The 112,866-nt window shown below is 63.2% G+C and carries 120 protein-coding genes and 2 tRNA genes (2 of these 122 only partly in view); 79 read left to right on the top strand and 43 right to left on the bottom strand.

Going from position 1 to position 112,866, the window contains the following annotated elements; genetic code table 11:
* The 3 genes from KF719_RS00880 to KF719_RS00870 all read left to right on the top strand — a co-directional run.
* Positions 1-248, top strand: the 3' portion of a protein-coding gene (locus KF719_RS00880) for an Mth938-like domain-containing protein (RefSeq protein ID WP_293506299.1). The gene continues 142 nt to the left of window position 1, outside the view; 248 of the gene's 390 nt are visible here — the last part of the coding sequence; the start codon falls outside the window, past its left edge; it ends in the stop codon at positions 246-248.
* A gap of 158 nt (positions 249-406) precedes the next feature.
* The gene (locus KF719_RS00875) at positions 407-1,012 is read left to right on the top strand and encodes a urate hydroxylase PuuD (RefSeq protein WP_293506297.1); all 606 of its coding nucleotides are present in this window, start codon (positions 407-409) and stop codon (positions 1,010-1,012) included.
* A gap of 69 nt (positions 1,013-1,081) precedes the next feature.
* Positions 1,082-1,909, top strand: coding sequence for a phytoene/squalene synthase family protein (locus KF719_RS00870; RefSeq protein WP_293506296.1), 828 nt, complete (start codon positions 1,082-1,084; stop codon positions 1,907-1,909).
* Here KF719_RS00870 and trmFO read toward each other — a convergent pair whose 3' ends face one another.
* The 5 genes from trmFO to KF719_RS00845 form a co-directional block, all read right to left on the bottom strand.
* Entirely contained in the window at positions 1,910-3,319 is a 1,410-nt protein-coding gene (gene trmFO / locus KF719_RS00865) for a methylenetetrahydrofolate--tRNA-(uracil(54)-C(5))-methyltransferase (FADH(2)-oxidizing) TrmFO (RefSeq protein WP_293506294.1), read from the bottom strand. It abuts the gene before it with no gap.
* Between the two features lie 27 nt (positions 3,320-3,346).
* Positions 3,347-4,774, bottom strand: coding sequence for an amidase (locus KF719_RS00860; protein ID WP_293506292.1), 1,428 nt, complete (start codon positions 4,772-4,774; stop codon positions 3,347-3,349).
* A gap of 22 nt (positions 4,775-4,796) precedes the next feature.
* Positions 4,797-6,224, bottom strand: a complete 1,428-nt coding sequence (locus KF719_RS00855; RefSeq protein WP_293506291.1) for an amidase — start codon at positions 6,222-6,224, stop codon at positions 4,797-4,799.
* A gap of 74 nt (positions 6,225-6,298) precedes the next feature.
* Positions 6,299-8,407, bottom strand: a complete 2,109-nt coding sequence (locus KF719_RS00850; protein ID WP_293506290.1) for an alkaline phosphatase D family protein — start codon at positions 8,405-8,407, stop codon at positions 6,299-6,301.
* A 90-nt stretch (positions 8,408-8,497) separates the two neighbouring features.
* Positions 8,498-9,298, bottom strand: coding sequence for a helix-turn-helix transcriptional regulator (locus KF719_RS00845; protein ID WP_293506289.1), 801 nt, complete (start codon positions 9,296-9,298; stop codon positions 8,498-8,500).
* A gap of 84 nt (positions 9,299-9,382) precedes the next feature.
* On the opposite strand from KF719_RS00845, the gene KF719_RS00840 reads away from it, so the two are divergent.
* On the top strand, positions 9,383-10,255 hold the full coding sequence (locus tag KF719_RS00840) for an alpha/beta hydrolase (RefSeq protein ID WP_293506287.1): 873 nt from the start codon (positions 9,383-9,385) through the stop codon (positions 10,253-10,255).
* Here KF719_RS00840 and uvrA read toward each other — a convergent pair.
* The gene (uvrA, locus tag KF719_RS00835; RefSeq protein ID WP_293506285.1) at positions 10,252-13,254 is read right to left on the bottom strand and encodes an excinuclease ABC subunit UvrA; all 3,003 of its coding nucleotides are present in this window, start codon (positions 13,252-13,254) and stop codon (positions 10,252-10,254) included. The two genes, KF719_RS00840 and uvrA, sit on opposite strands and share 4 nt — an antisense overlap.
* Positions 13,255-13,460: 206 nt before the next feature.
* Between uvrA and KF719_RS00830 the strand changes: the two genes are divergently transcribed.
* From KF719_RS00830 to KF719_RS00780, 11 genes are all read left to right on the top strand, one after another.
* Positions 13,461-13,622, top strand: coding sequence for a hypothetical protein (locus tag KF719_RS00830; RefSeq protein ID WP_293506283.1), 162 nt, complete (start codon positions 13,461-13,463; stop codon positions 13,620-13,622).
* A 90-nt stretch (positions 13,623-13,712) separates the two neighbouring features.
* Entirely contained in the window at positions 13,713-14,186 is a 474-nt protein-coding gene (locus tag KF719_RS00825) for a single-stranded DNA-binding protein (RefSeq protein ID WP_293506281.1), read from the top strand.
* A 388-nt stretch (positions 14,187-14,574) separates the two neighbouring features.
* Complete coding sequence (gene gyrA / locus KF719_RS00820) at positions 14,575-17,364, top strand: DNA gyrase subunit A (protein ID WP_293510538.1); 2,790 nt, start codon at positions 14,575-14,577, stop codon at positions 17,362-17,364.
* Positions 17,365-17,370: 6 nt separating this feature from the next.
* A complete protein-coding gene (coaD, locus tag KF719_RS00815; RefSeq protein WP_293506279.1) occupies positions 17,371-17,874 on the top strand; it encodes a pantetheine-phosphate adenylyltransferase in 504 nt (167 codons plus the stop codon).
* 21 nt (positions 17,875-17,895) lie between these two features.
* A complete protein-coding gene (locus KF719_RS00810) occupies positions 17,896-18,438 on the top strand; it encodes a peptidylprolyl isomerase (RefSeq protein WP_293506277.1) in 543 nt (180 codons plus the stop codon).
* Positions 18,439-18,445: 7 nt separating this feature from the next.
* Positions 18,446-18,919 carry a peptidylprolyl isomerase gene (locus KF719_RS00805; RefSeq protein WP_293506275.1) on the top strand — a complete coding sequence of 158 codons (474 nt, stop codon included), beginning with the start codon at positions 18,446-18,448 and terminating at the stop codon, positions 18,917-18,919.
* Between the two features lie 24 nt (positions 18,920-18,943).
* Positions 18,944-19,999 carry a tRNA preQ1(34) S-adenosylmethionine ribosyltransferase-isomerase QueA gene (queA, locus tag KF719_RS00800; RefSeq protein WP_293506274.1) on the top strand — a complete coding sequence of 352 codons (1,056 nt, stop codon included), beginning with the start codon at positions 18,944-18,946 and terminating at the stop codon, positions 19,997-19,999.
* Positions 19,996-21,135 (top strand): tRNA guanosine(34) transglycosylase Tgt, encoded by a 1,140-nt coding sequence (tgt, locus tag KF719_RS00795; RefSeq protein WP_293506272.1) that lies wholly within the window; start codon positions 19,996-19,998, stop codon positions 21,133-21,135. The genes queA and tgt overlap by 4 nt, the downstream gene beginning before the upstream one ends.
* 333 nt (positions 21,136-21,468) lie before the next feature.
* Positions 21,469-21,543, top strand: a tRNA-Lys gene (locus tag KF719_RS00790).
* A 160-nt stretch (positions 21,544-21,703) separates the two neighbouring features.
* Entirely contained in the window at positions 21,704-22,105 is a 402-nt protein-coding gene (locus tag KF719_RS00785; protein WP_293506270.1) for a hypothetical protein, read from the top strand.
* A gap of 30 nt (positions 22,106-22,135) precedes the next feature.
* The gene (locus tag KF719_RS00780) at positions 22,136-22,570 is read left to right on the top strand and encodes a GFA family protein (RefSeq protein WP_293506268.1); all 435 of its coding nucleotides are present in this window, start codon (positions 22,136-22,138) and stop codon (positions 22,568-22,570) included.
* Between the two features lie 66 nt (positions 22,571-22,636).
* Here the strand turns inward: KF719_RS00780 and rnk are convergent, their stop codons facing one another.
* The 3 genes from rnk to KF719_RS00765 form a co-directional block, all read right to left on the bottom strand.
* Entirely contained in the window at positions 22,637-23,050 is a 414-nt protein-coding gene (rnk, locus tag KF719_RS00775) for a nucleoside diphosphate kinase regulator (protein WP_293506266.1), read from the bottom strand.
* A gap of 1 nt (position 23,051) precedes the next feature.
* Positions 23,052-23,570, bottom strand: coding sequence for a GreA/GreB family elongation factor (locus KF719_RS00770; RefSeq protein WP_293506264.1), 519 nt, complete (start codon positions 23,568-23,570; stop codon positions 23,052-23,054).
* A 259-nt stretch (positions 23,571-23,829) separates the two neighbouring features.
* Positions 23,830-24,252, bottom strand: coding sequence for a hypothetical protein (locus KF719_RS00765; RefSeq protein ID WP_293506262.1), 423 nt, complete (start codon positions 24,250-24,252; stop codon positions 23,830-23,832).
* Between the two features lie 178 nt (positions 24,253-24,430).
* On the opposite strand from KF719_RS00765, the gene KF719_RS00760 reads away from it, so the two are divergent.
* Together KF719_RS00760 and KF719_RS00755 are read left to right on the top strand one after the other, a co-directional pair.
* Positions 24,431-24,811 carry a hypothetical protein gene (locus tag KF719_RS00760; RefSeq protein ID WP_293506260.1) on the top strand — a complete coding sequence of 127 codons (381 nt, stop codon included), beginning with the start codon at positions 24,431-24,433 and terminating at the stop codon, positions 24,809-24,811.
* Positions 24,812-24,904: 93 nt separating this feature from the next.
* Positions 24,905-25,711, top strand: a complete 807-nt coding sequence (locus KF719_RS00755) for a helix-turn-helix domain-containing protein (protein WP_293506258.1) — start codon at positions 24,905-24,907, stop codon at positions 25,709-25,711.
* 186 nt (positions 25,712-25,897) lie between these two features.
* Here KF719_RS00755 and KF719_RS00750 read toward each other — a convergent pair whose 3' ends face one another.
* A complete protein-coding gene (locus tag KF719_RS00750; protein ID WP_293506256.1) occupies positions 25,898-26,545 on the bottom strand; it encodes a carbonic anhydrase in 648 nt (215 codons plus the stop codon).
* Positions 26,546-26,804: 259 nt separating this feature from the next.
* Between KF719_RS00750 and KF719_RS00745 the strand changes: the two genes are divergently transcribed.
* The 9 genes from KF719_RS00745 (at position 26,805) to KF719_RS00705 (ending at position 38,655) form a co-directional block, all read left to right on the top strand.
* A complete protein-coding gene (locus KF719_RS00745; RefSeq protein WP_293506255.1) occupies positions 26,805-27,140 on the top strand; it encodes a hypothetical protein in 336 nt (111 codons plus the stop codon).
* Positions 27,141-27,284: 144 nt separating this feature from the next.
* On the top strand, positions 27,285-28,079 hold the full coding sequence (cysD, locus tag KF719_RS00740; RefSeq protein WP_293506254.1) for a sulfate adenylyltransferase subunit CysD: 795 nt from the start codon (positions 27,285-27,287) through the stop codon (positions 28,077-28,079).
* Between the two features lie 12 nt (positions 28,080-28,091).
* Positions 28,092-30,011, top strand: a complete 1,920-nt coding sequence (gene cysC, locus KF719_RS00735) for an adenylyl-sulfate kinase (RefSeq protein WP_293506253.1) — start codon at positions 28,092-28,094, stop codon at positions 30,009-30,011.
* A 37-nt stretch (positions 30,012-30,048) separates the two neighbouring features.
* Entirely contained in the window at positions 30,049-31,038 is a 990-nt protein-coding gene (galE, locus tag KF719_RS00730) for a UDP-glucose 4-epimerase GalE (RefSeq protein WP_293506252.1), read from the top strand.
* Between the two features lie 121 nt (positions 31,039-31,159).
* Complete coding sequence (gene glmU, locus KF719_RS00725) at positions 31,160-32,524, top strand: bifunctional UDP-N-acetylglucosamine diphosphorylase/glucosamine-1-phosphate N-acetyltransferase GlmU (RefSeq protein WP_293506251.1); 1,365 nt, start codon at positions 31,160-31,162, stop codon at positions 32,522-32,524.
* A gap of 2 nt (positions 32,525-32,526) precedes the next feature.
* The gene (glmS, locus tag KF719_RS00720; protein ID WP_293506250.1) at positions 32,527-34,350 is read left to right on the top strand and encodes a glutamine--fructose-6-phosphate transaminase (isomerizing); all 1,824 of its coding nucleotides are present in this window, start codon (positions 32,527-32,529) and stop codon (positions 34,348-34,350) included.
* Positions 34,351-34,519: 169 nt separating this feature from the next.
* Entirely contained in the window at positions 34,520-35,788 is a 1,269-nt protein-coding gene (locus KF719_RS00715) for a tetratricopeptide repeat protein (protein ID WP_293506249.1), read from the top strand.
* 143 nt (positions 35,789-35,931) lie between these two features.
* The gene (locus tag KF719_RS00710) at positions 35,932-37,440 is read left to right on the top strand and encodes a 3-oxoacyl-[acyl-carrier-protein] synthase III C-terminal domain-containing protein (protein ID WP_293506248.1); all 1,509 of its coding nucleotides are present in this window, start codon (positions 35,932-35,934) and stop codon (positions 37,438-37,440) included.
* 12 nt (positions 37,441-37,452) lie between these two features.
* Positions 37,453-38,655 (top strand): acetyl-CoA acetyltransferase, encoded by a 1,203-nt coding sequence (locus KF719_RS00705; protein WP_293506247.1) that lies wholly within the window; start codon positions 37,453-37,455, stop codon positions 38,653-38,655.
* A 75-nt stretch (positions 38,656-38,730) separates the two neighbouring features.
* Here KF719_RS00705 and KF719_RS00700 read toward each other — a convergent pair whose 3' ends face one another.
* The 6 genes from KF719_RS00700 to KF719_RS00675 form a co-directional block, all read right to left on the bottom strand.
* Positions 38,731-39,240, bottom strand: coding sequence for a PAS domain-containing protein (locus KF719_RS00700; protein ID WP_293506246.1), 510 nt, complete (start codon positions 39,238-39,240; stop codon positions 38,731-38,733).
* Between the two features lie 114 nt (positions 39,241-39,354).
* Positions 39,355-40,167: an enoyl-CoA hydratase/isomerase family protein gene (locus KF719_RS00695; RefSeq protein WP_293506245.1), complete on the bottom strand. Its 813-nt coding sequence runs from the start codon at positions 40,165-40,167 to the stop codon at positions 39,355-39,357.
* Positions 40,164-41,294, bottom strand: a complete 1,131-nt coding sequence (locus tag KF719_RS00690) for a DUF3089 domain-containing protein (RefSeq protein WP_293506244.1) — start codon at positions 41,292-41,294, stop codon at positions 40,164-40,166. Before KF719_RS00690 ends, KF719_RS00695 begins: the two co-directional genes overlap by 4 nt.
* A gap of 16 nt (positions 41,295-41,310) precedes the next feature.
* A complete protein-coding gene (locus KF719_RS00685; RefSeq protein WP_293506243.1) occupies positions 41,311-41,688 on the bottom strand; it encodes a DUF6285 domain-containing protein in 378 nt (125 codons plus the stop codon).
* 10 nt (positions 41,689-41,698) lie between these two features.
* Entirely contained in the window at positions 41,699-42,703 is a 1,005-nt protein-coding gene (locus tag KF719_RS00680) for a phosphotransferase family protein (protein WP_293506242.1), read from the bottom strand.
* Position 42,704: 1 nt separating this feature from the next.
* On the bottom strand, positions 42,705-43,739 hold the full coding sequence (locus tag KF719_RS00675) for a hypothetical protein (protein WP_293506241.1): 1,035 nt from the start codon (positions 43,737-43,739) through the stop codon (positions 42,705-42,707).
* Between the two features lie 187 nt (positions 43,740-43,926).
* Here KF719_RS00675 and KF719_RS00670 point away from each other — a divergent pair, with 187 nt between their 5' ends.
* Complete coding sequence (locus tag KF719_RS00670) at positions 43,927-44,670, top strand: DUF502 domain-containing protein (RefSeq protein WP_293506240.1); 744 nt, start codon at positions 43,927-43,929, stop codon at positions 44,668-44,670.
* A gap of 6 nt (positions 44,671-44,676) precedes the next feature.
* Here KF719_RS00670 and recG read toward each other — a convergent pair whose 3' ends face one another.
* Complete coding sequence (gene recG / locus KF719_RS00665) at positions 44,677-46,761, bottom strand: ATP-dependent DNA helicase RecG (RefSeq protein ID WP_293506239.1); 2,085 nt, start codon at positions 46,759-46,761, stop codon at positions 44,677-44,679.
* Positions 46,762-46,857: 96 nt separating this feature from the next.
* On the opposite strand from recG, the gene KF719_RS00660 reads away from it, so the two are divergent.
* Positions 46,858-47,163, top strand: coding sequence for a succinate dehydrogenase assembly factor 2 (locus KF719_RS00660; RefSeq protein WP_293506238.1), 306 nt, complete (start codon positions 46,858-46,860; stop codon positions 47,161-47,163).
* 22 nt (positions 47,164-47,185) lie between these two features.
* On the top strand, positions 47,186-50,671 hold the full coding sequence (gene mfd, locus KF719_RS00655; RefSeq protein WP_293506237.1) for a transcription-repair coupling factor: 3,486 nt from the start codon (positions 47,186-47,188) through the stop codon (positions 50,669-50,671).
* A 4-nt stretch (positions 50,672-50,675) separates the two neighbouring features.
* Here mfd and KF719_RS00650 read toward each other — a convergent pair whose 3' ends face one another.
* Together KF719_RS00650 and KF719_RS00645 are read right to left on the bottom strand one after the other, a co-directional pair.
* Positions 50,676-51,122: a hydrogenase gene (locus KF719_RS00650; RefSeq protein WP_293506236.1), complete on the bottom strand. Its 447-nt coding sequence runs from the start codon at positions 51,120-51,122 to the stop codon at positions 50,676-50,678.
* Positions 51,123-51,139: 17 nt separating this feature from the next.
* Positions 51,140-51,793, bottom strand: a complete 654-nt coding sequence (locus tag KF719_RS00645; RefSeq protein WP_293506235.1) for a DsbA family oxidoreductase — start codon at positions 51,791-51,793, stop codon at positions 51,140-51,142.
* 145 nt (positions 51,794-51,938) lie between these two features.
* Between KF719_RS00645 and KF719_RS00640 the strand changes: the two genes are divergently transcribed.
* The 4 genes from KF719_RS00640 (at position 51,939) to KF719_RS00625 (ending at position 55,004) form a co-directional block, all read left to right on the top strand.
* A complete protein-coding gene (locus tag KF719_RS00640; protein ID WP_293506234.1) occupies positions 51,939-52,718 on the top strand; it encodes a glucose 1-dehydrogenase in 780 nt (259 codons plus the stop codon).
* 96 nt (positions 52,719-52,814) lie between these two features.
* Positions 52,815-53,108, top strand: a complete 294-nt coding sequence (locus tag KF719_RS00635) for a hypothetical protein (protein ID WP_293506233.1) — start codon at positions 52,815-52,817, stop codon at positions 53,106-53,108.
* Between the two features lie 115 nt (positions 53,109-53,223).
* A complete protein-coding gene (gene putP / locus KF719_RS00630; protein ID WP_293506232.1) occupies positions 53,224-54,678 on the top strand; it encodes a sodium/proline symporter PutP in 1,455 nt (484 codons plus the stop codon).
* Positions 54,679-54,788: 110 nt separating this feature from the next.
* Positions 54,789-55,004 carry a hypothetical protein gene (locus tag KF719_RS00625; RefSeq protein WP_293506231.1) on the top strand — a complete coding sequence of 72 codons (216 nt, stop codon included), beginning with the start codon at positions 54,789-54,791 and terminating at the stop codon, positions 55,002-55,004.
* Here KF719_RS00625 and KF719_RS00620 read toward each other — a convergent pair.
* On the bottom strand, positions 55,001-56,557 hold the full coding sequence (locus KF719_RS00620) for an AMP-binding protein (protein WP_293506230.1): 1,557 nt from the start codon (positions 56,555-56,557) through the stop codon (positions 55,001-55,003). The genes KF719_RS00625 and KF719_RS00620 overlap by 4 nt on opposite strands.
* A gap of 151 nt (positions 56,558-56,708) precedes the next feature.
* Between KF719_RS00620 and KF719_RS00615 the strand changes: the two genes are divergently transcribed.
* The 4 genes from KF719_RS00615 (at position 56,709) to KF719_RS00600 (ending at position 60,219) form a co-directional block, all read left to right on the top strand.
* Positions 56,709-57,839, top strand: a complete 1,131-nt coding sequence (locus tag KF719_RS00615; protein WP_293506228.1) for a CaiB/BaiF CoA-transferase family protein — start codon at positions 56,709-56,711, stop codon at positions 57,837-57,839.
* Positions 57,836-58,594 carry a histidine phosphatase family protein gene (locus tag KF719_RS00610; protein WP_293506226.1) on the top strand — a complete coding sequence of 253 codons (759 nt, stop codon included), beginning with the start codon at positions 57,836-57,838 and terminating at the stop codon, positions 58,592-58,594. Before KF719_RS00615 ends, KF719_RS00610 begins: the two co-directional genes overlap by 4 nt.
* A 69-nt stretch (positions 58,595-58,663) precedes the next feature.
* Positions 58,664-59,260: a VOC family protein gene (locus KF719_RS00605; RefSeq protein ID WP_293506224.1), complete on the top strand. Its 597-nt coding sequence runs from the start codon at positions 58,664-58,666 to the stop codon at positions 59,258-59,260.
* 38 nt (positions 59,261-59,298) lie between these two features.
* Positions 59,299-60,219 (top strand): sulfotransferase domain-containing protein, encoded by a 921-nt coding sequence (locus KF719_RS00600; protein WP_293506222.1) that lies wholly within the window; start codon positions 59,299-59,301, stop codon positions 60,217-60,219.
* Here the strand turns inward: KF719_RS00600 and KF719_RS00595 are convergent.
* The 3 genes from KF719_RS00595 to KF719_RS00585 are packed head-to-tail and all read right to left on the bottom strand — an operon-like array spanning position 60,216 to position 64,668.
* Positions 60,216-61,877 (bottom strand): class I adenylate-forming enzyme family protein, encoded by a 1,662-nt coding sequence (locus tag KF719_RS00595; RefSeq protein ID WP_293506220.1) that lies wholly within the window; start codon positions 61,875-61,877, stop codon positions 60,216-60,218. The two genes, KF719_RS00600 and KF719_RS00595, sit on opposite strands and share 4 nt — an antisense overlap.
* A gap of 41 nt (positions 61,878-61,918) precedes the next feature.
* Positions 61,919-62,851 (bottom strand): nitronate monooxygenase, encoded by a 933-nt coding sequence (locus KF719_RS00590; RefSeq protein WP_293506218.1) that lies wholly within the window; start codon positions 62,849-62,851, stop codon positions 61,919-61,921.
* 5 nt (positions 62,852-62,856) lie between these two features.
* Positions 62,857-64,668 carry an extracellular solute-binding protein gene (locus tag KF719_RS00585; protein ID WP_293506216.1) on the bottom strand — a complete coding sequence of 604 codons (1,812 nt, stop codon included), beginning with the start codon at positions 64,666-64,668 and terminating at the stop codon, positions 62,857-62,859.
* Between the two features lie 21 nt (positions 64,669-64,689).
* Here KF719_RS00585 and KF719_RS00580 point away from each other — a divergent pair, with 21 nt between their 5' ends.
* Complete coding sequence (locus tag KF719_RS00580) at positions 64,690-65,427, top strand: invasion associated locus B family protein (RefSeq protein WP_293506214.1); 738 nt, start codon at positions 64,690-64,692, stop codon at positions 65,425-65,427.
* Between the two features lie 2 nt (positions 65,428-65,429).
* Here the strand turns inward: KF719_RS00580 and KF719_RS00575 are convergent, their stop codons facing one another.
* A complete protein-coding gene (locus KF719_RS00575) occupies positions 65,430-66,179 on the bottom strand; it encodes an acyltransferase (protein WP_293506212.1) in 750 nt (249 codons plus the stop codon).
* A 52-nt stretch (positions 66,180-66,231) separates the two neighbouring features.
* Positions 66,232-66,564 (bottom strand): heat shock protein HspQ, encoded by a 333-nt coding sequence (gene hspQ, locus KF719_RS00570; protein WP_293510537.1) that lies wholly within the window; start codon positions 66,562-66,564, stop codon positions 66,232-66,234.
* Positions 66,565-66,726: 162 nt separating this feature from the next.
* On the opposite strand from hspQ, the gene KF719_RS00565 reads away from it, so the two are divergent.
* The gene (locus KF719_RS00565) at positions 66,727-67,830 is read left to right on the top strand and encodes an NADH:flavin oxidoreductase (RefSeq protein WP_293506210.1); all 1,104 of its coding nucleotides are present in this window, start codon (positions 66,727-66,729) and stop codon (positions 67,828-67,830) included.
* A gap of 6 nt (positions 67,831-67,836) precedes the next feature.
* Here KF719_RS00565 and KF719_RS00560 read toward each other — a convergent pair whose 3' ends face one another.
* From KF719_RS00560 to KF719_RS00545, 4 genes are all read right to left on the bottom strand, one after another.
* Positions 67,837-68,880, bottom strand: a complete 1,044-nt coding sequence (locus tag KF719_RS00560; RefSeq protein WP_293506208.1) for a CoA ester lyase — start codon at positions 68,878-68,880, stop codon at positions 67,837-67,839.
* A 70-nt stretch (positions 68,881-68,950) separates the two neighbouring features.
* Positions 68,951-70,243, bottom strand: coding sequence for an MFS transporter (locus KF719_RS00555; protein ID WP_293506206.1), 1,293 nt, complete (start codon positions 70,241-70,243; stop codon positions 68,951-68,953).
* An 84-nt stretch (positions 70,244-70,327) separates the two neighbouring features.
* Entirely contained in the window at positions 70,328-70,897 is a 570-nt protein-coding gene (locus tag KF719_RS00550; RefSeq protein WP_293506204.1) for a gamma carbonic anhydrase family protein, read from the bottom strand.
* A complete protein-coding gene (locus tag KF719_RS00545; protein WP_293506202.1) occupies positions 70,890-72,164 on the bottom strand; it encodes an MFS transporter in 1,275 nt (424 codons plus the stop codon). The genes KF719_RS00550 and KF719_RS00545 overlap by 8 nt, the downstream gene beginning before the upstream one ends.
* A 168-nt stretch (positions 72,165-72,332) precedes the next feature.
* Between KF719_RS00545 and KF719_RS00540 the strand changes: the two genes are divergently transcribed.
* The 5 genes from KF719_RS00540 to KF719_RS00520 all read left to right on the top strand — a co-directional run bounded on the left by KF719_RS00540 (position 72,333) and on the right by KF719_RS00520 (position 76,620).
* Positions 72,333-72,950 (top strand): glutathione S-transferase family protein, encoded by a 618-nt coding sequence (locus KF719_RS00540; RefSeq protein ID WP_293506200.1) that lies wholly within the window; start codon positions 72,333-72,335, stop codon positions 72,948-72,950.
* 139 nt (positions 72,951-73,089) lie between these two features.
* Complete coding sequence (locus KF719_RS00535) at positions 73,090-73,485, top strand: hypothetical protein (RefSeq protein WP_293506199.1); 396 nt, start codon at positions 73,090-73,092, stop codon at positions 73,483-73,485.
* Positions 73,486-73,525: 40 nt separating this feature from the next.
* Positions 73,526-73,945 (top strand): PaaI family thioesterase, encoded by a 420-nt coding sequence (locus tag KF719_RS00530; protein ID WP_293506197.1) that lies wholly within the window; start codon positions 73,526-73,528, stop codon positions 73,943-73,945.
* Positions 73,946-74,145: 200 nt separating this feature from the next.
* A complete protein-coding gene (locus tag KF719_RS00525) occupies positions 74,146-74,946 on the top strand; it encodes an alpha/beta hydrolase (RefSeq protein ID WP_293506195.1) in 801 nt (266 codons plus the stop codon).
* A 120-nt stretch (positions 74,947-75,066) separates the two neighbouring features.
* On the top strand, positions 75,067-76,620 hold the full coding sequence (locus KF719_RS00520) for a wax ester/triacylglycerol synthase family O-acyltransferase (protein ID WP_293506193.1): 1,554 nt from the start codon (positions 75,067-75,069) through the stop codon (positions 76,618-76,620).
* A 13-nt stretch (positions 76,621-76,633) separates the two neighbouring features.
* Here the strand turns inward: KF719_RS00520 and KF719_RS00515 are convergent.
* Together KF719_RS00515 and KF719_RS00510 are read right to left on the bottom strand one after the other, a co-directional pair.
* A tRNA-Ser gene (locus KF719_RS00515) sits at positions 76,634-76,723 on the bottom strand.
* 130 nt (positions 76,724-76,853) lie between these two features.
* Positions 76,854-77,897: an autotransporter outer membrane beta-barrel domain-containing protein gene (locus KF719_RS00510; protein ID WP_293506191.1), complete on the bottom strand. Its 1,044-nt coding sequence runs from the start codon at positions 77,895-77,897 to the stop codon at positions 76,854-76,856.
* A gap of 235 nt (positions 77,898-78,132) precedes the next feature.
* On the opposite strand from KF719_RS00510, the gene KF719_RS00505 reads away from it, so the two are divergent.
* The 3 genes from KF719_RS00505 to KF719_RS00495 all read left to right on the top strand — a co-directional run bounded on the left by KF719_RS00505 (position 78,133) and on the right by KF719_RS00495 (position 81,439).
* Entirely contained in the window at positions 78,133-80,127 is a 1,995-nt protein-coding gene (locus KF719_RS00505) for a hypothetical protein (protein WP_293506189.1), read from the top strand.
* A 32-nt stretch (positions 80,128-80,159) separates the two neighbouring features.
* On the top strand, positions 80,160-80,957 hold the full coding sequence (locus KF719_RS00500; protein ID WP_293506187.1) for a hypothetical protein: 798 nt from the start codon (positions 80,160-80,162) through the stop codon (positions 80,955-80,957).
* Between the two features lie 176 nt (positions 80,958-81,133).
* Positions 81,134-81,439 (top strand): hypothetical protein, encoded by a 306-nt coding sequence (locus KF719_RS00495; protein WP_293506185.1) that lies wholly within the window; start codon positions 81,134-81,136, stop codon positions 81,437-81,439.
* Positions 81,440-81,441: 2 nt separating this feature from the next.
* Here KF719_RS00495 and KF719_RS00490 read toward each other — a convergent pair whose 3' ends face one another.
* Positions 81,442-82,782, bottom strand: a complete 1,341-nt coding sequence (locus tag KF719_RS00490) for an MmgE/PrpD family protein (protein WP_293506183.1) — start codon at positions 82,780-82,782, stop codon at positions 81,442-81,444.
* 190 nt (positions 82,783-82,972) lie between these two features.
* Here KF719_RS00490 and KF719_RS00485 point away from each other — a divergent pair, with 190 nt between their 5' ends.
* From KF719_RS00485 to KF719_RS00450, 8 genes are all read left to right on the top strand, one after another.
* A complete protein-coding gene (locus KF719_RS00485) occupies positions 82,973-83,965 on the top strand; it encodes a septal ring lytic transglycosylase RlpA family protein (RefSeq protein WP_293506181.1) in 993 nt (330 codons plus the stop codon).
* A gap of 56 nt (positions 83,966-84,021) precedes the next feature.
* On the top strand, positions 84,022-85,179 hold the full coding sequence (locus KF719_RS00480) for a D-alanyl-D-alanine carboxypeptidase family protein (protein ID WP_293506179.1): 1,158 nt from the start codon (positions 84,022-84,024) through the stop codon (positions 85,177-85,179).
* A gap of 2 nt (positions 85,180-85,181) precedes the next feature.
* Positions 85,182-85,817 carry a dTMP kinase gene (gene tmk / locus KF719_RS00475; RefSeq protein WP_293506177.1) on the top strand — a complete coding sequence of 212 codons (636 nt, stop codon included), beginning with the start codon at positions 85,182-85,184 and terminating at the stop codon, positions 85,815-85,817.
* 150 nt (positions 85,818-85,967) lie between these two features.
* The gene (locus KF719_RS00470; protein WP_293506175.1) at positions 85,968-86,666 is read left to right on the top strand and encodes a M23 family metallopeptidase; all 699 of its coding nucleotides are present in this window, start codon (positions 85,968-85,970) and stop codon (positions 86,664-86,666) included.
* Positions 86,667-86,712: 46 nt separating this feature from the next.
* Positions 86,713-87,894 carry a DNA polymerase III subunit delta' gene (locus KF719_RS00465; RefSeq protein ID WP_293506173.1) on the top strand — a complete coding sequence of 394 codons (1,182 nt, stop codon included), beginning with the start codon at positions 86,713-86,715 and terminating at the stop codon, positions 87,892-87,894.
* Between the two features lie 117 nt (positions 87,895-88,011).
* Complete coding sequence (gene metG / locus KF719_RS00460; RefSeq protein WP_293510536.1) at positions 88,012-89,592, top strand: methionine--tRNA ligase; 1,581 nt, start codon at positions 88,012-88,014, stop codon at positions 89,590-89,592.
* Positions 89,593-89,600: 8 nt separating this feature from the next.
* The gene (locus KF719_RS00455; RefSeq protein ID WP_293510534.1) at positions 89,601-90,395 is read left to right on the top strand and encodes a TatD family hydrolase; all 795 of its coding nucleotides are present in this window, start codon (positions 89,601-89,603) and stop codon (positions 90,393-90,395) included.
* Positions 90,392-91,210: an MBL fold metallo-hydrolase gene (locus tag KF719_RS00450; RefSeq protein ID WP_293506171.1), complete on the top strand. Its 819-nt coding sequence runs from the start codon at positions 90,392-90,394 to the stop codon at positions 91,208-91,210. Before KF719_RS00455 ends, KF719_RS00450 begins: the two co-directional genes overlap by 4 nt.
* Positions 91,211-91,280: 70 nt before the next feature.
* Here KF719_RS00450 and KF719_RS00445 read toward each other — a convergent pair whose 3' ends face one another.
* Both KF719_RS00445 and KF719_RS00440 read right to left on the bottom strand, forming a co-directional pair.
* Positions 91,281-91,901, bottom strand: a complete 621-nt coding sequence (locus KF719_RS00445) for a hypothetical protein (RefSeq protein WP_293506169.1) — start codon at positions 91,899-91,901, stop codon at positions 91,281-91,283.
* 122 nt (positions 91,902-92,023) lie between these two features.
* Positions 92,024-92,350 carry a PepSY domain-containing protein gene (locus tag KF719_RS00440; protein ID WP_293506167.1) on the bottom strand — a complete coding sequence of 109 codons (327 nt, stop codon included), beginning with the start codon at positions 92,348-92,350 and terminating at the stop codon, positions 92,024-92,026.
* Positions 92,351-93,086: 736 nt separating this feature from the next.
* On the opposite strand from KF719_RS00440, the gene KF719_RS00435 reads away from it, so the two are divergent.
* The 21 genes from KF719_RS00435 to KF719_RS00335 all read left to right on the top strand — a co-directional run bounded on the left by KF719_RS00435 (position 93,087) and on the right by KF719_RS00335 (position 101,568).
* Positions 93,087-93,452 (top strand): hypothetical protein, encoded by a 366-nt coding sequence (locus tag KF719_RS00435; RefSeq protein ID WP_293506165.1) that lies wholly within the window; start codon positions 93,087-93,089, stop codon positions 93,450-93,452.
* Complete coding sequence (locus tag KF719_RS00430) at positions 93,452-93,619, top strand: hypothetical protein (protein WP_293506163.1); 168 nt, start codon at positions 93,452-93,454, stop codon at positions 93,617-93,619. The genes KF719_RS00435 and KF719_RS00430 overlap by 1 nt, the downstream gene beginning before the upstream one ends.
* Positions 93,620-93,624: 5 nt before the next feature.
* Positions 93,625-93,858 (top strand): hypothetical protein, encoded by a 234-nt coding sequence (locus KF719_RS00425; RefSeq protein WP_293506161.1) that lies wholly within the window; start codon positions 93,625-93,627, stop codon positions 93,856-93,858.
* Complete coding sequence (locus KF719_RS00420; protein WP_293506159.1) at positions 93,855-95,108, top strand: protein rep; 1,254 nt, start codon at positions 93,855-93,857, stop codon at positions 95,106-95,108. Before KF719_RS00425 ends, KF719_RS00420 begins: the two co-directional genes overlap by 4 nt.
* Positions 95,105-95,281 carry a hypothetical protein gene (locus KF719_RS00415; protein ID WP_293506157.1) on the top strand — a complete coding sequence of 59 codons (177 nt, stop codon included), beginning with the start codon at positions 95,105-95,107 and terminating at the stop codon, positions 95,279-95,281. Before KF719_RS00420 ends, KF719_RS00415 begins: the two co-directional genes overlap by 4 nt.
* A 2-nt stretch (positions 95,282-95,283) precedes the next feature.
* A complete protein-coding gene (locus KF719_RS00410) occupies positions 95,284-95,592 on the top strand; it encodes a hypothetical protein (RefSeq protein WP_293506155.1) in 309 nt (102 codons plus the stop codon).
* A gap of 25 nt (positions 95,593-95,617) precedes the next feature.
* Positions 95,618-96,082, top strand: coding sequence for a hypothetical protein (locus KF719_RS00405; protein WP_293506153.1), 465 nt, complete (start codon positions 95,618-95,620; stop codon positions 96,080-96,082).
* A 2-nt stretch (positions 96,083-96,084) separates the two neighbouring features.
* On the top strand, positions 96,085-96,756 hold the full coding sequence (locus KF719_RS00400; RefSeq protein ID WP_293506151.1) for a hypothetical protein: 672 nt from the start codon (positions 96,085-96,087) through the stop codon (positions 96,754-96,756).
* Between the two features lie 102 nt (positions 96,757-96,858).
* Positions 96,859-96,984, top strand: coding sequence for a hypothetical protein (locus KF719_RS00395; RefSeq protein WP_293506149.1), 126 nt, complete (start codon positions 96,859-96,861; stop codon positions 96,982-96,984).
* Positions 96,985-97,030: 46 nt separating this feature from the next.
* The gene (locus KF719_RS00390; RefSeq protein ID WP_293506147.1) at positions 97,031-97,891 is read left to right on the top strand and encodes a major capsid protein P2; all 861 of its coding nucleotides are present in this window, start codon (positions 97,031-97,033) and stop codon (positions 97,889-97,891) included.
* A 24-nt stretch (positions 97,892-97,915) separates the two neighbouring features.
* On the top strand, positions 97,916-98,179 hold the full coding sequence (locus KF719_RS00385) for a hypothetical protein (RefSeq protein ID WP_293506145.1): 264 nt from the start codon (positions 97,916-97,918) through the stop codon (positions 98,177-98,179).
* A gap of 9 nt (positions 98,180-98,188) precedes the next feature.
* Positions 98,189-98,428: a hypothetical protein gene (locus KF719_RS00380; RefSeq protein ID WP_293506143.1), complete on the top strand. Its 240-nt coding sequence runs from the start codon at positions 98,189-98,191 to the stop codon at positions 98,426-98,428.
* Complete coding sequence (locus tag KF719_RS00375) at positions 98,428-98,814, top strand: hypothetical protein (protein WP_293506141.1); 387 nt, start codon at positions 98,428-98,430, stop codon at positions 98,812-98,814. Before KF719_RS00380 ends, KF719_RS00375 begins: the two co-directional genes overlap by 1 nt.
* Positions 98,814-99,272, top strand: a complete 459-nt coding sequence (locus KF719_RS00370; protein ID WP_293506139.1) for a hypothetical protein — start codon at positions 98,814-98,816, stop codon at positions 99,270-99,272. Before KF719_RS00375 ends, KF719_RS00370 begins: the two co-directional genes overlap by 1 nt.
* Complete coding sequence (locus KF719_RS00365; RefSeq protein WP_293506137.1) at positions 99,272-99,997, top strand: hypothetical protein; 726 nt, start codon at positions 99,272-99,274, stop codon at positions 99,995-99,997. The genes KF719_RS00370 and KF719_RS00365 overlap by 1 nt, the downstream gene beginning before the upstream one ends.
* Positions 99,998-100,005: 8 nt before the next feature.
* Positions 100,006-100,188 carry a hypothetical protein gene (locus KF719_RS00360; protein WP_293506135.1) on the top strand — a complete coding sequence of 61 codons (183 nt, stop codon included), beginning with the start codon at positions 100,006-100,008 and terminating at the stop codon, positions 100,186-100,188.
* Positions 100,189-100,196: 8 nt separating this feature from the next.
* Complete coding sequence (locus KF719_RS00355; RefSeq protein ID WP_293506133.1) at positions 100,197-100,892, top strand: cell wall hydrolase; 696 nt, start codon at positions 100,197-100,199, stop codon at positions 100,890-100,892.
* Positions 100,892-101,041 (top strand): hypothetical protein, encoded by a 150-nt coding sequence (locus tag KF719_RS00350; protein ID WP_293506132.1) that lies wholly within the window; start codon positions 100,892-100,894, stop codon positions 101,039-101,041. Before KF719_RS00355 ends, KF719_RS00350 begins: the two co-directional genes overlap by 1 nt.
* On the top strand, positions 101,041-101,190 hold the full coding sequence (locus KF719_RS00345; RefSeq protein WP_293506130.1) for a hypothetical protein: 150 nt from the start codon (positions 101,041-101,043) through the stop codon (positions 101,188-101,190). The genes KF719_RS00350 and KF719_RS00345 overlap by 1 nt, the downstream gene beginning before the upstream one ends.
* Positions 101,177-101,401: a hypothetical protein gene (locus tag KF719_RS00340; protein WP_293506129.1), complete on the top strand. Its 225-nt coding sequence runs from the start codon at positions 101,177-101,179 to the stop codon at positions 101,399-101,401. The genes KF719_RS00345 and KF719_RS00340 overlap by 14 nt, the downstream gene beginning before the upstream one ends.
* Positions 101,401-101,568: a hypothetical protein gene (locus tag KF719_RS00335; protein ID WP_293506127.1), complete on the top strand. Its 168-nt coding sequence runs from the start codon at positions 101,401-101,403 to the stop codon at positions 101,566-101,568. Before KF719_RS00340 ends, KF719_RS00335 begins: the two co-directional genes overlap by 1 nt.
* Before the next feature lie 155 nt (positions 101,569-101,723).
* Here KF719_RS00335 and KF719_RS00330 read toward each other — a convergent pair whose 3' ends face one another.
* Positions 101,724-102,209: a hypothetical protein gene (locus KF719_RS00330; RefSeq protein WP_293506125.1), complete on the bottom strand. Its 486-nt coding sequence runs from the start codon at positions 102,207-102,209 to the stop codon at positions 101,724-101,726.
* A gap of 74 nt (positions 102,210-102,283) precedes the next feature.
* Positions 102,284-102,724: a hypothetical protein gene (locus KF719_RS00325; protein WP_293506123.1), complete on the bottom strand. Its 441-nt coding sequence runs from the start codon at positions 102,722-102,724 to the stop codon at positions 102,284-102,286.
* Between the two features lie 203 nt (positions 102,725-102,927).
* Here KF719_RS00325 and KF719_RS00320 point away from each other — a divergent pair, with 203 nt between their 5' ends.
* The 3 genes from KF719_RS00320 (at position 102,928) to mazG (ending at position 105,944) form a co-directional block, all read left to right on the top strand.
* A complete protein-coding gene (locus KF719_RS00320) occupies positions 102,928-103,578 on the top strand; it encodes an MBL fold metallo-hydrolase (protein ID WP_293506121.1) in 651 nt (216 codons plus the stop codon).
* 136 nt (positions 103,579-103,714) lie between these two features.
* Positions 103,715-105,136, top strand: coding sequence for an MFS transporter (locus tag KF719_RS00315; protein WP_293506119.1), 1,422 nt, complete (start codon positions 103,715-103,717; stop codon positions 105,134-105,136).
* A 10-nt stretch (positions 105,137-105,146) separates the two neighbouring features.
* Positions 105,147-105,944 (top strand): nucleoside triphosphate pyrophosphohydrolase, encoded by a 798-nt coding sequence (gene mazG, locus KF719_RS00310; protein WP_293506118.1) that lies wholly within the window; start codon positions 105,147-105,149, stop codon positions 105,942-105,944.
* 78 nt (positions 105,945-106,022) lie between these two features.
* Here the strand turns inward: mazG and KF719_RS00305 are convergent, their stop codons facing one another.
* The 7 genes from KF719_RS00305 to KF719_RS00275 all read right to left on the bottom strand — a co-directional run.
* Positions 106,023-106,853, bottom strand: coding sequence for an inositol monophosphatase family protein (locus KF719_RS00305; protein ID WP_293506116.1), 831 nt, complete (start codon positions 106,851-106,853; stop codon positions 106,023-106,025).
* A gap of 10 nt (positions 106,854-106,863) precedes the next feature.
* On the bottom strand, positions 106,864-108,192 hold the full coding sequence (gene hflX / locus KF719_RS00300; protein ID WP_293510533.1) for a GTPase HflX: 1,329 nt from the start codon (positions 108,190-108,192) through the stop codon (positions 106,864-106,866).
* A gap of 101 nt (positions 108,193-108,293) precedes the next feature.
* Entirely contained in the window at positions 108,294-108,542 is a 249-nt protein-coding gene (hfq, locus tag KF719_RS00295; RefSeq protein ID WP_293510532.1) for an RNA chaperone Hfq, read from the bottom strand.
* A 212-nt stretch (positions 108,543-108,754) separates the two neighbouring features.
* The gene (locus tag KF719_RS00290) at positions 108,755-109,612 is read right to left on the bottom strand and encodes a D-amino-acid transaminase (protein ID WP_293506114.1); all 858 of its coding nucleotides are present in this window, start codon (positions 109,610-109,612) and stop codon (positions 108,755-108,757) included.
* An 11-nt stretch (positions 109,613-109,623) separates the two neighbouring features.
* Entirely contained in the window at positions 109,624-111,000 is a 1,377-nt protein-coding gene (gene trkA, locus KF719_RS00285) for a Trk system potassium transporter TrkA (protein ID WP_293506112.1), read from the bottom strand.
* Positions 111,001-111,025: 25 nt separating this feature from the next.
* Positions 111,026-112,420 carry a sigma-54 dependent transcriptional regulator gene (locus KF719_RS00280; RefSeq protein ID WP_293506110.1) on the bottom strand — a complete coding sequence of 465 codons (1,395 nt, stop codon included), beginning with the start codon at positions 112,418-112,420 and terminating at the stop codon, positions 111,026-111,028.
* A protein-coding gene (locus KF719_RS00275) for a PAS domain-containing sensor histidine kinase (RefSeq protein ID WP_293506108.1) crosses the window boundary here: on the bottom strand, positions 112,410-112,866 show its 3' end. Its footprint extends 1,820 nt past the window's final position; 457 of the gene's 2,277 nt are visible here — the last part of the coding sequence; its start codon lies beyond the right edge, outside the window; its stop codon occupies positions 112,410-112,412. Before KF719_RS00275 ends, KF719_RS00280 begins: the two co-directional genes overlap by 11 nt.

Here is a 112,866-nt window from a genome sequence, read left to right as displayed (position 1 = left end):
CCGTTGCCGCGATCGGCGATGTCACGGTGGCATCTCTTGCCGTTCTGACAGATGCCGCCGGCACATTCGACTTTCTGCTTGTCGGTTCCGGCGAAGCCTTTGCGCGATTGCCGGCTCAGGTGCAAAAGCATCTCGAATCGCAGGGGCTTTTCCCGGATCTGATGGCGACCGCGGCGGCCTGCCGGACCTACAACATGATGCTTGCCGAAAATCGCCGCGTTGCCGCTGCGCTGATCGCCGTAGCCTGATTGTGGTTTCTCGCGGGCTTGGCTTTTGACACGGAAACTCCTAGTTTTCATGCCAGTATCGCGACATTGAGTCGAGCCGGTTTCGGCATCCGATCCGGACGCCTTCCACGAGGCAGAGGCCGGAGGCGGCGCCGGGCAATCAGACGGGGAGGACCATCATGGCTGCCATTCTCACATCGCTCCGCAACACGGTGATCGCCGGCTTCGTGCTGGCGGCGATCCTGGTGCTGCTCTATCTCAACGGTGGCGGGTCGCTCGGCGATTACGCCTTCTGGGCGTTTTTCTTCCGCTGGCTGCATGTGATCAGCGGCGTGATGTGGATCGGCCTGCTCTGGTATTTCAATTTCGTGCAAATCCCGTCCATGCCGAAGATCCCCGACGATCAGAAGCCGGCCGTCAGCAAAGTGATCGCGCCAGAAGCGCTGTTCTGGTTCCGCTGGGGCGCGATGGCGACCATCGTCACCGGCATCATCGTCGCCCATATGAACGGCTATCTGCTCGACGCCTACACGCTTGGCGCGATGTCCGGGTTCATGGTGCCGAAGAATATTGCCATCGGCATCGGCATGTGGCTCGGCACGATCATGTGGTTCAACGTCTGGTTCGTGATCTGGCCGAACCAGAAGATCGCGCTCGGGATCGTCGACGGTCCGGCCGAGGCGAAGCCGGCGGCGGCGCGCACCGCGATGCTCTTCTCGCGCACCAATACGGTGCTCTCGATCCCGATGCTTTTCGCGATGGTTTCGGCGCAGAACATATACTGATCGGGCAGGTACAGACGAACAAGGACGGGGCTGCCACAATGGCGGCCCCGTTTTCTTTGAGGATGAGGCATGACGCAGACGGAAACGGCATTCGCAGCCTGTTTCGAAGACGTCCGGCGGCACGACCATGACCGTTTTCTGACGGTGTTGCTGGCGCCTGCGCCGGCGCGCGACGCGCTGCTCGCGCTTTATGCGTTCAACATCGAGATCGCGCGCATTCCCGAAGCGGTCAGCGAACCGATGATGGGGCAGATTAGGCTGCAATGGTGGCGCGAAACCGTCGAGGGCCTCGACCGGGGCGAGACGCGCGGTCATGCGGTTGCCGAAGCGCTGGCTGCGACGGATATTTCACGTGATGGACTTCTGGCGTTGATCGACGCGCGGGAGCGCGATCTGTCGGAAGAACCCTTTGCCGATCTTCCGGCGCTCGAATCCTATGCCGACGCAACTTCGGCGGCGATCATGCGTCTGGCCGCCGGGGCGCTCGGCGTGTCAGTGCCCGAAAGCGCCGTTCGCAACGCCGGCATCGCCTATGCGCTCACCGGGCTGCTCCGTGCCTTGCCGCTTCACGCCTCGCAAGGACGGCTCTTCATGCCGGCCAACCTGTTGCGTTTTCACGACGTCGATCCGCATACGGTTCTGACGGGGCGGATGACGGAGGGCCTGCGCGGCGTCATGTGCGATGTCGCGGACCGGGCGCGGACATTGCTCGCCAATGCCCGGCGCGAGCCGCTGCCGCGCGCCGCATTGCCGGCGCTTCTGTCTGTGGTTCTGTGCGAGCGTTATCTCGATTTGATGACGGCGCCGGGCTTCGATCCGTTTCATCGGTCGAGTGACGTACCCGCGTTCCGGCGTCAGTTGCGGCTGCTGCGCGCGAAAATTACCGGACGCGTCTGACTATTCGGCCGCTTGTGCCTTCGGTTTGAGCCAGCCCTCAAGATCGTGCAGCGCACGCGAGGTATAGGCGCGTTTGCGCGCCGGCGCCTTGGCCTTGCCGCGCGGGCGCTTGCCGTTTTCGTCGAGCGGCACTTCAGGCGGCGGAAAGAGACCGAAATTGATGTTCATCGGCTGGAAGGTCGCCGCATCGGCATCACCGGTGATATGCGCCAGCAAGGCGCCCAGCGCCGTCGTGCGCGGCGGCGGGCTGACCATGCCGCCGAGACGTTCGGTGGCGGCGAAACGGCCGGCGAGAATGCCCATCGCGCCGCTTTCGACATAACCTTCGACGCCGGTGATCTGTCCGGCAAAACGCAGACGCGGCTCCTTCGCCAGCCGCATCGTGGCGTCGAGCAGCTTCGGGCTGTTGAGGAATGTGTTGCGGTGCAGGCCGCCCAGCCGGGCGAATTCGGCGCCTTCAAGTCCGGGTATCGTGCGGAAGATGCGTGTCTGCTCGCCATGCTTCAGCTTGGTCTGGAAGCCGACCATGTTGTAGAGCGTGCCGAGCTTGTTGTCCTGGCGGAGCTGGATGACGGCGTAGGGCTTTTCGTCCGGCTTGTGCGGATTGGTCAGCCCGACCGGTTTCATCGGTCCGAAGCGCAACGTTTCGGGCCCGCGCTCCGCCATCACCTCGATCGGCAGGCACCCATCGAAATAGGGCGTCGTCTTTTCCCATTCCTTGAATTCGGTTTTGCCGCCCGTCAGCAGCGCATCGACGAAAGCGGTGTATTGTTCGCGCGTCAGCGGGCAGTTGATGTAGTCCTTGCCCGCGCCGCCTTCGCCGGTCACGCCGGCGCTTTCCTTGTCGTAGCGCGACTGGTACCAGCAAACCGACATGTCGATCGAGTCGCGGTGGACGATCGGTGCGATGGCGTCGAAGAAGGCAAGCTCGTCCGCGCCGGTCAGTTCGGCGATGGCCTTGCCGAGCGCGTCCGAAGTCAGCGGCCCCGTGGCGACGATCACGCTGTCCCAATCGACTGGCGGCAACCCGTCGATCTCGCCGCGCTCGACGGTCACCAGCGGATGCGCCGTCAGCTTGTCCGTCACATAGTCCGAGAATATGTCGCGATCGACGGCGAGCGCGCCGCCCGCAGGCACGCGCGCCACGATGGCGGCTTCCATCAGCAGCGATCCAGCGCGCCGCATCTCCTCATGCAGCAATCCGACGGCGTTCAATTCGTGGTCGTCGGAGCGGAAGGAGTTGGAGCAGACAAGCTCGGCGAAGCCGTCCGTGTGGTGGGCATCTGTCTTCACGTGGGGCCGCATCTCGTGCAGCACCACGGGAACGCCCGCCGAGACGAGCTGCCATGCGGCCTCGGAACCGGCCATGCCGGCGCCGATCACGTGGACGGGTTTGACGCTATCGCTCATGGGGCAGGAGATAGCACCCCGGCCGCGTCAGTTCCATACCTTCGGTTTGCGGTTCGTCCAAGGGAGTTCTTTCTCCAGTTGCGCGGCGAGGCGGAAGAGGGTCGCCTCGTCGGCGTAGCGGCCGGTGAACATCATGCCGATGGGCAGGCCGTTTTCGGATTCCCAGAGCGGCAGCGACAGCGAAGGCTGGCCGGTGAAGTTGAAAGGCGGGGTGAAGGGGAAAACCTGGCCCTGCCGCTTGTTGAGTTCGCGTGCCTCCTGATCGGGTCCGAGATGGCCGATCTCGGGCTGCAACTGGCCAAGCACCGGACAGAGATAAACGTCGACTTCCTCGAAGACGCCGAGGATCTGCCGGTTCATCAGCCGAAGCTGCTGCCAGCCCCACATGGCCTGCGCACCTGAGAGTTTCTGCCCGTTGCGGAAGCCGGCCCAGGTCAGCGGTTCGAGCTCATGCTCTTCCGGTTCACGGCCCATTTTTTCGATCCGTCGCATCATGCCGGCGGCGAAGTTCGATCCGGATACGGCGCCTTGCGCGCGGTAAAGCTGGCGGTAGTCGATGCCCAGCCCGCGCGGGCGGACGTCATGGCCGAGCTTCGCCAGCGCGTCGGCCGTGCGCTCCAGCGCCGCCTGAATTTCCGGGTGGATCGGCTTGCCGTTCGGCGTCTCGCCCGACCAGGCGATTTTCAGCTTGCCGGGGCTTTTGGTGATCTCCTCCATATAGGGGCGCGCCTTCGGCGGCGGCGCGTAGGGCGAGGCGGGCTCGGGATAGCCCGTCGCGTCGAGCATCGCGGCGCTGTCGCGCACGGTCCGGCTCACCACATGATCGACGCTGAAGCCGATGGCGCGGTCATAGTCTTCCGGGCCTTGCGGGTTGCGGTCGCGCGTGATCTTCATCCCGACAAGGCCGCAACAGGCGGCCGGAATGCGGATCGAGCCGAGCCCGTCCGAGGCATGTGCAAGCGGAAGGATGCCGGCGCCGACGGCCGACGCCGCGCCGCCCGATGAGCCGCCCGAAATGCGGTTCGGGTCCCAGGGGTTGCGGCAGGGCCCGAGCAGGCGCGATTCCGTGGTGCCGGTGATGCCGTATTCGGGGGTGTTGGTCTTGCCGAACAGCACGGTGCCGGCGGCGCGGAAACGCGTCACCAGCGTGCTGTCATGGTCATCGACGACATTGGCGACGAAGCGGCTGCCGCTCGAACGCCGCCAGCCTTTCACCGGCGATCCGAGATCCTTGATCAGGAAGGGCACGCCCTTGAACGGTCCGTCGGGCAGTTTTCCCTTTGCGACATCGCGGGCCTCGTCATAGGCCTCGAACACGATGGCGTTGAGTGTCGGGTTGTGGCGCTCGGCACGCTCGATGGCGGCATCGATCAATTCGAGTGGCGTCACCTTGCCCTTGGTCACAAGCTCCGCAAGGCCCAGCCCGTCATAATCCGCATATTCGGCAAATCCCATTGTCTCTCTCCCTTGCCGCAAATCAGTTCCAGATTTTCGGATGCTTGTCCTTCCAGGGTCGTGCTTCTTCCAGTTGCGCGGCGAGACGGATCAGGCCGGCCTCGTCGCCGAAGCGTCCGGCGAACATGATGCCGACCGGCAGACCGTCCGCTGTCCAGTGCAGCGGCAGCGAGATCGCCGGCTGGCCTGTCGCATTTTCGATGGCGGTAAAGGGCACATAGTCGATGATCGGCGCGAAAGCCTTCACCGGGTCGCGTTCGTGAATGTCGATGGTGCCGATCTTCAGCGGCGGCGCACCGAGCGTCGGCGTCATCCACGCATCGTAGCGTTCCATGAAATGCGCGATGGCGCGCGACATGCCCTGCAACTGCGCAATCGCCATCTGATACTGGACGGCCGTTACCTGCTTGCCGGCCTGATAGAGCCCCCAGGTCAATCCCTCGATCTCGTTGTCGTTGGGCTGCTTGCCGATCAACATCGAAAAGCCGTCGATCTGCAGCGCAAGTCCCGCGGCCCACAGCGCCATGAAGGATTGCGAGAGAAGTTCATTGGTCAGCGGCGGCGCCGCTTCCTCGACCTCATGGCCGAGATCGCGCAGCAGCTTTGCCGTTTCCTCAATGCCCTTGACGCATTCGGGATGCACTTTCTTTCCGGCCGTATCGGTCACCGAATAGGCGATGCGCAGCTTGCCCGTCTTGCGGCCGACTTCCTCGGCGAAGGGGCGTTCGTTGGGCGGTGCGAAATAAGGATCGCCGAGTTCGGGGCCTGAGGTGCAGTCGAGCATCGTCGCGGTGTCGCGCACACTGCGCGATACGATGTGCTCGTGGATCAGCCCGCCCATGATGTCGCCCATGTCGGGACCGAGCGGATTGCGCGCCCGCGTCGGTTTCAGCCCGACAAGGCCGCAACAGGCCGCCGGAATGCGGATCGAGCCGCCGCCGTCATTGGCATGGGCAATCGGCACGATGCCGGCCGCGACCGATGCGGCCGAGCCGCCGGAAGAGCCGCCCGTAGAATAGTCGGTGTTCCAGGGATTGCGCGCCGGGCCGTAAAGCGCCGATTCCGTCGTCGGCAACAGTCCGCATTCGGGCACATTGGTCTTGCCGAGGATGACGACGCCGGATTGTTTGAAACGCGCGGTCAGTGTCCCGTCATGCGGCGCCGGAATGCCGCTCAGGAAACGCGAGCCGTTTTGCGTCGGCACGCCTTCGAGGTCGCCCAGAATATCCTTCAGCAGGAAGGGTACGCCCTCGAAAGGACCGCTGGCCGGCTTCTTGGCCGCTTCGCGTCCGCGGTCGTAGATTTTAGTGACGACCGCATTCAGCGCCGGATTGTGCTTTTCGATGCGGGAGATGGCCTCCTCGGCCAGATCGGTCGCACTGACCTCTTTCCGGCGCACCAGATCGGCGAGCCCCAAACCGTCATAAGACGCATACTCGGAAAAACCCATGCCCTGTCCCTCCCGGTCTTTTCTTGGGACGGAAGCTTAGCGGTTGGGGCCCTCGCGTCAAACCGGTGGGGCCGTCAGGCGAGGGTCCAGGGAAAGGGCGGCGGCCCGTCGAATTCCGGCCCTTCCAGGACCGGTTCCTCGCCCGGCCCCCACGACTTCACGGCGAAGCGCGCGCGCCGAAGCACGTCCGCACCTTCGGGGCCCGCGTCGCGCGACACCTCGCCGACATTGACCTGTTCTACCTTCACCGCCGCGTCGGTCACGGTCACGAGCGAATAGCCGTGCCCGTCCGAGTCCATGTAGTCGAGGCCGGGGCTGGCGCGTTCGTTGGCAACCATGTCGCGCAGATAGGCCGAGTCCGAATAATTGACGAGGATGCCCGCCCGCAGCCCGTTGACCAGCGTGTTGTTCCAGTTCGCGAACTTCTCGCCGTCGCGGTCGAGAACGACCGCCCGGTGAAAAAATCCGCTATTGCGCGTTCCGCGTTCGGCCATCGTGAACATCGCGTTCGAGCTGACGGCAGTGGTCAGGAACTCGACGGCGGCAAACCTCATATCATCCGCATCGGGATCGACGGGAAGGCGTCCTGCGGCGAAGGCGTGATAATCGCCGGCGACCGAAACGAGATTTCCGATGCCCTCGTCGCGCACGAAACCCATCAATTCCTTTAGCTCGCCGGGAAATCCGTTCCAGGCATCGGTGCCGACATAGCCGTCCTGCAGCCCGGCGAACGGAATGCGCGAGAAGTCGAGGCGCATTTGCAGGGCCGGTCCGCCATTGGCCCAGACGCGCCACTGCGCTTTCGAGGCCGACAAGGTTGCCTTGAACCACTCCCGTTGTTCGGCGCCCATATGTGTGCCGGGCGGTGCGTCGCGACGCGGATTGGGCAACGCCTTGTCGCCATAGCGAATGGTTTCGGGCGGCGCACCGTCGTTGGCGGTCCTGCCGGCGTCGAGCGTCTTGACAAGGTTGACCGGCGGCACCGGCGCGCCCTCGGTCAGCTTCTTGATTTCGGCCGTCATCACCGGCGGGCTGCGATAGCTGCGCAGGTCGGTCACAACGAGGTCCAGCATCGCACCCCATTTCAGCGTGCGATAGATCGTCAGGCTCGACAAAGCCTTCAGATTGTCGTCGCCCTGAAAGAGAAAATTTTCGTCGGGCGCGCCCATTGGCGCATCCTCCACGCGCACCGGCCGGAAATCATGCGCCCGGTTGGTGACGCCATTGGGCGATGCGCTGCGCGTCAGCACGGCGGGAATGAACTCGAACCATGCCCGGTTGGCGGCGAGCTTGCGCCGCTGCGCGGGTTCGCCGTCGCCGAAATAGGTGTCGTGACTTTGCCAACCGTCATTGGTGAATTCGTGATCGTCCCATGTCTGTATGAACGGAAACCGCGCCCGCGCCGCTTGCAGGTCGGGGTCGGTCAGGTAGGCCTTGTAGAGATGACGGTAGTCGGCGAGCGTCACGGCGGCTTGGCCGCCTTTGCGCCACCACGGTCTTGTGCCGTCCGGTTCCCACGGTTCCGACCCATCCGGCAGCGCGCCGATCAGCCGCGCCGGTGTCATGTCTTCGGGAACGTCGCCTGTGCGTTCGTAGATGAAGTCGCCGAGATGCAGCACGAAGTCGATCTGTTCGCCGGGTGCGGCGGTGATGTCGTCGTTGACCAGACGGCGCAATGCGCCGAAATAGCCTTGCTCGTAGCTCTGGCACGAAATCGCCGCGAAACGCACATCGCGCTTCGTGCCGGGCCTTGGCGCCGTCCGGGTACGTCCCGGTTCGGACGAACGATCGCTGCCGGCGAAGAAGCGGTAGTAGTAGATGCTGTCGGGCTTCAATCCATGAAGAAACAGGCGCACCGTATGGTCGGCGGCCGGCTCGGCGCGCACCGCACGTTCGGCGACCAGCCGTTCGAAGTTCTCATCTTCCGCAACCTGTACGAAGAGATCGATCCAGCTCCGCATTTCGGCGGCTGCCGGGTCGACGGTCTCGACCCGCGTCCACAACATCACGGCGTCGGGCTGCGGGTCGCCGGACGCGAGCCCTTGCGGGAAATGATAATGACCCGCGCCCGATTGGGCCCAGGCGCGCCGCGACGCAAAGGGCAGGGTGCTGGCGGCAAACGCAAAACACCCGGCTCCCGCCGTGAACAGCTTGAGAAACTCGCGGCGATCTAACTGAGACATGATCCCCCGGTGCCCGACTTACAGCCCTTAATATACAGATTGATGCGCGCAGGGAACGGCCGATCCGGCACCCAACGACAAAAATCCAGACTACGGACGTCCGGCCGTTAACGTTTCGAGGAAGGCCTGCGTTTCCCGGTCGGCCGGGAAGAAGCATTCGATGCGGATCGACTGCATCGTCGCATCGTAGGGCACGCCGAACGTGCTGTAGTTGGACACAAAAGTTAGCAAGTTTTCGCCGTTCCGGAATTCGAACCGGAAGATCGGCAGTTCGGCGCCGGTGGGCACGACTTCGGGTCCGGCCAGACGCCTGATGCGCGCAACGAGGCGGCCGGCCTCGGCGCGATCCGGAGCGATCAGGGCTTCCTGTTCCAGATGGTGAAGCAACGCCGGCGCCACCTCGCGCCAATTGACGATCGACGCGCGCGCGGTCGCATCCGAAAAGAAAAGCTCGAACAGGTTGTCGCCGGCCGCAATCGGCCGGTCGCGCGAGATGCTGAAGAACCGCGAGGCGGCATCGTTCAGTTCGAGAATGTTGCCGAGCGAGTCAGATGCGACGGCCGGTATGGCGCCTTGCGCGTCGAGCAGTTTCGACACGGCATCGCGCGCCAGCGTTCGTTCGGGCTGCGCGAGGTCGGCCGGGGCGAAGGCGGGGGCAAAGCCTGCAAGCCGCAACATCGCATTGCGCTCGTTCGCCGACAGTTCCAGCGCATCGCCAAGACGCAACACGACATCGCGGCTCGGGCGCGACCGGCCCGTTTCGATGAAACTCATGTGACGCGGCGAGATGCCCGCGACTTCAGCGAGACCTTCCTGACTCAGCTTTTGCGCGAGCCGAGCGCGGCGCAGATGAACGCCGAATATGCCTTCGTCCTGCATGACGGTGTTCATGGCGATTTTCTTACCTTCCGGGTAGTGGCGCGTCTGCGTCGCTCAGCCGACCTTGCGGATTGGCACAAACGGAAAGAATGCGAAATGACGAAAACCCTGACCTTCCCTTACGAAGACATCGAACTCGCCTACACCGTTTCCGGAAGCGGCCCGGCGCTCATTTTGCTGCATGGCTGGCCCTTTCACAAGGCGAGCTTCCGCAAGCTGCTGCCGCTGCTCGAACCGCACTACACCTGCTATGCGCTCGACGCCGCGGGCATGGGAGAAAGTGGCTGGAGCCGCCATACCAACTTCACCTTTCACGGCCATGTCGAGCGTGTGCGGGCATTCGCGGACAGGATGAAGCTGTCGGACTACTCGGTCGTCGGTCACGACACGGGCGGCACTTTCGCGCGGATGCTTGCAGTGTCGGATGCGGCGCGCGTCGACAAGATTGTCGCCATCGACACCGAGGTGCCTGGACACCTGCCCGGTGTCGTGCCGAAACTGCAATGGATGTTCAAGCGGCGCTTTGGACGCGCGCTCTTCAAGGCAGCGCTCGGTTCGAAACCGCTGATGCGGCGCTGGCTCGGAAGGGTCGGTTTCTTCGTCGACAATCGACTGATCGACGATGAATACATGAAGCTGTTCGTGACGAGCTGGCTGCGTTCGGACCACGCCTTTCGGGGGTTGCTCGAATATCTTCTCGGCGTCGATCACAGTCTCGTTGCGCGTCTCGATGAACTGCATGCGAAAATCGACGTGCCGATGCTCTTCATCTGGGGCGAGAAGGACGGCGTGTTTCCGGTGCGGCGCGCCCGGGAAATGGTGGCGCGGATGCCGGACAAGGCGAGCCTTGCGGTGATCGGCGGCGCGGCCTTCTTGCCGCATGAAGAGCGGCCGGAGGAAGTCGCGAAACACATTCTGGCATTCCTCGATACGAGCGTTCCGGTTCGGCTCGCAAGCGACAAGCGCTAGCGCCGTTTTCCTTTCGCGGCGGTGGGCTTTGCTTTCGGGGCGGCCTTACGGGCGCTTGTCTTGCTCTTTGCGGCGGCACTGGCCTTGCGGGGCTTTGCCGCCGCGGCCCCTTTGCCCGGCCGGCGTTTGAAGAGTTCCTTCAGGTACTGTCCGGTGTAGGAGCGCGGTTCGGCTGCGACGTCTTCCGGCGTACCCGCCGCCACGATCTCGCCGCCGCCGTCGCCGCCCTCGGGCCCAAGGTCGAGCAGCCAGTCGGCGGTCTTGATGACTTCGAGATTGTGCTCGATCACCACCACCGTGTTGCCGCTGTCGACCAGTTCGTGCAGCACTTCGAGCAGCTTGGCGACGTCGTGGAAATGCAGGCCCGTCGTCGGCTCATCGAGAATGTAGATCGTGCGGCCGGTGGCGCGTTTCGACAGTTCCTTGGCGAGCTTGACGCGCTGCGCCTCGCCGCCCGACAGCGTCGTCGCCTGCTGTCCGACCTTGATGTAGCCGAGGCCGACGCGCTGCAACACTTCCATCTTGTCGCGCACCGCCGGCACCGCCTTGAAGAAGGTCGCGGCCTCGTCGACGGTCATTTCCAGCACGTCGGCGATCGACTTGTCCTTGAACTTCACTTCCAGCGTTTCGCGGTTGTAGCGATGGCCGTGGCAATTGTCGCATTCGACATAGACGTCGGGCAGGAAGTGCATCTCGATCTTGATGACGCCGTCGCCCTGACAGACCTCGCAGCGCCCGCCCTTGACGTTGAACGAAAAGCGGCCAGGCTTGTAGCCGCGGGCGCGGCTCTCGGGCAGCTCGGCAAACCAGTCGCGGATGAAGGTGAAGGCGCCGGTATAGGTCGCCGGATTGGAGCGCGGCGTGCGGCCGATCGGCGACTGGTCGATGTCGATGATCTTGTCAAGATGATCGAGGCCGAAAATCTCGTCGAAGGCGCCGGGATGCTCGCGCGTGTTGTTGAGGCGACGCGCGACGGCCTTGTAGATCGTCTCGATCAGCAAGGTGGATTTGCCGCCGCCCGAGACGCCGGTGACGCAGGTGAAGACGCCGAGTGGAATTTCGGCGGTGACGTTCTTGAGGTTGTTTTCCTTCGCGCCCGTCACCTTCAACCATTTGCCATTGCCCGGCCGGCGCATGGCCGGCACCTCGATCTGGCGGAAGCCGGTGAGGTATTGCCCGGTCAGGCTTTCGGGTGTGGCCATGATGTCGTCGACCGTGCCTTCGGCCACCACCTCGCCGCCGTGAATGCCGGCGCCCGGTCCCATGTCGACCACATGATCGGCGGTGCGGATCGCGTCCTCGTCGTGTTCGACCACGATCACGGTGTTGCCGAGGTCGCGCAGCCGCTTCAGCGTTTCGAGCAGGCGGTCATTGTCGCGCTGGTGCAGGCCGATGGACGGTTCGTCCAGCACATAGAGAACGCCCGTCAGGCCCGAGCCGATCTGCGAGGCAAGCCGAATGCGCTGGCTCTCGCCGCCCGAGAGCGTGCCGGAATTGCGTGACAGCGTCAGATATTCAAGCCCGACATTGTTGAGGAAGTGCAGGCGCTCGCGGATTTCCTTCAGCACGCGGCCGGCAATTTCATTTTGTTTTGCGCTCAGATGCTTGTCGAGATCGGCGAACCAGCGGTCGGCCTCGCGGATCGACATTCGCGACACTTCGCCGACATGCAGCTTTGCGATCTTGACCGACAGTGCCTCCGGCTTCAGGCGGAAGCCGCCGCAGGCGTCGCAATCGGTGATGCCCTGGAAGCGTTCGATTTCCTCGCGTGCCCAGGCGCTGTCCGTTTCGCGCCAGCGACGTTCGAGATTGGGGATCACGCCCTCGAAAGGCTTCTTCGTCTTGTAGGAGCGCATGCCGTCGTCATAGGCAAACGTCACCACCTCGTCGCCCGAGCCGTAAAGGATCACGTTCTGCGCTTCTTCCGGCAGTTGCGACCAGGGCGCCGTCATCGAGAACTTGTATTGCTTCGCCAGCGCCATCAGCGTTTGCGTGTAGTAGGGCGAGGTCGAACGCGACCACGGCGCAATCGCGCCTTTCTTCAGCGAAAGCCCGTGGTCCGGCACTACAAGGTCCGGGTCCATGTAGAATTGCGTGCCGAGCCCGTCGCAAGCCGGGCAGGCGCCGAACGGGTTGTTGAACGAAAAGAGACGCGGCTCGATCTCGTCGATGGTGAAGCCCGACACGGGGCAGGCGAAGCGCGACGAGAAAATGATGCGCTCGGCCGCCTCGCCCTTTTTCGCATCGGCCATCTCGATGACCGCGATGCCGTCGGCGAGTCCCAGCGCGATTTCGAAACTGTCGGCGAGCCGGTTGCCGAGGTCGGGGCGCACGACGATGCGGTCCACGACCACGTCGATGTCGTGCTTGATCTTCTTGTTGAGCTCCGGCACGTCGGCGATCTCGTGGAAGGCCCCGTCGAGCTTGACGCGCTGAAAGCCCTTCTTCTGCAATTCGACGAATTCCTTGCGGTACTCGCCCTTGCGCCCGCGCACGATCGGCGCCAGCAGGAAAAGCCGCGTGCCTTCCGGCAGCGCCGTCACGCGGTCGACCATCTGGCTCACGGTCTGGCTTTCAATAGGCAACCCGGTTGCGGGCGAATAGGGCACGCCGATGCGTGCCCACAGGAGGCGCATATAGTCGTAGATCTCGGTCACGGTGCCGACCGTCGAGCGCGGATTGCGCGAGGTCGTCTTCTGCTCGATCGAAATGGCGGGCGAGAGGCCGTCGATCTGGTCGACATCCGGCTTCTGCATCATTTCCAGGAACTGCCGCGCATAGGCCGACAGGCTCTCGACATAGCGGCGCTGGCCTTCCGCATAGATCGTGTCGAAGGCGAGCGACGACTTGCCGGAGCCCGAAAGGCCGGTAATCACGATCAGCTGGTCGCGCGGCAGCTCGACGCTGACATTGCGCAGATTGTGTTCGCGCGCCCCGATCACGCGGATCAGGCGGTGTTGCGTGTCGGGCGCGGCGGCGGATCGGGAGGCACGGGTCATGCGGAGGAACTCTGGGGAGGCGTCATCCGGCGGGCCGGCCTGACGGGTACGGTGTCGGGATCATCTATGTAGGGCGGCCGCCGCCGCTTCAAGGGCCATGTTGGAGTGTTAGAAAAGAATCACGACGGGCCGGATTTCAGCTTGCCACGAATGCGGGCTCATGAGAACATAATAAGAACAACGAGCCGGTCAGGGCGGGAGGCGACATGATTATTACCGATCTGGTGACGAAGGAAGATTTGCGAGTGACCCGGGACGATTTGCGTGCCGCACTGGATTTGGCAATCACGCGTCAGACGATTGTGTTTGGCGGTATGCTTGCCATTACGGCGGGTCTGCTCTTCGCCGCCATTTCTTTCATCGTTTGATCCACAGGTTTTTTATCGGGTGCGCTGGTTTGCAACCGCCGTCGCGGTTAGGTTCCGGCGCAAGGGCAGTTTCAGCGCGAGGACGGGAAAATGGCAGGCAGCGTCAACAAGGTGATCCTGGTCGGCAATCTGGGAGCGGACCCTGAAATCCGCCGCACACAGGACGGCCGTCCGATCGCCAATCTCAGGCTCGCGACCTCCGAAAGCTGGCGCGACAAGAACACCGGCGAACGCCGCGAAAAGACCGAGTGGCACCGCATCGTCGTGTTTAACGAGGGGCTCTGCAAGGTCATCGAGCAATATGTCAAAAAGGGCGCCAAGCTCTACATCGAAGGTGCGCTGCAGACGCGCAAATGGACCGACCAGTCGGGCGTCGAGAAATATTCGACGGAAGTGGTGTTGCAGGGCTTCAACTCTGTCCTGACCATGCTCGACGGCAAGGGCGGCGGCTCGTCCTCCGGCGGCGATTACGGCGGCGGTAGCAGCTCCGACGATTTCGGCGGCGGCTCGGGCGGTGGACGCGGCAACTTCACCCAGGACCTCGACGACGAAATTCCGTTCTGACGCGCCGGCTGCTGTGTCGGACGTCTCGATTTCCGGCTTGAACGGCGCGGATTTTTCGATGGCTGCGGAACGTTCCTGAACACGACCCGAGGGTAGATTGAGGCACCGCTTGCCGGGCGCTTTTTTCCTTTCTAAAACAATAGCTTACAGCCCCCTCCTGACCGTCTTTGAAGTTGCCGTGACAGGGCGAAACTGATAGTCTCTGCGGCAGTCAGTCAGAGGGATTCGGCGCATGTCGCCGGCCCTCGTTTTTGTTCCTTTCGAGCGCTCCCGCGACGCGCGTTTTCGGCCCGCGCGGCGGCACTCTGCAACGTCAGAAAAACACTTGTCCGATACCCAAGACAGCGACATTCCGGGTAACGAACCGGCCCCGGGCGGCGATACCGATATGGAAAACGGCCTGAACGGCGGCGGCGCATCGCAGCCCCCGACGGGCGGCGCAGGCGACGGTCCGCCGCCCGAGCGCGACGTTTCCCCGATCTCCATCGAAGAAGAAATGCGCTCGTCCTATCTCGATTACGCGATGAGCGTGATCGTCAGCCGCGCGTTGCCCGATGCGCGGGACGGCCTCAAGCCCGTTCACCGCCGCATCCTCTTTTCGATGAACGAAAACGGCTACGACTGGAACAAGCCCTATCGCAAGTCGGCCCGCGTCGTCGGCGACGTCATCGGCAAATATCACCCGCATGGCGACCAGTCGATCTACGACGCGCTGGTGCGCATGGCGCAGGATTTCTCGATGCGCCTGCCGTTGCTCGACGGGCAGGGCAATTTCGGTTCGGTCGACGGCGATCCGCCGGCCGCCATGCGTTACACCGAAGTGCGCATGGCGAAGTCCGCCCATGCGCTGATGCGCGACATCGACAAGGACACGATCGACTTCAAGGACAATTACGACGGCTCGGAGAGGGAGCCTGTCGTCTTGCCGTCCGAAGTGCCGAACCTTCTGGTCAACGGCGCGGGCGGCATTGCCGTCGGCATGGCGACCAACATTCCGCCGCACAATCTCGGCGAGGTGATCGACGCCTGCATCGCGCAGATCGACAATCCCGAAATCACCATCGACGAGCTGATCGAACATATCCCCGCGCCAGATTTCCCGACCGGCGGCATCATGCTCGGCCGCCAGGGTGCGCGCTCGGCCTATCATCTGGGTCGCGGGTCGGTCGTCGTGCGCGGCCGCACCGAGATCGAGGAGGTCCGCAAGGACCGCCATGCCATCGTCATCACCGAGATCCCTTATCAGGTCAACAAGGCCTCGATGGTCGAGAAGATCGCCGAGCTTGTGCGCGAAAAGCGCATCGAGGGCATTTCGGACCTGCGCGACGAATCCGACCGCAACGGCATGCGCGTGGTGGTCGAGCTCAGGCGCGACGCCATGCCCGATGTCGTGCTGAACCAGCTTTACCGTTTCTCGCCGCTGCAATCGAGCTTCGGCTGCAACATGCTGGCGCTCGATCACGGCCGCCCGGAGCTGATGAACCTCAAGCAGTTCCTCGGCATCTTCATCGCCTTCCGCGAGGAAGTGATTTCGCGGCGCACCAAGTTCGAGCTCAACAAGGCGCGCGACCGCGCCCATGTGCTGGTCGGCCTCGCCATCGCGGTCGCCAATATCGACGAAGTGATCCAGTTGATCCGCACCGCGCCCGATCCGGCAACCGCGCGCGAACGCCTGATGGCGCGCGACTGGCCGGCCGCCGACATCGCGCCGCTGATCGCGCTGATCGACGATCCGCGTCACCGGCTGACGGAAGAAGGCACCACGCGCATGTCGGAGGAACAGGCGAAAGCCATTCTCGACCTGCGCCTGCAACGCCTGACCGCGCTCGGCCGCGACGAAATCGGCGACGAGCTCAAGGGTCTCGGCGAAAAGATTTCGGACTATCTCGACATCCTGCGTTCGCGCGAGCGCGTGCTCGGCATCATGCGCGAGGAGCTGCTGGCGGTGAAATCGGAGTTCGCGACGCCGCGCCGCACCGAGATCGTCGAATCCGAGTCCGATTTCGAGGACGAAGACCTGATCCAGCGCGAGGACATGGTCATCACGGTCAGCCATCACGGCTACATCAAGCGTGTGCCGCTCTCGACCTATCGCGCGCAGCGCCGCGGCGGCAAGGGCCGCTCCGGTATGTCGACGCGCGACGAGGATTTCGTCACCCGCCTCTTCGTCGCCAACACGCATACGCCGGTGCTCTTCTTCTCCTCAACCGGCATGGTCTACAAGCTCAAGGTCTGGCGTCTGCCGCAATCGACGCCGCAGGCGCGCGGCAAGGCGATGATCAACATTCTGCCGCTGGAGCAGGGCGAAACCATCACCACCATCATGCCGCTGCCCGAAGATGAGGGTAAGTGGGACGAGCTGTTCGTGATGTTCGCCACCAAGAGCGGCGGCATCCGGCGCAACAAGCTGTCCGACTTCATCCAGATCAATCGTAGCGGCAAGATCGCGATGAAACTGGATGATGAAGGCGACAGCATTGTCGGCGTGCAGAGCTGCACCGAGAATGACGACGTGCTGCTGACGGCGGCGGGCGGACGCTCGGCGCGCTTTGCGGTGCCGGATGTGCGCGTCTTCGCCGGCCGCACCTCCACAGGCGTGCGCGGCATCAAGCTCGACAAGGACGATGAAGTGATCGGCATGACGATCCTGCGTCATGTCGACGTCACTTCGGCCGAACGTGAGGCCTATCTGAAACAGGCCGCCGCCATGCGCCGCGCTACGCTCGGGGAAGCGGAGGCCGAGGAAGGCCCGTCGAAAACCGACGACGAGGATGCCGACGATGCGCCGGCCGAGGAAATGACGCTGACGCCGGAACGCTATGCCGAGCTCGGCGCCAAGGAGCAGTTCGTGATCGCCGTCACCGAAAAAGGTTTCGGCCGCCGGTCGTCCTCCTATCGCTATCCGGCCAAGGGCCGCGGCGGCAAGGGCGTCATTGCCATGGATATCGGCCCGCGCAACGGCCGTCTGGTCGCCTCGTTCCCGGTCGAGGACGACGATCAGATCATGCTGGTCACCGACGCCGGCCAGCTGATCCGCTGCCCGGTCCACGACATCTCCATCCAGGCGCGCGGCACGCAGGGCGTGACCGTTTTCCGTACCGCGCCCGACGAGCGCGTGGTGTCGGTCGAGCGGGTCGAGGAGAGCGCCGAAAACGGTTCCGGCGACGAGCAGGAGTAGGACCACATGGCGCGCATCGGGCTTTACCCCGGCACATTCGATCCGATGACCAACGGGCATCTCGACGTGATCCGCCGGGCGCTGACGCTGGTCGATCATCTGGTGGTTGCGATCGGCGTCAACGCCACCAAGACGCCGCTGCTGACACTGGAAGAGCGTTTTGCGCTGATCGAGGCCGAAGCCGCGCCGCTGGCCAAAGCCGCGGGCGCCAAGGTCAGCACAACCTCGTTTTCAGGCCTTGTCGTCAACGCCGCAGACGATGCAGGCGCCAATGTCATCATTCGCGGATTGCGCGGCGCCGTCGATTTCGAGTACGAGACGCAGATGGTCGGAATGAACCGCGTGATGAACCCCAAGGTCGAGACGGTCTTTCTCGCCGCCTCGCCGGAGACGCAGTTCATCTCCTCGACGCTGGTGCGCCAGATCGCCTCGATGGGCGGCGACATTCTGCCCTTCGTACCGAAAAGCGTTGCCGGCAAGGTTCTCGCCCGCATCGCCGAAAAGAAGTGACCGCAAAAACGGAGTTCCGACATGCGTAAGCTGACGACCGCGCTGATCGCGCTTTTCGCCCTTGCCGGGCTTTCGGGAAAGGCCCTCGCGCTCGACCCGGAAAACACGATCTACCTCGATCTCAAAGATGGCCGCGTCGTCATCGAGCTTCTGCCGGAGATCGCGCCGCGCCATGCCGAGCGCATCAAGACTCTGGCGCGCGAGGGCTTTTACGACGGCATCGTCTTCCACCGCGTCATCGAAGGCTTCATGGCCCAGACCGGCGATCCGACCGGCACCGGCATGGGCGGCTCCTTTCTCGACGATCTCAGGGCCGAATTCACGCGCAACGAAAGCTTCACGCGCGGCGCGCTCGGCATGGCGCGCTCGCAGAGCCCCAACAGCGCCAACAGCCAGTTCTTCATCTGCTTCGACGACGCCTCCTTTCTCGACGGGCAGTACACGCTGTTCGGCCGTGTCGTCGAGGGCATGGAATTTGTCGACAACATCAAGCGCGGCGAGCCGCCTTCCGATCCCGACACGATCGTGAAGATGCAGGTCGCCGCCGACGTTCAGGAAAATTGAGGCCATAATGACCGATATCAAAGACCCCGAAAACACGCTGATCATGGAAATCCCGCACGGGAAGGTCGTGATCGAATTGCGTCCCGACCTTGCGCCGAAGCATGTGGCGCGCATCAAGGAACTGGCGCGCGAGAATTTCTACGACGGCGTCGCCTTTCACCGCGTCATCGACGGTTTCATGGCGCAGGGCGGCGACCCGACCGGCACCGGCTCGGGCGGCTCGGGCAAGAAAATCCCGGCCGAGTTTTCGAAGGAGCCGCATGTGCGCGGCACCTGTTCGATGGCCCGCACGCAGGACCCCAACAGCGCCGATTGCCAGTTCTTCATCTGCTTCGGCGACACCGCATTCCTCGATGGGCAATACACCGTCTGGGGCCAGGTCGTGTCCGGCATGGACGCCGTCGACAAGATCAAGCGCGGCGAGCCGGTCCGCGATCCCGACCGCATCGTCTCGATGCGCGTCGCGGCGGATGCGGCGTAGGAGCGCGCGCTCCCGCCACCTCCCATGCGCGTTGCCGATTTCGATTTCGAGCTGCCGGAGGCGCTGATCGCGCTCCGGCCGGCCCGTCCGCGCGACGCGGCGCGGATGCTGGTGATCGGGCCTGAGGCCAACGCGCTTGCCGATGAGACCGTGCGCGCCCTGCCGGCGCATCTGGGCGAAGGCGACATCCTCGTCTTCAACGACACGAAGGTCATCCCGGCCCGCCTCTTCGGCACACGGGCGCGCGGGCCGGCGGAAGCCCGCATCGAGGTCATGCTGCACCGGCGCGTCGGCGCCTCGACATGGCGCGCCTTTCTGCGCCCCGCCAAGAAGCTCGCCGTCGGCGAGACGATCGCATTCGCGGGCGGGCTTTCCGCCACGGTCGAGGACAAGGGCGAGGGCGGCGAGGCGGGGTTGCGCTTTTCGGCCTCCGGCCCGGCGCTCGATGCGGCGATTGCCATTGCCGGCGAAATGCCGCTGCCGCCCTACATCGCCCGCAAGCGCAAGCCCGACGAAGCCGACCTCGCCGACTATCAGACGCTCCATGCCGCCGAGCCCGGCGCCGTCGCCGCGCCGACGGCCGGCCTGCATTTCACGCCCGCATTGATGGCCGCGCTCAATGCGCGCGGCGTCCGCACCGTTCGCCTGACGCTGCATGTCGGCGCCGGCACGTTCCTGCCCGTCACGGCGGAAGACACCGCGTCCCACAAGATGCACGCCGAATGGGGCGAGATCGCGCCCGAAGAGGCGGACGCCATCAATGCCGCCCGCGCGGCGGGCCGCCGCATCGTCGCCGTCGGCACGACCTCGCTGCGCCTCCTCGAAAGCGCGGCGGACGAAACAGGCCGCATCCATCCCTTTCGCGGCGAGACCGACATCTTTATAACGCCGGGCTACCGCTTCCGCGCCGTGGACCTGCTGATGACCAATTTCCATTTGCCCAAATCGACGCTTTTCATGCTGGTCTCGGCGCTGCGCTCGACGGATGAGATGAAGCGCGCCTATGCGCATGCGGTCGCCGCGAAGTATCGCTTCTATTCCTATGGCGATGCCTGCTTGATCCACAAGGCAGCGCCATGAGCGCCTTCCGCTTCAATCTCGCCGCCACCGACGGCCTCGCCCGCACCGGCATCATCAACACGCCGCGCGGGGACATCCGCACCCCGGCCTTCATGCCGGTCGGCACGGCGGCGACCGTGAAAGCGATGTATCCCGAACAGGTGCGCGGCACCGGCGCCGACATCGTGCTCGGCAACACCTATCACCTGATGCTGCGCCCCGGCGCCGAGGAAGTGGCGGCGCTGGGCGGCCTGCATAAATTCATGAACTGGCCGCATCCGATCCTGACGGACTCGGGCGGCTTCCAGGTGATGTCGCTGTCGAAGCTCCGCAAGATGTCGGAAGAGGGCGTCGCCTTCCAGTCGCATCTCGACGGTTCGCGCCACATGCTCTCGCCCGAGCGCAGCATCGAAATCCAGTGCCTGCTCGGTTCCGACATCCAGATGCAGCTCGACGAATGCACGCCCTTTCCGGCGACGGAGACGGAAGCCGAAAAATCGATGGAACTTTCTCTGCGCTGGGCCGCGCGCTCGAAAGCCGCTTTCGATGCTCAGCCGCATCGCACGCCCGGCATGGCCCTCTTCGGCATCGTGCAGGGCAGCATCTATGAGCCCCTGCGCATGCGCTCGGCCGCGGGGCTTCGCGCGATCGGCTTCGACGGCTATGCGGTCGGCGGCCTCGCGGTCGGCGAGGGCCAGGCCGAAATGCTGCGCGTGCTGGATTTCACCGCGCCCGCGCTCCCCGCGGACAAGCCGCGTTACCTGATGGGCGTCGGCACGCCGGATGACCTCGTGGAAGCGGTCGCCCGCGGCATCGACATGTTCGACTGCGTGATGCCGACCCGCAACGGCCGCCACGGGCTTGCCTTCACGGCCCGCGGCAAGGTCAACCTCAAGAATGCCCGCCACGCGGCCGACCCGCGCCCGCTCGACGCCGATAGCCCGTGTCCCGCCGCGCGCGACTACAGCCGCGCCTATCTCCACCACCTGGTCAAATCCGGCGAGATGCTCGGCTCCATGCTGGTGAGCTGGATCAACCTTCACTACTACCAGAGCCTGATGGCCGGCATGCGCGCCGCCATCGCCGAAGCGCGCTTCGAGGCGTTCGTGAAGGACTTCAAGGCCGCGCAGGCGGCGGGGGATATCGAGCCGGTGTGAGGGGGTTGCCCCAAGCGTCTCCACAAACACAAGTGTCACCCCGGCGAAAGCCGGGGCCCACTCGCAGTGCTTCTTGCTACAGCTTTGGATATCGGGTGTTGGCGCTGACGCCATGCGCAATCGCCCTTGCTGAGGGAACCAATGGGCCCCGGCTTTCGCCGGGGTGACACTGAAATTGGAACATCCGCACTGAAACTCGTGCCCTTTCAATCCCCCAAAACCCCAATCCTCGAAATGCCTTACCCGCAATCCATCCCCACGGTTGACCCCGCCCGGCGCGCCCCTTAAGTTCCGCCCACCTTTGAGAGGCGGCGCGAGATTCCGCCCTCCGGCGGGCCCTTAGCTCAGCGGTAGAGCGGCTGACTTTTAATCAGTAGGTCGATGGTTCGATCCCATCAGGGCTCACCACTTTTTTTGTTTTCGGTTCTCCCGGCCCGAACGGACGATCCCCAAGCAAACAAAAAACAAAGCTGTCACCCCGGCGAAAGCCGGGGTCCATGGACGGTCGTGTCTATTGCGGCATACAATTTTTCACGAGCGAGTTTAGAATTTTTAGACGGGAGGTTTCATGCGTCTGTTTTCAATAGTCGCTATATGCGCTCTTCTTCCCGTTGTAGCGAATGCTTCGGATTGTTGGGTGGCAGGCGAATTTGAAGGTCGCAGCACGATGTCAACCGGCGGCTATAACTTCATCGAAGATAGTTTCGCGGACGGTATGCTGATCTGTTTTTCCGGCGACGTAGGTCGCGTCACCGGAAACGATTTGCCGCTTACTCAATTTGGTGCATCCACGCTCATCGGTTGGTCAGAAAACGGTCAAGGCTTGGAGACGGTGAATACCTGCCAACTCGACCGCGAGCGAGGACGATTGCTGATTACGCAAAGTCGAATTGGCACCGCAACAGAAGTTCCAATTCTTCCTGACTACGCGGCTGTTTATGTGGGGCGTACTGTTCCTGCATCGCAGTAAGACAGCATCCTCGATATATAGGGTCATCCCATGCCCCCGCACCCCTCCAACCTCCCGCCACCTTACGAAGGCGGCTGCGCTTGCGGCGCGGTGCGCTTCCGCGTCGAGGCCGCGCCGCTCGGCGTTCGCGTCTGTCATTGCCGCATCTGCCAGCAGGCGATGGGGGCGCCGTTCCTTGCCGTCGCCTCCTTTCCGAAAGCCGCCGTCACGGTCACGGGCGAGACGGCGCGCTGGCGTTCGTCGGAAAGGCTCTGGCGTCATTTCTGTCCGCAATGCGGCTCGCGCCTGACACTCGAACCGCTCGATGGCGACCGTCTCGGATTTCCTCTGGCGGCACTCGACAATCCGGCCGCCCTCCATCCGGAAATGCACATCTGGATTTCGTCGCGGGTGCCGTGGCTCGCGCTCGCCGACGACCTTCCGCAACACGCCGAAGCTTCGCCCGAGCCTTACCGCAGCGGGTGAGAGGCGAGGGCGTAGCATGGTGATTTCCCACCCTCCCACAGAGGGGAGGGTGGATTGCTTCCTCAATCACCCGCGCTCGACCACCTTCACCACCTTGAGCCAGCGCAGATCGCCGTAGCGCGTGCTCCAGGAAATGGTCTGGCCCTCGCGCATCCCTAGCAGCGCCACGCCGACGGGCGAGGCGATCGAGACCACGCCGTCGTCGGACGAGCGCGCCGTCGGATAGACGAGCTTCAGCCGTTCGATGCGGCCTTTCATGCCGAAGATGAAGTCGACCGTCGAATTGACGGTGACGACATCGTCCGGCAATTGCGCCAGCGGCATCACCTCGGCGCGCGCCAGTTCCTGATCGAGGAAATGCGCGACCTCCGGCAACACCTCTTCAAGCCCGCCGGCCACGGCCGACAGACGGTCATATTGCTCCGCCGCCACGACGATCGGCGGCAGCGACGTGTTGATGGCATCTGCATGCAGCGTCATGTCAGGCGGCCTCCGGTCCGTTGTTGTCCGGCCCATCACTGTCCCGCACTGTGCGCGCCATGCGGCGGCGTATATCGGCTTCCGGCTGGAAGTCGATGGCGATGAGTTCGAGCGTCAGCCGCGCGCCGTCGAAGAGCACGGCCTCGACAATGTCGCCGGCGGACTGGCCGAGCAACGCCAGGCCGATAGGCGTCAGCACGCTCAGATACTGGCCGTTCGGCGCGGGGCCGCGCTGCAATTGCAGCATCCGCCGTTCGGGCATCCGGCCTTCGATGCGATAGCGGATAATGCTCCCGAACGTCGCCACGGTTTCGGCGACGGCCGCGCCCGGCATCACCTTTGCCTCCACGAGTTTCGCGCGGACGCGGGTTCGCATCGGGCTTGTGAGATCGAGGTCCTCGAACGTCGCGGCTTCGAGCCGCGCATAGTCCGATGAGGTGAGCACGGGCCGCGATGCCGTTTGCGGGTTCGGAACGATATTCAATTGCGCGCGGCTGCCGCCGCCATTGACGATGGACATGACAAAACCTCATCGCACGACCGGGCTCATGGCCCGTCATGCCGATTGAATGGAAAGCTGGTGATGAAGTCGGTCCCCGGGTCTGGCCTTGCGCGAAGGCGCGAAGGCGCCGGCCCGGGGCTAATGTCCCGCGAGCAGCGTACCCGGTGTCAGAAACAGAGGTGCGTCGGCTTTGCGCATAATGATCTCAAGCTAGCCATTACGCCGGAAATGTCAAAGCCGCGCGGGGTGGCCGAACGCCGCAGCGCAGATCTCGTCTCTATCGCGACGGTACGCAGTCGCTTGTTTCGAACTCGCAATCGCAGGCCAGGCCGGCGCCCGTGTCGAAAGGTTCACCCGAACAGGTGACCGGACAATCCTGCATTACGCCATCGAGCCTGACTCGTTCCATCGAACGTATTGGGCAATCTGCCTCTGGCGTGCAGACCAACACACGCGCATCGGCGACTCGACGGCAATCTTGTGTCAAGCGGGCAGCACCATATGTGCTCACCTTGACCTTCTGCTGGTCGCCTGCCGAAGCACCCGGAATGCGCGAAATGTCCCGCCGGTCCGACGGCGTCGCCAGCGGCCGCGATGTAGGCGGCGTTACTGTTTCGGCCGCAGCCGGCGGCGGCGCCAACATGCTCCCCTGAAAAGTCAGCACACAGACGGCGAGCAGCAATGCGATCGACTTTTTCATGGGTAGCTCCGGTTCCGGCCTGAGCCGACGCTACTATGCCGGGCCGTTGTCCCGCAAACGGCTTGCAGTGATTGCGTCTTGAATGGAACATCGGAACCGTCGAATCCGTTTCCGTCTCCGGTGCGGCGGGCCTGTCCGCGCCATCGTTTCGGAGCCGGTCATAAAAATGGGGGGAACCATGAAAATCGACCGTTTGTTTCTCGTCATAGCGGCAATCTACATCCTGATCGGCATGGGGCTCGGATCCTATATGGGCATGAACCAGGACTTCGCGCACCGCACCACGCACACCCACATCAACTTGCTCGGCTTCGTCAGCATGACGCTCTTCGCGCTGGTCTACCGCGCCTGGCCGGCCATGCAGGAGAGCCTCCTCGCCAGGATCCATTTCTTCGCCTACCAGGCCGGCGCCCTGATCATGGTGACGGCGATCTTCCTCAAATATGGCGGCCATGCGGAAGAAGAAATCTACGGGCCGATGTTCGGCGGCTCCGAAATGCTGCTTCTCGCCGGTATGGTCGCATTCCTGATCGGGGTGCTGCGCGCGGCGCGCGATTGAGCGGCGGGCCCCGCCAAAACGGTACAAAATCGTACAATTTTGGTAACTTTGGCTCGCTAGCCTCGACCCGGAACATCGGAAACGAGAAGCCGGATGAAGAGCCACAGAGACGAAATCGGGCAGGCGCTGCGTGAAGCGCGGCAGGCGGCCGGCCTGTCGCTGGGCGATATTGCGTCCCGGATCAAGGTCAAGCCGGTCTATCTCCAGGCGATCGAGGCCGGCGAATTCGACCGTCTGCCGGCGCTGCCGCAGACGCTCGGTTTCACGCGCAGCTATGCGCGCCTGCTCGATGTCGATGTCGCCGCGCCGCTGGCGCAGCTTGGCGAGGAAGTTCACCGGGACATTGAGAGCGCCGATTATTCGTCGCCGGACCCGTCATGGCGTGAAGTTCCGCTCCGGCAGATCGTGTGGGGCGCGGCCGGTGCTGCTCTCGGCATGCTGCTGATCGCGGCGTTGTTGTTCGATTTCAGCGCGCCGCCGCCTCAATGGGCGTCCGTCGCGGAAGCGCCTGTTGCGGCAACGCCCGTCGTGCGCCCGGTTCCGGACGTCACGACCCCGGCCGCGGAAACGCCCGCCGCCGCGCCTCAAAGTTCCGTACACGGATCGGCGCCGGTCTCGGCGGAGATGGCCGGGCTGCTGGCCAGTCTGTCGGCGGACACTAGGGTGCCCGGCGAGGCGGTCCCCTCGGCCGCGCCGCAACTCTTCGCCACCCGCGATGTCCATCTGCGCGCCGCACCCGCCAATGAGGCGGCCGTGCGCGGCGTCCTTGCGGCCTGCGAGGCGCTCGCCGTGATGGACGCGGATGCGGACGGCCCCTGGCGGGCGGTCCGGCGGAGCGACGGCACGACCGGGTGGGTCTATCAGCGCTATGTCAGCGCGGCGGTCCCGCCGGTCTGCTGAGCAGGTGCCGGGGCGGTCGAAAACCGGGGACAAGTTTTTTATCCCCGGATCAGCGGCCGGGCCGCGCCGGTTGCCGGCACGCGTCATGACAGATTTTTGACAGTTCGATGACAGCGAAAGTGCCGTGCCGAAAAATGGCGCAAAGCGGCTGTTTTCTATTTGTGACAGTCGCGCAAAAAGAGGGGCTCAGGCCTTGTCGGCGACGTCTGTGAAGCTGTCGGATTTGGCGTCATAGATCGACAATTTGCCGCTGCCGATGCCGTAGAACCAGCCGTGGAGGCGCAGCGTTCCGGCCTTTTCGCGCTCGGCGACGAAGGGAAAAGTCCGAAGCATTTCAAGGGATTGCACGACGGCGCGTTGTTCCATCAGGCGCAGGAGGGCCGGCTTGTCGAGGTCGGGATGCTGGTCGCGCACCGAGGTTTCGACGCTGGTTGCCAGCGACATCCAGTTCGAAATGAAGTCGCCTTCCGGCGGGTGGCCGCAGCCGGCGTCATACAGCGCCTCGATGCCGCCGCAGCTCACATGGCCCATCACGATTATGTCAGCGATTTCAAGGCCTTTGACGCCAAATTCCAGCGCCGCGCTGGTGCCGTGATAGTGGCTGTCGGGCTGGTAGGGCGGCACCAGGTTGGCGACGTTGCGGACCACGAAAAGCTCTCCGGGGTCGGATGAAAAGATCATCGCGGGGTCGGCGCGGCTGTCGCAACAGGCAATGATCATCGCCTTGGGGCGCTGGCGGCGCGCCGCAAGTGCTTGATATTTCGCCTCATTCTGCTTGTAAGCGCCGCTGCGGAAAGCTCGGTATCCTTCAATCAGGCTGTCGATCGTGTCCATGCGTCCGGCGTCCTTCCGCTTGCGTCCGCGGTCTTCATACACAAGCATCGCCGCCGATAAAAGATGCCGCGACGTCAAGCCGTTACGCTTCTCCGTGATGCCGGATGAGGCAGGCTGCCCGCCAAATATGCAGCCTCCGGCACACCGGCGCGCACATTCCCTCCAATTGCCGCGGCATAGGCAGAGGCCCGGATTCTGCATAGACTTTGCGCCAAAACGGGGCGTGCTGCAGCCGCCGGTTCAGTCGATGGGGAATGCGATGTCGTATGTCGAGATGTTGGAAAATTTGTCAGTGGAGAGCCAGATTTCGATAGGCGGCCTGCTGCTTTTGCTGGTGATCCTGACAACGCTTCATGTGCGCAGCCTGCTGGCGCTCAAGGCTGAACGGAGCGAGCGCAGCGCCCGCGAAATGAACGCCCGCATCGACGCCCTGATGCGAAAACTCGAGGGAAAAGGCGCAAAAAACGGCCGCATGAGTCCTTCGGTCGATCGCCCGCGGCCGCTACAGCGTACGGCCGCCAAGTCGGTCCCGGCCGCGCGTTGTCCTTCCAACGCCCTTGTGCCGCAGCGCCGCGTCCGCTCGCGTACGGCATAAATAGCGCTGTCTGCGGCGTTTTTGGCGCTTGCAATGCGCAGCCGACCGCACTAAATCACAAGCACAAGCGGGGTTTGAAATATAAACCCTGTTTTCTTGTGTATTATCGTGTGCCGCGGGCGGAGCCTGCGCAGGAAGGCCGTCATGGATCGCCTCGATCAGCTCGAAAGCCAGAGCATTTTCATCTTTCGTGAAGCGTTCAACAGGATCGAGAACATCGCGATGCTGTGGTCGTTGGGCAAGGACTCCAACGTGATGATCTGGCTGGCGCGCAAGGCTTTTTTCGGTCACGTGCCGTTTCCGGTGATGCATGTCGACACCGGCAAGAAGTTCCCCGAAATGTACGATTTCCGCGATCGTTACGCGGCGGAGTGGGGCCTCAATTTCATTCGCGAAGAGTGCCCGCCGCTCGAGATGACCGATGAAACGCTGCCGCCGGCGGCGCGTTCGGCGGCGCGCAAGACCGAGGGCCTGAAGCTCGCGATCAAGAAGCACGGCTTCAACGCGCTCTTCGCCGGCATCCGCCGCGACGAGGAGGCGACGCGCGCAAAGGAACGCGTTTTCAGTCCGCGCGGCCAGACCGGCCAGTGGGATTTCAAGGATCAGCCGCCGGAATTCTGGGACCAGTTCAAGACCGACTTCCCGCCGGGCACGCATATCCGCATACATCCGCTGCTGCACTGGACGGAGATCGACATCTGGCTCTACACGCTGCGTGAACAGATCCCGACGATCGCGCTTTATTTCGCCAAGGACGGCAAGCGCTATCGTTCGCTCGGCGACAAGGACATCACTTCGCCGGTCGCAAGCACCGCGTCGACCATCGAGGAAATCATCGAGGAGTTGCGGACCACAAAGATTTCGGAACGGTCGGGCCGCGCCATGGATCACGAGTCGGAAGACGCATTCGAGCGTCTTCGCGCCGACGGCTATCTGTAAGGAAGTTCGAGCATGTCCGAAGCATCAGAAGCCAAGGTGAGACTGGCCGCCGTGAACCCCAATCCCGCTTCCACGCGCGATCTTCTGCGCATCGTCATCGTCGGCCATGTCGATCACGGCAAGTCGACGCTGGTCGGGCGGATGTTCCACGACACCGGTTCGTTGCCCGACGGCAAGTACGAATCCATAAAAGCCATGTGCGAACGCCGCGGCGTTCCCTTCGAATGGGCGTTTCTGATGGACGCGCTGCAGGCTGAGCGCGACCAGGGCATCACAATCGACACCAGCCAGATCTGGTTCAAGACCGATGCCCGCGACTACACCATTATCGACGCGCCGGGGCACAAGGAATTCCTGAAGAACATGATCACAGGAGCAGCGCAGTCCGATGCAGCGCTGCTGATCATCGACGCGGCCGAAGGCGTGCGCGAACAGTCGCGCCGCCACGGTTATTTGCTGCATCTGCTCGGCATTCGTCAGGTCGCCGTGGCTGTCAACAAGATGGACCTTATCAACTACGAGAAGGACCAGTTCGACCTGATCGAGCAGGAATATCGCGACTACCTGACCTCGATCGGCGTCACGCCGACATTCGTCATTCCCGTGTCGGCGCGGCAAGGCGACAACATCGTCAACCAGACGAACGCAATGCCATGGTACAAAGGGCCGACCATCGTCAAGGCGCTTGACAGCTTCATGCCGACGGCGGCGCCCGTCGACCGGCCGCTGCGCTTTCCGGTTCAGGATGTCTACAAGTTCGATCACCGACGCATCATCGCCGGCCGCATCGAAGAAGGCAGCCTGAAGGTCGGCGACACGCTTCTCTTTTCGCCGTCGAACAAATCGGCGCGTGTGCAGAGCATTGAGTACTGGTCGACCGTTCCCGGCAAGAAGCCGCCGATGGAGGCCTCGGCCGGCGAGTCCATCGGTATTACGCTCGATGAACAGATTTTCGTCGAACGCGGCGAATTGGTGAGTCACGCCGAGCATGCGCCCATCGAAACCGATGTGTTCCGCGCGCGGATTTTCTGGCTCGGTCACGAGCCGATGGTGAAGGGCAAGAGCTACCGCATCAAGCTCGGTACGCTGGAAGCGCCGGTCACGGTACAGTCGATCGAGAGCATCATCGACACCAGCGATCTGTCGAACACGTCGTCGCATCAGGTCGAACGCAACCAGGTCGCCGAAATCGTGCTGCGTGCGCGGCGGATGTTGGCGCTGGACGAATTCATCTCGGCGCCCAAAAGCGGCCGCTTTGTGCTGATCGACAAATACGACATCGCCGGCGGCGGCATCATTTCGATGGAAGGCTATGCCGACCAGCGCGACCTCATCACGGCCCGGTCGACCAATATCACCCGCGTCGTGCACGGTATCGATGAGACGGCCCGCACCTTCCGCAACGGTCACAAAGGCGGCGTGCTCTGGTTCACCGGCCTTTCCGGTGCCGGCAAGTCGACGCTTGCCGTGGCGCTGGAAAAGAAGCTCTTCGAGAAGGGTTATAACGTCTACGTGCTGGACGGGGATAACGTTCGCCACGGCCTCAACGCCAATCTGAGTTTTTCGCCTGAGGATCGCGCCGAAAACATCCGGCGCGTTGGAGAAGTGGCGGCTCTTTTCGGCCGCGCCGGCATGATTGCGATTACGTCGTTCATCTCGCCCTACCGGTCGGACCGCGACCGCGCGCGCGAGGCCGGGGGTGGAAATTTTCATGAAATCCACGTCAAGGCCGACGTGGCGACCTGCGAGGCGCGCGACCCGAAAGGCCTCTACAAAAAGGCCCGCGCCGGTGAAATTAAGGATTTCACAGGCATTTCGGCGCCCTACGAGGAGCCGGACAATCCCGAACTCGTCATCGACACGGCCGAAGTTAAGCTCGACGAATGCGTCGAGCGGCTCGTCAACTATGTGGAGACGAAGTTCAAGGTATAAGGGGCTCTGCGGGTTTCCAGATTCGAGCAGGCCCCGAATGAGCATTCTTGTGACCGGTGGCGCCGGATATATCGGCAGTCACGCCGTCATCGATTTGATGAAAGCCGGTGAAGACGTTGTCGTGATCGACAACCTGTCGACCGGGTTCGACTGGGCCGTGCAGGCGCCGGAGGCGCTTTATGTCGGCGACATTGCCGACGAAGCGCTGGTCGACCGGATCATCGCGGAGCGGAACGTCGAAGCCGTCATACATTTCGCGGGCTCGATCATCGTTCCGGAATCGGTGACCGATCCGCTGAAGTACTATCTCAACAACACGGCCAGATCCCGTACGCTGATCGAGCGATGCGTCAAAGGCGGCGTCAGGCATTTCATTTTTTCGTCGACGGCCGCGGTCTATGGCATGCCGGAGCGTTCGCCGGTCGGTGAGGACGATCCGCTGGCGCCGATGTCGCCCTATGGCCGCTCCAAGCTGATGACGGAATGGATGCTGCGCGACGTGGCGGACGCCCATGAGATGACCTATGCGGCGCTCCGTTACTTCAACGTGGCGGGCGCCGACCCTGAGGGCCGAGTGGGCCAATCGACCGCCAACGCAACACATCTCATCAAGGTCGCCTGTCAGACGGCGCTCGGCCAGCGTCCCTATATCGAGGTTTTCGGCGAGGATTATCCGACGGCGGACGGAACCTGCGTCCGCGACTACATTCACGTCAGCGATCTCGCCGCCGCGCACACGGCTGCACTTATCCATTTGCGCAGCGGCGGTGAAAATCTGGTTGCCAATTGCGGCTATGGGCATGGCTTCTCGGTGCATGAAGTTCTGCGCGCGGTGGAGCGGTCGGCCGGACATGATTTCGAGGTTCGCCGCGCACCGCGCCGCGCGGGCGATCCGGCGTCGATCGTCGCCGACCCGGCCAAAATCAAGCAGACGCTCGGCTGGAATCCGGTCCATGACAATCTCGACACGATCGTCGGCCATGCGCTGGCGTGGGAGCGACGGCTAGCCGAACGGAACAGGCGCTGACAACGGACTTGTCCCCGGGGCGGAGCGGATGGGGCAACATAGTGAAATATAAATTTATTTCCCGGAAATTCAGGCGATGTGCCAGTTTCGGCCGAGCCCAAAACGGAGATAGCCGGCAATCATGACGAGAGGCAGCGTCAGCACCATCATTCTTGCCGCAGGCAAAGGCACGCGCATGAAGTCGCGCTTGCCGAAAGTGCTGCATCCGATCGCCGGGCGGCCGATGCTCGGCCACGTGCTGGCGGCTGTCGAGCGTGCCGGCGACGCGCGCCCGGTGCTGGTGCTTGCCCCAGCCATGGAAGAAGTCGCTTCTTATGCACGGTCGCTGCTGCCCGGCGTTTCGACCGTCGTGCAGCCGAGCCCGCGCGGCACGGGTGATGCCGTACGCGCCGCGGAAGCGGCTGCAAGCGATGCAGAAGGTGTCGCGCTTGTTGTCTTCGGAGATACGCCGCTGGTACGAAGCGAGACGCTCTCCGGCATGATCGACGCATGCACGACCGATACGCCCGTCGTCGTTCTCGGTTTCGAAGCTGGAAATCCGGCGCCCTATGGCCGCCTGGTTCTCGACGCCAAGGGAATGCTGACGCGGATCGTCGAAGCGAAAGATGCGACCCCCGAAGAATTTGCGATCACGCTTTGCAACGGCGGTGCGATGGCGGTGCGGCGGGAACATCTGTTCCGGCTTCTCGCGAAAGTCACCAACGACAATGCGAGCGGCGAATACTATCTGCCCGATGTCGTCGGACTTGCGCGCGCCGAGGGCCTCCAATGCGCGGTGACCCGCGCGGCCGAAGAAGATCTTCAAGGCGTCAACAGCCGCGCCGAACTGGCCATTGTCGAAGCCGCCCTGCAACGCCGGCTGCGCAAGGCGGCGATGGATGACGGCACGACGATGCTCGATCCGGAAACGGTCTATCTGAGTTTCGACACGGTTCTCGGTCGCGACGTAACGGTCGGGCAGAACGTCGTATTCGGGCCGGGCGTGTCAGTCGCCGACGGGGCAACGATCAAGGCGTTTTCCCACATCGAAGGTGCGACGATTGCCGAGGGCGCCGAGATCGGCCCGTTCGCCCGCATTCGTCCGGGCAGTGAAATCGGCCGCAAGGCAAAAGTCGGCAACTTCGTCGAGACGAAGAAGGCAAAGGTCGAGGAAGGCGCCAAGATCAGCCACCTCTCCTATATCGGCGATGCACGCGTCGGCGCCTATGCCAATATCGGCGCGGGCACCATCACCTGCAATTATGACGGCTATAACAAGTTCTTCACCGACATCGGTGCGGGCGCCTTTGTCGGTTCCAACACGGCGCTTGTTGCGCCGGTCAAAATCGGCGACGGCGCCTATCTCGGCTCAGGCAGCGTCATCACGAAAGACGTGACGGCAGACGCTCTGGCCGTCGCGCGCGGACGGCAATTCGAAAAAGGTGGCTGGGCGGCGGCATTTCGCGCGGCGCATGAAGGCACCAAAAAAATCTCATCGGGCGAATAGTCATGTGCGGAATTGTCGGCATCGTCGGAACGGAACCCGTTGCACCTATCATTCTCGAGGCGCTGAAGCGGCTTGAATACCGCGGTTACGACAGCGCCGGCATCGCGACGCTGCATGGCGGCACCATCGACCGCCGCCGCGCCGAGGGAAAGCTCGTCAATCTGGACCGGCTGCTTTCCGAGAATCCGCTCGACGGCGTCATCGGCATCGGCCACACGCGCTGGGCAACGCACGGCGCACCGACGGAACGCAACGCACATCCGCATGCCACCGACCGCGTCGCTATCGTCCATAACGGCATCATCGAAAACTTCCGCGAGCTTCGGGAGCGACTGACGGCCGGCGGCGCCAATTTCGTAACCGAGACCGACTCGGAAGTCGTTGCGCATCTCGTGACACATTATCTCGACAAAGGACTAGCACCGCGCGAGGCTGCGGCGACGGCACTGCACGAGCTTGAGGGCGCCTTTGCACTCGGAATCGTGTTCAAGGGCGAGGAAGACCTAATTATCGGCGCGCGCCGGGGACCGCCGCTTGCGGTCGGCTATGGCGAGGGCGCCATGTATCTCGGATCGGATGCCTTTGCGCTCGCGCCGATGACAAGCCGGGTCTGCTTCCTTGAAGACGGCGACAGGGTCGAGTTGACGCGCGCCGGGGCAAGCATATTCGATGCAGCCGGCAACAAGGTTCAGCGCCCGATCAAGATCACGGACGTTTCGGCCGCCCTTGTCGACAAGGGCAATCACCGGCACTTCATGGCGAAAGAGATTTTCGAGCAGCCGGAGGTCGTCGGCCATACGCTGTCCGAATATGTGAATCCGCTCGACGACACGATCCGTTTGCCAGCGCTGCCGGTCGACCTTGCCTCAGTCCCGCGCATTACCATCGTCGCTTGCGGGACGGCTTATTACGCGGCGATGGTCGCCAAATACTGGTTCGAGCGCTATGCGCGAATTTCGGTCGAGGTCGATATCGCGTCCGAGTTCCGCTATCGCGAAGCGGCGATGCCGGACGGGGGGCTTGCCATTTTCATTTCGCAATCGGGCGAAACCGCCGACACGCTGGCGGCGCTTCACTATTGTCGCGCACAGGGGCAAAAGATCCTTTCGGTGGTCAATGTCGTCGAGTCGTCGATTGCGCGGGCCTCGGACGCCATACTGCCGACCTATGCAGGGCCTGAGATCGGCATTGCCTCGACCAAGGCTTTCACCTGCCAGTTGACGACGCTCGCGGCGCTGGCGATCCGCGCGGGAATTGCGCGCGGCACGCTCGACCGGACCGACGAAGAGCGGCTCGTGCGGACGCTGATGGAAGTGCCGCGGCACATCGCCGAGGCTCTGGCTCAGGACGAGGCCATTCAGGCGTTGAGTATCGAGTTTGCCAAGGCGCGGGACGTTTTGTATCTCGGCCGGGGCCACAATTATCCGATCGCGCTTGAGGGCGCGCTGAAGCTCAAGGAAATCTCCTACATCCATGCGGAGGGATATGCGGCCGGCGAACTGAAGCATGGCCCCATCGCCCTGATCGACGAAGAAGTCCCGGTTGTCGTCATCGCGCCGGTCGACGCCCTGTTCGAGAAGACCATCTCCAACATGCAGGAGGTCAGCGCGCGCGGGGCACGGGTGGTGCTGATTGCCGACCGTGCCGGCATCGAGCGCGCGGGGAGCGACATGTGGGCGACAATCGAAGTCCCGACCGTCGATCCGCTGATTGCGCCCATCGTCAACGCCATTCCGGTGCAGCTGCTGGCCTATCACGCGGCTGTATCCAAGGGCACGGATGTCGACCAGCCGCGCAATCTCGCAAAGTCGGTGACGGTCGAGTAGCGGGCGATTCGCGCCACGACGTCAAAGGCGGTCTTCAAGCATTCGCCGCAAGATTTTGATTTCGTTGATTGTTTTTCTTCCCAGCGGGCGCCTGAAACAGGCGTGCTAGATTTGCGCGCAAGTTGTAGCGGCAATGCGTCGGGGAGGGCCGGTGGATGCGGCATCCGGTATGCCCAGCCTGAGAAACATCGAGTGGCGTCGAGCCTGCGCCATCGCACTGGCGGCGGGCATGCTTCTGGCCGCCGGCGGCGCGACGGCCCAGGACAGTGCCGCGGAGGCGACAGCGCTAATGGGCGCCGGAGCCGAGGCAATCGAGAACGGCCGGTTCGAAAAGGCGGCCACCGATTTTTCGAATGCTTTGGACAGCGGCGGCCTCGATGCCGCGGGCAGGGCGCTTGCTCACTACCACCGCGCCATCGCTTTCCAGAAGACCGGCCAGCAGGACGCGGCGATTGCCGACTATACGCGCGCCATCGGAGCCGGCACCCTGCCTGCCGCGGTTCAGGCGCGCGCGCACTACAATCGCGGTATTGCGCTGGCGGCGGCGGGCAATACGGAAAAGGCAGAGGCCGACTACCGCGCGACTATCGCGCTCGCGTCCGATTATGCGGCGGTCTATCACAATCTCGCCAATCTCGAGCGGCGGCGGCACGACTATGACGCGGCCATCGGCAATTATTCGACGGCGATCCGGCTCATGTCGGGCACCGAACGAAAGCTGCCGCTGTTCGGCCGGGCGCTCGCCTATGAGCAAACCGGAAATGCGGGCGGCGCCGAGGCCGATTTACGGGAGGCTCTGGCGATCGACCCCGAATTCGAGCTTGCCGGCGCAAAGCTTGCCGAGCTGACGGCCCGTCCGGCCGCGCATGCCGCGAAGCCGGCCACCCAGGTCCAGGCGGCAAGGGCGACGGAACCGCGCGTGCTGCCGGCGACACTGACGCCGTTCCAGAGCGCCTCGTCCGGACATGAGGGCGGCGCCGCAATCCGCATTGCAAGTTCGGGCGGATGGGAGACGACGGCGGTTCGCACCACGCCGGTGGAAAAGCCGGCGGATATCGCCGCGGTGGTGCCGGGGCCCGCACAGGACGCGGAGAAAGCGAATGACAGGCTGACCACAGCGTCGCTGCGCCCGACATCGCTGGTCCCGCATCCGACCGGACAGGCGGCAATTCAGGCGTCGGCGGCAAAGGCCCAATACCGGATTCAGCTCGGCGCCTTCCGGGACGAGGAAACGGCAGCGGCCGAATGGGGCAGGATTTCAACGTCGGCGGCGGCCATTGTCGGCAGCTTTGAGCATGTCGTGCAACGGGCCGACCTTGGCGAGCGTGGGATCTTCTACCGGCTCCGGGCCGGCGCCTTCGAGGGGATCGGCGAAGCACGCGCCGCCTGCAAGGCACTGGAAACACGGAAAATCGCCTGTGTGGTCGTTGACGGCTGACCTTTCGGGCCCTGCCACCCGGCGCTTGACGTAGCGGCGCGGCGATGGCCGGGCACCATCCATCGGGATGGTTGTCGCGGGACCGATTTGGCCGATAAACTCCCGACAACAATAAACAACCGTGTTTTCGGAAAGGGAGACGAATGGCCCAGCAAGCGGTCGGAATTACAGGCTTTGGCGGCTATGTCCCCCGCCTTCGGCTGCAGCGCAAGGCCGTTGCCCAGGCCAATGCATGGATTGCTCCCAACTTTCTCGGAAAGGGGAAGGGCGAGCGCTCCATGGCCAACTGGGATGAAGATGCGATCACGATGGCGGTGGAAGCGGGGCGCGACCTGCTCGGTGCCGGCGACGACCGGAGCCATGTCGATGCGCTCTATTTCGGATCCACTTCGATGCCGTTCAAGGATCGTCTCAACAGCGGCATCATCGCCGCGGCACTGACGCTCGATGAAAATGTGCGCGCGGTGGACGTTGCCTCGACGCAGCGTGCCGACACGTCGGCATTGATGCAGGCGCTGGCCGCCGTGAAAGGTGGCGAGGCGCGAAACGCCGTCGTGCTGGCAGCGGACCGCCGCAAGACCAAGGCGGTCACCTCGCAGGAACTCGATTTCGGCGATGGCGCCGCCGCCGTGATGGTCGGCGCGGAAAACGTGATCGCCACTTATCTCGGCGGCGCAAGCCTCACCATCGATTTCGTCGACCACTTCAAGGGCGATACCGAGGAGTTCGACTACAACTGGGAAGAACGCTGGATCCGCGATGAGGGCTTCGCGAAAATCGTTCCGCGGGCCGTCAAGGCGGCACTTGAGAAGTCAGGCGTAAGCGCCGGAGATATAAAGCATTTTGTTCTTCCGTGCATCTTCGGAGACAAGTTCGCACAACAGCTTGCCAAGCGCTCGGGTATCGCACCCGAGGTTGCGCGCGACACGCTGGCGCTGAATTGCGGCGAGACCGGCGCCGCGCATGCGCTGGTCATGCTGGTGCATACGCTCCAGAAGGAAGCGAAGCCCGGTGACAAGGTTCTGGTGCTGCATTTTGGCGGTGGCTGCGACGCGCTGGTTTTCGAGGTGACCGACAAGATCGCCAGCCAGGCGGGAAAGCGCGGCATCGTCGGCTCACTGGCCGCGCGCGTCGAGGAAACCAACTACATGAAGTTCCTCACCTTCAACGGGCTCGTTGAATGGGAAAAAGGCATGCGCGCCGAGCAGGACAAGAAGACGGCGCTGACGACGCTTTATCGCAACGAGGACATGCTGATGGGCCTTGTCGGCGGTCGCTGCAAGGAAACCGGCGTCGTCCAGTTCCCGCGCTCGCGTATTTCGGTCAATCCGAACAACCATACGGTCGATACGCAGGAGCCATACAAGTTTGCCGATCGGAAGGCGAAGATCCTGTCCTGGTCGGCCGACTTCCTGTCCTTCAGCATGAACCCGCCCAATCACTACGGCATGGTGGTGTTCGACGAGGGCGGCCGGATCATGATGGATTTCACCGATGTCGAGACCGGGACGGTCGATTCCGGCATGGAAGTGAAGCTCGTGTTCCGGATTAAGGAATTCGACGACAAGCGCGGTTTCCGGCGCTATTTCTGGAAAGCGGTGCCGATTGCGGCGAGCGCGGCGAAATCACAAACAGGCCAGGCGGCCGAGTAGGGAGACAGGGACATGGCGGCAGGTATCAAGGACAAGGTCGCGATCCTCGGCATGGGGTGCTCGAAGTTCGGCGAGCGATGGGACGCCGGCCCTGAAGAGTTGATGGTCGAAGCCTATCTCGAAGCGATGCAGGATGCGGGCATTGAGCCGACGCAGCTCGATGCGGCGTGGTTCTCGACCCATATCGATGAAATCGGCACCGGCAAGGGCGGTACGCCGCTTTCGGTGGCGTTGCGGCTTCCCAATATCGCGGTCACACGCGTCGAGAACTTCTGCGCCTCGGGTTCCGAGGCATTGCGCGGCGCGGTCTATGCTGTTGCTTCGGGAGCGGCCGACATCGCGCTTGCAGTCGGCGTCGAGAAGCTGAAAGACACCGGTTATGGCGGCCTGCCTGTCGGCAACATGGGTACGTTGAACCCGCAATGGTCGCCGTCCGGTTCAGCGCCGGGCAACTTCGCGCAGCTGGCCTCGGCTTACCGGGCCAAGCATGGCGTCAACAAGGACGATCTGAAGCGCGCCATCGCTCATGTTTCGGTCAAGAGCCACGCCAACGGCGCCAAGAACCCCAAGGCTCACCTGCGCAATCCCGTGACCGAGGAGCAGGTCATGGGCGCGCCGATGATTGCCGAACCGCTTGGACTTTTCGACTGCTGCGGCGTGTCGGACGGCGCGGCGGCGGCCATCGTCACGACGCCCGAAATCGCCAAAGCGATGGGCAAGAGCAATATCGTGACTGTGAAGGCGATGCAGCTATCCGTGTCGAACGGGCTCGAGTCGCAGCATAACAGCTGGGATGGAAGCTATTTCCACACCGCGCGGATCGCGGCCAAGAAAGCCTACAAGGAGGCCGGGATCGACAATCCGCGCGAGGAAGTCAGCATGATGGAAGTGCATGACTGCTTCTCCATCACTGAACTTGTGACCATGGAAGACCTCTTCATCTCGCCGGAAGGCGGCGCCGTGAAGGACGTTATGGACGGTTTCTACGACGCGGACGGAAAGGTTCCCTGCCAGATCGACGGGGGGCTCAAATGCTTTGGACACCCGATCGGCGCTTCGGGCCTGCGCATGGCCTACGAGATGTATCTCCAGCTCCAGGGTCGTGCCGGCGAGCGGCAACTTGCCAATCCGAAGATTGGTTTGACGCACAATCTCGGCGGCGCTCCGTCGCAGAATGTCTGCTCGGTGACGATCATCGGTGCGCACGGCGCCTGATTTTCAGACGTCTCACAAACTCAAAAGGCCGGGATCGTTCCCGGCCTTTTTTCGTTTCGGCGGATGTGGGCCTGCCTAGGCAACTGACGCCATTTCGAATGCTGGCCGAACGAGGCAGGTTTCGGATACTGGCGCGATGACGACAAAAATCTGATCGACTTCCGCGCCTGTGGTCGACACAGGAAAGACCCCGCGGTGAACGACGATGAACTCTTTCGCTTTGACCGGCAGGTTGGTGACCGAATAGATCGGTTGAACGCTTTCCATCACCCGGCGAAATTCACGCCGGCGTATTTCCGCACCTTCGGGTGTCAGATTGTCGCCGAGAATCTTTCCTGTGTAGTCGATGCCAAAAAGCTCGGTGCAACCCGTGCCCGCAAGGCGATAGCGGAACTGAAGCTCGTGGCCGATCTGCACCGTTTCCAGAACCAGAAGCCAGCGGAGCAGGCCGGCAATCTCTCCAGGCACAATATGCTGGCGCATCGGGGCGGCGGCGCCATTCCTGCGGCTCGCCCAATAGCCGTTGAACATTCGGACCGGATGCCGGACGGGAAGATCGTCGAGGTCGATTTCGGTGTAGGGCACGGCTAAACCTGCGGTGAGAATTTCGTGATTGCCCCAGAATGCCCTGTAACCTTTAGCAAATTGTCACCGAATCGCATGGTGATTTTCCGGTTTTCCAATGGGCCGGCAACCGCCTCATGCAGGCCGGTTTATGTCCTCACCACCGGTCACGAATTCCTTCATCTGGCGCACGGCTTCCGGGTCGCCGGCAACGAGCGCCGCGAAGCGGCCCCGGCCGTTCGCAAGTCCGTCCGCAAGCGACAGGCAGGACGCCGACTTCACCTGCGCCTTGGCAGCGGCAAGGCCGCGCGGGCTCCTGGCGGCGAGTTCTTCCGCGAGCTCAAGCGCCCTTTCGATGGCAGGCCCCTGGACACATTCGTGTACGAGCCCGAGCCGGGCCGCTTCCTCGGGGCCGACCGTGCGGCCGCGCAGGATCAGCTCAAGCGCGCGGGCTTCACCGATCAGGCGGGGCAGGCGTTCCGTTCCGCCGGCGCCCGGGAAAATGCCGATATTCGTTTCCGGGAGGCCTATCCGATAATCACCGGCCTGCGCGATACGCAAGTCGCAGCACAGCGCAAACTCGAAACCGCCGCCCTGGCAGAAGCCATTGATGGCGGCGATGGTCGGTTTGGGCATCCGGTCGACCTTGTCGAAAGTCCGGGAAAGCGCCGTCTCCGCCCGCGCCCGTTCGAAGAGCGCATCGGCGATCAATTCGTTTTTTTGCAGGGCGTCGGCGAAACCAAGAATCTCCGCAACGTCATAGTGACGAATAAAGACGTTTTCGACCCCGCCCGTGAACACGACAACGCGAACCGCGTCGTCGGCCGTAAGGTCATCCGCAATCCGGTCGATTTCCTGCATTTGCGCGGCGTTCATGTAGCCACGCGGCGGGTTTGCGAAAGTGACGGTCGCAATGCCCCGATCAATGTTGAGATTCGTCAAGGTCACGATCTGCCTCCCGCGGCGAGGAACGCGGCGACTCGTTCGTCGAGATTTGCGCGAATGTTCATGTAAAAGAGATTGAAGTCGTAGATGTGAAAGTCGCCGCTCCGGACGCCGAGCGTGAAGCCGGGCTCGTCGCCCGTTAGCGAAACCAGCAACACGCCGCCATCGCAGGCGGCACCGGTCAGCGCTGGCTGTGGGCTCGGAAAGACTTCGTCCGAGCCGACGAAGGGCAGGCTGCCGCGATTTTCGGAGGCTTCCGCAGCACCACCGAACACCCAGTTCAGCGGATTGACGCAGGTGAGCGGTGCGCCGGCAAGCATTCGATAGGCGCCCGTGAACCACGTCGTGCCCTGTTCGACCCAACCACGACGCGGCGCCGAGGCATTCATCGAGTTCCAGTTGATGGTGCAACCGGTTGCCGTCGGTCCATCGCAAGGCTCGATGCCCGCGATGCCAAGGTCCGCCGGCAGGGCAGAGCCGATCAGATAGGCAGCGATCATGCGATTGGCCAGGGGCGTTCCTGCTATCTCTTCCTGCAGGAGTCGAGAGCCGTGCAAGCCACCCTGGCTGTGTCCGGCCAGTATGAACGGACGACCGTCGTTTCGTTCGGCAACGAAGTTTCGAAAGGCAGCCAGAACGTCCCGGTAAGCGAAATCGAGCGCCGCATGTTCATCGTCGCCCTTGCCGATAAAGGCATAGACGGTCGCCTGCCGGTAGCGCGGCGCGAAGACGCGGCAGCAGCCGTTGAATACGCTTGCCTGATAGCGCAACACACCGCTCTCCAGCCGGTCGAGCGAGAATCCCGGTTCGTCGTAGCGCGCGTTCCAGCCGGCCTTGCCGTAATAGGTTGTCGGATGGATGAAGAACACATCGACTTCGGCACGCGACTGATTGTCCGTAAGACCGCTCCCGGCTGGCACGACATCCGCTAGGTCGCTCCGCCCGGGAAGCGCGGCCCAGGTGTCGTCCAACGCATAGACCGGCGCCGGCGGCGCCTTGGCTTCATCGAAACCGGTCCAGGGTTTCAGCAGGACGTAGTATTGCGCGGGCTTGTTCACATAGAGAAAAGCCCCGGCCAGGACGGCAAGAACCGCCAGACCGCCTACTACCCAAAGCACCTTTTTCAGCATTGACCAATCCCCGTCTTCATCGGCTTTCTTCGACCGCACGCTTGTAGCCCGAATAGTTTGGCTGGTCGATTGCGAGCTTGGTCAGCGTTGTCGTCCAGAGATGATCGGTCAGACCCGGCGTTTCGAGACCGATGGTGCCACTTTCGATGCGCTTGCACAGCTCACGATTGAGATCCTCCAGCGCTCCTTCGCGGCCAAGCAACGCCTTGAGCCGCGCTTCTTCGCCGGCATTGGCTGCGGGCGCTATTTCGAGCTCGCGTTTGACGATGTCCAGCGCATTTGCCGCGACACGGGCATGAAAGGCGGTGTGACCCTGAAGCTGCGGCATCGCGTGATTGCGAATGAACTCTGCGACGGCTTCGACAAGTTCGGCGGCTGTCGGTTGATCCTGCATGTGTTTCTCCTCAGCCGCGCGGCGCCAGAAGGCGCAGCAGATCCACTTCGGTTTCCGACGAACGGCGGCCGATGGTCGCCCGCTCGACAGACCGGTCCGTGCCGCTCTTGAAGGCCGTGACCATGATGGTGCACATCACGCCCCATTTCAGCGTCCCCAGCACTTCCCAGAACTTGACGCGCGCCGGATCGACCTTGATGCCGCCCGCGGCCTCATATCCAGCGAACATATCCTCGCGCGCGCCGAAACCGCCCACCGGCTGGTCGATGTTACCGAACCGCCATGAGTTGACGCATATCCAGCCAAGGTCTTCCATCGGATCGCCGACATGCGCCAGTTCCCAATCGAGGACGGCGCGCACCCCGTCCGGCCCGATCATCAGATTGCCGTGGCGAAAGTCGCCATGCACCAGCGTGTGCGCCGTGGCTTCGGGGGGCGCGTTGTCCTGGAGCCAGCGAAAGGCGAGCTCGAAAACCGGATGGGGGTGCCCATGCGCCTTGTAGGTTTCCAGATATTGCTTGATCTCGCTGCGCGCGGGTGATGTGCGCAGTGGCGGCAATGCCGCCATGTCGACACGGTGCAGCCGCGCGAGGATTTCGCCGCATTGGCGCGCAAGTTTTGGCCGGGCGGCCGCAAACTCGTCGTCGCGCAGGATTTTCCGCGCGATCGTTTCCCCGGCGATGCGGTCCATGATGAAGCCGTGACCGAGACCGTCTTCGGGTGCCAGCACATGGCGGACCGTCGGCACCGGCACATCGACTTTTCCGGCCAACTGGATCAGCTGTGCTTCGGTTTCGAGCGGCACGGCCGTGGCGCGCGCATCGCGGGCGCCACCCGGCGCGCGGCGCAAAATAAGCGGTACGACGCCATCGGCGGTTGCGGCATCGAACGACCAGGTTTCCTGGCTTGCGCCGCCGGAAAGTCGTTTCAGATTCGATATTCCCGTTGCGCCCGGAATCCGGTTGCACACCACCGCCGAAAGGGGTTCGGATAACGGGTTCGCTTCGGCGCCCATGTCAGTGCCCCGCGCCCACAGGCTTGCCGTCGACAATCTGGTCGAGATATTCCGACAGACCGTAGCCGGTCATGCCGTTGCAGCGATATTCCGTCATGCCTTCGGTGATGCGGGTGTTGAGATCGCTGCCATCGGGCGCCTTGCGACGATTGCGCAACGGGATCAACGACAAGACCTTACCCTCGACGTCGTATGCGGCGCCCGATTGGGTGGTCAAATGGGCGCGGAGCGCGGTCTGGTACCAGTTGTCGTCCCAGTCGCTCTCGATCGTGCAGGTTTCGATCAGATCGTACACCCCGTCCTTCAGCACCATGCCACCCTGGCGCTGTTTGCCTTCGTCGTTGGTGACAATCGAGATCATCATCCCGAAGTCACGGCCAAAATTCATCGGCAGCCAGCGGTACCAGTGGATTGCCTGCCAGTAACGCGGCCCCCAGCTCTTGTCGCGGAGGCCAAAGCCCGAGACCTCGAAGCGCTCCTCGCCAACGGTGAAGTGGCCGCTGGCCGCCATGTGCTGTTCGTAGTGAGCCTTGGCGAACGACTTTTCCGGGTCGAGGTCGAGCGGCGTGCCGTCCGCATTGACGGTCTCGCCGCCGAACATCGGTGATACGCCTTCATAGTCGAGGGCGACCTCGCAGGGGACGACGGGGTTGTTCTTGAAGGCTTGCGCCGGGTCGGCCATTTCAAGCGGATTCTTCAGAACCACAACATTTCCGCTGTAGGACAGACGGAGGCGTTTGAACGGCTCGACGACCTCGAACTTCATGCCGCCGGCATTCATCGCCTCGTTGCCGGTGATTTTCGGCCGGGCATACATAAAGGCAACGCGACCATCCGGCAGATAGAGGCAGTTGGACATTTCGGCGTAGCCCTCGTTGGGGCGATTGCCGAGCCGGAACCAGCCGCCGGTCTTGCGGACCGGGTCGAACATGTTGAAATACATGCTCTCGTTATAGTTCAGTGCCGCATCGGGCTTGTGGGTATATTCGTCCTCGGGGGCGAGGCGAATCTTCGTTCCCGGCTGGAGCCTGGCCATGCCGTCTTCTCCCTTGATGTCGTTCCAGGAGCCTCAAAAAGGGCTCCATTGATATCTATTTCAGCATGATGGAACGAGTGAGCCTGACAGGGAAGAGGCACGATGATATGAAACGGTCGGGTGCGCCGGAGGCCAGTGCGCCCCGGCGTCAACCGAAGGCGCGGGCAGGCGCCAGGACAATGCAGATATGGCGGATCGCATGAACGACCGGCACGACGAAGAAACACGGCAGACAGGCGCGGAATCATCCCTGATTCTGCCAGCCAAGCGCTCGAGCTTCATGGCGCGTATCCGGAACTATTTCCTCACCGGCATGGTGGTGGCCGCGCCGATCGGTTTGACCATCTGGATCACGCGGTGGTTTATCGATCTTATCGATTTCTGGTTCACGCCACTGCTGCCGCGCCAGTATCACCCGGACGCCTATCTGCCTTTCGACATTCCCGGTCTCGGCCTTATCATCGCCTTCGTGCTGCTGACGCTGCTGGGCGCGCTGACGGCCAATATCTTCGGGCGCACCGTACTCAATTTCGGGGAGCGTGTCGTCGCCCGAATGCCGGTGGTGCGCAGCATCTATGGCGCATTGAAGCAGATATTCGAAACAGTCGTCTCGCAATCCAGTGCGTCGTTCCGGGAGGTCGGACTTATCGAATATCCGCGCAAGGGCATTTATTGCATCGTCTTCATCACCACGCAGACGAATGGCGAGATCGTCGCCCGCGCCGGGCAGGAACTTGTCAGCGTATTCCTGCCGACAACCCCCAACCCGACTTCGGGCTTTCTGCTTTTCGTTCCGAAGACCGATATTCAGGTGCTCGACATGTCGATCGAGGAAGGCGCCAAGCTGATCATCTCTGCCGGTCTTGTCGAGCCGAAATACCTTGATGGCGAGAGCGAGCCCGTCAGCGTCAGCAACCCGGCGGGCCTTTAGGCCCGGTCAACCTGACCGCAAATACCGGATCGCTTCGTCGCGCTCGAACAGATAGAGCAAAGTGCGGAGAGCCCGGCCGCGCGGCGCTTCCAGTTCAGGGTCGGCATTCAGCACGAGCCGGGCGTCATCGTAGGCCGCGGACAGAAGTTCTGCCTGTTCTTCGATGCGGGCTATGCGGAACGACGGCAACCCGCTTTGCCTTGTGCCGAGAAGTTCGCCGGAGCCGCGCAGGCGTAGATCCTCCTCGGCGATACGAAATCCGTCTTCCGTCTCGCGCATGATCCGGATGCGCGCGGCGGCCGTCTCGCCAAGCGGTGCCTGGTAAAGCAGCAGGCAACTCGACTTGTCGTCGCCGCGGCCAACGCGACCTCGCAGCTGGTGGAGCTGGGCGAGACCGAAGCGCTCGGCATGCTCGATCACCATGACCGTTGCCGAAGGGACATTGACGCCGACCTCGATCACCGTGGTCGCGACAAGGATACGGATGTCGCCCGCTTCGAACCGCGCCATGACGCTGTCTTTTTCCGACGCCTTCATGCGGCCATGCACGAGACCGACGATATCGCCGAAGATCGACTGCAGATGCTTGTGCCGCTCTTCGGCCGCCGCGGCATCCACCTCGTCGGACTCCTCGACCAGCGGACACACCCAGTAGATCTGTGCGGATTTCGTCAAGGCGCGCCGCAGGCTTTCGACCACCTCATCGAGACGATCGAGCGGCAGCGCGCGCGTGTCGACCGGCTTGCGGCCCGGGGGCTTTTCATCCAGCCGCGACACGTCCATGTCGCCATAGGCGGTCAACGTCAGCGTGCGGGGAATAGGTGTCGCGGTCATGACCAGGACGTCGGTGCCGACGCCGCCCTTCGCGGTCAGCATCAGGCGCTGATGAACGCCGAAGCGGTGCTGCTCGTCGACGACAGCGAAAGCCAGTGCGCGGAACTCAACTTCCTCCTGAAAGAGCGCGTGTGTCCCGACCAGAATATCGACTTCGCCGCTTGCAACGGCTGCCAGTATTTCAGCGCGGCGGCTTCCCTTTTCCCGGCCGGTCAGCAGTTCGAGACGAACACCGGCGGCGGCGCACAAGGGCGCCAGCGTCGCATGATGCTGGCGCGCAAGAATCTCGGTCGGCGCCATCATCGCGGCCTGAAATCCTGCTTCGACGGCATTCAGCATGGCCAACAACGCCACCACGGTTTTGCCGCTGCCGACGTCGCCCTGCAGCAGGCGCAGCATGCGGTGAGGACTTTTCATGTCAGACAGGATTTCTTCCAGAGCGCGCGTCTGCGCGTTGGTAAGCGCGAAGGGCAGGGCGTCGATGACTTTTCGACGCATACGGCCATCGCCGGTGACGGTTCTGCCCGGCAGCCGGCGCATGCGCAGCCGGACAAGGCCGAGCGCCAACTGGTTTGCCAGTAGTTCGTCATAGGCAAGACGCGCGCGTGCCGGCGCGCCGGTTTCGAGATCGGCGAGGGATTGCGGGGCGTGAGCGGCTCGCAGCGACGTATGCCAGGCCTGCCAGCCGCGGGCCTTGAGCCAATGCGGGTCCTGCCATTCGGGCAGCTCCGGCAACAATTTCAACGCAGCGCGGGCGGCCTTCTGAACCGCCTTCAACGGCAGGCCCGCGGTCAGCGGATAGACGGGCTCGAGCAATGGCAACGCGGCCATGTCTTCGGGCCTGACGATGTGATCCGGATGGGTCAATTGCGGTTGACCCTGATAGAATTCGATGCGACCGGAGAGGATGCGTCGCGCGCCTTCCGGCAGCGTCTTCAGCAGGTGATCGGGCCGCGCGTTGAAAAAGACGATCTGCATTTCGCCGGTATCGTCGGAAACGTGAACACGGTAGGGCAACCGGCTGTTGCGCGGCGCGACATGCAGGCCGACCGTCGCCTCAATGGTTGCGATTTCGCCATCCCGGACTTCGGCGATCTTCGGTCTGCTGCGGCGATCGATGAGGCCGGACGGCAAGTGCCAGAGGAGGTCGACGACCTTGTTGCCGGCCAGCTTTTCCACAAGTTTTTCAAGCCGGGGGCCGATTCCGGGAAGGGTGCGCGCGGGCGCGAAGAGCGGAAAAAGGATATCAGGCCGCATCGCCGACCCCATGGGCGCGAGAGGGAATCATGCTTCCATTCTAATGACATAGAGGCTGGGGCGGTCTATATCCCGAGCTTGAAAGGGACAGGGACTATGGCAGAAACAAGCGCCGAAGAGCATCGCGCGCGGCTGCGGCGGATCGGATTCCGATCCTGGCACCGCGGCATCCGCGAGATGGATCTTATCCTCGGGCATTTTTCCGACAATATGCTGGAATCGCTGAGTTTTCCCGAACTCGATCAATATGAGGCGTTGCTCGAAGCCGAGGATACGTCGCTCTACAACTGGATCACGGGGCGCGAACGCGTGCCGGCGGAGCACGATACCCCGCTGCTCGCCCGCATCCGCACGTTCAATCACATGAAGGGAACGCTTTGGGCGAACCGGAGCGAAGGCTAATTCCTTGACCAGGCTACAAGAAATGACCGCGGCACCGGGCCGGTTGACGCTCGGCGAAGTCCCGGAGGGCTTCGATGCACTCGTACTCGCGGATATCGCGCGCGCATGCCATGGCAACCAGAAGGGGATGGTTGGGCATGTGGCGCGCGACGATGCGCGCATGGCGGCACTCGCAGAAGCGCTGGCATTCTTCGCACCCGATATCGAGGTCGAGCTTTTTCCTGCCTGGGACTGTCTCCCCTATGACCGCGTATCCCCGAACGGGGACATCAGCGCCCGCCGCATGGCGACGCTATCGCGGCTGGCCGCGCGGCTGGAGACGGGCGGGGACAAGCCGCTCGTCGTGCTTCTCACGGTCAATGGCGCGCTGCAGCGTGTGCCGGCGCGCGAAACGGTCGGCACTGCGGCCTGGTCGGCGCATGTCGGCAACCGCGTCGATCTCGATGCTTTGACGGCCTATCTCGCGGCCAACGGCTACAACCGGACGGGCACGGTGCGCGAGCGCGGCGAGTTCGCGGTGCGCGGCGGTATCGTCGATATTTTCCCGCCGGGCTTTGAATTGCCGCTGCGCCTCGACATGTTCGGCGACACGCTGGATGCGGTGCGGAGCTTCGATCCGGAAAGTCAGCGCACGGTCGGGCAGCTTTCCGGCGTCGATCTGGTGCCCGCCGGCGAAATTCATCTCGACGAAAATACGATCCGTCGCTTCCGTGCCGGGTATGTCGCGGCGCTCGGTGCGGTCAATGACGGCGATCCGCTCTACGCCGCCGTCAGCGAGGGCCGCAAGCATGCGGGCATGGAACACTGGCTTCCGCTTTTCCACGAAAAGCTCGAAACGATCTTCGACTATATGCCAGGCGCCACGGTCACGCTCGATGCTCAGGCCGACGAGGCGAAGACCGCACGGCTCGACCTCATCCGCGACTATTACGAAGCGCGTGTCGCGGCGCGCGAGGGCCGCTCGACAGTCGAGGCGCCGAGCTACAAACCGCTGAAGCCAGAGTTGCTCTATCTCGATGCGGCGGAGTGGGACGCGATCCTCGACACGCGGCCCGTGCGTGTTTTCACGCCGTTCCGCGTTCCCGAGGAAGCCGGCATCAACCTCGGCGGAAAACTGGGACGCGACTTTGCGCCGGAACGGGCACAGGACGGCATCAACATCTTTGAGGCACTGGGTGGGCATATTGCCGGGCTTCGTCGTGCCGGCAAACGCATCGCCATTGCAAGCTGGAGCGAAGGGGCGCGGGACCGGCTTGTCCATGTGCTCGCCGATCACGGTATCGGAAATGTTCTCATTGCCGAAAAGTGGACGGATGTTAACAGTGTTATCAAAAGTACAGTTTCGCTAATTGTTCTCGGTCTTGAAGCCGGGTTCGAGACGAACGATCTCGCTGTCATCAGCGAGCAGGACGTTCTGGGCGACAGGCTGGTGCGCCAGCGCCGCAAGAAGCGGGCGGAGAACTTTCTGACCGAGGCGTCCAGCCTTTCGCCCGGCGACTTCGTCGTGCATGTCGATCACGGCATCGGGCGCTTCGAGCGTTTGCAGACTATCGAGGTCATGGGTGCCCCGCATGACTGCCTGTTGCTGCTCTACCAGGGCAACGACAAGCTCTACCTGCCGGTCGAAAACATCGAACTTTTGTCGCGCTACGGCTCCGATGAAACGGAGGCACAGCTCGACCGGCTGGGCGGCACCGGCTGGCAAGCGCGCAAGGCGCGTCTCAAGGAACGCATCCGCGAGATGGCCGGCGAACTCATCAAGATCGCCGCCGCGCGCGAATTGAAAAAGGCGCCGGTCATGGAACCGCAACCGGGTGCCTATGATGAGTTCTGTGCGCGCTTTCCGTTCACCGAAACCGACGATCAGGAACAGGCGATCGAGGCGGTGCTGGAAGATCTTGCACGTGGGCGACCAATGGATCGGCTGATCTGCGGCGACGTCGGTTTCGGAAAAACCGAAGTCGCGTTGCGCGCGGCCTTTGTCGCCGCGTTGAACGGCTATCAAGTCGCGGTTGTCGTCCCGACAACATTGCTGGCGCGGCAGCATTTCAAGACGTTCAGCGATCGCGTTCATGGACTGCCGGTCAAACTCCGGCAGATGTCGCGGCTTGTCGGCGCCAAGGACGTGGCGGAAGCGAGGGCGGGTCTCGCGGATGGAACGGTCGACATCGTGATCGGCACCCATGCGGTTCTTGGAAAGCAGGTGAAGTTTCGCAATCTCGGACTCGTGATCGTCGATGAGGAGCAGCATTTCGGCGTCGCGCACAAGGAGCAGTTGAAAGCGCTGCGCGCCGAGGTTCATGTGCTGACGCTGACCGCAACGCCGATCCCCCGAACGTTGCAGATGGCGCTTTCGGGCGTGCGTGAACTGTCGATCATCGCGACGCCGCCGGTCGACCGGCTTGTCGTGCGTACCTATGTCTCGCCGTTCGATCCCGTCGTGATGCGCGAGGCGCTGTTGCGCGAACACTTCCGGGGTGGGCAAAGTTTCTACGTCGTGCCGCGCATCGCCGACCTGTCCGACGCCGGTGAGTTTCTGCGGCAATATGTGCCTGAAGTGAAGTTCACGATCGCGCATGGGCAAATGGCGCCCGGCGAAATCGAAGACAAGATGACCGCTTTCTACGATGGCAAATACGACGTGCTCCTCTCGACAACGATCGTCGAGTCCGGCCTCGATATCCCGACCGCCAACACGCTGATCGTGCATCGCGCCGACATGTTCGGCCTGGCGCAGCTCTACCAGCTTCGCGGTCGCGTCGGCCGTTCGAAGGCGCGCGCCTATGCCTATCTGACGGTTCCGGCCAACCGGACGCTGACGGCGGGTGCCGAACGACGGTTGAAAGTGTTGCAGTCGCTCGACTCGCTCGGTGCGGGTTTTTCGCTCGCGAGCCACGACCTCGACATTCGCGGCGCGGGCAACCTGCTCGGCGACGAACAGTCGGGCCACATCAGGGAAGTCGGCTACGAACTTTATCAGTCGATGCTCGAGGAGGCCGTGGCGGCGATGCGCGGCGGCGGTGCGGATGAAGACGAGGAGGGACGCTGGTCGCCGCAGATCAATGTCGGCACACCGGTTCTTATTCCCGAAAATTATGTGCCCGATCTCGACGCACGCATGGCCCTCTACCGGCGCTTGTCGGATGTCGAAACGCGGGCGGAGGTCGACGGCTTCGGCGCCGAGTTGATCGATCGTTTCGGCAAGCTGCCGGAGGAAGTCGAGTTCCTGTTGAAGATCGTCGAGATCAAGGGGATGTGCCGGGCGGCCAATGTTGAGAAGATCGAGGCGGGTCCCAAGGGCATTGTGCTCAGCTTCCGCGACAACACATTCGCCAATCCGGCGGCGCTGGTCGAGATTATCAATGACGAGCGCGGCAGGGCAAAGCTCCGTCCCGATCACAAGCTCGTCTTCAAGCGTGACTGGGACACGCCCGAAGAGCGGCTGGCCGGCACTTACGTGCTGATGCGGAAGCTCGCAGACCTCGCCGGCGCGGCAAAGGCTGCGTGAGTCCCTACTTTCGCGCGTGCCAGAGGCCCAGGATCACCAGGATCACGCCCAGCACCATCGCAACGGAGAGGCTGATGAGCAGGAAAGCAATGATGGCTTCCTGCGGACCCGAACCCGACATGCCTTGCGCCGCAAGCGGCATCATGCCGGCGCCGGCGCCCCAAATTGCGGCAAGCAGGACGCCCAGCCAGTTGGCGAATGCGGCATAGACGACGAGCCAGAAAGCAACCAACAGAGCCGTTGCGCCGAGTACCAGACGCGACCAGAGAAGGCCGAGCAGAGCGAGGAATATGCCATTCATCAAGCCTTCGAGATGTGCCGAAAGGCCCATCCGCGAATTGGCGAGACCACCCGACACGAAGCCTGTCAGCAGTCCAATCAGAAAGAGCAAAAGGCCGAGAAGCACCAGCCAGTGAGCCTGACGATCCTGCGTCGACGAAGAAAAAGTCATTGTCCTCCCCTCTGAGCTTATTGAGCGGCGCTCGCAGCTTCCTCGGCCTCTTTCGCCAGCAACTTGTCGAACATGCGCACCAGCGTTTTCGGTTCCTGCGCGCCGACCATCACCCATTTTGAATTGATGACGAAGCTCGGAACGCCCTGAATGCCGAGTTCGCGTGCCGTCATGTCCTCGCGGCGGATGAGTTCCTTGTCGGCGTCGCCGGCGAGCAGATCGCGCACGATATCGGCGTCCATGCCGCCCTCCGCGGCGGCGTCCACCAGCACATCGCGCGCGCCGATGTCTTCGCCGTCCTCGAAATAGCGACGGAACAGAATATCGACCATCTCGTCCTGCCGGCCGGCGGTGCCGGCCCAGCGGATCAGGCGGTGGCTGTCGAGCGTATTGGGCGAGCGCTCGATACGGTCGAAACGAAATGCGATACCGACCGCCGCACCGAAGTCGCGAATGGTGTTGCCGACTTCCTTTGCCCGCTCGGTTCCGAACTTCTTTTCCATGTAGGCCTTGCGGTCGACGCCGCCTTCGGGGATCGAAGCGTCGAGCTGAAACGGCCGCCAGGCCAGTACGATATTGTTACCGCCATGCATCGCCAGCGCCTGGTCGAGGCGCTTCTTGCCGATATAGCACCACGGGCAGACCGTATCCGAGACGACATCGAGTTGCATTTCCGGCCTCCGTCGTGCGTTTCCGATGGGCGATTATGCGGCCGGGAACGCAGGGGCCGCAAGGCTCGACCGGGCCGCTTCTTGACGGGATCGGCGGCGCTTGCGAAGAGTCCTGCAAAATCAAATGGCTGGAGGCTATAGCGCAATGGGCGAGACAACCGAAGTCAGGCTCCCGGATTACGACCTCAGCGGCAAGGTAGCGCTGGTGACCGGTGCGACCAGCGGGCTCGGCAGGCGCTTCGCGCTGGTTTTGGCGAAGGCGGGCGCAAAGGTCGCCATCACCGGGCGGCGTGTCGAACGGCTCACCGTTCTCCAATCCGAGATCGAGGCGATGGGCGGCACGGCGGCGGCAATCGCGCTCGACGTCACGGATCCGGCCAGCATCACGGCCTGCATGGCGGAGACCGAAGGCACACTCGGACCCGTCGACATCCTCATCAACAATGCGGGCATGAATGTGCAGGCGCTTCCGGCCGAGGTGACGCCCGAGGGTTTCGACACGATGTTCGACACCAATGTGCGCGGTGCCTTTTTCATGGCGCAGGCCGCCGGCCGGTCAATGATGGCGCGCGGCGCGGGTGGCCGCATCGTCAACATCGCCTCCATCGGCGCTCACACGGTTTTGCCCGGGCTGACGATTTACTGCATGACCAAGGCCGCCGTCGGGATGATGACGCGGTCGCTGGCCAAGGAATGGGCCCGCCACCAGATCAACGTCAATGCGATGTGTCCGGGCTTCATCGAGACCGAACTGAATTCCGACTGGTTCGGCACCGAAGGCGGACAAAAGCAGATCAAGAGCTGGCCGCGGCGGCGGCTCGGGGTCGAGGAAGACCTGGACGGGACGCTGCTGTTGCTGACGTCCGATCACGGACGTTTCATCACCGGTTCCCTGTTCACGGTCGATGACGGGCAATCGCTCTGAGATGGCTGAATCTGCAGATCGCCGGTAACGCTTCATTAAGCATGAGAGCCCATAATTTCCCCGAATGTTGCTTCGCGAGCAACGGAAGGACACGTCGTGGGAAAACTCGTCGCAGGTTTCGTCCTGGGCTTCCTGGCCTGCACATGGACCTATGGGATCAATCCGGCTGAAGCCGTCTTCGGCTTCAGCAACAAGATTGCTGCGGCCCACGACCATCTTCAGGCGGAGTATCACGGCGAGCGCCCGCGCGGCCACAAGGGCCAGTATGCGGGCGTCCATCGCGACCGCGGCATCCAGACCATCGCCGCGGGATCAGCCGAACCCATCGAACCTCTTGATCATCGCAACCCTAGCTGGCTAAGTCGGGCAGGCGGGCTGCCTCCGATGTAGGGCTCCCCGCGAAAGGGGGCCCGATGATCGGTGGATTGACTGTCGAAAGCTGGCTGGTGCTCGCCTTGCCGGCGCTCGCCATTGTCGCATCGGCCATCGGCTGGCTCAGAACCCGATGAGCGCAACGTTGCCGCTGACCATTGCGGTCTATCTCGTGGCGATGCTGGCGCTCGGCGCGGCGGCCTACCGCATCACCAACAATCTCAAAGACTACATTCTCGGCGGGCGGCAGCTTGGCCGTTGGGTGGCGGCCCTTTCGGCGGGCGCCTCCGACATGAGCGGCTGGCTGATGCTCGGTCTGCCGGGCGCGGTCTACCTCTATGGCCTCAACCAGGTCTGGATCGCGGTCGGGCTGGTCGCGGGCGCACTGCTCAACTGGCGCTTCGTCGCGCGGCGGCTCCGGCGCTACACGGAGGCGGCGGGCGATGCGCTGACGCTGCCCGACTATTTCGAGAACCGCTTTGCCGACAAGAGCCGTGTGCTGCGCGTGGCGAGCGCTTTCGTCATTCTGGTATTCTTCACGATCTACACATCGGCCGGGCTCGTTTCGGGCGCCATTCTGTTCGAACAGGTTTTCGGCCTCGACTATCACTGGGCGCTGGCCATCGGCGCCGTCAGCATCCTCAGCTACACTGCCATCGGCGGCTTTCTCGGCGTCTGCTGGACCGACACGGTGCAGGGCGTGATGATGTTCCTCGCGCTGCTGATCGTGCCCGCCGTTGCCATGTCTGCGACCGGCGGGTTCGAGATGGCGCTCGCAGGAGCGGCCGAGGCCGGGCCTCAGGGCGCCCTCGACGTGTTCCACGACATAACCTTCATCGGTGCGGTGTCGCTGATGGCGTGGGGCCTCGGCTATTTCGGCCAGCCGCATATTCTGGCGCGCTTCATGGCAATCCGCGACGAGGCGGCGTTGCCGGGCGCGCAGCTGATCGGCATGACATGGATGGTGCTGGCGCTTTACGGCGCCATAGCGACCGGAATTGCGGGAATCGGATATTTCGCTGCCGCGCCGCTCGCAAATCCGGAAACCGTTTTCCTCGCGTTGTCGCAAGCCTTGTTCAGCCCGCTTGTCGCCGGGGTGCTGCTCGCCGCCGTTCTCGCCGCGGTGATGAGCACGGTTTCCTCTCAGCTTCTCGTTTCGTCGAGCGTCATCGCCGAAGATTTCTGGAAGCGCATCTTCCGGCCGAAGGCCGAGGCGCGTGAATTGCTGACCGTCGGCCGGCTGTCGGTGGTGGCGATTTCGCTCGCGGCAATCCTGATGGCGCTTGACCGCGACAGCACGGTGCTGGCGCTCGTCGCCTATGCCTGGGCGGGCTTCGGCGCGGCGTTCGGTCCGGTGGTGATCCTGTCGCTCTTCTGGGGCCGCATGACGCGCAACGGCGCGCTTGCCGGCATGATCGCCGGCGCCGTCACCGTGATCGTCTGGAAGCAACTCGCGGGTGGCCTGTTCGATCTCTATGAAATCCTGCCGGGCTTTATTGTCGCTACACTGACGATCGTTATGGTGAGCCTCGCGGGCCGCGAACCCCCGGAATCCGTACGTATCGCGCATGACGCGATTGCAGATTAACCATTTCGCTGTATCTTTTTGACACAACCCATTGATTCTACTTGAGTTTTCCATTTCGTTGCGCAAGATTTTAACTGTGTTGCGTAGCGAATGAGGAGGACCAGGGCCCCGTGTCGAATTTCCTGATGGGCATTGTTGGGGGATTTTTTCTTTGCGTCTGGGTGCTTGATGCAAACCCGGTGACGGCGACGGCATCTCTTGTCGAACGCTTCCAGCAAGTGCAGGTCACATTCGCCGCCGAGCCGGAGCCCGAACCGACGATGGAGGAGGCGCTGCCGGATTTCCTGCCACGGGAACGACCGGTCGCCTATCGCTACCACCACTAGCTTCGCGCAAGCGCCCGGCGCATCACCTTGCCGTTGGCGGTACGCGGCAATCCGCTGACGAACACGACTTCGCGGGGCCGTTTGTAGGCTGCAAGTCGCGCATCGGCCCAGCCGAGGATCGAAGCGGCGTCCGGTTCGGAAGCCTCCTTCGGAACCACAAAGGCGGCGATCACCGACAAATCGTCCCGCACCCTCAGCTCCGTGACGGCGACTTCCTGCACATCCGGATGTGTCGCGAGCGCCGCCTCGACTTCCTGCGGCGAGACACGATAGCCCATCGCATTCATCAAATCGTCGGCGCGGCCGTGATAGTGCATGTATCCGGCGTCATCGAAGCTCGCGAGATCGCCGCCGATGAACCATTCGCCGCGATAGACTTCCGCTTCCTCGTCGGGACGCCGCCAATAACCCAGCATCAGGCCGGGGTCCGAACGGTGGACGGCAAGCAGACCGACTTCACCCGAAGGCAACGGCTCCGAGCCACCCTCCACAGGTAAAGCTGCAACGCAGCGTCCGGGTTGCGGCCGTCCGGGGCTGCCGGCGCGAATTTCCATGCCCGGCGCGGTCGAGACATAGGTTGAGCATTCCGACATGCCGAGTGCCTCGTAGAGTTCCTTGCCGGTCGCGGCACACCACTGGTCGAGCAAGGCTGGCGACAGCGCCTCGCCGGCCGTCAGGCCGTGGCGCAGCGCGGAAATGTCATGCGCCGCGAGGTCGCAATATTTCAGAATCTGGCGATAAAGTGTTGGCACGGCGGCAAAGAGCGTGGCGTGCGTTTTTTCCATCAGCTTCGGCCAGACCTGCACGTCCTTTTCGCCATTGTAGAGGACGGTCGTTGCGCCGTTGGCCCACGGGTCTGTGAGGCCGACGCCCAGCGTATAGGTCCAGTTGAAGGCGCCTGCGTGGAGCATCGTGTCGGAGGCTTCGATGCCGTACCAGCCTTGGTACATCGGCCGGCGGCCCCAGGCGCTCCGATGCGCATGCAGCACGCCTTTCGGGCGGCCGCTGGTGCCCGACGTGTAAACGAGGAAGGCCGGGTCGTTTGCCGCCGTGTCCGCATATGCGACGCGCGGTGCGTGCGCCTTCAGCCGCTCAAGCATGGCCGCGTCGATCACCTTGGCATCATTCGTATGCATGGTCATGCCGGGTGCGAGCGCAACGGCGGAAGCGGCTGAATCCGACAGCAGGAAATCGGCCTCCTCGGCTGTGAGTTGCGAGGAGGACGGCAGCGGCACGATCCCGGCTGCCAGCGCGCCGAAGAAAAGCAGCGCATAGTCGGACGTGTTGGGCATCCGGATCATCAATCGCTCGCCGGGAGCGAACCCTTCCGCCAGCAATCCTGCCGCAACGCGGCGCACCGCCTCGTCGAGCGCGCCATAGGTCCAGCGTTCCGCGTTTTCCAGCGGCGCGTCGGCGTCGCCGACGACGATCAACGCGATCTTGTCCGGCGTCTCCTTCGCCGCGCGCGCCAGACAATAGCGCGCGATGTTGAAGGATGCGGGGCAGGGCTCGCCGGTATAGCCGCGAGCGATGGCGGGAGCGGGCAGGGGCATGGCGCGTTTGTAGAGGCGGATACGAAATCCGGCAAGGGAGCCCGCGCCAGCCCGCCCTTGCGTCAAATCGGGCGGCGTTTACGGCCTGAAAAACAGCCTGTACAAATCACATCCAACAAAAGGCTTTGGCCGAAATTCAAGGGAGCATGTCATGGGTAGCGGACCGCTGAGCGGCATCAAGGTTGTCGAATTCGCAGGCATCGGGCCGGGCCCGTTCTGCGGCATGCTGCTTTCCGACATGGGCGCCGAAGTGATCCGCATCGACCGCAAGGGCGCCCGCGGCGGCTCGAAATTCGACATCGGCTCGCGCGGACGGCGCTCGGTGGCGCTCGATCTGAAGAAGCCGGAATCTGTCGAAGCCTGCTTGAAGCTGATCGAGAAGGCGGACATCCTGCAGGAGGGCTTCCGCCCCGGCGTGATGGAACGGCTCGGCCTCGGCCCCGACGTCTGCCTGAAGCGCAACCCGAAGCTCGTTTATGGCCGCATGACCGGCTGGGGCCAGACCGGGCCGCTGGCGATGGCTGCTGGCCATGACATCAACTACATCTCGCTCACCGGCGCGCTGCATGCAATCGGCCGTCCGGGCGAAAAGCCGGTGCCGCCGCTCAATCTCGTCGGCGATTTCGGCGGCGGCGCGCTCTATCTGGCGATGGGCATGCTCGCCGCGCTTGTCGAGGCGCAGCGCAGCGGCAAGGGCCAGGTCGTCGATGTCGCGATGACGGACGGCGCCGCCTCGCTGATGGCGATGTTCTATGGTTTCACGGCGTCCGGCATGTGGCAGGAGCCGCATGGCACCAACATGCTCGATGGCGGCGCGCATTTCTACGACACCTACGAGACGAAGGACGGTCAGTGGATTTCGATCGGATCCATCGAGCCGCAATTCTACGCGATCCTGCGCGAGAAGGCGGGCCTTACCGACAGCCTTTGGGATGCGCAGATGGATCGTGGCCAATGGCCCGAGATGAAAAAGAAGATCGAAGCGGTCTTCAAGACGAAGACGCGCGACGAGTGGTGCAAGATCATGGAAGGCACCGACATCTGCTTTGCGCCGGTGCTTTCGATCAAGGAAGCCAAGGACCATCCGCACAACAAGGCGCGCCAGACCATTGTCGAGATCGACGGCGTGGCGCAGCCCAATGTCGCGCCGCGTTTCTCGCGCACGGAATCGAAAATCCAGGGCCCGGCGCCGCAGATCGGCGAGCATACCGAAAGCGCGCTCAAGGACTGGGGCTTCTCGGGCGCCGATGTCGAGGCGTTGAAAAAGGCGGAAGCGATTTGAGCGCACTTCCCGGCACGACGGGGCGGCGGCGCATCTACCTGATGCGCCACGGCCATGTCGACTATTTTGGACCGGAAATCCTGGCGGCGGGCGGCGACACGAAAGTAGTGCCGCTGACGCCGCTCGGGCAGGAGCAGGCGACCGCCGCGGGCAAGGCGCTTTCCCATGTGCGGTTCGATCGCGCTGTGTGCTCCGGCGTGCCGCGCACGCGGCAAACGGCGGAGCAGGTGCTGGCCGAACAAACGGTCGAGGTCCCGTTTCTCGAAGTTGAACCCGATCTGATCGAGATTCATGGCGGCAGCTTCGGCAATGTGAAGAGCCGGGCGGAGCTTGCGGCCAAGATGGCTTATTACTTCGAGACGGCGGGCGAGCCCGGCGCGACGATGCTCGAAGGCGGCGAGGTTTTCGCCGAGGCGCAGCGGCGCACCGTCGGCGCCATCACGCGGTTGCTGGCCGAACCCGGCTGGCACACGATGCTGGTGGCTGCCCATGAAGGAACCAACCGGCTGATCCTGGGCTGGTCGGCCACGGGCTGCTCGCTGAAGGAAGGCCTCAAGGCCGTGCAGGCTTTCGAGCAGGACCCGGCCTGCATCAATGTCATCGATTTCGACATGGTGCCGGCGGCCGACGGGAGCGTCGGCACCGAGATTCAGCGCAGCCTCATAAAGTCGGTCAACGTGACGCCCTACAATTACGTCAAGCACGGCATGAACATGACCAGTCTCGAGGCGATTTTCGCGCGTGAGCCGCTCTAGGGCCTCTGGCCTTCGCGGCGCGGCGGGCGTAGCCTTGGTTCATCGTCATCGCCTTTCGGGGAGGGAAGGATGAGCAACGCACTTCTGGGCACGGTCGATCATGTCGGCGAGGCGAAAACGCCGGCGCCGAAGATCACTGGTTTTCACCACATTGCCTATCGCTGCCGCGACGCCGAGGAGACGCGCAAGTTCTATTGCGACCTTCTGGGTCTGAAGCCGGCTGCGGCGCTCGCCTTCGACAAGGATCCGTCCGGCAAGGACCGTCCCTTCATGCATCTCTTCTTCGAGATGGGCGACGGGCGTTTCATCGCCTTTTTTGACGAACCGACAAGCGCCAGCGACGGTGTGTTCGAGATGAAGGACGGCATCGAGGATTATCATTTCGCTTTTGAAGTCGGCTCGATGGATGAAGTCCAGACCTTTATCAAGCGTCTCAAGGAAGCGAAGGTGCCGGTGTTCGGTCCGATCGACCATCACTTCTGTCACTCGATCTATTTCTTCGATCCGAACGGCCTTGCCTGCGAGATTACCGTACGCGACGCCAAGCATGACGAGATCATGACCGCCGAGGGCAACCGTGCGGCGCAAGCCATACATGAGTGGACCGAGAAGACCCGCACCTTGAAGAAGGCGCGGCTGAAGCTTCTCAACCAGGCGGCCGACTGATCACAGACATTGCTATTGCGTTGCAGGGGGGAGCGACCATGTCTTGGCCGGGAAATGTCACGCGCGTCTACCAGAACCACACGATCGACTCGACACGCTGGCGCGGGTTCGAACCGCACGACGGGGACGTCATCGTCACGACTTCCTACAAATCCGGGACGACATGGACGCTCGGCATTTTCTACAACATGCTGGCGCTCAAGGACGGCGTGCCGCCGCCACCGATGGACTACTGGATCGACGCGCGGATGTTTCCGGTCGTGCTGGAGGATCAGTTGGCCGAACTTGCCGCCATGTCGCATCGCCGTGTGCTGAAATCGCACCTGGCGGCCGACGGCCTGCCCGTCTGGCGCAACGTCCGGTATGTCGTTGTCGGACGCGATCCGCGCGACGTTTTCATGTCACTGGTCAATCACTACGATCAATTCACGGACGAGGCCTATGCGGCCTTCAACGAAACGCCGGGCCGCGTCGGCGAACCGATTCCGCGCTACGACGGCGATGTTCGCGCGCTGTGGAAGAACTGGATCACGCGCGGCTGGTTCGACTGGGAGTCCGAAGGCTGGCCCTGGTGGGGAAACATGCACCACGTGGCGACTTGGTGGCGGCTACGCGACGAACCGAATGTCCATTTCGTCCACTACAACGACCTCAAGGCCGATCTCGCCGGTGAGATTCGGCGTCTCGCCGAATTCGTCGGCATCGACCTGACACCGGCCGACATCGCCGCGGTCGCCGAGGCCTCGTCGCTCGAGGCCATGCGCGCGGGCGCAGTCGCGGCCGGCGATCCGCTCAGCATGATGTTCAAGGACGGCGCCAAGGGCTTCTTCTACAAGGGCACCAACCAACGCTGGCGCTCGGTGTTGACCGACGAAGACCTCGAACGCTACGAGGCGGCAAAGGAACGCGTCCTGACGCCCGATTGCGCGCAGTGGCTCGAGCGCGGAAATCGCGGCTAGGCTCCGATCATCTCCCTGAGTTGACGCCGCAGCACCTTGCCCAGCGGATTGCGGGGCAGGGCGTCGGCAAGTTCCAGCCGCTCCGGCAGCTTGTAGGCCGCGATGTCGGCTTTCATCAGATGCGCGCGGATGTCGTCCAGCGTCACGCTTTCGCCTTCGGCGGGGACCGCAACCGCGCAGATGCGCTCGCCCATCACCGCATCGGGATAACCGACGACAGCCGCTTCCTTGATTTTCGGCAGGCCGGCCAGCAACCCGTCGATTTCGCCGGGCGAGATGTTCATGCCGCCGCGGATAATGATGTCCTTGGCGCGCTCGACGAAGCGGTAGTAACGGTTGCCGGACCCGGCAATCTCGAAGACGTCGCCGGTGTGGAAGAATCCATCCTTGTCGATCGCGTCCGTGGGACCGCCGCCGTCGCCGGCGCGGTAATAGCCTGCAAAGACCGTTGCGCCCTTGATCAACAATTCGCCCGGCTTGCCGGGTTCGTAAATCTCCGCGCCCGTCTGCAAATCGATCAATTTGGTCTCGATGGCGGTGGCGATCTTTGCGGGCCAGTCGAGGCCCTTGACGCCGAAGCGCGGGAAGAACTGCGCGCGTTCCTCGGGGTCCGGTACATCGCCCGCGCCGGAGATCAGGCAGGTGCCTTCGTTCGAACCGAAGATATTGACGATGGGCAGGCCGTATTGCTCCTGCCAGGTTTTCACCATCCATGGCGAAAGCGGCGCCGAACCCGAGCCGATGCTGCGCACCGCCGAGAGGTCGAGCGAGGCCATCAGCTTTTCTTCTTTGAGCAGTAGCGAAAGCACCGCGGGCGGCGCAACCGTGTAGGCGATCCTCTCGCCGACGAGTTGTTTCAGGAAAACCGGAAGATCGAACGGATGGTGCTGCACCAACGTTCCGCCGGTCAGCAGCCAGGGCATGAAGCAGCCGCCAATCGCAGCCATGTTGACCAGCGGGAAAGGGTTCAGCACCGTGTCGCCGGGCTGGAGTTCCGCGGCATCGGCGCAGGCAACGCCGGCAATCATCCAGTGATTGTGGCTCCGCGGCACGCCCTTGGGCCGCGCTTCGGTGCCCGACGTCCAGCATATGGTCGCGGCGTCGTTTGCATCGGCTTTCGGCGCCGCGTCGAGACGGGCGGCATCGGCGGCCGGCCATTGCGTTTCGCCGATCACGAAGATGTTCGCGAGCGCCGTGAGTTTCGGCTTCAGGCTCTCGAACATTGCCGCGTGATCGTGGCCGCGTATGCTGCGCGCGGTCACGGCCGCTTTCGCGCCGGCAAATGCAAGCACATCGCCAAGCTCATGGGCGCGCCATTGCACCGGCGCCGGGGTGACGATGAGGCCGATGCGCCAGGCGGCAAGATAGACGGCCACCAGTTCGACAACGTTCGGGAGCTGCACCGCCAGCACATCGTCCTTCTTCAGCCCGGCGGCGAGAAAAGCGGTGGCGATCCTGTCGGCTTCGTCCGCGAGTTCGCCATAGGTCAGGCGGCGCGGCTCGCCGCCGTCGATTTCCGCGCGGTTCGGCGGGTCGGCAACAGCGAGACGACCGGATGTTGCCGCCGCATTGGCGCGAAAGCGCGCATCGATGGTTTCGGTTCCCCACCAACTGGCGCGGGTATGGGTCTCGATGTCCTGCTTCGATGCCAGAATCATGTTCAGCGTTCCTCCCAAAACACGTCGCGGACTTTTCGTCCTTACCGTTTCTTCGCCTGCTCGTATTCCTCCCGCAGCCGCGCAACAAGGCTCGCGACCGTCTCGACCCGGTCGATCATGCCCACACCGTGGCCCGCCGACCAGACCTGCGCCCAGCGTTTGGCGCCGGATTGCGGATCGGTGAAGTCGATGTCGGGGTTCTTCTCCATCGCGTCGAGGTCCATACCGGCCCGCGCGATGCTCTGTTTCAGCCAGTTGGCGGCGACGCCGGTGATTGCGCGGGTCAGGATCAAATCGTCGACGGTCGAACCGACCAGCATGTCGCGATATTCGGGGACCGCGAGGCTTTCGGTGCAGGCGATGAAGCGCGTTCCCATATAGGCGAGGTCGGCGCCAAGCACTTCGGCGGCGCGAATGCCGGCGCCGTCGGTGATGCCGCCCCCCAGTATGATCGACCCGTCGAAAAATTCGCGCACCGCTGGCACAAAGGAAAACCCGGTCATCTGGCCGGTATGCCCGCCGGCGCCGGCCGCCACCAGCACCAGCCCGTCGACGCCGGCAGCCGCGGCCTTGCGCGCGAAGGGAACCGAGTTCACATCGGCGAATACGAGACCACCGTAATCGTGCACACGCTCGACAATGGCGCGCGGACTGCCGAGCGCCGTGATGACCAGCGGCACCTTGTAACGAACCACGAGGTCGAGATCCTCGTCCAACCGCGTATTCGAGCGATGCACGACGACATTAGCGGCCCAGGGCGCGTCTTTGGCGCCGAGGCCGCGCGTGATCTTGTCCATCCATTCGTCGAGCACCGCGACGGTGCGCGCATTGGGTGTCGGAAAGGAGCCGATGACGCCTTCGCGGCAGGCTGCCAGCGCGAGTTCCGGACCCGAGATCAGGAACATCGGCGCCGCGACCAGCGGCAGCTTCATGCGGGGTCGCCAGTCTTCGGGCAACCGGGATGACAAGTTCATCGTACTTATTCCTCTATCCACCATGTTCCGCTGCGATAGCCATAGAGAGATATTTTCTCCGGCACTTTTACCTTGTTCCACAGCGCGAGCCACTGATCGGGCTGATGAAAGAGGGGGATCATGTAGGCGCCCGACAACAACACGCGGTCAAGCGCGCGGACGGCGGCGACGAAATCCTCATGCGCGCGTGCTTCGAGCATCGCCTCGATCATCGCATCGATCGCCGGCTCCCTTGCGCCCATGTAGTTTCGTGTGCCGGGCGCATCCGCGGCCTCCGATCCCCAATAGAAAGTCTGTTCGTTGCCTGGCGACAGGGAAGAGAACCAGCCGTTGAACATCAATTCGAAATCGTAATTGCTGCGCCGTTCCTGGTATTGGCTCGGATCGACGTTGCGCACGACGATGTCGATGCCGATGCGCCGGGTCATCGTCGCATAGGTCAGTGCGAGGCGCTCGTCGTCCGGTGTCGCGACGAGTATTTCGAGCTTCAGCGGGCGCCCGGTGGCAATCTCGGTCATTGCGCCATTTCGCAGTTCATAACCCGCCTCCCGCAACAAGGCGATGGCTACGGCCCGGTTTTCCCGGTCCTGACCTGTCGGGTCGCCGGCGGGCGCATGCCAGCCATGTTCCATGATTTCCGACGATACAACGCCGGGGAAGGGCGCCAGCAGCGCGCGTTCGCGGTCGCCCGCGGGGCGCCCATGCGAACCCAATTCCGAATTGTCGAAGAAGCTCTGCGTACGAACGTAGAGCCCGTGATAGAGATTGCGATTGACCCAGTCGAAATTGAAAATCCGGATCAAGGCGAGCCGGACGTTCTTCTCGGCGAGCACGGGTTTGCGCGTATTGAAAACAAGTGCGCGCATTCCCGACGGCATACCGCTCTTGAATATCTCCTTCCGAACCTTTCCCTGGCGCATTGCCGGAAAGCCGTAGCTGTTGGTCCAGCGCCCCGGATCGTCCTCGGCGCGCGCATGGTAGACACCGGCCTTGAAGGCCTCGAAGGACGCATTGGCGTCACGGAAATACTCGTAGGTGATCCGGTCGATGTTGTAGTGACCGGCATTCACCGGCAGGCCGGCGCCCCAGTAGTTCTCGTCGCGCCGATAGACGATCCGGGCGCCGGGCGTGAAATTTCCGACGATATAGGGACCGCTGCCGACAGGCATTTCGAATCCCGAGCGGTCGAAATCGCGCTTCTCGTAAACATGTTTCGGGATGATCGGCATCAGACCCAGGATCAGCGGAATTTCCCGGTCGCCATCGTCCGCAAAGACGAATTTCACCGTGCGGGGACCGGGACGCTCGATGCGTTCGACCTTCGAATAATAGGTTTTGAAATTCGGGCGCCCCTTGTCGCGCAGCGTTTCGAGCGAATAGATCACGTCCTCGACCGTCACCGGCTTGCCGTCCGAAAATCGCGCGGCGGGGTTCAGCGTGAAGGAAATCCAGCTCCGGTCGTCCGGCACCTCGACTTTCTCCGCCAGCAGGGCATAGAGCGTAAATGCCTCGTCGTAGCCCCGCGCCAGCAGGCTCTCGAACACATGCTCGCGCAGGCCGATGGCCGATGTGCCGCGCACGATGAAAGGGTTGAAGCTGTCGAAAGATCCGGTTGCCCCATAGGTTATGGAACCACCGTTGGGGGCGTCGGGATTGGCATAGGAAAAATGCGTGAAATTTTCAGGGTAAAGCGGCTCGCCATGCATGGCGATTGCGTGGCGAGCGGCGGCCGGCGCTGAGAACGCCGTCAGGACGAAGGCCAGAACCGTAAACAGGGCGAGACATGGCCGGAGCGGCGCGGGCAGGGGGGCGGACAAGGCGCGTTCCTTTGAATTCGATTGACGCCGCGCATGGCGGCGCCCGGTCTTGTCTACAGCGTTAAGCAAATTTCGAGGTTTTTCAAAGATTTCCGGTGCCTTGTTTATGCCGAAATGCGAGTTTACCAGAGTTCGGTGGCGGCGGAGCCCGCACCGGAGACGGAAACCGGTCCGCCGCTCATCTTGTCCGATTCGAAAAGGAACTTCGTCATGTCTCTTCGACGTTTGTTGTCCGGCGTCGCCGCCGCGGCTCTGCTTTCCGTGGCTGGCATCGCTCCCGTCAGCGCTCAATCGGGAGCGCCAGAGCCCACAATTCAGAATTTCGGGACATGGAGCACGCGCTGCGACGTGAACGAAAACGCGGACAAGCGTTGCCACGCCTTTGTCAATGTCGCGATCGGCGAGGACAAGCAACGGCTGCTCTATCTCGGCATCACCTACGGCCCGCAGGACACGGATGCCGATGGCGAGAACGAACTCTTCCTCTTCGCGGTGACACCGCTCGGCACATTCCTGCCGAACGGTATCGGCTGGACGATCGACGGCAAGCAAAGCTTCAGCCAGCAATTCCTGTTCTGCATCCCCGGCGGCTGCCAGACGGAAATCATGCTCACCGATGAGCGGTTGAAGGCAATGAAGGGTGGCAACCAGATGGAGGTTGTCTTCCGGATCGTCGGAAAGGGAGATGCAAAGGTTCCGGTCAAGCTCGACGGCATCACCAAGGCCATCGCCGCCATACCGATGCCCAAGAAGTCCTGACGCTAATCGGCGCGCGTCGGCGCGACGATGCTGCGCAACCAGCCGAGAACGGTGTTCTCGCGCGCGAGAAAACGCGTCAGATTGTCCATGTCGCGTTGGAGACGTTCGTAGTCGCCAAAGAGTTCGGCGCGCGTGCGGAAACCACGCGACGGATCGAGTTCACGAACGACACGGGCCGGGTTCCCCGCCGCGATGCAGTTCGCCGGAATATCGCGCGTGACCACGGCGCCGGCGCCGATAATGCTGTTTTCGCCGATCGACACGCCCTTGCCGATGATCGCCCGCACGCCCAGCCAGACATTGCGGCCGATAACAATTGGACGATGCTTGTCCAGTTCGGCCGTGCGGTCATAGGTGTCGTGCCAGTCGGAATCCGAGATGTAACATTGGCTGGCGATCATCGTGTCGCTGCCGATGACGATGCGGTCGGAAGCGACGATATGCGTGCCGGGGCTGATCAGCACATTGTCGCCGATCTCGATGCGGCCCTCGCGGTCGCCGGTGCGCCATGTCGCGATGCGCACGAAGTTTCCCTTCGCCGCATGTAGGTGAAGATGCGATCCGGCCGAGATGCCGCCGCCCCATAATTCGATGTTCCACGGGCTCGTGACGTCGAGGCCGGGGCCTAGCGCATCGAAACCCGGCACCAGAAAACGCTCCGTATAAAAGCGCACCCAGCCGTTGACGATCCGGCGGACAAGATAAGGTCTTCGATCGCGCCGCAACGCCGTGAGCCTTTCCCCTGACGACACGCGCCTCTTCGCCGGGCGGTGTTCCGCTACCTGATTAGCATGGAGACCGGCGCTAATGCGCGGATTTTGCGCGGATCGCGTAGACGCCGCCCTGAAGCGTCCCGAACAGCTCATGGACCTGGGGATGACGCACCGGCTCGCCGGATTCGTCGGGCAGCAGGTTCTGCTCCGAGACATAGGCGACGTATTCGGTCTCCGCATTCTCGGCCAGCAGGTGATAGTAGGGCTGGTCCTTGCGCGGACGCACTTCCTCGGGGATCGACAACCACCACTCTTCCGTGTTGTTGAAGGTCGGATCGACGTCGAAAATCACGCCGCGAAAGGGGTAGAACCTGTGGCGTACAATCTGGCCGATGCGAAATTTGGCCTGCCGGTTAACTTCCATCACGTCGTCGCACTCCCCGGTACATTGCACAATTCTAACAGGTGAAACGGCGGCGCGAAAACCCTGCGGCCGGAATGTCCTGATTTCACGACCGGCATTGCCATTCGCCGGTAAATTCCCAATATGGCGGGCATCGACATTCACCGCTTTCAGGAGACCTCCATGAGCCGTTCCGTCGCGCCGCTATTCGAGCCTTTCACGCTGAACGGGTTGACCTTGCCCAACCGGGTCGTCATGGCTCCCATGACCCGTTCCAAGTCGCCTGGCGGCATTCCCGGGCCGGAGGTCGCCGCCTATTACCGCCGCCGCGCCGAGGCCGAGTGCGGTCTTATCGTCACCGAGGGCACGACGGTCAACACTCCGGTCGCGACGGGCGATCCCAACGTACCGCAGTTCTGGGGCGAAGCGGCGCTCAAGGGCTGGAAGCGTGTCGTCGAGGAGGTCCATGACGCCGGCGGCAAGATCATGCCGCAGCTCTGGCATGTGGGCATGATGCGCAATCCGGCCAAGGCCACCAACACCGACCTGCCGAGCCACGGCCCCTCAGGTCTCGCGAAGCCCGGCAAGGCGCTCTCCGAGCCGATGACGAAAGCCGAGATCAAGGCCACGATCGATGCCTTTGCCCGTGCCGCTGCGGATGCCCGCGCGCTCGGCTTCGACGGTGTCGAGGTTCACGGCGCGCATGGCTATATCATCGACCAGTTCTTCTGGGAGGGGACAAACCAGCGCGAAGACGAATATGGCGGCGACATGGTCGGCCGCACCCGCTTCGCGGTCGACATCATCGAGGCGATCCGCCGCGAGGTGGGCAAGGACTTCCCCCTGATCCTGCGTTTTTCGCAGTGGAAGCAGCAGGACTACACGGCGAAGCTCGCGCAGACGCCGGACGAGCTGGCGGCCTTCCTGAAGCCGCTGTCCGACGCGGGCGTCGACTCTTTCCACTGCTCGCAGCGCCGCTTCTGGGAGCCGGAATTCGAGGGTTCCGATCTCAACCTCGCCGGCTGGACCAAGAAGCTCACCGGCAAGCCCTCGATCACGGTCGGCAGCGTCAGCCTGTCCGGCGAATTCATCGGCTCCTTCATGGGCGAGGCGTCCGAGGCCACCGGCATCGACGACCTGCTCGACAGGCTGGAGCGTGGCGAATTCGACCTCGTGGCCGTCGGCCGGGCGCTGCTGGTCGATCCCGCATGGACCCACAAGGTCCATCAGGGCGCCTTCGATCAGTTGCTGCCGTTCAAGCCGGAAGCGCTTGCGACGCTGTCCTGACGCCGCTCAGAGTTCGTAGGCCTTGGCGAGGTCGGGGTCTTTGGCCGCGACTTTCCTGGCCAGATCGACGATGACCTTGGCCTGTTTCCAGGTCGCGTCGTCCTGCATCTTGCCGTCGATCATCGCAACGCCGGTGCCGTCCGGCATCGATTCGAGGATGCGCTTGGCAAAGAGCACTTCGGCCGGGTCGGGGCTGAACACGCGCTTTGCGATGGCGATCTGGCCCGGATGCAGCGACCAGGCGCCGACGCAACCCATCAGGAATGCATTGCGGAACTGCTGCTCACAGGCATCCGCGTCCTGGATGTCGCCAAAGGGGCCGTAGAAGGGCCGAATGTCATTGGCGACACAGGCGTCGACCATCTTGGCGAATGTGTAGTGCCAGAGGTCCTGCTGCGCGGCCACGCGCGGGCTTCCATCGTCCTTCGGGTCTTCCAGCACCCGATAGAAGGGATGTCCGCCGCCGACGCGCGTCGTCTTCATGCGGCGCGAGGCGGCGAGGTCGGCCGGGCCGAGGCTCATGCCATGCATGCGCGGGCTGGCGCAGGCAATTTCCTCAACGTTTTTAACGCCTTGGGCGGTTTCGAGGATCGCATGGATGAGAAGTGGCTTCTTTAGCCCGTGCTTCGCCTCAAGCTGAGCCAGCAGCTGGTCGAGATAGTGGATGTCCCAGGCGCCTTCGACCTTGGGCAGCATGATGACGTCGAGCTTGTCGCCGATCTCTCCGACAAGCTCGGTGATGTCGTCGAGCACCCAGGGGCTGTTCAGCGGATTGATGCGGGTCCAGAAACCCGTCGATCCGAATTCATGGGCCTTGCCGACCTCGATCACGCCCTTGCGCGCCGCCTCCTTGGCGTCCGCCGGAATGGCGTCTTCCAGATTGCCGAGCAGCACGTCGACCTGCGGGATGATCTCACCGATCCGTGCACGGAGCTTTTCGTTGTGCCCCGGAAAGAAATGTATCATCCGCTCGAGTGCCACCGGCAGCCCGCGATAGGGGGCCGGCGCGCCGATGGCGAGCGGTTTGTAAAAGTTCGATGGCAGTTTCATGACAGTTCCGTGACAGAAGGGGGTCGCACATCAGCCTAACTGGAGGTCTAGTGCGAATCCATCAATGCTTTCAAGATAATACAGCCTTCTTCTCAGCCTCGATCAAAGCCCGCACCGGTCCTGCGGCCAAAAGGCAGGCAAAACCGAGCATCGGCGACAATGTGATCGCAAGATAGGCGGTCTCGTAGCCGCCCGCCGCGACATAGAGAAATCCAAGCAGCGCCGGACCCGCCGCGTTGGCGCAGGTCGTAACCATCTGCGAGACGGAGAGAATACGCGCATAGGCCTTCAGTCCGAAAGCTTCGGCCATGATCAGCGGCTGCATCATCTGCATGTTGCCGACCGTCGCGCCGAACATGACCGAGGCAATCAGCAGCGCCGCCACTGAATTGGCAAAGGCAAATGCCGCAAATGACAGGCCTTGCAGTACAAAGATGCCGAAGAGATAGGTGCGCGACGAAATCCGCGACAACAGCCAGCCGCCGATCAAGCGTCCGGCGATGCTCGCAGCCGCCATGATCGAAACGGCGAGCGCCGCGGTCGACGTATCGCCTGTTCGCGTCAGCACAAGACGGAACTGATGCGCAAGGCTTCCAACCTGCGCCATCATAGCGAAGACGAAGGCGGCCGTGCACAAAATGAAAAAGCGGCTGCGAAGCGCTTCGGCAAATCCGATGCCGTCCGGTGGCAGAAGACTGCCATCGGCCGCGCGGCGGGGCGGATCGCCGTCCGGCGAAAGGCCGATTGCTTCGGGGCTGCGCCGCAACACCGCCAGCGTCACCGGTATGACACCGAGCACCATCATCAGCGCCAGCCAGTAAGCAGCCTCGCCGAGACCGAGCGTGCCGACCAGGCTCGCCGAGATCGGCGTGAAGACGATGCCGCCCATCGACAGGCCGGTCGAGGCATAGGCAATCGCCTTCGAGCGCTGCCGCGTGAACCAGCGCGCGACAATCGTCATGCCGGGGATGACGGCGACGGCCGCGTTGCCGATGCCGAACAGAATATAGAAACCGTAGAGCTGCCAGAGTTCCGTAACATGACCGGCGCCCGCCAGGACCAGAGCCGAAAGGACTGCGCCACTGGTGATCACCCAGCGCGGATCGTAGCGGTCGAGCAACCAGCCAACGCCGAGACCCGCTATGCCCGAAGAGATAAAGAAGATCGCGGTGGCGTTCGACGCAGCGGACACCGAGAAGCCGCCGCCCGTGACGAAAGCTTCCAGGAAGATCGACAGGTTGTAGAAGATCAGCCCACAGGACACCGTGTGCACGATGAAGACCGCGCCGACGATGTACCAGCCGTAAAACAGTCCCGCACGCCGGGGCGTGCGCGGCTCATCTGGCGCGGGGCCAGCACTCATAATGTCGAACTCCGGCAAGGCCGATAGGCGAATGACTTGGTCTGACCTAAATAGAGGTTCCGGTCAGTTCGCCCAAGCGGAATCTCATTTTGCGGCGGACAAGGCGCGCATTTCTTCGGCCATGGCATTCCTGAAGGACTCGCGTTCGGTGACGCGATGGTCGCCGCGCGCATAGGCCAGCGCGTTTTCGTAGTAGAAGCGGGCATTCATTGTATTTGCGGCGCCGTTGTCGCGGGTCTTGATGACCTTTGCGGGAGACCCGGCAACGATCGAGTTTTCGGGAATGACGGCGCCCTCCGTGACGATCGAATGGCCCGCGACGATGGAGTTCCGACCGATCTTCGCGCCGTCCATGATCGTGGCGTTGATGCCGATCAGGCAATTGTCGCCAATCTCGGCGCCGTGGATCGTGCAGTGATGCGTGATCGAACAGTTGTCGCCAATGATCGTCGGCGTTTCGTTGCCTACATGGATCATCACGAAATCCTGGATGTTGCTTCGCCGTCCGATCCGTACCTCATGCATCTCGCTGCGAATGACGACATAGGGCCAGAGCGAGGCGCCGTCACCGACAAAGACCTTGCCGTAGATGAGCGCCGTTTCGTGGATGAAGGCCGGATTGTCGAGAACGACACCGGGACCGAATTCACGCATGAGCTTTTCCTTCAATGAGCGCCCTAACCGGACCGGCGGCAAGGATCAGAAGAAAGGCGAGGAACGATGCGAGCGCCATTGCAAGGAACGCAACCTCATATCCGCCGAGACCCTGATAGAGGAAACCGATGGCGGCCGGACCCGTCGCAACACCGGCTGTCATGCAGAGTTGTGTCAGAGAATAGATGCGGCCATAAGCCTTGAGGCCGAAGGCTTCCGCAACCATCAGCGGCTGCATCATCAACAGATTGCCGACCGTCAGCCCAAAGATAATCGTCGTTGCAAGCAGGGCCGGCGTCGTCTCGGCAAAGGCGTAGAAGGCGAGGGCGGCTCCTTGCGCGATGGTGAGCCCCAGAACGAATCCGCGCGACGGGATCCATCGCAGCGCCTGTCCGCCGATCAGCCGGCCAATAATGCTTGCGGCCGCCATGGTGGCGACGGCAAGCCGCGCGGTGCCACTATTGTCGGTGCGAAAGAAGATCAGGCTGTACTGATGCGCGATAACGCCGACCTGCGCCATCATCGCGAAGACATACGCGGTCGTCATCAGAATGAAGAACCGGCTGCGCACAGCTTGCTCGAACGGGATGCCGTCGGCCGGCAAAGGCGCGCCGCTTGCATCGCGCGCGATCGGATCGCCGTCCGGGCCGAGCCCGATCGATTGTGGCGAGGGACGGATCAGCAGCCATGCGACGGGCACGACACCGAGAATAAATATCAGCGCCAGCCAGGGCGCCGCACCGCCGAGCCCCAGACGTTCGATCAACAGAGCCGATACGGGCGTCAAGACGATGCCTCCGAGCGACAGGCCGGTGGACGCATAGGACAGAGCCACCGAGCGCTGGCGCGCAAACCAGCGCGCGACAAGCGTCGTGCCGGGGATCAGCGCCGCGCCGGCGTAACCGATGCCGAACAGAACGTAGAAGGCATATAGCTGCCAAAGCTCAGTGACATAGCCGGCGCCCAGAATGGCAAGCGCAGCGATCAGCGCGCCGCCGGTGATGACCCAGCGCGGATCGTGGCGTTCGATCAATGCGGCAACGCCGAGGCCGGCGAGGCCCGACGCGACGAAAAAGCACGCGGTAGCCGCTGACGTTGCGGAAACCGAAAATCCGCCCTGCAGCACGAAGGCCTTGAGATAGACGGACAGATTGTAAAAGCCGAGGCCCGCCGTCGTGGTCATGATGACCAGAACGGCAATGACGACATACCAGCCATAAAAAAGGCCCGGTCCCGGGCCTGTCGGTTCGGCGCTTTGCGCGCTCATGATTGGCCTCCCGCATCCAACGCGCGGAAAGCGCGCCGGACGACCTACATAATCACCCCGCGCCCACGCGCCAAGTCGAAAAGCCTGAACGGTGGCGCGGTCTGCATCATTCGGCTAATCATGGAACCATACCGGCATTCAAGAGACCGGAACCACAGGGAGCCATCCATGAAATTCTACAATTCGATCGGGCCAAACCCGCGCGTCGTCAAAATGTTCATGCAGGAGAAAGGCATTGAGCTGCCTTTCGTCGAAGTCGATTTGATGGCCGGCGAGAACCGTAAAGAGCCTTATCTGGCGAAGAACCCGTCCGGCCAGTCGCCTGCGCTGGAGCTTGACGACGGTACCGTGCTCGCCGAAATCACCGCGATCTGCGAATATCTCGACGAAAAATTTCCGGGCGGTTCGCTGATCGGCACGACGCCGGAGGAACGCGCCGAAACGCGGATGTGGACGCGCCGCGTCGACCTCAATATCTGCGAGCCGATGGCCAACGGCTTTCGTTTTTCGGAAGGCCTGCCGCTTTTCCAGAACCGCATGCGCTGCCTCCCTGAAGCGGCCGACGGCCTGAAGGCCATCGCGCAGGACAAGCTCGCCTGGCTCGACAAGCTGATGGCGGGCCGCGAATTCCTGGCCGGCAAGCGGTTGACGATGGCGGACATCCTGCTGTTCGGGTTTCTCGATTTCGGCGCCGTTGTCGGCCAGCCGATCAACCCCGAGTTCAAGAATGTGACCGCCTGGTTCGAGCGTATGAAGGCCCGGCCTTCCGCTGTTGCCAGCGCCTGACGGTCCGTTTTGCAGCGAAACCGGCCTTCTGAAGCGGAGGCCGGTTTCATTACTGGAAATCAACTTGCGGAAGCCGCCAAATCTGCCAAGCTAGTAAACGCAGCTTACTAGTTGGGGGGGTACCGTGGGAGGAACCGCTGTGAAGTATCTCGTACAGATTTGCCTGGCGCTTGGCATTGCCGTGACATTCACGCTTTTCGTCACGCCTGAGCCTGCGCAAGCTCAACCGGTGCCGGACTGCATCGACTCAGATGACAGCCGCGCCCAGAACACCGCTGCCTGGTGGGGCCGCCGCACAGCTGAAGAAAAGCGCCTCATCACCGAGCTGGAGTGCCAGGAGCGCTTCATTCCGATGGTCTGCATCTTCCTTTGGGAGCCCGATCTCCGGGCCTGCACCAACAAGGGCGTCGCCGAGTACCGCGCCGACAAGGCATGTTCCGCAAAAGGTCATGCCCTGCTGTCGGAAGCGCATGTCGCGTGCAAGGAGGATTTCAAGCGGACCTTCTCGCCGCCATTTGCAGGGTCGACTTCCTGAGGCAGTATGCCCCGGCGCGCAACGCCGGGAGTAGACAAGTTTGAGCCACAGCAAGACAGACATGCCGCCGCTGGATGACGATTGGGAATCGCCGGCGGCCGTCACTTTGGGCAAGAAGGTTCTGGAGACGGATCGGGAGCGTGGCTATATCCGCGCGTCCTTCGTCGCCGGCGATGGCTTCGTCAACCGCGGCGGGCGTATTTTCGGCGGCTTCCTGTCGGCGATGCTCGATGGGCTTTGCGGCCATGCCGTGCGCCTCACGCACGAACAGCCCGGCACACCCCAGGTCACCCTCGAACTCAAAACCAGCTTCGTCGGCCGCGCCGACAAGGGCACGCTCACCGGCGAAGGTTGGGTTCGCCATCGCGGCAAGTCGATCGCATTCGCGGAGGCCGAACTGAGGGACGAGACTGGCGAACTTGTCGCCAAGGGCAGCGCCACGTTCAAGATCGGTCGCTGAGCTCACGCCACTAAACCCCGGTAAACTCAAGGTTTTCGGTCTGGATCGCATCCCGCCTATCCGGCTTGAATGGCGCCGGATTGGCGCGTAGCCTTTCCGCATGGGAAACCTGCCGGATTCTTGAGAGCGAGAGCGGGACAGTTCCAGATACATCGCATTCGAACGAACGGAACGTTCCAGTTTCCGGAAGGGATTACCGAATGGCTGCAATCGCTGACGCCGGCGCGCCCGGCATCGGACGAAACGTCGAGAAGAGGCTTCGGCCGCCGTCGCGGCTTCTGATGCTCGCTGAACCACGCGCGCTCTTCGAGTTGGGTCTCGGCCTTGCTTCAGTGCCGCTGCTGATGACGGCACCTCGCGGCGACGGGCACCCTGTATTGGTGATGCCGGGTTTTCTGGCGTCGGACGGGTCCACCAAGATGTTGCGCGCCTATCTCGACAGGCTCGGCTATGAGACGCAGGGCTGGGGGCTCGGCCGCAATATCGGCAGCATGATGGCGCGGCGTCACCGGCTCTATGAGCAGATCGAGACCCTGCACAAGAAGACCGGCCGCAAGGTCAGCCTGATCGGGTGGAGCCTTGGCGGCATCTATGCGCGCGATGTCGCGCTGACAATGCCCGAAGCGATCCGGTCGGTTGTCTCGCTGGGAAGCCCCTTTGCAATAGATGTCCGGGCGACGCATGCCAGCAAGCTCTATGAAAAACTCGGTGGCGAGGCCATCGACGACATCGCCGAATCCGAACTTGTTCGTATACAGAGCGATCTCGACATGCCGACGACCGCGATCTACACAAAGACGGACGGTGTCGTCAACTGGCGCACCTGCATGCTGCGCGAGGGCCGGCAGGCCGAAAATATCGAAGTTCTCGGCAGCCATTGCGGCCTCGGCGTCAATCCGGCGGTGCTTTGGGCCGTCGCCGACCGGCTGGCGCAGAAGGAGAGTTCTTTCCGGCCGTTCGCACGGCGAGGGCCGTTCCGGCTCGGTTATCCGGCGGCCTGAAACGGTTCGCTGTTTCCGCTCGGGGGAGAGGAAGCAGCGCATTCGACATGAGGACAAAGCGCAAGCCCGCACCATGGGCCAACCGGAATAAAACCGGCGCGCTTCACGGGAGGAGGGGATATGGACCAGCTTAGTCCGATGGATGCGTCGTTTCTCTATTTCGAGACGGCGAATGCGCCAATGCATATCGGCGGATTGACGATCTACGATCAATCGACCGTCGAAGGCGGCGTTCTGGGGTTCAAGCGAATCCTGGAGAATTACGAGACGCGGTTGCATCTTGCGCGGTCTTTCCGCCAGCGCGTCGTCCATGTGCCGATGAACCTCGACCATCCCTACTGGATCGAAGATCCGAATTTCGACATTGAATTCCACGTCCGGCACATTGCGCTGCCGAAACCCGGCAACTGGCGCCAGCTCTGCATCCAGGTGGCGCGGCTTCATGCGCGTCCGCTCGATATATCGCGGCCGCTCTGGGAGTTCACCGTGATCGAGGGGCTCGATCAGGTGGAGGGGCTGCCGCCGGGAAGTTTCGGCATCATGTCGAAAATTCATCACGCTGCGATCGACGGTGTGTCGGGCGCCGAAATCGTTGCGGCCATTCACGACATCGCGCCGGACGCCCGGCCCGCGCCGCCCGAAAAGCCCTGGGTGCCGGAACGCGACCCCAATGTGCTCGAGCTGCTGTCGCGCACTTATATCAATAATCTGCGCCAGCCGTTCAAACTGGCGGGCGTGGTGGCCTCATCGGTGCCGGCGCTCGCGAAGGTCGGCATCGGCCTCACGGCGGGCAAGCTCAAAACGGCGGGGCCCGTGCCGCGCACACGCTTCAACGCCAGCATCTCGCCACATCGCGTCTTTGACGGACGTTCGTTTTCGCTCAGCGACATTCGGGCGATGAAGAGCGCCATCGAGGGCGCGACGGTCAACGACGTGATCGTTGCCGTTGTCGGCGGCGCGATGCGCAAATATCTTGAAGCGAAAGGCGAGTTGCCGAAAGAGTCGCTGATCGCCATGGCGCCGATTTCGGTTCGCTCTGACGACAAGAAGAAGGCAGCCGGCAATCTCGTCAGCGGCATGATGCTGTCGATCCGCACCGATATCGCCGATCCGGCCGAGCGGCTGCGGGCGGTGTTCCAGGCGACCAAGAGCTCCAAGGAACTGACCAACGCCATCGGCGCCAAGACTTTGTCGGACTATTCGCAGTTCATTCCGTCGACGCTGTCCGGGCTTGCGGCGCGGCTATACTCCAATCTCGGTATTGCCAACCGCATCCGGCCGTTCTTCAACACCGTTATTACCAATGTGCCCGGCCCGCAGATTCCGCTCTACATGACGGGCTCGCGCATGGTGACGCATTACGGTCTTGCGCCGATCCTCGACGGTATGGGCATCATCCATCCCGTCTTCAGCTATTGCGGCCAGATCACCGTGTCGTTCACGTCCTGCCGCGAAATGATGCCCGACCCGGATTTCTACGCCGCCTGCATCCAGGAGTCCTTCGACGAAATGAAGGAGGCGATGCTCGCCGAGGCGTCGGCAAGCGGCATCGAAACGATCAATGCCAAGCCGAAGGCAAAAGTGAAAGCGGCAACGGGACCGCGCCGCAAGCAGTCCACGCCGAAAGCCGCGAAGGCCAGGGCAGACACAAAGGCGGCGGGATCTGTGGCTTGAGATAGGAGTCGGCTGGCGGATGGGGTGGGATTCGAACCCACGGTGGGCTTGCACCCACGCCGGTTTTCAAGACCGGTGCCTTAAACCACTCGGCCACCCATCCGGTCCCACTGGTTAGCCTTTGTGGGGATTTGACTCAACCGGGAAGATGGACGACCGGAAAATGGCCTGAAAAGTGAAAAGACCCGCGCCGGGAGCGCGGGTCTTTCCGTCAAAATCGTAGCCTCAGTGGATCAGAACTTGAAGCTGAGGTTGGCGCCGACGCCGAAGCCGTCGGTGTCGTCGCGGTTGAAATTGTAGCTGAGGTCGAGGCCGCCCGACATTGCGCCGGTTCCGAAGAAGCTCAGGCCGGCATTGAGAATGAACTCGTCGCGGTCGTCGGAGGGCAGCGGCGCGGCGATGATGCGTTCGCGCTCCACGTCATGCACATAGGTGAGGCCGATATAGGGCATCACGCTTTCGGTGTAGTAGCTGACGCGGCCCGCGACCTGCAACTGACCGAGGTCCGATTCCGATTTCGCGACCGGCGTGGCCGTGCTGTCGATATAGGCGTCGTTCGTGCTGGCGGAATAGCTGTAACCGACCCGGCCGGTCAGGCCGATATTGTTGTCCAGCCACTTGGTCGCCGAGAGATTGACCGCGCCGAACCATGTCGATGCGTCCTGCTCGCCGGTGATGAGCAAGCCGCCGGCGACGCGGCGGTTGTCAATTTTGCTGAAGGTGTAGCCAACGCTGGCGTCGACCGAAACGATATCGGTGAGCGCCACCGAAATGTAGGGTCCGACCGTGAAGCTGTCGGTGTCCGAACCGCCGCCGTTGAACGGCGTCGTCGTATCTGTGTTCGAATAGGAGACGAACGCGCCGACATTGACCGTGCTGCTGACCGTGTAGTCGAGGCCGAGGGAAACGCCATAGGTATCGGCGTCATAGGCGATGCCGGGGAAATCGTTCTCGGCGTTGTTGTAATTGGCCGAAAGCCAGACGCTGAGCGCCTGGGTCAGCGCCGCGTCGCCGGCCGACAGACCCGTATTGCCGATATCGGCCGTCCCCGACGCGCCGCGACCGCTGCGGCGCAGGTTGAGCCGATCGAAGAAGCCGCGCAGCGTCTGGTCGCGCTGTTGCTGTTGAACAAGCTGAAGCTTGGAGCCCACCGCGTCCTGGGTCGGCGTGGCTGCGGTGACACCGTGTTGAGGAGCCGCCGCTGCCGCACCGGCCATGGTCATTCCCAACGCGACGAGTGCGCCAGCCTTGAATATCGTTCGGTTCAGTCCCGTCATCCCCCAGCTCCTGCAAATCAATGTTGCCGCGCCCGATTCTGGCGCCATTCCGCAAACTCGGTCCCTTTATGCCCCGACGACAAGCGAATGCAATTACGCATTGGTCATATGTCTTTCGACATATAACGAACGGCCTAGCACCAATGCAGTCTCGGGTTGGCGCAAGGTTTCTGTCAATCATTGGAACGGTGACAGTCCGCATTCGCGCTGTGCGCGTTCGGTCCGGGAGATCTCCATGCTGGTTCAGGTACGCGGAGCTTTGCTTGCGGTCGCAGCGCTTGTTGTAATGGCGCCGGCGATCGCGCTCGCCCAGCACCATCACGGGCCGGGTCCTCGCCCGCCGACGCCACCCGTTCAGCCGCCTGCGGCCGTGCAACAGCAAATCATTCAACAGCAGATGCAACGATCGTCGCCGGTTGCGTCGTCGGCATCGCGCGTGGCCGTGGTGCCGGGCTATCCGGCGCAGAGTGCACTCGCGGACAAGGTCAATTCATGGCGCGATTTCGGTACGCTATCCGATGCCGAACTGATCGCGTTGTTCAGGGAAATGGGGCTCGACCTCGCTTCAGGCAGCGGCCTCAGCGGCGCCGAACTTGTCGGCGCGATAAAGCGACAGGCGCTGGCCGAAGGCGCGACACGGGAGCAGATTGCGGCGATCGACGCGATGCTGCAAACCAGCGGCCCGGCGCTCGCTGCCACCGTCGACCGCTTGCAGGACAGCGCACCTTCCGCTCTCGCTCAGGCCTTTCGGGACGAGTACGCCAAGACCTGCATGTGCGACGCTGCCGCCTTTGCAACGGCACTTGGCAAAGCCGAGACGCGCGTCGTCCAGAACGGTGAAGCGGCGCTGCTGGTTTCGCTGGGCATGCCTTCCGATGTTGCCGCGTCAATGGCCACGACCACCGTTGAATACGGTCGCAACGACGATGAAATGCGATACGCGGCGTTTGTGATTGGCTCGAATAGCAGCAGCGAGATCGCGGCCGCACCGATCGTCACAGATACGGGCACCGGCAGTGGCGGTTCGGGCTTCGGCAATGACACTGACACCGGTCCTCCATCCATTGATCCGGTTGCCGCGCTCGTACCTCCGGCCGACGGCGGCGGCGGGGGAGGCGGGGGTGATGGTGCGGGGGTGGCACCACCGATGCCACCTGACGGCGGGATCGGTGTGCCCGACACGCCGGGGCCTATCGTCGTTGAAATTCCAGGCCCGGTCGACCTAGGTCCGGGGCCGATCGGCGAGCTGGGGACGATCATTCCCGACAAGTCCGTCGAGCCATCGCCGGTGACGCGCGAGGCGCTCGATCCAGCGCCTTCCGATCCGCCTGCCGAGACGGTCGTGGCGGACCTTACAGGCAAGGGAACCGACGGCGGTGACGCCGGCCCCCCATCCGTCGTCTATGACATCGACAATCTTCCCCCGGACTGCCCGTCGGGCGATTACCAGTGCCGCCGCGCGCGCGACAAGGTTCTCGACGAACTTCTCGATCAAAAGCTTGCCGAAATGAAGGAGCAGGTCGACCGCTTTTCGAAACTCGTCGACGAGGGCGAACGCAACGTCGTCGAAATGCGCCACAGGTTGGTCGAGGCCGAAAGCATTCCGATTCGCGCCGAGAACGAGATGTGGAACTCGTGGTGGATGAGCGGCTTCATCGACTATGGAAGCACGATCATCGGCGGCATCAAAACCGGTGTGGTTGTCGGCGCCTGCATGCTTGGCCCGGCCGTGTGCGGCAGTGTCGTTGCAATCGACAGCGTAGCGACCAAAATCGAATATGGCGCCGGCTTTGCCGGTGAATTCTCCGCCGAAATGAATTACGGATCTGGCGACATTGGCAAGGCGTACGATGCCGCCGCAACAGCAACGTCGAAGCAGATAGTCGCCGACAAACTCGGCAGCATGGTCGGCGGCATCGCTGGTAAAAAATTCAAGGATTCGGTGCGTACCGGAGAGCTCGACAAAATCGCCGATCGGGCGGTGGAAAACTACGCAAAGTTTGCGCCTCAGGTGGGAAAACGGAAGGCAGAGCGACTGGCAGCCAACATCTACTACGGCGCATCCGACACACTCAGAGGACAAAACATAGAAGCAATTTCCGCAGTTGCCGGATTCGTTGCCAAGGGAGTCGATGCCAAGGTTGGCGCGACGAACGCAGTGGTCGATTTTTCAGTAGCCAACAAGGCTAAACTTGGAACCGGCATTGCAGGCAGTGGTGTGCGGCCATGAACCGTCTACAGAACATCGCGATTGCCGCCATCTTGATCCTCGCCATATCCGGGGCAAGCCATCGAGCCATCGCGCAATCCGGCACAAGGGAGCTGCCACGGTTCGATTTTTCAGAATTGCGGCCGGACCTGGCTCTCGTTCTTCCTGCCCTGTGCCAATTGGCCGGTGGAGACCTTGTCGTGCCGGACGGCGTACTGGTCGACCGGGAGGCGCGAGACCTTGCCGCGCAGTGGAATGCACCGGAAGATTTTCTTTGTGCCGGCGTGTCGCTGATCTTCGACCGGGAGATCGACACGGCGAACGAGCAGTATCGCGAAGTCGGCGTTCAATTGCTCTACAGCAGCCCGGACGGCCGCGTTGCAATCGCAACGGTGGTCGCCGATATCATTGTCGGGTCCGATTTCGTGCTTGTTCGGCGCGCGGTTGCGAAGGCGTCCGACCCCCAAGGGAACATGTTCCGTATATATGTCGTTCCGGCAGGCCGGGATACATCGCCATCGGCGCTCGCGCGGTTGAGCTATTCCGAACTCGTGCGGCTACTGATCGACAATGCGATCGAGCCGGGAAGCGGCGCGGTGCCGCCGGCGGACGCTAAGGCCCATCCCGCGACGATACTCGCCATCGATCTGGGCCGTCGCTCGGCGACCAGCCCAAAGTTTGAACTTGCGGCAGGTGCGCCTCATCAAAGCGACGAAACACGCTCCTGGTCGCTCGACGGCTGGCATATAGCGGCAATTTCGGGTGCCTTTGTATTTGGCGATGCAAGCAATCCGGTTGTCGTCAAAAATCAGGCGTCCGGCGCCGCCGAACTTCTCTCAATCGTTCCCTGACCCGATTGACTCCATCTGACCTCGAAGTTGTGCCTTTTGAGCGCCAATCCGGGCGTTCCGCGCACTTCCTTTATGGTTAACGGCAATTCTCTTTTGCAAGTCCCGGCAATGCTTGCCAAAATGGGACAAAAGCGGGCAAGAATGCCCCAAGGGTAGCTTTCGGGGGGAGTAGTGTTGTGCCGGTTGATTTGACATCGCCGTGGATTCCGCTGGGCATCATCATGTTGCTCGGCGTTTTTATGTTCCGGCAGTTCCAGGCCGAACGGCGGGAGTCGCGCGAGTTGCTGGCCGCCGAAGCAGCCGCCGCGACAGCGCCTAAAACGGATGTGGCGCCGCCGCCGCCGCTGGGGGCCAAACCCGAAAAGACGAAGCGCAAGCTGCGCTGGCGCACTGCCTGGATATGGATGCCTTTCCTGATCGGATTTTTCGGACAGGCTTATCTCAGCTTCATCAAGCCAATGGTCGAAAACGCCGCCGGCTGATCTCAGTTCAGCGTCAGGTCCGGCAGGGCGGCACTTGCGGCGAGGCCGAGGATTGCGTCGATCAGCGGTTTCGGGTTTTCGATGCCGCCGTGGTGCAGGAGCATTGCGGCCTTCTCGATCATTTCGTCGCGGCTGAGCGGCGCCTCGGGGTCGCCTTTGGCGTCGGTTCGGTCGGCCGCCAGTTCCATGCCGTTCGTGAGGCGCACACGGACGCGGCCGCCCCAGTTCGCCGGGTATGCCGACACCCACGGATCGGCCGCATGGACACGAACCCGCGCGGCAAGCGGCGCGCAACGGTCTCTCGCTGCGACTCCAAATGCCTCAAAATCGACCAACGGAAAGAGCAGGGCGGCGGCGGCCGTGTGTTGCAACGAAAACTTGGCTTCGTAATCGCTTTGCACGACCGGCCGGTCGCAAACATCGATCGCCGCAGCGTAGGTCGAAACGTCGACCGCCTCGATCGCGTCGGCAGCAATGCCGTCGGCCGCGAGACGTGCGCGCAGTTCGGCCGCTGCGTCTATCGTCGGATGTGTGTGACGGCATGATGGCCAGGGCTTGATCGAGGTGCGAACGAGCTGCCACGGCGCATCGGGTTTGCGCAATACGGCCGCCGGATCGGCGTCGGGGCAAGCCGCGCGAAAGAAACCCTTCTCGCCTTCCAGAATTTGCGGGGGGCCTGTAAATCCGAAGGCCGCAAGTTCGGCCGCATTGACGCCGGCCTCCGCCGCGTGACCGGCATGGAGATGTTTCGTCATCGCGCCGGTCTCAAGGAATTGCCAAAGACCGGAAGATTGGGAACCCGAATTACCGAGCGCGTGAACGGCCGCATCGTCGGACAGACCGAGGAGGGAGGCGGCGGCCATCGCGGCACCGAAGGGCCCGCAAGTCGCGGTGTTGTGCCAGATGCGATAATGCGCGGGCCCGACCGCCATGCCGACGCGCGTCGCCGCCTCGAAGCCCTGCAGCACCGCCTCGAGAAACGCGCGGCCGGTCGCACCGCGTGCTCCAGCAAGCGCCCATGCGGCCGGCACGACCACGCAGCCCGGATGGACGACGGATTCGCGGTGCAGATCGTCTGTTTCCAGAATGTGGCAGAGAGCGCCCATCAAAAAGGCGAGACGCGCCGGCTCTGGCGCCGCGTTGGAGGCGCCGCGCGCCTGCCACCAGTTCATCAACACGCGGCCCGGTTCCGAGTTGCGTCCGGCGAGACTGTTGGCGACGGCATCCAGCGTGAAGAGCGCGGCGGCGTCGAGATCGGCGGCCGTGACCGGCTTGCCGCGGATCAGGCCGACCAGACCGGCGGTCAGGGAGGTGGGAGCGGGGTGTCCGGAAAGGTCGTTCACTTGTCTTTTCCATTGGGGGAGACGGCTCGACCATACAGGATGTAACCGCATGGCGCCGGTCGCAATTTCGGGCCGGATATCCGGTCCTGCTTGCCGCAGAAAGCCCGGCTCACTATAAGAAAAAAGATTGCATTCGAGGAGTGATTCGCCACCGACGGTGCGCGGCAGCGGCCTCGGAGAGGGGTCTCCAATGCCTGTTCGAACTTCCCAAAGGGTCCGCGGCGCGGTGTTCGCCCTGCTGGCGCCGTTGGCGTTCGCCTTGCTGCTGGCGGGCTGTGGAACGGCCAGCAAACCCTCGGCACCGGGACCTCTCAAGACAGGCGGCGGATACTACAAGGTCGGCAACCCCTACCAGATTGCCGGTATCTGGTACTACCCGCGCGAGGACGATAAATACGACGCGACGGGCATCGCCTCCTGGTACGGGCCGCAGTTTCACGGCAAGCAGACCGCGAATGGCGAAATCTTCGACCAGAACGCAATGACCGCCGCGCATCCGACATTGCCAATGCCGACGATTGCGCGCGTCACAAATCTTGAGAATGGCCGTTCGGTGATTGTCCGCGTCAACGATCGCGGGCCGTTTGCCGCCGGCCGTGAGATCGATATGTCGAAACGCGCCGCCGAAGAGCTCGGCTTCATGACGAAGGGCACGGCGAAAGTTCGCGTCCAGTATATCGGCCGGGCGCCGCTCGATGGCGGCATCGGCGACGGACGCGCCGTTGCGGAAACCTTTATTGCGCCGAAAGTCGAAACGCAGCCTGACGAACGCCGCGCGACCGCCGCGCCGGTCGCTTCCGTCGCCGCCGTTTCGGCGTCGCAACTCGCGCCGCCTGCGGGCGCCGTGAGCGCGCCGCCACCGAATGTCACGCCGGTGCAATCCGAGCCCGCCGCAACGATGGAGCCCGTTCGCGACGATCCGGGCGCGACGCGGCAGGTCGCGGTCGCCGGGACCGGCAATCTTTATGTGCAAGCCGGGTCGTTCCAGAACTTGCAGAACGCCGAAGCCGTACGCCAGCAACTCGCGGGCCTTGGGCCGGTCGAGATACAGACGACGACGGTCGACGGCACGCCGTTTTACCGGGTGCGCGTCGGGCCGCTTTCCGACGTTTCCGCCGCCGATACGTCGCTGCAAGGCGTTATGCAGCGCGGACACAACGGCGCGCGCATCATCGTCGACTAGACGACACAAATTCCGGCCGACAAATGTTTCGTCGCCGAAGAGGACAAGACGACACCATGAAAAGCACTGCATCCATTCTGTTCGTTTGCGTGGCCCTGTTCGGCGCGGTGTTCGCCGCACCGCGCGCGGCGCAGGCCGCTTTCGATACGTCAGCCAAATTCGCCGTTCTGATGGACTACGAGACCGGCGAAGTGCTGTGGGGCAAGAACGAAAACGAGACAATGTATCCGGCCAGCATGAGCAAGCTGATGACGCTGGACGTGCTCTTCGGCGCCATTCGCGAGGGCAGCGTCAGCCTCGAAGACGAATTCATCGTCAGCGAATATGCCTGGCGCACGGGCGGCGCCGCATCCGGCTCCTCGACCATGTTCGCCGAACTCAATTCTTCGGTGCCGGTCAGCGCGTTGCTCAAGAGCATCGTCATTCAATCCGGCAACGATGCCTGCATTGTGGTTGCAGAAGCGCTGAGCGGATCTGAGGAAGCCTTTGCGATCCGTATGACGGAGCGGGGCAAGGAAATCGGCCTGAAGAATTCGGTTTTCAAGAATTCGACGGGTTGGCCGCATGAAGAGCATGTGACGACGGCCCACGATCTCGCGCTGCTGGCGCGCCACATCATCATGGAATTTCCGGAGTTCTATCCGATCTTCAAGGAGCGGGACTTCACCTGGAACGGCATCCGGCAGGGCAACCGCAATCCGGGGCTCTATCTCGATCCGTCGGTCGACGGCTTGAAAACCGGACACACGGAAGCGGCGGGCTATGGCCTGACGGCGTCGGCAAAGCGCGGCGACAGGCGTTTGATCCTTGTACTGAACGGCATGGAAAGCGAAAGGGCGAGGGCCGACGAAACGGTGCGCGTTCTCGACTGGGGCTTCCGGTCGTTCAAGAACTACAAGCTTTTCGCCGCCGGAACGCCGATCGAAAATGCGCCGGTGTGGCAGGGCACCTATCGCGAAGTGCCGCTGGTCAGCGCCTCCGATATCGATGTGATCCTTTCCGTCGATCAGCGCCGCGACATGAAAGTGACTGTCGCCTATGAAACGCCGCTGGTGGCGCCTGTCGCGGCGGGGCAGAAAATCGGTGTACTGAAGATCGAAACACCGGGCGCGCCGGTGCGCGAATATCCGCTGCTGGCAGGCGGAAACGTTGAAAGACAAGGCATTTTCAGCCGCGCATTCGGTGCGTTGACGCATCTCATCTTTGGAAGCTGACCTTGGCGCGGGCCCGGTTCATCACGCTGGAAGGCGGCGAGGGCGCCGGAAAATCGACGCAAATTCAAAGGCTTGCGCAGAAATTGCGCGCGCGTGGCGAGACGGTTTGCGTGACGCGCGAGCCCGGCGGCGCGCCCGGCGCGGAGGCGATCAGGCAGTTGCTGGTGACCGGCGAAACGACGCGCTGGAGCCAAAAAAGCGAGGCTTTGCTTCATTTTGCGGCGCGGGCGGAGCATCTGGAACGGACCATCCGGCCGGCGCTGGAGCGCGGCGAATGGGTGATTTCGGACCGCTTTGTCGATTCGACCATGGCCTATCAGGGGCCGGCGGTCGGGGCCGAATTTGTCAATGAACTCAAGGTGTTGGTTGTCGGCGACGACATGCCGGCGCTGACTTTGATCCTCGATCTGCCGGTCGAACAGGGGCTGGCGCGCGCCCGATCGCGGCAGGGGCAGGACAATTCGGCCGAGGACCGCTACGAGCGGATGGGCGTCGAATTTCACGCGCGCCTGCGCCAAGCCTTTCTAAACATTGCCAAAAACGAGCCCGAACGCTGCGTCGTCATCGACGCCAGCGGCACAGAGGAGGCGGTCGCCGCTGCGATCTGGAAAACGGCGGAATCCCGCCTTTTCGGCTGAACTGTCATCGATCTGTCAAAAAACTGTCACGGACAGCCGGCAAGGTTAATCGGGTTTGCCCCCGGAGCGGCCTTCAATTATAGAAATCCCCGGACTTGAAAACGGATGGACATCCGGCGACCGCGCCGGCCACGAAGAAAAGGATCGCCGGTGAAACGACGACAGCCAAATTCGGTCGCCCGACCAGTTTTTTCCGGCGCCGCCTTCTTCCTCTCGTCCCTCCTTTCGCTCTTCCTGCTTCTTCCCTCGACCGCAGCGATGGCCCGCGGCGTCGATCTTGCGACCGTTCTCGACCCGGTGGCGGCAAACCATATCCTGCCGCTCGACCGGCCCGTTGCGGCGGTCCCGTCGCTGCCCGACCGGGCGCTTCATTTCGGCGATCCGATCGACACCGCCAAGGCGCGCATGACGTCCGGGTACGGATGGCGCGTTCACCCGGTGCTGAAGGACAAGCGCCTGCATCGCGGCGTCGACTGGGCGGCGCCGAAGGGCACGCCCGTTTATGCGGCCGAGGACGGCATCGTGACCATGGCCGGCTGGCGCGGCAATTACGGCAAGCTCGTCACGATCAAACATGCCGCGAATGTCGAAACCTTCTATGCGCATCTCTCCGGCTTCGCGCCGGGCGTCCGCGCGGGAGCGGGGGTCAAGAAGGGCGACGTCATCGGCTATGTCGGCAAGACCGGGCTCGCGACCGGCAACCATCTCTATTACGAGGTCGCGATCGACAATGAACGCGTCGATCCGCTGGCGGACGATCTTAATGCGCAGGTCAACGTGCTCGCGGTGCGGGTCACGCGGCCCGACGGCCAGATCGCCGAAACACGCGGGCTGATCGAGGCGCGGTAGAAGCCCGCGCTTTCCGCCCGGCCGCTGCCCGTGCTAACACAGACGCATGGCTGAGAAAGACACACCCGAGAGCGACCGGCTGGAACCGTTTGCGCATCCGCGCGTGGTGACGGCGCTTTATGGGCATCAGGAGGCCGAACGGGCGCTGTTCGAGGCGTTCATGGGCGGGCGGATGCATCATGCCTGGCTGATGACCGGCCCGAAGGGCATCGGCAAGGCGACGCTCGCCTATCGCTTCGCGCGGTTCATTCTGCATTACGGGACGCCGGAGGCGGCCCGGGCGGCGGGCGCGCGCGATCTCGCGGTGCCGGCCGAAAGCGCGGCGGCGCATCAGGTGGCGGCGGGGAGCCATCCGAATCTCCTGACCGTGCGGCGGCCCTGGGACGACAAGACCAAGAAGTTCAAGACCGTGCTGCCGGTGGACGAAGTGCGGCGCATCGGACATTTTTTCGGCATGACGGCGGGCGGCGCCGGCGGCTGGCGGATCGTCGTGATCGACGCTGCCGACGACATGAACCCGAACGCCGCCAATGCGCTCTTGAAGGCGCTGGAGGAGCCGCCGCCGCAGGGGTTGTTCCTCGTGCTGTCGCACCAGCCGGGACGCTTGTTGCCGACGATCCGCTCGCGCTGCCGGGCGCTCGCGATGAAGCCGCTCGGCGCGGCGGAGATCGTGGCGGCGATGACGGCGAGCGAAGCGGGGGCCGTGGCCGCCGCCGAGCACGAGAAAAGCAAATATGCCGGGCTGAAACTGAAAGCCGGCGAGGCCGAGACGATCGCGCGGCTTGCCGATGGCAGCGCGGGCCGGGCGCTGGCGATCGCGGCGGGAGGCGGGCTCGCGCTCTACAAGGAGCTGGCGGGGCTGCTCAGCGCCTTGCCGCGGCTCGACATCGCGGGCGTGCATGCGCTGGCCGACAAGGCGGCGCGGCGCGGCGCGGACGATGCTTTCGAGACGCTCGGCGAATTGCTGACGCTGTGGCTGCAAGGCCTGATCCGCGCCGGGGCGGGGCTCGATCCCGGACCCGACATCGCGGCGGGCGAGGGCGCGGCGATGGCGCGGCTGACCGACCCGGCGCGCGGCGGGGCCAGCCTTGATCGCTGGGTCGAGGTATGGGAGAAGATCGGCCAATCCATTGCCCGCGGCGAGGCGCTGAACACGGACCGGAAACTGACGGTTCTCAACGTCTTTTCGATGCTCGAAGCGGTCGCGAGCGAACGCGCGGGCGCTTGAGGGCGGATCGCCGGACGGCGACAAATCCGCTAACGTCCATTACCGGATTCCCTCCGCAACCCCTCCCCAAACGGCTTGCAGCCGTTTGACCCTCCCACAGGGGAAGGGTGGAGAAAACTGAAGTGCAGGTTCGAGAGTACAATGAGCGCGCCCAAGGCTTTTTACATCACGACGCCGATCTACTACGTCAATGACGTGCCGCATATCGGGCACGCCTATACGACGCTGGCGTGCGATGTGCTGGCGCGGTTCAAGCGGCTCGACGGGTTCGACGTCAAGTTCCTGACCGGCACGGACGAGCACGGGCAGAAGGTCGAAAAGGCGGCGGCGCTGGCGGGTGTGACGCCGCAGCAATTCACCGACCGCGTGTCGAAGAACTTCTTCGATCTCCGCGAGACGATGAATTTTTCCACCGACGATTTCATCCGCACGACCGAACCGCGCCATGCGGCGGCCTGCCAGGCGCTGTGGAAGCGCATGGAGGAGAAGGGTCATATCTATCTCGGTTCCTATGCCGGGTGGTACGCGGTGCGCGACGAGGCCTTCTACGACGAGGATGAGCTGACCGCCGGCCCGAACGGCAAGAAGATCGCGCCGACGGGCGCCGAATGCGAATGGGTGGAGGAGCCGTCGTATTTTTTCCGTCTGTCGGCATGGGCGGAGCCGCTGCTCGAATTCTATGCGGCGCATCCCGATTTCATCGCGCCCGCGAGCCGGCGCAACGAGGTCGTCAGCTTCGTCAAAGGCGGATTGCGGGATCTCTCGATCAGCCGCACGACGTTCGACTGGGGCGTGCCTGTGCCCGGCGACGAGGATCACATCATGTATGTGTGGCTCGACGCGCTGACCAACTACATCACCGCCGTCGGCTATCCCGATACCGAGAACGAACAATACAAACGCTACTGGCCCGCCGACCTGCATGTGATCGGCAAGGACATTCTGCGCTTCCACACGGTCTACTGGCCGGCCTTCCTGCTGGCGGCAGGACTGCCGACGCCCAAGCGCGTGTTCGCACATGGCTGGTGGACCATCGAGGGCCAGAAGATGTCGAAGTCGCTCGGCAACGCCGTTGCGCCGGATCATCTGGTGACGACATACGGTCTCGACGCCTCGCGTTATTTCCTGCTGCGCGAAGTGCCGTTCGGCAATGACGGCGACTTTTCGCATGCATCGATCGTGCACCGGACCAATGGCGACCTCGCCAACGATCTCGGCAATCTGGTGCAGCGGGTGCTGAGCATGATCGCCAAGAATTGCGGTGGCGTTGTTCCGACGCCGGGGGCGTTCAGCGATGCCGACAAGGCGCTGCTGGCGACCGCGCACGGGATGCTCGACCGGGTGCGGGCCGAATTCGACGTGCTCGCTTTCCACAAGGGGCTGGAAGCGATCTGGGGGTTGTGCGGCGACGCCAACCGCTATGTCGACGAACAGGCGCCCTGGACCTTGCGCAAGACCGATCCGGCGCGCATGGCGACGGTGCTTTATGTGCTGGCCGAGGCGATCCGGCATATCGGCATTCTGGTGCAGCCGGTGATGCCGGAAGCCTCGATCAAGATTCTCGACCAGCTGGCGCTCGGGCCGGAAGCGCGCGGCTTCGGCGCGCTGGGACCGGAGGGCGCGCTTGCGGCCGGGACGGCGCTGCCGGCGCCCTCGGGCGTGTTCCCGCGCTATGTGGAGCCGGAGGCGGCGTCGTGAGCTTGCCCGTGCTGATCGACAGCCATTGTCATCTCGACTTTCCTGATTTCGGGCCGGAGGTCGAGGAGGTGGTGACGCGCGCCCATGCGGCGGGCGTCGGGCTGATGGTGACGATCTCGACCAAGGTCAGCGAATTCGACCGGGTGAGGGCGGTGGCGGAACGTTTCCCGCATGTGTTCTGCACCGTCGGCATTCATCCGCATGAGGCGGCGAACGAGCCGGTGACCGACACGGCGACGCTGGTGGAGATGGCCAAGCACCCGAAGGTCGTCGGCATCGGCGAGACCGGGCTCGACTATTATTACGAGCATTCGCCGCGCGAGGCGCAGCAGCGGAACTTCCGCGCGCATATCGCGGCGGCGCGCGAGACGGGGCTGCCGCTTGTCGTGCATACGCGCGACGCCGACGACGACACGGGCCGGATTCTGGATGAGGAAACCGGGAAGGGCGCCTTTCCGGGGCTGCTGCACTGCTTCAGCTCGGGCCCGCAACTTGCTGAAAAGGCTCTTGAATTGGGGCTTTATATTTCGCTTTCCGGCATCCTGACCTTCAAGACGGCGGACGAATTGCGGGCGACCGCCGCGAAAGTGCCGCTGGACCGGCTGCTGGTCGAGACCGATGCGCCTTACCTCGCGCCGGTGCCGAAGCGCGGCAAGCGCAACGAGCCGGCCTTCGTGGTGCATACGGCGGCGAAACTGGCAGAGGTCAAAGGCGTGAGCGCGGCGCAGCTTGCCGAAGCGACGACCGGAAACTTCCTCCGGCTGTTTTCGCGCGTGCCGCCCGACGCGGTGTTGCGCGGATGAAGCTGAAGGCGACCATTCTCGGTTGCGGCTCGTCGGGCGGGGTACCGCGCATCGGGCCCGATGGCGGACATTGGGGCGCCTGCGACCCGAAAGAACCGAAGAACCGGCGGCGGCGCTGCTCGCTGCTGGTCGAGCAATGGGACCGCAACCCGGCCGAAAAGACCGTGGTGCTGATCGACACATCGCCCGACATGCGCGAACAATTGATCGATGCCGGCGTCGGGCCGATCCACGGCGTGCTGTTCACGCACGACCATGCCGACCAATGCCACGGGATCGACGATTTGCGCATGGTGGCGATCAACCAGCGCCGCCGCGTCGATTGCTGGATGGACGCGGCGACGGGCGAGACGCTGCTGTCGCGCTTCGGATATTGCTTCAAGGAGAAGCCCGGCGCGGGCTATCCGCCGATACTCAACCATCACATGATCGAGGCGCCGGGGCGGGCGGTGCATGTGGAGGGGCCGGGAGGTACGGTGACCGCGCTGCCTTTCGACCAGGACCACGGCAATATCCGCTCGCTCGGATTCCGGTTCGGACCGCTGGCCTATTCGGCGGATGCGGTTGGCATTCCGGATGAGAGTTTCGCGCTACTGGACGGAATTCAATGCTGGATCGTCGATGCGCTGCGCTATACGCCACACCCGACGCATGCGCATGTCGAGATGGCGCTTGGCTGGCTGAAACGCGCCGGGGTGCCTCAAGGCGTGCTGACCAATCTGCATGTCGATCTCGACTACCGGACGCTGAAAGCCGAGCTGCCGGCGGGCGTGGAGCCGGCCTGGGACGGCATGGCTCTGGAATTCGAATTCTAAAAAAACGGCGCGGAGCCTGAGGCTTCCGCGCCGTTGTTCGTGTGGCGTGTTATCCGCGGGACGAGGGCGGTTACTGGTTTTTCGCGCCCATCGCGGATTCGTGGATCACAACGCCGGTGGCGTTGTCGACCACGAGCTCGACCTGGTTTCCGGTGCTGTTGCGCGCCTTGAAGGTCGAATGACCGCTCATGTCCGCGGCGGCGGTGGCCGCGTCTTCGACGGGCACGATGTCGGTGTAGCCGCGCTGCGTCAGCAAGGCGGTCGTATCCGCCGACGACGCACCGAGCACTGAGCCGGTCGTTTCGGCGCTGCCAGTGCCGCCAATCGTGCCGCCGGTATCGGCCGTGCCAGCCGAACCGCTTGCGCCGGCGCCAACATTGCCCGACGTGCCTGCCGCGCCGCCAACGGCGCCCGACGTGCCAACGGAACCGCTCGCGCCAGCGCCCGCCGAGCCGCCGGACGTGCTGGCGCCGACATTGCCGTCGATGCCCACGGCGCCTTTGCCGCCGACGCCAGCTTGGCCCGCGCCGATCGATCCGGCGGCGCCTGTGACGCCTTCAACGCCGACGCCGCCTGTCTGGGCGAGAACCTTGCCGGCGGGCGCCAGCGCATCGATCGCCAGCGCCGGCGAGGCCAGCAGGGCGAGGCTTGCCGTGCCGGCGAGGAGCGTTTTCGCTATTCGGTTCTTCATGTCATTTCTCCGACTGTCTTCAAGGCCCCAGCGCCCCGTTGCGCTTCGAGAAAGGTGGACGCTTCGTGCAGACGGCGCGGGAGCCGAAACTTCCGCGCCGCCTGCATTTCACGAATGGCCGATCAGTAGGCGGCCGGCTGCTCGTCGATCACCGTGCCGGTGTGGGTGTCGAGCGTCACCATGACGGACTGGCCGTCGAGATTGGTGGCCGTGAAGGTCGCCTGGCCTTCGGCCTCGGCATCGCCCTGGGCGTCGATGGGCTCGATGTCGCTGTAGCCGAGCGCCTGAAGCTGGGCGACCGCGTCGACCTCGGGCATCGTGTCCGTGGCCGCCGCGTCCGGCGCGTTCAGGTCGTCGGGCTGAAGCATGTCGCCTTCAGCCAGGGCCGGGGACGCCATCAGCGCGATGCTGGCCGCGCCTGCGAGAAGTGTCTTGCCAAACCGGGTCATTGGAACCTCCAGTCGTTTGTGCCCCCAAAGCACCCCGACGGTTCGTATTTGAAGGTTTCAGACACGAGGGTCAACCCGATCACAAAATGACCTTATGTTGGGCCATAATATGCAGCGATAAAGGGGCGTTACTATTCAGGGTTTGTCTTTGATTTTGCGTCATTTTTACTGAATGTATGCCGGTGGCACACACATATTACGGGGATTTTCTTTGTTCCGGGCGCGTTTGACGGTGATGCCGGTTGGGCCCGGATGTAGGATAATATTCTTCATAATATATAGCAGAGGGTGCTTACACGTTGTTTTGTTCTCATATCGGGACGGTCGCGGAATACTTGTCTGCCTGCGGAGCAAATCACCCGCAACTGATTTGCCAGACTTCTAGGTCTAGTGTCTTTGCGATTTCGTAAACCCATATTTAGCGGCATCGGATCGCCCGATCGCGGATCCGTCGTCAGCTCGTCGGATCTGTTGAGCAAGTCGCGGATGCGAGCTGCGGCGCGTTTCGCGCGGTGTCGGAAATCAAAGTACAGCATCGCAATTTTTCCCCGCTGAGGCTGTTGCCGTGAGTCGAGCGACAATAAAACCGGCCACTTGAACCGCAAATGAACGGGTGCATTGGATCGACGTTCCCCGCGAAAGCGGCGGCGGCGCTGATCTCTCGTACCCCGAGGCTCCTGACTGCGCCGCCGCCCGCCGAGGCGGGGCAGGGTCCAGAGCAACGCGGGGAAAACGGATGCTCACAATCGACGAACTGCCGGGGCAGGTGGCCCCCATCGAAACCCCACCTTTCCAAAAGCAAATCCGCTTCATCGACCGCTACGGAAAAATTCTCTTGGTCGAGGACGTGACCGACATTTTCGAGGCCACCGAGCGGCGCGGGAAATGCGGCTGGGCCGAAGTCCACAGAAACAGCATTTCTCTGTACCCGGACGAAACCGAGACAATCGAAACGCTGGTCTTCTGGCCGTGCGAGCAAAAATTCGTCATCACGTCGAAATTCAACGTCGCGCATATGCGCCGCGTCCGCGAAGCGAAGCCCGAACATGACGCGGTGCTGGAACGGCGGTGGGCGGCGATGGCGCGCGGGAGGGACTGGTGATGAGCGTTCCTCCGTCAATGACGATCTCGGCAATCGAAATGACCGAAGGCGGCATCGCGCTGATGATTATTTGGCGCGGTGCCGTTGTGTTCCATGAGGTCGTCGACAACTGGGCCGCCGCCGCGCTGACGATCCATCACTACGCAACCGAACACGGGAGGCCGTGATGTGCATGATGCGAGACCCTTTCGCCAGCCTCACCTCTTCGCGCGCAAAAGCGCTCTACATCGCGCGCTATATGACGCTCGACGGTCGCCAATACTGCATGCAGGCGATTGAAGCGCCCGACGATGCGGAAGCGCGCCGTCTCGCCGCCGCGTGGGACTGCGAGGGCGAAATCATCCTCTTGCGCGTCCGCGATACTGTTTTTGTCGACCATCACTACCGCGCCGGTGCCGCGCCTTGATAGACACGCAAACAGACTTTCCAGAGGACGTGCTGCATCTTCGCAAAGAGCGGCACGAATTGCGCGACCGGGCGGGCGTACTACTCGACACGGCGGCGGATCGAAGCGAGCCGGGCAGGGTGGCGCGCTGCGGCCGTCGCCGCACGGGGCCAACGGTCGAGGTATGGGTTAACCCCGAAGGCGGCGCGCATTTTCGCGGGCTTGAGACGTGCGGCTCGATATGGACCTGTCCGGTTTGCGCATCGAAGATCGCAACGCGCCGAACCGCCGAAGTCGAGGCGCTGACGCAAGCGCATATGACGGCGGGCGGCGGCCTGTACATGGCGACACTCACGCTTCGCCATAAATCTTTCCAGTCGGCAAGGGAACTGCGGTGGCAGGTGGCGCGCGCATGGGAGAAAGCGCAACAGGGCGGCGCATGGGTCAGATTGAAAGCCGATCTCGGCATCATCGGCACGGTGCGCGCGCTTGAGGTCACGCACGGGAAAAGCGGCTGGCATCCGCATTTGCATGTCCTGATTTTCACGGGCGCGAAGCTGTCCGAACGCCGCCAGGACGATCTTGAGGCCGCGCTGTGGGCGCGATGGTCAAGCGCGGTGCGGCGCGTCGACGGAACATGCGACGAAAAGGCTTTCCATCTTCGCGAGGCGTCTACGGCCAGCGCGGGCGCGGCCTATGTCGCGAAGTGGGGAGCCGGTCAGGAAATCGCGAAAGGCGCGCACAAAGACGCCGCCGGTCAATCCGTATGGGACTTGCTCAAGGCGAGCGAGCATGACGCGCGCGCCGGCCGGCTCTTTGTCGAATTTGCGACCGCGTTCAAGGGCGCGCGGCACCTGACATATGCGCGCGGCCTTCGCGAGTGGTACGGCCTGCGCGATCCGCTGCCCGACGAAGAGCTGGCGCTTGAGGGCTACCAGCACTCCGAAGTGATCGACACAGAGACGGGCGAAATCATCGCGCAAGAAACTGGCCGCGTTGCCGTCTTCGACAGCGGCACATGGAACCGCGTGATCCGGTTGAAGCTGACCGCCGATATTCTTTCCGCCGCGATCAAGGGCGGGACGGAAGCCGTCGAATTTTTGCTCTCGCAACATGACTGCCACTCCTATTTCGACGCGCGCGAAATGCCTGCGCCGAACTACAAGCCGCCACCTTCTCCACACAAGCGCGCGTTCGATCCGGGCGGCGGCTTCGGATCAATGTCCGAAGTGATGGCCGCGCTGAAAACATGGAAGGAAAATCACCTGTGACCTGCAAACCGAAAAAGACGGTGAAGCCGAAGGCGAAAGCTGCGGCGAAGCCGAAGGCGCCCGCGAAGCCGCGCGCGAAGGCCGCGCCGAAGTCGAAGGGTGAACCTTCGCCGGAAGGCGCGCGCCGGCCGATTGGCTGGAAGCGCGGCCGTCCGCGCTACGAGGGCGAATAGCGATGGCGGCGCATCTCGGGCTTGGCAAATGCCTCGTCTGCGGCGCGAAGGTGCCGCTCAAGGTCGAGGGCAACGGCTGGCGCGTCTTCTATCGCTGCAATGGCCATACGGACCGGACGGCCTGCGGCTCGGAAATGAAATACGGACAGGCGGACAGCGCGGAGCTGATCGCAAAGGCAAAGGAGGCGGAAGACGCCGATGAAGGAAAAGTTTCTGCAAACGACAAGTCGGGCCGCGTTGACCCGCCCGCCGCTCCCAAGCCGAAACGAAAGCCCGAGCGTCGAGGAAGCAACTTCCTCTCCGATCTCTGAGGGCGACGACGATCCCGGCGCGCATGTGGACGGGATTGACTTCGGTGCGGATGACATCGGCCAGGACGAATTGGGACAGCCCGGCGCGGCGGTGCCGGGCGGCCTGATCGACCGCGAAATGTTCTGGATGAATTTCCGGGGCCTGTTCGCGCTCGGCGGCGTCGTCTCGCTGCCGCCTTTCCCGCTCGAAAGCCTGCCGATCCGGCCGGAAGAAGAACAGGCGGCGCGCGCCGCGTCTGACAGCCTGTACGACATCGCGCTTGAGACGCCTTTTTTGCAATGGCTGTTGTCGCCGGAAAGCGAGTGGGCAAAGCGCATCATCACCATCCTTGCTTTCGTCGGCCCGAAGGCAATGGCGGTGAAGGCCGAGATTGTCGCCAAGGCGGAGGCCGAAGCGCGGCCGATGAAGGACGTGACGCCGAAGGCCGATAACGCCGATGGCGGCGACGGCAATTTGCGGCCGGACGAAGGCGCGGACTGGGGCGAGTGACGATGCAGAAAGACGCATCGCTGACGCTCATCACCGGGCGGCGCGGCTCGGGAAAATCGACGCGGGCGAAGGCGATGACCAAGGGCAAGCCCAAGGTCGTCGTTTTCGATCCGCTCGATGAATATACCGGCGGGAAAATCGTCAAGTGCTACTCGCTTCCCGAAGTCGGCCGCGCGATCCGGCGACTGTACGGACGCGGCTTCGCGATCTCCTACGTGCCGCGCGCCGGTGGCGAGGCGGAATGTCTGCATCGGCTGACATCGGCGCTATGGCAGGTTCAATCTCCCTACGAAGATGGCCGCGATGCGCGCAAGCTGACGCTGGTTGTCGAGGAAATGGATTTGTCGTTTCCGTCGCACAAGCTCCCTACGGAATTCTCGGGCATGTCGAACATCGTCAATCGCGGCCGTCATGTCGGGATCGAGGTCGTCGGCGTGACACAGCGACCGGCGCAAGTGTCGAAAACTTTTCGCGGCAATGTGCTGACAACCTACGTCTTTCCGTTGGCGGAAGAGGACGATCAACAGGCGATGCTCAAGCGCCTCGGGAAGCGCTGGAAAGAGCCGCTGCGTACGCTCGCAAATCACCATTGCCTTATGGCCGAAAATGGACAGGTGACGGCGTTCCGGCAGTCTAAATCCGGCCTGTTGACGCCCGTTTCCCTACGTACGTAGGGCGGCCTTTTTGCCCTTGACGGAAATCGGCGGTCGGCTTCGTCTGGCGACAAGCGCGGGCCGCTGCGGTGGCCTAGGAAACATCGTCAAGAGGACGCGACAATGGGCAAGCCCGAAGCAAAATATTTCATCATCACGGTGGGGGCGATCTTCTTCGCCGGTCTCGTGATGAACGCCATGCGCAGCAACTCGCTCGTGAAGCAGGCGATCTCCGGCTACGACGCCTGATCCGTCGCGCGCCGCGAAGCTCTCACACCGACACAAGGAAATCGTCATGGCATATCGTCGCCGCGTTCCGATCCAGAACATCACCGGCGTTGGCGCCGGTCAGACCGCCAGTATCGATCTCCCGCCGAGCCGCCGCTACCACGGCGTCATGCTGCACTACACCGAAAGCGGGACGCCGACGACGCTGGCGAATACCGACGCCGCAATCGAGGAAATCGAAATCCTCCTCAATGCGCGGACGCAGCGGAAATTCTCGGCGGCGGAACTGCGGGTGATGAACGCCTATCACGGCGCGCCCTTCGCGTTCCAGAACGGCCTTCTGCCGATCTATTTTTCGGAGCCGTGGCGGCGGACGCCGGGCGACGAAGATTTTCTCGCATGGGCGCTTGAAGGCAACGGCATCGAGAGCTTCCAAATCCGGGTCAAGGTTGCGGCGGGTCGTACCGCGCCCGCACTGGCCGGCCGCGCGATCTTCGACAATGCGCGGATGCCGGACGGCAAGCTCTATCCGCTCGGCCGCATCATGACGACGCGCCGCCGCAATATCGACGTGTCGGGAACGGGCGCGCGTACGCTGCTCGACATGCCGCGCAACCTTGGCGATCTCGCCGCGCTGCATTGCTTCGAGAACACGGCCAACGACATTTCCGCGCTGCGGATTTCGGTCGAGCAAAACGAGGCCTACAATCTGACGCGCGCGCAGGCGAACGCCTATCTGACGGCGGCCGGCAAGGTGCCGCAGACGGCGGTATTCCACGCGGCCATGGATGATACTGGTCGCGCGGCCGACGTGCTGCCGATGCGCAAGGCCAACGGCAACTTTGTCGATGAGCTTCAGATCGAGTTCGATATGGCCGTCGCGAACAACTTCACCATGATCGCGGAATTTCACGGCGGGCCGCTCTAACCGTCGCCGCTCGGAGCAAAGTCAATGGGCGATATATTCGGCGACATCAACGATCTGTTCGGCGGCGTGTTCGAGACCGCTGTCAACGTCTACGAAAAATATCTGCAATTCGAGACGTTGAAGCTTGGCGGCGCGCAAGGCTATCTGCCGCCGGGCGCGAACGCTGCCGCGCCACAGCAGCCCGTCACCTATCCGCAAGGGTCCGGCCCGTTCTTCGGCGTCCCGACCGAATACCTGGTCGCGGGTGCCGGCCTCGCGGTGGTGGTGCTGGTGCTGTTGCGCCGTTAGGAGGTTGCCGTGCTTTCCATGCTCGCCGCGCCGACGATTGCCGCCGCCGCCGCTCCGGCCGCGCCCGGCGCATCGACGCTGATCCCGTCGAGTGCGAGCGGACACGCGAGCGTCAACAACACGTTCACGTCCGGCGCATTTGTGATGGGGCAGGGCAACACGGCAACGCCGACCGCAGCGGGCATCACGCATCTTGTCGTCATGGGCGCGCTGGCGCTCGCTGGCTGGTACTTCTTGGGGCGAAGCTGATGAAGGTCGATCCTAGCGCAAAATGGACGCCGGAAATCGACGCTCTCATTGCCGAGAGCGCGCCTGCCGATTATCCGGCGGGAAATCTTCGCGCCGCATACGAAGCGGGTGAGGTCTCGTTTCTCACGGTTGGAGAGGATGATCGTGTGCGCGCGGTCGTCGCCTATTCGCTGTTGCCGGTGGCCGGGCGGATGGAGCTTCGCATTGTCGGTCTGAACGCGCGCCGCGCGCCGTTCCTGATCCGCACCGCCTTCGCCACGCTCGAAAACATGCTCGACAGTGGCGCGCGTATCGTCGCGGACATCGAAACCGATGCGATGGTGCGCGTGGTCGAGCATTTCGGAATGCGGCTTCGCGCTCTGACCTATGTGAAGGATGTCGCCTGATGTGCTTCAATAAATCTTCGTCCGCCAGTGCGCAGACGCAACAGACGACGACGCGCGATGAGCGTATCGCGGCCGACAATGGCGCGTTGATCGTTCGCGCTGAGGACAGCTATGTCAACGTGACGATTGAGGACTTGTCGCCGGAGGCGCTGCACGTCGCGAAGGTCGCTCTCGACCGAAATACCAATGTCGTCAATACCGCGCTTAAGGAGGGCAACAAGCTCGCGCGCGAGGTCTCGGAGGACATGGCGTCCGTCGCTATGTCGTTTTCGGATGGCGTGTTCAACTTTGCGAATGACGTTCTCGGCTTCGCATCTTCGACGCAGGCGTCGTATCAGCAAGCGGCGCAGGCGGCGGCGACGGAAGACGCAACCGAAATCGTGCAGCAATTCATTCAGTATGCGGCCATTGCGATGATCGCGTTCTTTGCCTTCAACTATTTGCAGAAAGCCGCGTGATGGCCCGCCGCTCCGGACAGTTCCGCGACGTAATCATCACCGGCATTCCGGCCGGTGAGGAGCGTTCGTTCAACGACGCGGGAACAATCGTCTCCTGCCTCTCGGCTGACGCGCCTTTTCAATTGGCATTCGATGATGGCAATTTCTTCTATGTCGCGCCGGGGCTTGGCTATCGGCCATTCGATGCGGCCGGTCAGGTGCTCGAATTTTCGTCGCTGATAATTCGCAACGTGTCTGCCTCGCCGCTCGACGTGCATCTGCAAATCGGTACGGGCGACATCATCGACAACCGTGCGGTTTATGGCGGCACGGCCGTTCCGATCCAGCCGATAGATTTCAACGGGCCGCAGCCGATACAGCCGATCACTTTTGCGGCCGCGCAGCCGATCTCGATTTCCAATGCGCTCATGCCGCCGTCACCGCGCCGGACGGACGATGGCGGTTCGATCCCGAGCGTCGGAGTATCCCATGCGCTGCTGACGACGGGTGACACCGATTTTGTTGCTGCGGCCGCGAACGTCAACGGCGTGATCCTTCGGCGAGGCATGATCGGCGGCTCCGGCGGTACGGATCAGGTTCACCTGATCGCCGGCCAGCGTCGGATTTTGTCGTGTTTCGGTCCGGGAACGAAGCATATCGGAGAGCTTTACATTCGTCCCGGCTTGCGCCTTCGCGGTGAAATCCCGACAACGGGCCGCGTTGAGGTCTCATTCGACATTCTGTAGGCGGAACAATGGCAGAAAATCTCATCGTCCAGAAATTCCCGTCCGGCGAGGTCCGCGTTTTCGAAGGCGAGACCGGCGAGGCGATGGTGTGTGTCGAGTTCACGCGCGCGCCGCATGACAAGCGCACGGTCAAGATGATCGGCAAGCGGCAGGATCAAATGCCGGTGCCTGCCGAACCCGCTGCGGAGTAGGTGGCGGTGTGGCCGACAATTTGGAGGATGCAGTTTTGATCGGCGGAATTTTCACTGCAATGTGGGCCTTCATTCGCGGCCGTCGCAAGGTGGCAGAAGCCGCCCAGGCGACGGCTGCGGCGGCTCCCGCCACGCCGCCGGTCGTCGGCGGTTTCGAGGTCGCGCCGGGCTTCGAGAACCCGTTCGGCACCGATCCGTTCGGCCTCGGGCAATCCGCTCCGTACACGTCTGATTTCGTGAATTCGTTTTTCGGCATCGGCGGCGGGCAGGCGGCGGCTCCGGCTGTCGATCCTGTTGAAAAGGACTGGCTGGCCCGGACGCTTTGGGGAGAGGCGCGCGGCGAGGGGAAAGCCGGACAGCGCGCGGTTGCGGCCGTCATCATGAACCGCGTTGCGTCGAGGCGCTATCCGGGCACGGTGCAAGGTGTCGTTCGCGCACCCTATCAATTCAGCATGTGGAATGCCGGGGAGCCGAACGGCACGGCGGCGCGTGCTGTTACCGAAGCGGATGCGCAATTCCGCTCTTGTCTTGATGTCGCCGAGGAAGCCCTGACGGGGCACCTTGCTGATCCGACCGGTGGCGCGCTGCACTACTACAGCCCGACCGCGATGGTGCCTCCGGGGTCTGTCCCGTCTTGGGCGAAACCGCCCGCGAAGCTCTCTGCGATTGTGGGCCGTCATCATTTCTGGATTGGGGTGGCCTGATGCCTTTCGTCTATCTCGGGATAGCCGGTTTCGGTGCGCTCGGTCTCTGGCAGGCCAATGAAGCGATGCAATCGACAACGAAGCTGCTTTATGCGGCGGCCGTCGCCGGTGGCGTCTACATGGCCGGAAAGAAAATGAAGGTCTGGTGATGCCGGAACTCGCGCTCTTGCAGGAAGTCATCGCGACCGGCGGCAACGTCGCGATGATGGTTGTCGCCATTGCGCTCTGGAAGCTGGATCGGCGTGTGGTGCGTCTTGAAACTCTCCTCGAAAAGGCGGTGAAGCATGAAATGGCTTAAGGACCGGGCGAGCGAGCCCACAACCTATGTCGGCCTGTCGGCCGCGATCTATGGCCTCGGCACGCTTGCCAAGGTGAACGAAGCTCCGGCGATTGCCGATGCGGTCTCGACGGCCGCGCCGGCCTTCGCGGCGGGCGATTGGGCTACGGGCCTCTTGCTGCTGATCGGCGGCGGGCTCGCGGCCGCGATGAAAGAGAAAGGCGGCAAGTGATGGCGGCGAGGTGCCGGAAGAAAACGCGACGGCGCGGCTGCGCCGGGCTGAAGGCGAACGGGCGGCTGAAAAAAGGCTTCCGTTTCGCCAAGGGCGGCGGTGGCCGCGTGGTGAAGGCAAAGGCCGCGCGCAAGACGACGCGCCGCCGCAAACGCAGTAGGAGGTAGCCTTGTTCGATTGGCTTTTCGGAACGAATGCGACGACGCCCGAGCGCATCATGATCGTGGTGGCTCTCGGCGCGGTGACGTACTACGCCTTCAAGTAGGCGGAGCGCGTTGAAATCATTGAAGGGCCGCCTCGCGATCGTGGGGCGGCCTTTTCGTTACCGGCAACCGCTGAGTATCCATGCGCCCTCGGGGATCGAGGTCTGCCGGTCGGGGTCGTGTTTCGTCGCGTTGTAGAGCTGCGAGCCGATGTCCGGAATGACGATGGCGTAGGGTGCCGCCGTGCCGGCCGCGCCGATGCCGACGTCCCGAAAATCTCGCGTCAGGGCGACGATGCGCCCGCCAAGCGGTTCCTCTCCCGGCGATGCTTCGATCATCGGACTGCTCCCGACCGTGTAGGCGACCGAGTAGCCGAGGCTGTGCGTGAACCTCAAATCGACAAGGTGTCGGGAGAGGATGCGACCGCGTTCGGCAATTGCGGCGACTGTGCCGGTCTCGCTGTCGCTGTCGGCGCGAAATGTCATGGCGAAGGTGGGGGCCTCGGCCGAGCTGTAGACGGCCCGGCTAAGGGGGCAGCTCTCTTGCGCGCTGGCAGGGCCGCTGACGGTGGCGGCGATGGCGAGGGCGGCGGCGATGATGCGCATGGGTGAAGCTCCTGTGAGTCCTGACGGGCATTCTGGCGGGGCGGCCTGAACGGTAGCTGAACAGCTATGGTAAATCACCCGAATTGGGCCGGGGTGCCGCGCCGGTATCGGCGTTCGAGCTGGCGGCGGATGATGCGGCTGATCGTCGTCGGGGTGAGGCCATAGAGTTCGCCCAGGGCGACATTCGAGAGCACATGCGCGCGCTGGAATATCTCGCGGTCCCGCCGCCAGACCTTGAGAGCGGCGCTGCGCAGCTCCGATTTCTGCATCCAGTGATCGACGGTCCATATCTCGACGCCCATTTGGTTGGCGACGAAAGCGCGGGCGCGCGGCTCGTCCAGTCCGGCCTCGATCATCGCTGTGACGCGCTTCCAAATCTGCGGAAATTCGGCGCGGCGGCGCTTGTCGGCCGCGCGTTGCTCGGCGATCTCGGCGTGGCGGCGAAGGGCCGCGGCTTCGATTTCGAGGGCCTCGGCAGCCGCTCGCATGGCCCGAATGGAAGAAATTTTGCTCATTTGACACTTTTTTTCGCCGTTGACGGTGTTCCGGGCGAAAGTATTGGCGAAGGCTGTTTATTTTCGCCTTATTGGCCAATGACTTACTGTCAAGAGCAATCTCCATAATATATATTATCGGCGAAATGGATGGGGGATTCGCCAAGGCTGGCGACGGCCCCTATCTTGCGGCCAATCGATATTCACAGTCAGGATTCTCAGATATGGGCCTCAAAGCCGCCATCCTTCCGGTGACGCCGTTTCAGCAGAACTGCACACTGATCTGGAACGACGAGACCATGCGCGGTGCGGTCAGCGATCCGGGCGGCGATCTCGACCGGATCAAGGCGGCGGCGGCCGAGGCCGGCGTCACCATCGAGAAAGTGCTGCTGACGCATGGCCATCTCGACCACGCCTCGGCGGCCGGCGATCTGGCGCGCGAGCTTGGCGTGCCGATCGAAGGCCCGCACAAGGACGACCTGTTCCTGATCGAAGCGCTTCCCGACCAGGCCGCGAAATACGGCTTTCCGCCCGTCGGCGGCTTCGTGCCGGACCGCTGGCTTGAGAACGGCGACACGGTGGAAGTTGCCGGGCTCACCTTCGATGTGCGCCACTGCCCCGGCCACACGCCCGGCCATGTGATTTTCTTCCACGCGCCGTCGCGCCTTGCCATTGTCGGCGACGTGCTGTTTCAGGGTTCGATCGGCCGCACGGATCTGCCGCGCGGCGATTATGGCGCGCTGATCCAATCCATTCGCGAGCGGTTGTGGCCTCTTGGCGACGACGTGACGTTCGTGCCGGGGCATGGGCCGTTGTCGACCTTCGGCGCCGAGCGGCGCGGCAATCCGTTTGTCGCGGACTCAAATTTCGGCTGACGCCCGAACCGGAATCGATAGACAAGCGCTGCGTTATCGGGTTCCCTAGCGCCGCTGACAAATAGTCAATAAAAGCCCGAAAAGGGCCTTAGGGTGCGGACGCGGCTGCGAACGGGCGGCGGCGCAAGGGGAGCGAATGCAAGAACAGAAGAAAGTCACGCGGGGCCAGATCGGCGCCTATGCCCTGCCCTCGATTCCGATGGCCGCGCTGGGCCTGCCGATCGTCGTCTACCTGCCGCCCTTTTACGGCCACGAGATGGGCCTCGGACTGACCGTTGCCGGCACGATCTTCATGCTGGCGCGCTTCTGGGATGTGTTCACCGATCCCGTGCTCGGCATGGTGTCGGACCGTTTTCCGAGCCGCTGGGGACGCAGGCGGCACTGGATCGTGCTGTCGACGCCGATCCTGCTCGTTGCCGGCTACATGTTGTTCATGCCCTCGCCGCCCGTTACCTGGGTCTATCTCGCGACATGGATGTTCGTGCTCTATATCGGCTGGACGCTGCTGACGATTTCGCACATGTCGTGGGGCGCCGAACTCTCGGGCGAATACGACGAACGCTCGACCATTCAGGGCGTGCGCGAATTTCTGCTGATCCTCGGCATGTTCGCGGTGCTGGCGCTGCCGGCGATCATCGAGATGGCGGCGGAGGGCGGCGCCGGCGGCCGCGAGAAGGTCGCGGCGATGGGCTGGTTCATTCTCATTCTGCTTCCGATCACCGTCGGGCTCGCGGTCTGGCTCGCGCCTGAATTCAAGAGCGCACCGCAAGCGCAAATTCCGTGGCAGAAGGCCTGGGGCATCATCGCGCGCAACCGGCTGTTGCAGCGGGTGCTGGTGGCGGACCTGCTGGTCAACATCGCGCCGGCGATCACCGGCTCGCTCTATATCTTCTTTGCCATCCATGTGATGGAGCTGCCGCGCCATGCGAGCCTGTTGCTGCTCGTCTATTTCATTTTCGGCTTTGTCGGCATTCCGTTCTGGATCCGCCTCAGCCACATGGCGGGCAAGCACAAGACGCTCGCCATCGCGATGTGCTATGGCGCGGTTGCGCTGCCGCTGGTCATCTTTTTCCCGCGCGGCGAGTTCTGGTGGCTGTTCATCGGCAATTCGCTCTACGGCATTGCCTATGGCGCCGGTTCCTTCCTGTTGCGCTCGATCATGGCCGATGTAATCGACACCGACTATCTGGAGACCGGACAACGGCGCACGGGGCTCTATTATTCGCTGCTGACGATGACCGCCAAGGTCGGTGCGGCGCTTGCCGTCGGCATCACCTATCCAATTCTCGACTATATCGGCTTCATGCCGGGTGGCGGGAATTCGCCCGAGACGCTCAATCAGTTCATGGCGATGTATGTGACGCTGCCGGCGCTGACCATGCTGGCGGCGGCGGCGGTGATGTGGGGCTTCCCGCTCGGCAAGGCGGAACAGACGCAATTGCGCGAACGTATCCGTGCGATAGAAGGCGAGCACAAGCCGCATGACGTCAGCGACGCGGCGGCGGCCGTGGTGCAGGTCGGGTCGGCGGGCGGCATCGTCGACCGCGCCGGCGACTGAGGAGAGCGCCTTGAGCGAACGCGCCATCGACCGGCTTCTCGCGATCATGGCGCGGCTGCGCGACCCCGACGGCGGTTGCCCCTGGGATCTCGAACAGAATTTCGCGTCGATCGCGCCCTACACGATCGAGGAAGCCTATGAGGTCGCCGAGGCGATCGAGCGCGGCGACATGGACGAGTTGAAGGACGAGCTCGGCGACCTGCTGTTGCAGGTGGTGTTCCACGCACAGATGGCGACGGAACAAGGCGCGTTCGGCTTCGAGGATGTGGCGGCGGCGATTTCCGACAAGATGGTACGGCGGCACCCGCATGTGTTCGGCGACGAGACGCAGCGCGATGCCGGCGCCGTCAGGGGCCGGTGGGAGGAGATCAAGGCGGAAGAGCGGGCGGCCAAGGGCGCTGCCGCAACAAGCATTCTCGACGATGTGCCGCTCGCCCTGCCCGCGCTTTCACGCGCCGTCAAACTTCAGAACCGCGCGGCGCGTGTCGGCTTCGACTGGCCGGAAACGCGCATGGTGATCGAGAAGCTCAACGAAGAGATGCTGGAGCTTTCCGAAGAGATCGCCAAGGGCGGCGATGCCGACCGGCTGGAAGACGAGATGGGTGATCTGCTGTTCGTCTATGCCAATCTCGCCCGGCACATGAAGGTCGATCCCGAAGCCGCGCTCCGGCGCGCCAATGCGAAGTTCCGCCGCCGTTTCGGGCGGATCGAGGAAAAACTTGCGGCGCAGGGCAAGCGGCCGGAAGAGTCGACGCTCGAGGAAATGGATGCGCTGTGGGACGAAGCCAAGCGCGAGGAGCGCGGTTAGAGCGACATGTCGCTCTAACCTTTTTTGTTTTGCGCAATTCCGGACGGAAAACCGGATTCCACTTTTCCTGGAATTGCTCTAGAGATGCGCGCGCAACGCACGGATGCTCTCTGCCGTGCTTTGCCAGCTCTCCTCGTCGCGGGCGACGAGATGCGGTCCCTTCAGGGTGCGCGGCGAGTAATCGAGGCCGGTTTCGATGTCGCGAACGACGCCGCCCGCCTCGCGCAGGATCAGCGTTCCCGGCACGTGATCCCAGGGCAGCATCCGGTAGTAGGTGACGAAGTCGTGGCGGCCGCGCGCGACGGAAGTGTAGTCGACGGCCGAGCAGAGCGTCGATTCCCGGCGGCCAATGCCCTCGGCGTGTTTTTCGATGCCGGCGCGCCATTCATCCGGCATGAAGCGGACATAGAAGCTTGCCGATTGATCGGCCGTGGCGGGCGCAGCGCGGCCGGACATCAGGCGGCCGGTTTCACCCCCCGACATCCAGAAGGCGCCGGCGCCGCGTTCGGCAATGGCGAATTCGTCCGCAACCGGAAGATAAATCCAGGCGTGGGTTGTCTCGCCTTTCTCGACCAGCGACACCATGACGCCGAAGGTCTCGCGTCCGGCGACGAAATTGCCGGTGCCGTCGACAGGATCGACGGTCCATAGCGCCTTGTCATCGGAGAGACGGTCCAGCAAGGCAGGGTCGGCGGCGGCGGCCTCCTCGCCCAGCACATGCGAGCCGGCGACAAGCGCCTCAAGGCGCGGCGTCAGCCAGAGCTCGGAGGCGCGGTCGGCGATCGTCACAAGATCGCCTTTCGATTTTTCCTCGATGTCGCTGTCGGCCAGTGCGCGAAAGCGCGGCATTATCTCCCGCGCGGCGACTTCCCGCATCAGTGCGACGACATTGTCGTTAAGGTTTGACATTTTCCGTCCGTTACTCGGCCGCCTCGATTTCGGCGATGGCAGCCGCGCCGAGACGGCGCGCCAGTTCCGGGAAACGCTTTTCGAAACGGCCGGTCATCATCGGTGTCATGCCGATTTCGAGATGGACGATGCCGTCGTCGCGGTCCTCGCGCTTGCGGACATGGGCGTTGGCGTGAAGCCAGGCCATCGCTTCGCCCTCGCCCGCCGGAATGTCGAATGTCACGCTGCGTTCGTCATCGACGATCAGGCTGTCGATCAGCTTCAGCAGTTCATCGACGCCCTGCCCGGTCAGCGCCGAGACGGCGACCGAAAGCGGCGCGCGGGCGGCGGCGTTGAGTGCGGCGGCGCCTTCCTCGTCCAGCAGGTCGATCTTGTTCAATACGTCGACCACATGCTGACCGTTGGCGGTGGCCGACTCTTTCGTCACGCCGAGCGAGGCCAGGACCTGCTCGACGTCTTTTTTCTGGACCGCGGTTTCCTCATGCGCGGCATCGCGGACATGCAGGATCACCTCGGCCTCGAGCACTTCTTCGAGCGTGGCGCGGAAGGCGGCGACGAGATGCGTCGGCAGGTCGGAGATGAAGCCCACCGTGTCCGACAGGATGATCTTGCGGCCGCTCGGCAGCAGCAGCGCACGCATGGTCGGGTCGAGGGTCGCGAAGAGCAGGTTCTCGGCGAAGACGCCGGCCTCGGTCAGCCGGTTGAAGAGTGTCGATTTGCCGGCGTTGGTGTAGCCGACCAAAGCGACAACCGGATAAGGCGCCTCGCGGCGCGTCTTGCGGTGGAGTTCGCGGGTGCGCTTCACCGTTTCGAGCTGGCGCTCGAGCTTGGCGATGCGTTCCTGGATCAGCCGCCGGTCGGCTTCGATCTGGGTTTCGCCGGGGCCGCCGAGAAAGCCGAAGCCGCCGCGCTGACGCTCAAGATGGGTCCAGCTGCGGACGAGGCGGGTTTTCTGGTAGTTGAGATGCGCGAGCTCGACCTGCAACGTGCCTTCGCGTGTGCCGGCGCGCTCGCCGAAAATTTCAAGAATGAGACCGGTGCGGTCGAGCACCTTCAGGTTCCAGGCCTTTTCGAGATTGCGCTGCTGGCCGGGGCCGAGGGGTCCGTCGACGATGACGAGTTCGATGCGGAGTTCGGCAAACTGGCCCTTCAACTCCTCGACCTTGCCTTCGCCGAGGAGCGTGGCCGGCCGCGGATTGGCGAGCGGAACGACAGCGCTGCCCACCACATCGAGGGCGATGGCGGCGGCGAGACCAACCGCTTCTTCCAGCCTGGATTCGGGAGAGCGCGCACCTGCACCCTCGCCTTTCGGGCGGGACTTCAGCCAAGGCACCAGCACAAAGGCCCGCGTCGGTTCTTTCGGCTTGTTGCCGGAACCGCCGCTGCCGCGTTTACGCTCGCTACGGCCGATCTCTATTTCGTCGTTCAATCGATGTCTCTTCAGGCCTCCTCACCGTTCGTTTCGGGCTCGAAAAGCTGAACGGGCTGGGCCGGCATGATGGTGGATATGGCGTGCTTATACACGAGTTGCGAGTGGCCGTCCCGGCGGAGCAACACACAAAAGTTGTCGAACCAGGTGACAACGCCCTGAAGCTTGACGCCGTTCACCAGAAAGATGGTGAGGGTCGTCTTGTTCTTGCGAACATGGTTCAGGAAGGTGTCCTGGAGGTTATGGGTCTTCTCGTTCATGGGTAAACCCCATTTGTCGGTCTGATGGGGCCGGGCCTTCGCCGCGCGGACCGGCTTTTTTGTTTGCACCCGGCCGGAGGACGGCTCGGGGCTGCGGCGCTCACGCATACAGTCGGGCGTTTTCAGTTATGCTGCAAGTGCGAAATTAAACTTCGCACCTGCAATCGGTACGATTTTGGCCCGATTTCCGCCCGTTTGGGCGGTTTCAGGGCTCAGGTCAGACGTCCGACGCGCCCATAGGCTTCGCGCAAGCGAAGCGTCAGCGATCCGGGCTCCGCATTTCCTACGGGTTCGCCATCGATCCGGACCACCGGAATGATAATCGCCGAGGAGGCGCTTATGAAGGCTTCGCGGGCCGATTTCGCCTCTTGCGGCGTGAAAGGCCGCTCGATCACCTCAATGCCTTCGGCTTTCGCCGTTTCCAGCAGCACGCGACGGGTGACGCCATTGAGGATGGCGTGGCTTGCGGGCCGCGTGACAAGACGTCCGTCGCGGTCGACGATCCAGGCGTTGGTCGAGGAGCCTTCGGTGACGAAGCCGTCTGCATCCACCAGCCAGGCCTCATAGGCGCCGGCGTCGCGCGCGGCCTGCTTGGCCAGAATGTTGGGCAACAGCGACACCGACTTGATGTCGCGCCGCGCCCAGCGGAGATCCGGCATAGTGGCGACGGCGACACCTTTGGCGACCGCGGCGGCTATCCGCGCTTCGTTGAGACGCTTTGCGGTGACGACCAGCGCCGGGGGCACGTGCGACGCAGGAAAGGGATGATCGCGCGGGGCGACGCCGCGCGTCACCTGCAGATAGACGAGACCGTTTGAAATGCGGTTCCGCCGGACGACCTCGCGCAGAATGTGGCGGAGCGCGGCGAGGGAGAGCGGCATCGCGATGCGCAGCTCGCCGAGCGAGCGCTCCAGCCGTTCGAGATGCAGCGCCTCGTCCATGAAGCGGCCATTGCGGATGCCGCAGACTTCATAGACACCGTCAGAAAACTGATAGCCGCGATCCTCGATGTGGACCGCGGCCTCGGCATGGCGCAGATAACGGCCATTGACATATGCGATGCGGGACAAACGCGCGACTTTCAGAAAAATTCGATGCTGACGCGGAACATCTGCTCGACCTTTTTCACCTGATCGGAACGGGCGAAAAGGACGACGCGGTCGCCCGCTTCGATTTCGGTGCTGCCGCGCGGGATGATGACCTCGTCGTCGCGAATGACGGCGCCGACCAGAATGCCATCGGGAAGATTGACCTCGCGCAGCGGTTTGCCGACAAGCGGCGAGGTTTCGAGCGCCTCGGCCTCGATGATTTCGGCCGCGCCGTCATGGACCGATTGCAGCCCGCGAATACGGCCGCGGCGCACATGCTGCAACACCGAGGAGACGGTGGTGCCGCGCGGATCGATGAAAGCGTCGATGCCGAGCGAGCGCATCAGCGGCTGGTAGGTGTTGTTGTTGATCAAGGACATGGTGCGCGTGCAGCCCTCGCGCTTGGCGACCACGCAGGACAGGATGTTGGCCTGATCGTTGTTGGTCAAGGTCACCAGAATTTCGGTTTCGCCGATGCCCGCCTCCTGCAGCAGCTCCGGATCGAGGCCGTCGCCGTGCAGCACGATGGTGCGCTTCAGCCTGTCGGCGACATGGATCGCGCGTTCGCGGTCGCTCTCGATCACCTTGACGCGGACGCCGGGATGATTTTCCTCGAGTTCGCGAGCGACATAAAGGCCGATATTGCCGGCGCCGACGATGATGACGCGCCGTGCGGTCTTTTCCTCGTGACCGAATATGCCCAGTGTGCGGCGCACGTCGCGCACGTCGGCGGCGAAATAGGCTTCGTCGCCGACCAGCATCTGGTCGTCGCTTTGCGGCACGAACAGCTCGCCGCCGCGCACGATGCCGACGACGCGGGAACGCAGATCGGGAAAGAGATCGGTGAGCTGGCGCAGCGGCGTGTTGACGATGGGGCAGTCTTCCTCCAGCGACACGCCGACAACGCTGACCCTTCCGTCGGCGAAATTCAGGATGTCGAGGGCGCCCGGAACGGCGAGGCGGCGCAGCACCGCCTTGCCGACTTCAAGCTCGGGCGAAATGACGACGTCGATCGGCAGATGATCCTGCGAGAACAGGTCCTGGAAGCCGGGCTGCAAATAGGACTGGGCGCGGATGCGCGCAATCTTGGTCGGCAACTGGAAGAGGGAATGCGCGACCTGGCAGGCGATCATGTTGACTTCGTCGTGGAAAGTGACGGCGATCAACATGTCGGCGGAGGCGGCGCCGGCGCGCTCCAGCACGTCCGGATGGGCGCCGTGGCCGACAATGGCGCGAACGTCGAGCGCATCCGAAATCTGACGGACGAGCTGCGGCGACTGGTCGATGACCGTCACGTCGTTCTGTTCGGCGGCAAGCTGACGCGCGATGCCGAAACCGACCTGACCGGCGCCGCAAACGATGACTTTCATGGGAGTGCCTCGGTTCGCGGGAGGATCATGCGGGAATGTCGAGCCGGTTGGCGGCGGCGACGCCGAGCGATTTCAGCTTGCGGTGCAGCGCCGAACGCTCCATGCCGATGAACGACGCCGTGCGCGAAATGTTGCCGCCGAAACGGCTGATCTGCGCAATCAGATATTCCCGCTCGAAGGTTTCGCGCGCCTCGCGCAAAGGCAAGGCCATGATGTGTTCGCCGCCGGCGCCGTTGACGGTCATTTGCGCCGAAGCGCCGACCTCGGCCGGCAGCATGTCAGCTGTGACGACGGCGTTCGGGTCGCCCGACGTCAGGATCAGCAGGCGTTCGACATTGTTGCGAAGCTGGCGGACGTTTCCCGGCCAGTCATGGGCCTGAAGGGCGGCCAGCGCGTCTTCGGAAATGCGGCGCGGCGGCAAGCCTGTGGCGTTTGAAATCTGGCCCATGAAGTATTCGACCAGCAATGGAATATCCTCGCGCCTTGACGATAGCGGCGGCACGGCGATGGGCACGACATTGAGGCGGTGGAAGAGATCCTCGCGCAACCGGCCCTTCGCGATCTCATCCAGGAGGTCGCGGCTCGACGAGGAGACCACGCGCACATCGACCTTGACCTTCGGGCCGCCGCCGACGCGCTCGAAGGTCTGGTCGACCAGCACGCGCAATATCTTGCTTTGCGTCTCGATCGGCATTTCGGCCACTTCGTCGAGAAACAGCGTGCCGCCATGCGCCTGTTCGAACACGCCGACCTTGCGCGGGCCTGCGGCGCTTTCCTCGGTGCCGAAGAGTTCGACTTCCATGCGCTCCGGCGCCATGGTGGCCGTGTTGATCGCGACAAAGGCGTTTGCCGAACGGCGCGAGCGCGCATGAAGGAGGCGGGCCACAACCTCCTTGCCCGAGCCCGACGGGCCCGTGATCAGCACGCGGCTTCCGGTCGGCGCCACCTTGTCGATGGTCTGACGCACTTGCGCCATGGCCGGCGAGAATCCGATCAGCGTCGTGTCGTCGCCGGCGCGGGCGCGCAGCTCGCTGTTTTCGCGGCGCAGACGGAAGGCTTCCAGCGCGCGGCGGACGATCAGGATCAGGCGGTCGGCCTTGAACGGCTTTTCGATGAAGTCGTAGGCGCCCTTCTTGATTGCGGACACCGCCGTTTCGATGTTGCCGTGACCGCTGATGATGATCACCGGCAGATCGGGATGACGCTCGCGGATGATGTCGAGGAGTTCGAGCCCGTCGAGCTTGCTGCCTTGCAGCCAGATGTCGAGAATGACCAGCCCGGGGCGACGCGCCTCGATGGCGGCCAGCGCACGGTCGCTGTCGGCGGCGCTGCGTGTGTCGTAGCCCTCGTCGCTCAAAATTCCCGCGACCAGATCGCGGATGTCGCCTTCGTCGTCGACAATCAGAATATCAGACGCCATTTACAGCCTCTTTCGCTTCACTCTGGGCGGCGACGCGGCGCGGAAACACCAGACGTATGCGCGCTCCCGTATCCCAATCCTCGTCACGCGGCGCGTCCTCGAGGATCAACTGCCCGCCATGTTCTTCCATGACCTTGTTGACGATTGCCAGGCCGAGCCCCGTACCCTTGGCGCGGGTCGTCATATAGGGCTCGGTGAGGCGTGTCCGGTCGGTCTCGGGCAAGCCGCAGCCTGTGTCGGTGGCCGCTATCTCCACCTTGTCGTCGTCCGCGGTCAACCGAATGTGAATGCGGCCGATCTTTGCACCGCCTGTCGCCGCCGATCCGCTGCCATGCTCGTCGTCGTTGCCGCGAATAGCCTCGGCCGCATTTTTCAGGACATTGGTCAGCGCCTGGCTGACCAGCCGCCCGTCGCATTCGGCGACGACCGCTTCGTCCGGCATGTCG

Origin of the sequence: Parvibaculum sp. (assembly GCF_019635935.1) — a bacterium.
GTDB lineage: Bacteria > Pseudomonadota > Alphaproteobacteria > Parvibaculales > Parvibaculaceae > Parvibaculum.
The sequence above is the reverse complement of the archived record's forward strand: the minus strand, read 5'-3'. Positions and strand labels throughout refer to the sequence as shown.

Coding starts and splice junctions, on each gene's coding strand:
- KF719_RS00875 (WP_293506297.1), top strand. CDS start 407: ATGGCTGCCATTCTCACATCGCTCCGCAACACGGTGATCGCCGGCTTC.
- KF719_RS00870 (WP_293506296.1), top strand. CDS start 1,082: ATGACGCAGACGGAAACGGCATTCGCAGCCTGTTTCGAAGACGTCCGG.
- trmFO (WP_293506294.1), bottom strand. CDS start 3,319: ATGAGCGATAGCGTCAAACCCGTCCACGTGATCGGCGCCGGCATGGCC.
- KF719_RS00860 (WP_293506292.1), bottom strand. CDS start 4,774: ATGGGATTTGCCGAATATGCGGATTATGACGGGCTGGGCCTTGCGGAG.
- KF719_RS00855 (WP_293506291.1), bottom strand. CDS start 6,224: ATGGGTTTTTCCGAGTATGCGTCTTATGACGGTTTGGGGCTCGCCGAT.
- KF719_RS00850 (WP_293506290.1), bottom strand. CDS start 8,407: ATGTCTCAGTTAGATCGCCGCGAGTTTCTCAAGCTGTTCACGGCGGGA.
- KF719_RS00845 (WP_293506289.1), bottom strand. CDS start 9,298: ATGAACACCGTCATGCAGGACGAAGGCATATTCGGCGTTCATCTGCGC.
- KF719_RS00840 (WP_293506287.1), top strand. CDS start 9,383: ATGACGAAAACCCTGACCTTCCCTTACGAAGACATCGAACTCGCCTAC.
- uvrA (WP_293506285.1), bottom strand. CDS start 13,254: ATGACCCGTGCCTCCCGATCCGCCGCCGCGCCCGACACGCAACACCGC.
- KF719_RS00830 (WP_293506283.1), top strand. CDS start 13,461: ATGATTATTACCGATCTGGTGACGAAGGAAGATTTGCGAGTGACCCGG.
- KF719_RS00825 (WP_293506281.1), top strand. CDS start 13,713: ATGGCAGGCAGCGTCAACAAGGTGATCCTGGTCGGCAATCTGGGAGCG.
- gyrA (WP_293510538.1), top strand. CDS start 14,575: ATGGAAAACGGCCTGAACGGCGGCGGCGCATCGCAGCCCCCGACGGGC.
- coaD (WP_293506279.1), top strand. CDS start 17,371: ATGGCGCGCATCGGGCTTTACCCCGGCACATTCGATCCGATGACCAAC.
- KF719_RS00810 (WP_293506277.1), top strand. CDS start 17,896: ATGCGTAAGCTGACGACCGCGCTGATCGCGCTTTTCGCCCTTGCCGGG.
- KF719_RS00805 (WP_293506275.1), top strand. CDS start 18,446: ATGACCGATATCAAAGACCCCGAAAACACGCTGATCATGGAAATCCCG.
- queA (WP_293506274.1), top strand. CDS start 18,944: ATGCGCGTTGCCGATTTCGATTTCGAGCTGCCGGAGGCGCTGATCGCG.
- tgt (WP_293506272.1), top strand. CDS start 19,996: ATGAGCGCCTTCCGCTTCAATCTCGCCGCCACCGACGGCCTCGCCCGC.
- KF719_RS00785 (WP_293506270.1), top strand. CDS start 21,704: ATGCGTCTGTTTTCAATAGTCGCTATATGCGCTCTTCTTCCCGTTGTA.
- KF719_RS00780 (WP_293506268.1), top strand. CDS start 22,136: ATGCCCCCGCACCCCTCCAACCTCCCGCCACCTTACGAAGGCGGCTGC.
- rnk (WP_293506266.1), bottom strand. CDS start 23,050: ATGACGCTGCATGCAGATGCCATCAACACGTCGCTGCCGCCGATCGTC.
- KF719_RS00770 (WP_293506264.1), bottom strand. CDS start 23,570: ATGTCCATCGTCAATGGCGGCGGCAGCCGCGCGCAATTGAATATCGTT.
- KF719_RS00765 (WP_293506262.1), bottom strand. CDS start 24,252: ATGAAAAAGTCGATCGCATTGCTGCTCGCCGTCTGTGTGCTGACTTTT.
- KF719_RS00760 (WP_293506260.1), top strand. CDS start 24,431: ATGAAAATCGACCGTTTGTTTCTCGTCATAGCGGCAATCTACATCCTG.
- KF719_RS00755 (WP_293506258.1), top strand. CDS start 24,905: ATGAAGAGCCACAGAGACGAAATCGGGCAGGCGCTGCGTGAAGCGCGG.
- KF719_RS00750 (WP_293506256.1), bottom strand. CDS start 26,545: ATGGACACGATCGACAGCCTGATTGAAGGATACCGAGCTTTCCGCAGC.
- KF719_RS00745 (WP_293506255.1), top strand. CDS start 26,805: ATGTCGTATGTCGAGATGTTGGAAAATTTGTCAGTGGAGAGCCAGATT.
- cysD (WP_293506254.1), top strand. CDS start 27,285: ATGGATCGCCTCGATCAGCTCGAAAGCCAGAGCATTTTCATCTTTCGT.
- cysC (WP_293506253.1), top strand. CDS start 28,092: ATGTCCGAAGCATCAGAAGCCAAGGTGAGACTGGCCGCCGTGAACCCC.
- galE (WP_293506252.1), top strand. CDS start 30,049: ATGAGCATTCTTGTGACCGGTGGCGCCGGATATATCGGCAGTCACGCC.
- glmU (WP_293506251.1), top strand. CDS start 31,160: ATGACGAGAGGCAGCGTCAGCACCATCATTCTTGCCGCAGGCAAAGGC.
- glmS (WP_293506250.1), top strand. CDS start 32,527: ATGTGCGGAATTGTCGGCATCGTCGGAACGGAACCCGTTGCACCTATC.
- KF719_RS00715 (WP_293506249.1), top strand. CDS start 34,520: ATGCCCAGCCTGAGAAACATCGAGTGGCGTCGAGCCTGCGCCATCGCA.
- KF719_RS00710 (WP_293506248.1), top strand. CDS start 35,932: ATGGCCCAGCAAGCGGTCGGAATTACAGGCTTTGGCGGCTATGTCCCC.
- KF719_RS00705 (WP_293506247.1), top strand. CDS start 37,453: ATGGCGGCAGGTATCAAGGACAAGGTCGCGATCCTCGGCATGGGGTGC.
- KF719_RS00690 (WP_293506244.1), bottom strand. CDS start 41,294: ATGCTGAAAAAGGTGCTTTGGGTAGTAGGCGGTCTGGCGGTTCTTGCC.
- KF719_RS00685 (WP_293506243.1), bottom strand. CDS start 41,688: ATGCAGGATCAACCGACAGCCGCCGAACTTGTCGAAGCCGTCGCAGAG.
- KF719_RS00680 (WP_293506242.1), bottom strand. CDS start 42,703: ATGGGCGCCGAAGCGAACCCGTTATCCGAACCCCTTTCGGCGGTGGTG.
- KF719_RS00675 (WP_293506241.1), bottom strand. CDS start 43,739: ATGGCCAGGCTCCAGCCGGGAACGAAGATTCGCCTCGCCCCCGAGGAC.
- KF719_RS00670 (WP_293506240.1), top strand. CDS start 43,927: ATGGCGGATCGCATGAACGACCGGCACGACGAAGAAACACGGCAGACA.
- recG (WP_293506239.1), bottom strand. CDS start 46,761: ATGCGGCCTGATATCCTTTTTCCGCTCTTCGCGCCCGCGCGCACCCTT.
- KF719_RS00660 (WP_293506238.1), top strand. CDS start 46,858: ATGGCAGAAACAAGCGCCGAAGAGCATCGCGCGCGGCTGCGGCGGATC.
- mfd (WP_293506237.1), top strand. CDS start 47,186: ATGACCGCGGCACCGGGCCGGTTGACGCTCGGCGAAGTCCCGGAGGGC.
- KF719_RS00650 (WP_293506236.1), bottom strand. CDS start 51,122: ATGACTTTTTCTTCGTCGACGCAGGATCGTCAGGCTCACTGGCTGGTG.
- KF719_RS00645 (WP_293506235.1), bottom strand. CDS start 51,793: ATGCAACTCGATGTCGTCTCGGATACGGTCTGCCCGTGGTGCTATATC.
- KF719_RS00640 (WP_293506234.1), top strand. CDS start 51,939: ATGGGCGAGACAACCGAAGTCAGGCTCCCGGATTACGACCTCAGCGGC.
- putP (WP_293506232.1), top strand. CDS start 53,224: ATGAGCGCAACGTTGCCGCTGACCATTGCGGTCTATCTCGTGGCGATG.
- KF719_RS00620 (WP_293506230.1), bottom strand. CDS start 56,557: ATGCCCCTGCCCGCTCCCGCCATCGCTCGCGGCTATACCGGCGAGCCC.
- KF719_RS00615 (WP_293506228.1), top strand. CDS start 56,709: ATGGGTAGCGGACCGCTGAGCGGCATCAAGGTTGTCGAATTCGCAGGC.
- KF719_RS00605 (WP_293506224.1), top strand. CDS start 58,664: ATGAGCAACGCACTTCTGGGCACGGTCGATCATGTCGGCGAGGCGAAA.
- KF719_RS00600 (WP_293506222.1), top strand. CDS start 59,299: ATGTCTTGGCCGGGAAATGTCACGCGCGTCTACCAGAACCACACGATC.
- KF719_RS00595 (WP_293506220.1), bottom strand. CDS start 61,877: ATGATTCTGGCATCGAAGCAGGACATCGAGACCCATACCCGCGCCAGT.
- KF719_RS00590 (WP_293506218.1), bottom strand. CDS start 62,851: ATGAACTTGTCATCCCGGTTGCCCGAAGACTGGCGACCCCGCATGAAG.
- hspQ (WP_293510537.1), bottom strand. CDS start 66,564: ATGGAAGTTAACCGGCAGGCCAAATTTCGCATCGGCCAGATTGTACGC.
- KF719_RS00565 (WP_293506210.1), top strand. CDS start 66,727: ATGAGCCGTTCCGTCGCGCCGCTATTCGAGCCTTTCACGCTGAACGGG.
- KF719_RS00560 (WP_293506208.1), bottom strand. CDS start 68,880: ATGAAACTGCCATCGAACTTTTACAAACCGCTCGCCATCGGCGCGCCG.
- KF719_RS00555 (WP_293506206.1), bottom strand. CDS start 70,243: ATGAGTGCTGGCCCCGCGCCAGATGAGCCGCGCACGCCCCGGCGTGCG.
- KF719_RS00550 (WP_293506204.1), bottom strand. CDS start 70,897: ATGCGTGAATTCGGTCCCGGTGTCGTTCTCGACAATCCGGCCTTCATC.
- KF719_RS00545 (WP_293506202.1), bottom strand. CDS start 72,164: ATGAGCGCGCAAAGCGCCGAACCGACAGGCCCGGGACCGGGCCTTTTT.
- KF719_RS00540 (WP_293506200.1), top strand. CDS start 72,333: ATGAAATTCTACAATTCGATCGGGCCAAACCCGCGCGTCGTCAAAATG.
- KF719_RS00525 (WP_293506195.1), top strand. CDS start 74,146: ATGGCTGCAATCGCTGACGCCGGCGCGCCCGGCATCGGACGAAACGTC.
- KF719_RS00520 (WP_293506193.1), top strand. CDS start 75,067: ATGGACCAGCTTAGTCCGATGGATGCGTCGTTTCTCTATTTCGAGACG.
- KF719_RS00510 (WP_293506191.1), bottom strand. CDS start 77,897: ATGACGGGACTGAACCGAACGATATTCAAGGCTGGCGCACTCGTCGCG.
- KF719_RS00505 (WP_293506189.1), top strand. CDS start 78,133: ATGCTGGTTCAGGTACGCGGAGCTTTGCTTGCGGTCGCAGCGCTTGTT.
- KF719_RS00485 (WP_293506181.1), top strand. CDS start 82,973: ATGCCTGTTCGAACTTCCCAAAGGGTCCGCGGCGCGGTGTTCGCCCTG.
- KF719_RS00480 (WP_293506179.1), top strand. CDS start 84,022: ATGAAAAGCACTGCATCCATTCTGTTCGTTTGCGTGGCCCTGTTCGGC.
- KF719_RS00465 (WP_293506173.1), top strand. CDS start 86,713: ATGGCTGAGAAAGACACACCCGAGAGCGACCGGCTGGAACCGTTTGCG.
- KF719_RS00450 (WP_293506171.1), top strand. CDS start 90,392: ATGAAGCTGAAGGCGACCATTCTCGGTTGCGGCTCGTCGGGCGGGGTA.
- KF719_RS00445 (WP_293506169.1), bottom strand. CDS start 91,901: ATGAAGAACCGAATAGCGAAAACGCTCCTCGCCGGCACGGCAAGCCTC.
- KF719_RS00440 (WP_293506167.1), bottom strand. CDS start 92,350: ATGACCCGGTTTGGCAAGACACTTCTCGCAGGCGCGGCCAGCATCGCG.
- KF719_RS00435 (WP_293506165.1), top strand. CDS start 93,087: ATGCTCACAATCGACGAACTGCCGGGGCAGGTGGCCCCCATCGAAACC.
- KF719_RS00430 (WP_293506163.1), top strand. CDS start 93,452: ATGAGCGTTCCTCCGTCAATGACGATCTCGGCAATCGAAATGACCGAA.
- KF719_RS00425 (WP_293506161.1), top strand. CDS start 93,625: ATGATGCGAGACCCTTTCGCCAGCCTCACCTCTTCGCGCGCAAAAGCG.
- KF719_RS00410 (WP_293506155.1), top strand. CDS start 95,284: ATGGCGGCGCATCTCGGGCTTGGCAAATGCCTCGTCTGCGGCGCGAAG.
- KF719_RS00400 (WP_293506151.1), top strand. CDS start 96,085: ATGCAGAAAGACGCATCGCTGACGCTCATCACCGGGCGGCGCGGCTCG.
- KF719_RS00395 (WP_293506149.1), top strand. CDS start 96,859: ATGGGCAAGCCCGAAGCAAAATATTTCATCATCACGGTGGGGGCGATC.
- KF719_RS00390 (WP_293506147.1), top strand. CDS start 97,031: ATGGCATATCGTCGCCGCGTTCCGATCCAGAACATCACCGGCGTTGGC.
- KF719_RS00385 (WP_293506145.1), top strand. CDS start 97,916: ATGGGCGATATATTCGGCGACATCAACGATCTGTTCGGCGGCGTGTTC.
- KF719_RS00375 (WP_293506141.1), top strand. CDS start 98,428: ATGAAGGTCGATCCTAGCGCAAAATGGACGCCGGAAATCGACGCTCTC.
- KF719_RS00370 (WP_293506139.1), top strand. CDS start 98,814: ATGTGCTTCAATAAATCTTCGTCCGCCAGTGCGCAGACGCAACAGACG.
- KF719_RS00365 (WP_293506137.1), top strand. CDS start 99,272: ATGGCCCGCCGCTCCGGACAGTTCCGCGACGTAATCATCACCGGCATT.
- KF719_RS00360 (WP_293506135.1), top strand. CDS start 100,006: ATGGCAGAAAATCTCATCGTCCAGAAATTCCCGTCCGGCGAGGTCCGC.
- KF719_RS00350 (WP_293506132.1), top strand. CDS start 100,892: ATGCCTTTCGTCTATCTCGGGATAGCCGGTTTCGGTGCGCTCGGTCTC.
- KF719_RS00345 (WP_293506130.1), top strand. CDS start 101,041: ATGCCGGAACTCGCGCTCTTGCAGGAAGTCATCGCGACCGGCGGCAAC.
- KF719_RS00340 (WP_293506129.1), top strand. CDS start 101,177: ATGAAATGGCTTAAGGACCGGGCGAGCGAGCCCACAACCTATGTCGGC.
- KF719_RS00335 (WP_293506127.1), top strand. CDS start 101,401: ATGGCGGCGAGGTGCCGGAAGAAAACGCGACGGCGCGGCTGCGCCGGG.
- KF719_RS00330 (WP_293506125.1), bottom strand. CDS start 102,209: ATGCGCATCATCGCCGCCGCCCTCGCCATCGCCGCCACCGTCAGCGGC.
- KF719_RS00325 (WP_293506123.1), bottom strand. CDS start 102,724: ATGAGCAAAATTTCTTCCATTCGGGCCATGCGAGCGGCTGCCGAGGCC.
- KF719_RS00320 (WP_293506121.1), top strand. CDS start 102,928: ATGGGCCTCAAAGCCGCCATCCTTCCGGTGACGCCGTTTCAGCAGAAC.
- KF719_RS00315 (WP_293506119.1), top strand. CDS start 103,715: ATGCAAGAACAGAAGAAAGTCACGCGGGGCCAGATCGGCGCCTATGCC.
- KF719_RS00305 (WP_293506116.1), bottom strand. CDS start 106,853: ATGTCAAACCTTAACGACAATGTCGTCGCACTGATGCGGGAAGTCGCC.
- hfq (WP_293510532.1), bottom strand. CDS start 108,542: ATGAACGAGAAGACCCATAACCTCCAGGACACCTTCCTGAACCATGTT.
- trkA (WP_293506112.1), bottom strand. CDS start 111,000: ATGAAAGTCATCGTTTGCGGCGCCGGTCAGGTCGGTTTCGGCATCGCG.
- KF719_RS00280 (WP_293506110.1), bottom strand. CDS start 112,420: ATGGCGTCTGATATTCTGATTGTCGACGACGAAGGCGACATCCGCGAT.